The organism is Nitrospirillum amazonense (assembly GCF_007828035.1).
Lineage (GTDB): Bacteria > Pseudomonadota > Alphaproteobacteria > Azospirillales > Azospirillaceae > Nitrospirillum > Nitrospirillum amazonense.
In genome coordinates, this window is record NZ_VITV01000011.1 from 57,385 (window position 1) to 154,721 (window position 97,337).

At 66.7% G+C, this 97,337-nt stretch carries 77 protein-coding genes, 1 pseudogene and 1 riboswitch; of the genes and pseudogenes, 46 read left to right on the plus strand and 32 right to left on the minus strand.

All coding sequences use genetic code 11. The features are described 5' to 3' along the window. Positions 1-109 precede the first annotated feature (109 nt). The 4 genes from FBZ87_RS24050 to FBZ87_RS24065 all read left to right on the plus strand — a co-directional run bounded on the left by FBZ87_RS24050 (position 110) and on the right by FBZ87_RS24065 (position 6,771). Positions 110-1,045, plus strand: coding sequence for a VOC family protein (locus FBZ87_RS24050; RefSeq protein ID WP_145613135.1), 936 nt, complete (start codon positions 110-112; stop codon positions 1,043-1,045). Between the two features lies 1 nt (position 1,046). Continuing rightward, on the plus strand, positions 1,047-1,448 hold the full coding sequence (locus FBZ87_RS24055) for a Rieske (2Fe-2S) protein (RefSeq protein ID WP_246134566.1): 402 nt from the start codon (positions 1,047-1,049) through the stop codon (positions 1,446-1,448). 302 nt (positions 1,449-1,750) lie between these two features. Continuing rightward, positions 1,751-4,132, plus strand: a complete 2,382-nt coding sequence (locus FBZ87_RS24060; protein ID WP_246134567.1) for a TonB-dependent receptor plug domain-containing protein — start codon at positions 1,751-1,753, stop codon at positions 4,130-4,132. 458 nt (positions 4,133-4,590) lie between these two features. Next, positions 4,591-6,771, plus strand: a complete 2,181-nt coding sequence (locus FBZ87_RS24065; protein WP_145613136.1) for a methyl-accepting chemotaxis protein — start codon at positions 4,591-4,593, stop codon at positions 6,769-6,771. Between the two features lie 101 nt (positions 6,772-6,872). On the opposite strand, the gene FBZ87_RS24070 is transcribed toward FBZ87_RS24065, so the two are convergent. Then, a complete protein-coding gene (locus FBZ87_RS24070) occupies positions 6,873-10,301 on the minus strand; it encodes an AAA domain-containing protein (protein ID WP_145613137.1) in 3,429 nt (1,142 codons plus the stop codon). 392 nt (positions 10,302-10,693) lie between these two features. Here FBZ87_RS24070 and FBZ87_RS24075 point away from each other — a divergent pair, with 392 nt between their 5' ends. Both FBZ87_RS24075 and FBZ87_RS24080 read left to right on the plus strand, forming a co-directional pair. Beyond that, positions 10,694-11,848, plus strand: coding sequence for an alpha/beta hydrolase family protein (locus tag FBZ87_RS24075; protein ID WP_145613138.1), 1,155 nt, complete (start codon positions 10,694-10,696; stop codon positions 11,846-11,848). Further along, entirely contained in the window at positions 11,848-12,822 is a 975-nt protein-coding gene (locus FBZ87_RS24080; protein WP_145613139.1) for a fumarylacetoacetate hydrolase family protein, read from the plus strand. Before FBZ87_RS24075 ends, FBZ87_RS24080 begins: the two co-directional genes overlap by 1 nt. Here FBZ87_RS24080 and FBZ87_RS24085 read toward each other — a convergent pair whose 3' ends face one another. Continuing rightward, complete coding sequence (locus FBZ87_RS24085) at positions 12,823-13,884, minus strand: alpha/beta hydrolase (RefSeq protein ID WP_145613140.1); 1,062 nt, start codon at positions 13,882-13,884, stop codon at positions 12,823-12,825. 114 nt (positions 13,885-13,998) lie between these two features. Here FBZ87_RS24085 and FBZ87_RS24090 point away from each other — a divergent pair, with 114 nt between their 5' ends. Beyond that, positions 13,999-14,259 carry a type II toxin-antitoxin system Phd/YefM family antitoxin gene (locus FBZ87_RS24090; protein WP_145613141.1) on the plus strand — a complete coding sequence of 87 codons (261 nt, stop codon included), beginning with the start codon at positions 13,999-14,001 and terminating at the stop codon, positions 14,257-14,259. Between the two features lie 168 nt (positions 14,260-14,427). On the opposite strand, the gene soxR is transcribed toward FBZ87_RS24090, so the two are convergent. Beyond that, complete coding sequence (gene soxR, locus FBZ87_RS24095; protein WP_145613142.1) at positions 14,428-14,901, minus strand: redox-sensitive transcriptional activator SoxR; 474 nt, start codon at positions 14,899-14,901, stop codon at positions 14,428-14,430. Between the two features lie 314 nt (positions 14,902-15,215). On the opposite strand from soxR, the gene FBZ87_RS24100 reads away from it, so the two are divergent. From FBZ87_RS24100 to FBZ87_RS24165, 14 genes are all read left to right on the plus strand, one after another. After that, positions 15,216-17,561 carry a TonB-dependent receptor gene (locus tag FBZ87_RS24100; RefSeq protein WP_145613143.1) on the plus strand — a complete coding sequence of 782 codons (2,346 nt, stop codon included), beginning with the start codon at positions 15,216-15,218 and terminating at the stop codon, positions 17,559-17,561. A gap of 365 nt (positions 17,562-17,926) precedes the next feature. After that, complete coding sequence (locus FBZ87_RS24105; protein WP_246134578.1) at positions 17,927-18,163, plus strand: sulfurtransferase TusA family protein; 237 nt, start codon at positions 17,927-17,929, stop codon at positions 18,161-18,163. A gap of 24 nt (positions 18,164-18,187) precedes the next feature. Further along, a complete protein-coding gene (locus FBZ87_RS24110; protein ID WP_145613144.1) occupies positions 18,188-18,550 on the plus strand; it encodes a DsrE family protein in 363 nt (120 codons plus the stop codon). Positions 18,551-18,572: 22 nt separating this feature from the next. Next, the gene (locus tag FBZ87_RS24115) at positions 18,573-19,457 is read left to right on the plus strand and encodes a phosphate/phosphite/phosphonate ABC transporter substrate-binding protein (RefSeq protein WP_145613145.1); all 885 of its coding nucleotides are present in this window, start codon (positions 18,573-18,575) and stop codon (positions 19,455-19,457) included. Between the two features lie 14 nt (positions 19,458-19,471). Then, positions 19,472-20,287 carry a phosphonate ABC transporter, permease protein PhnE gene (gene phnE / locus FBZ87_RS24120; protein ID WP_186454955.1) on the plus strand — a complete coding sequence of 272 codons (816 nt, stop codon included), beginning with the start codon at positions 19,472-19,474 and terminating at the stop codon, positions 20,285-20,287. Beyond that, a complete protein-coding gene (gene phnC / locus FBZ87_RS24125; protein WP_145613147.1) occupies positions 20,287-21,078 on the plus strand; it encodes a phosphonate ABC transporter ATP-binding protein in 792 nt (263 codons plus the stop codon). Before phnE ends, phnC begins: the two co-directional genes overlap by 1 nt. A 15-nt stretch (positions 21,079-21,093) precedes the next feature. Beyond that, positions 21,094-22,593, plus strand: a complete 1,500-nt coding sequence (locus tag FBZ87_RS24130) for a 5-methyltetrahydropteroyltriglutamate--homocysteine methyltransferase (RefSeq protein ID WP_145613148.1) — start codon at positions 21,094-21,096, stop codon at positions 22,591-22,593. A gap of 79 nt (positions 22,594-22,672) precedes the next feature. After that, a complete protein-coding gene (locus FBZ87_RS24135) occupies positions 22,673-23,662 on the plus strand; it encodes a LysR family transcriptional regulator (RefSeq protein ID WP_145613149.1) in 990 nt (329 codons plus the stop codon). 96 nt (positions 23,663-23,758) lie between these two features. Next, entirely contained in the window at positions 23,759-24,187 is a 429-nt protein-coding gene (locus tag FBZ87_RS24140; RefSeq protein WP_145613150.1) for a C40 family peptidase, read from the plus strand. Positions 24,188-24,198: 11 nt separating this feature from the next. Beyond that, entirely contained in the window at positions 24,199-24,642 is a 444-nt protein-coding gene (locus tag FBZ87_RS24145; protein WP_145613151.1) for a hypothetical protein, read from the plus strand. 472 nt (positions 24,643-25,114) lie between these two features. Next, the gene (locus FBZ87_RS24150) at positions 25,115-25,324 is read left to right on the plus strand and encodes a hypothetical protein (protein WP_145613152.1); all 210 of its coding nucleotides are present in this window, start codon (positions 25,115-25,117) and stop codon (positions 25,322-25,324) included. A gap of 261 nt (positions 25,325-25,585) precedes the next feature. Further along, the gene (locus tag FBZ87_RS24155) at positions 25,586-26,359 is read left to right on the plus strand and encodes an alpha/beta hydrolase (protein WP_246134568.1); all 774 of its coding nucleotides are present in this window, start codon (positions 25,586-25,588) and stop codon (positions 26,357-26,359) included. 34 nt (positions 26,360-26,393) lie between these two features. Next, a complete protein-coding gene (locus tag FBZ87_RS24160; RefSeq protein ID WP_145613154.1) occupies positions 26,394-27,587 on the plus strand; it encodes an efflux RND transporter periplasmic adaptor subunit in 1,194 nt (397 codons plus the stop codon). A gap of 52 nt (positions 27,588-27,639) precedes the next feature. After that, a complete protein-coding gene (locus tag FBZ87_RS24165) occupies positions 27,640-30,834 on the plus strand; it encodes an efflux RND transporter permease subunit (protein WP_145613155.1) in 3,195 nt (1,064 codons plus the stop codon). A 61-nt stretch (positions 30,835-30,895) separates the two neighbouring features. Here FBZ87_RS24165 and FBZ87_RS24170 read toward each other — a convergent pair whose 3' ends face one another. Continuing rightward, positions 30,896-31,108: a hypothetical protein gene (locus FBZ87_RS24170; protein ID WP_145613156.1), complete on the minus strand. Its 213-nt coding sequence runs from the start codon at positions 31,106-31,108 to the stop codon at positions 30,896-30,898. Between the two features lie 212 nt (positions 31,109-31,320). On the opposite strand from FBZ87_RS24170, the gene FBZ87_RS24175 reads away from it, so the two are divergent. Then, a complete protein-coding gene (locus FBZ87_RS24175) occupies positions 31,321-32,562 on the plus strand; it encodes an AGE family epimerase/isomerase (protein WP_211107160.1) in 1,242 nt (413 codons plus the stop codon). A 90-nt stretch (positions 32,563-32,652) separates the two neighbouring features. On the opposite strand, the gene FBZ87_RS24180 is transcribed toward FBZ87_RS24175, so the two are convergent. The 7 genes from FBZ87_RS24180 to pdxR form a co-directional block, all read right to left on the minus strand. Then, positions 32,653-33,510 (minus strand): alpha/beta hydrolase family protein, encoded by an 858-nt coding sequence (locus FBZ87_RS24180; RefSeq protein WP_211107161.1) that lies wholly within the window; start codon positions 33,508-33,510, stop codon positions 32,653-32,655. Next, positions 33,510-34,673, minus strand: coding sequence for a glycosyltransferase family 9 protein (locus FBZ87_RS24185; RefSeq protein WP_211107162.1), 1,164 nt, complete (start codon positions 34,671-34,673; stop codon positions 33,510-33,512). The genes FBZ87_RS24180 and FBZ87_RS24185 overlap by 1 nt, the downstream gene beginning before the upstream one ends. Positions 34,674-34,687: 14 nt before the next feature. After that, entirely contained in the window at positions 34,688-37,024 is a 2,337-nt protein-coding gene (locus tag FBZ87_RS24190; protein WP_145613158.1) for a tetratricopeptide repeat-containing sulfotransferase family protein, read from the minus strand. Positions 37,025-37,065: 41 nt separating this feature from the next. Continuing rightward, positions 37,066-37,692, minus strand: a complete 627-nt coding sequence (locus FBZ87_RS24195; RefSeq protein WP_246134569.1) for an invasion associated locus B family protein — start codon at positions 37,690-37,692, stop codon at positions 37,066-37,068. Positions 37,693-38,055: 363 nt separating this feature from the next. Beyond that, positions 38,056-43,971 carry an autotransporter outer membrane beta-barrel domain-containing protein gene (locus FBZ87_RS24200; RefSeq protein WP_145613159.1) on the minus strand — a complete coding sequence of 1,972 codons (5,916 nt, stop codon included), beginning with the start codon at positions 43,969-43,971 and terminating at the stop codon, positions 38,056-38,058. Between the two features lie 202 nt (positions 43,972-44,173). Further along, positions 44,174-44,719, minus strand: coding sequence for a cysteine hydrolase family protein (locus FBZ87_RS24205; RefSeq protein ID WP_145613160.1), 546 nt, complete (start codon positions 44,717-44,719; stop codon positions 44,174-44,176). Positions 44,720-44,953: 234 nt separating this feature from the next. Then, positions 44,954-46,375 (minus strand): MocR-like pyridoxine biosynthesis transcription factor PdxR, encoded by a 1,422-nt coding sequence (gene pdxR, locus FBZ87_RS24210; protein ID WP_145613161.1) that lies wholly within the window; start codon positions 46,373-46,375, stop codon positions 44,954-44,956. 122 nt (positions 46,376-46,497) lie between these two features. Here pdxR and FBZ87_RS24215 point away from each other — a divergent pair, with 122 nt between their 5' ends. The 4 genes from FBZ87_RS24215 (at position 46,498) to FBZ87_RS24230 (ending at position 48,687) form a co-directional block, all read left to right on the plus strand. After that, positions 46,498-46,950, plus strand: coding sequence for a carboxymuconolactone decarboxylase family protein (locus FBZ87_RS24215; protein WP_145613162.1), 453 nt, complete (start codon positions 46,498-46,500; stop codon positions 46,948-46,950). A 207-nt stretch (positions 46,951-47,157) separates the two neighbouring features. Continuing rightward, a complete protein-coding gene (locus FBZ87_RS24220; protein ID WP_145613163.1) occupies positions 47,158-47,580 on the plus strand; it encodes an organic hydroperoxide resistance protein in 423 nt (140 codons plus the stop codon). A 124-nt stretch (positions 47,581-47,704) separates the two neighbouring features. Next, the gene (locus FBZ87_RS24225) at positions 47,705-48,295 is read left to right on the plus strand and encodes a peptidoglycan recognition protein family protein (RefSeq protein WP_145613164.1); all 591 of its coding nucleotides are present in this window, start codon (positions 47,705-47,707) and stop codon (positions 48,293-48,295) included. After that, a complete protein-coding gene (locus FBZ87_RS24230; RefSeq protein WP_145613165.1) occupies positions 48,289-48,687 on the plus strand; it encodes a hypothetical protein in 399 nt (132 codons plus the stop codon). The genes FBZ87_RS24225 and FBZ87_RS24230 overlap by 7 nt, the downstream gene beginning before the upstream one ends. 12 nt (positions 48,688-48,699) lie before the next feature. On the opposite strand, the gene FBZ87_RS24235 is transcribed toward FBZ87_RS24230, so the two are convergent. Then, positions 48,700-49,623: a LysR family transcriptional regulator gene (locus FBZ87_RS24235; protein ID WP_145613166.1), complete on the minus strand. Its 924-nt coding sequence runs from the start codon at positions 49,621-49,623 to the stop codon at positions 48,700-48,702. 246 nt (positions 49,624-49,869) lie between these two features. Between FBZ87_RS24235 and FBZ87_RS24240 the strand changes: the two genes are divergently transcribed. The 4 genes from FBZ87_RS24240 (at position 49,870) to FBZ87_RS24255 (ending at position 52,282) form a co-directional block, all read left to right on the plus strand. Beyond that, on the plus strand, positions 49,870-50,379 hold the full coding sequence (locus FBZ87_RS24240) for a hypothetical protein (RefSeq protein ID WP_145613167.1): 510 nt from the start codon (positions 49,870-49,872) through the stop codon (positions 50,377-50,379). A 196-nt stretch (positions 50,380-50,575) separates the two neighbouring features. After that, the gene (locus FBZ87_RS24245) at positions 50,576-50,950 is read left to right on the plus strand and encodes a group III truncated hemoglobin (RefSeq protein WP_145613168.1); all 375 of its coding nucleotides are present in this window, start codon (positions 50,576-50,578) and stop codon (positions 50,948-50,950) included. Between the two features lie 202 nt (positions 50,951-51,152). Next, entirely contained in the window at positions 51,153-51,695 is a 543-nt protein-coding gene (locus tag FBZ87_RS24250; RefSeq protein ID WP_145613169.1) for an RNA polymerase sigma factor, read from the plus strand. Continuing rightward, a complete protein-coding gene (locus tag FBZ87_RS24255) occupies positions 51,692-52,282 on the plus strand; it encodes a hypothetical protein (protein ID WP_145613170.1) in 591 nt (196 codons plus the stop codon). The genes FBZ87_RS24250 and FBZ87_RS24255 overlap by 4 nt, the downstream gene beginning before the upstream one ends. Positions 52,283-52,407: 125 nt before the next feature. On the opposite strand, the gene FBZ87_RS24260 is transcribed toward FBZ87_RS24255, so the two are convergent. Continuing rightward, positions 52,408-53,991 carry an MDR family MFS transporter gene (locus FBZ87_RS24260; protein WP_145613171.1) on the minus strand — a complete coding sequence of 528 codons (1,584 nt, stop codon included), beginning with the start codon at positions 53,989-53,991 and terminating at the stop codon, positions 52,408-52,410. A 42-nt stretch (positions 53,992-54,033) separates the two neighbouring features. Beyond that, positions 54,034-55,131 carry an HlyD family secretion protein gene (locus FBZ87_RS24265; protein ID WP_246134570.1) on the minus strand — a complete coding sequence of 366 codons (1,098 nt, stop codon included), beginning with the start codon at positions 55,129-55,131 and terminating at the stop codon, positions 54,034-54,036. A gap of 207 nt (positions 55,132-55,338) precedes the next feature. Between FBZ87_RS24265 and FBZ87_RS24270 the strand changes: the two genes are divergently transcribed. Then, positions 55,339-55,923 (plus strand): TetR/AcrR family transcriptional regulator, encoded by a 585-nt coding sequence (locus FBZ87_RS24270; protein WP_145613172.1) that lies wholly within the window; start codon positions 55,339-55,341, stop codon positions 55,921-55,923. An 8-nt stretch (positions 55,924-55,931) separates the two neighbouring features. On the opposite strand, the gene FBZ87_RS24275 is transcribed toward FBZ87_RS24270, so the two are convergent. After that, complete coding sequence (locus tag FBZ87_RS24275) at positions 55,932-56,282, minus strand: antibiotic biosynthesis monooxygenase (protein ID WP_145613173.1); 351 nt, start codon at positions 56,280-56,282, stop codon at positions 55,932-55,934. 172 nt (positions 56,283-56,454) lie between these two features. Between FBZ87_RS24275 and FBZ87_RS24280 the strand changes: the two genes are divergently transcribed. Further along, entirely contained in the window at positions 56,455-57,657 is a 1,203-nt protein-coding gene (locus FBZ87_RS24280; RefSeq protein ID WP_145613174.1) for an acyltransferase family protein, read from the plus strand. Here the strand turns inward: FBZ87_RS24280 and FBZ87_RS24285 are convergent. Beyond that, complete coding sequence (locus FBZ87_RS24285) at positions 57,654-58,559, minus strand: ketopantoate reductase family protein (RefSeq protein ID WP_145613175.1); 906 nt, start codon at positions 58,557-58,559, stop codon at positions 57,654-57,656. The genes FBZ87_RS24280 and FBZ87_RS24285 overlap by 4 nt on opposite strands. Before the next feature lie 273 nt (positions 58,560-58,832). After that, a complete protein-coding gene (locus FBZ87_RS24295) occupies positions 58,833-60,092 on the minus strand; it encodes an MFS transporter (RefSeq protein WP_145613176.1) in 1,260 nt (419 codons plus the stop codon). Positions 60,093-60,302: 210 nt separating this feature from the next. Between FBZ87_RS24295 and FBZ87_RS24300 the strand changes: the two genes are divergently transcribed. The 4 genes from FBZ87_RS24300 to FBZ87_RS24315 all read left to right on the plus strand — a co-directional run bounded on the left by FBZ87_RS24300 (position 60,303) and on the right by FBZ87_RS24315 (position 62,923). Next, positions 60,303-61,031 carry a glutamine amidotransferase gene (locus FBZ87_RS24300; protein ID WP_246134571.1) on the plus strand — a complete coding sequence of 243 codons (729 nt, stop codon included), beginning with the start codon at positions 60,303-60,305 and terminating at the stop codon, positions 61,029-61,031. A gap of 37 nt (positions 61,032-61,068) precedes the next feature. Further along, complete coding sequence (locus FBZ87_RS24305; RefSeq protein ID WP_145613177.1) at positions 61,069-61,593, plus strand: GAF domain-containing protein; 525 nt, start codon at positions 61,069-61,071, stop codon at positions 61,591-61,593. Positions 61,594-61,636: 43 nt separating this feature from the next. After that, positions 61,637-61,750: an NnrS family protein gene (locus FBZ87_RS24310; protein WP_145613178.1), complete on the plus strand. Its 114-nt coding sequence runs from the start codon at positions 61,637-61,639 to the stop codon at positions 61,748-61,750. 519 nt (positions 61,751-62,269) lie between these two features. Continuing rightward, a complete protein-coding gene (locus tag FBZ87_RS24315; RefSeq protein ID WP_145613179.1) occupies positions 62,270-62,923 on the plus strand; it encodes a hypothetical protein in 654 nt (217 codons plus the stop codon). A 43-nt stretch (positions 62,924-62,966) separates the two neighbouring features. Here the strand turns inward: FBZ87_RS24315 and cydB are convergent, their stop codons facing one another. Continuing rightward, entirely contained in the window at positions 62,967-63,980 is a 1,014-nt protein-coding gene (gene cydB / locus FBZ87_RS24320) for a cytochrome d ubiquinol oxidase subunit II (protein ID WP_211107164.1), read from the minus strand. Then, positions 63,977-65,413, minus strand: a complete 1,437-nt coding sequence (locus tag FBZ87_RS24325; protein ID WP_145613180.1) for a cytochrome ubiquinol oxidase subunit I — start codon at positions 65,411-65,413, stop codon at positions 63,977-63,979. Before FBZ87_RS24325 ends, cydB begins: the two co-directional genes overlap by 4 nt. Before the next feature lie 370 nt (positions 65,414-65,783). On the opposite strand from FBZ87_RS24325, the gene FBZ87_RS24330 reads away from it, so the two are divergent. Both FBZ87_RS24330 and FBZ87_RS24335 read left to right on the plus strand, forming a co-directional pair. After that, complete coding sequence (locus FBZ87_RS24330; protein WP_145613181.1) at positions 65,784-66,248, plus strand: Rrf2 family transcriptional regulator; 465 nt, start codon at positions 65,784-65,786, stop codon at positions 66,246-66,248. Positions 66,249-66,376: 128 nt separating this feature from the next. Next, entirely contained in the window at positions 66,377-67,210 is an 834-nt protein-coding gene (locus tag FBZ87_RS24335; protein WP_145613182.1) for a metallophosphoesterase, read from the plus strand. Positions 67,211-67,215: 5 nt separating this feature from the next. On the opposite strand, the gene FBZ87_RS24340 is transcribed toward FBZ87_RS24335, so the two are convergent. From FBZ87_RS24340 to FBZ87_RS24370, 7 genes are all read right to left on the minus strand, one after another. After that, positions 67,216-68,190: a PDR/VanB family oxidoreductase gene (locus tag FBZ87_RS24340; protein ID WP_145613183.1), complete on the minus strand. Its 975-nt coding sequence runs from the start codon at positions 68,188-68,190 to the stop codon at positions 67,216-67,218. A 36-nt stretch (positions 68,191-68,226) separates the two neighbouring features. Continuing rightward, entirely contained in the window at positions 68,227-68,991 is a 765-nt protein-coding gene (locus FBZ87_RS24345) for a GntR family transcriptional regulator (protein ID WP_246134572.1), read from the minus strand. Beyond that, complete coding sequence (locus tag FBZ87_RS24350; RefSeq protein ID WP_145613184.1) at positions 68,988-70,124, minus strand: aromatic ring-hydroxylating dioxygenase subunit alpha; 1,137 nt, start codon at positions 70,122-70,124, stop codon at positions 68,988-68,990. Before FBZ87_RS24350 ends, FBZ87_RS24345 begins: the two co-directional genes overlap by 4 nt. A 295-nt stretch (positions 70,125-70,419) precedes the next feature. Next, on the minus strand, positions 70,420-70,878 hold the full coding sequence (locus tag FBZ87_RS24355; RefSeq protein WP_145613185.1) for a hypothetical protein: 459 nt from the start codon (positions 70,876-70,878) through the stop codon (positions 70,420-70,422). Between the two features lie 107 nt (positions 70,879-70,985). Then, positions 70,986-72,596 (minus strand): FlxA-like family protein, encoded by a 1,611-nt coding sequence (locus FBZ87_RS24360; protein ID WP_145613186.1) that lies wholly within the window; start codon positions 72,594-72,596, stop codon positions 70,986-70,988. Positions 72,597-73,036: 440 nt separating this feature from the next. Beyond that, positions 73,037-73,285 carry a hypothetical protein gene (locus FBZ87_RS24365; RefSeq protein WP_040849120.1) on the minus strand — a complete coding sequence of 83 codons (249 nt, stop codon included), beginning with the start codon at positions 73,283-73,285 and terminating at the stop codon, positions 73,037-73,039. A 3-nt stretch (positions 73,286-73,288) separates the two neighbouring features. Continuing rightward, complete coding sequence (locus FBZ87_RS24370; protein ID WP_145613187.1) at positions 73,289-73,693, minus strand: hypothetical protein; 405 nt, start codon at positions 73,691-73,693, stop codon at positions 73,289-73,291. A gap of 602 nt (positions 73,694-74,295) precedes the next feature. Between FBZ87_RS24370 and FBZ87_RS24375 the strand changes: the two genes are divergently transcribed. After that, a complete protein-coding gene (locus FBZ87_RS24375; protein ID WP_422394478.1) occupies positions 74,296-74,982 on the plus strand; it encodes a response regulator transcription factor in 687 nt (228 codons plus the stop codon). 186 nt (positions 74,983-75,168) lie between these two features. After that, a complete protein-coding gene (locus FBZ87_RS24380; RefSeq protein WP_186454956.1) occupies positions 75,169-76,533 on the plus strand; it encodes a sensor histidine kinase in 1,365 nt (454 codons plus the stop codon). 130 nt (positions 76,534-76,663) lie between these two features. On the opposite strand, the gene FBZ87_RS24385 is transcribed toward FBZ87_RS24380, so the two are convergent. Together FBZ87_RS24385 and FBZ87_RS24390 are read right to left on the minus strand one after the other, a co-directional pair. Beyond that, the gene (locus FBZ87_RS24385) at positions 76,664-77,065 is read right to left on the minus strand and encodes a type II toxin-antitoxin system VapC family toxin (protein ID WP_145613190.1); all 402 of its coding nucleotides are present in this window, start codon (positions 77,063-77,065) and stop codon (positions 76,664-76,666) included. Next, positions 77,065-77,310 (minus strand): type II toxin-antitoxin system Phd/YefM family antitoxin, encoded by a 246-nt coding sequence (locus tag FBZ87_RS24390; protein WP_145613191.1) that lies wholly within the window; start codon positions 77,308-77,310, stop codon positions 77,065-77,067. Before FBZ87_RS24390 ends, FBZ87_RS24385 begins: the two co-directional genes overlap by 1 nt. Before the next feature lie 162 nt (positions 77,311-77,472). Here FBZ87_RS24390 and FBZ87_RS24395 point away from each other — a divergent pair, with 162 nt between their 5' ends. Beyond that, positions 77,473-78,150 carry a Fe2+-dependent dioxygenase gene (locus tag FBZ87_RS24395; protein WP_145613192.1) on the plus strand — a complete coding sequence of 226 codons (678 nt, stop codon included), beginning with the start codon at positions 77,473-77,475 and terminating at the stop codon, positions 78,148-78,150. Between the two features lie 12 nt (positions 78,151-78,162). Here FBZ87_RS24395 and FBZ87_RS24400 read toward each other — a convergent pair whose 3' ends face one another. Together FBZ87_RS24400 and FBZ87_RS24405 are read right to left on the minus strand one after the other, a co-directional pair. Beyond that, entirely contained in the window at positions 78,163-81,180 is a 3,018-nt protein-coding gene (locus tag FBZ87_RS24400; protein ID WP_145613193.1) for a DUF748 domain-containing protein, read from the minus strand. Between the two features lie 130 nt (positions 81,181-81,310). Next, complete coding sequence (locus FBZ87_RS24405) at positions 81,311-83,707, minus strand: beta propeller repeat protein (RefSeq protein ID WP_246134573.1); 2,397 nt, start codon at positions 83,705-83,707, stop codon at positions 81,311-81,313. A 262-nt stretch (positions 83,708-83,969) separates the two neighbouring features. On the opposite strand from FBZ87_RS24405, the gene FBZ87_RS29345 reads away from it, so the two are divergent. Together FBZ87_RS29345 and FBZ87_RS24410 are read left to right on the plus strand one after the other, a co-directional pair. Then, on the plus strand, positions 83,970-84,131 hold the full coding sequence (locus FBZ87_RS29345) for a hypothetical protein (protein ID WP_186454957.1): 162 nt from the start codon (positions 83,970-83,972) through the stop codon (positions 84,129-84,131). 60 nt (positions 84,132-84,191) lie between these two features. After that, positions 84,192-84,360: riboswitch (yybP-ykoY riboswitch) on the plus strand. A gap of 77 nt (positions 84,361-84,437) precedes the next feature. Continuing rightward, complete coding sequence (locus FBZ87_RS24410; protein WP_145613194.1) at positions 84,438-85,013, plus strand: manganese efflux pump MntP; 576 nt, start codon at positions 84,438-84,440, stop codon at positions 85,011-85,013. Here the strand turns inward: FBZ87_RS24410 and FBZ87_RS24415 are convergent. Further along, on the minus strand, positions 85,010-86,020 hold the full coding sequence (locus FBZ87_RS24415; protein ID WP_145613195.1) for an adenosine deaminase: 1,011 nt from the start codon (positions 86,018-86,020) through the stop codon (positions 85,010-85,012). The two genes, FBZ87_RS24410 and FBZ87_RS24415, sit on opposite strands and share 4 nt — an antisense overlap. 218 nt (positions 86,021-86,238) lie before the next feature. Between FBZ87_RS24415 and FBZ87_RS24420 the strand changes: the two genes are divergently transcribed. The 3 genes from FBZ87_RS24420 (at position 86,239) to FBZ87_RS24430 (ending at position 91,570) form a co-directional block, all read left to right on the plus strand. Next, positions 86,239-88,368, plus strand: a complete 2,130-nt coding sequence (locus FBZ87_RS24420; protein WP_145613196.1) for a multicopper oxidase family protein — start codon at positions 86,239-86,241, stop codon at positions 88,366-88,368. Between the two features lie 580 nt (positions 88,369-88,948). Beyond that, positions 88,949-89,851 (plus strand): sulfotransferase family protein, encoded by a 903-nt coding sequence (locus FBZ87_RS24425; RefSeq protein WP_246134574.1) that lies wholly within the window; start codon positions 88,949-88,951, stop codon positions 89,849-89,851. A gap of 30 nt (positions 89,852-89,881) precedes the next feature. Continuing rightward, positions 89,882-91,570, plus strand: coding sequence for a methyl-accepting chemotaxis protein (locus tag FBZ87_RS24430; protein ID WP_145613197.1), 1,689 nt, complete (start codon positions 89,882-89,884; stop codon positions 91,568-91,570). Positions 91,571-91,631: 61 nt separating this feature from the next. On the opposite strand, the pseudogene FBZ87_RS24435 reads toward FBZ87_RS24430, so the two are convergent. Continuing rightward, a pseudogene (locus tag FBZ87_RS24435) lies at positions 91,632-97,337 on the minus strand (hypothetical protein); the annotation flags it as partial.

Sequence of the window (97,337 nt, forward strand, 5' to 3'; positions counted from 1 at the left end):
ACATCAGCATGGAAAGGAACGGTTTTTGTTAAAGGCGGCCACCCCCTAAGGTTCAGGCTGGATCGCCCCACGGGAGAGGGCGGAATCCTACTCGGGAGACGAACGCCTCATGAATATCATCGGACCGGACGCCCTGGTGTTCGGTGTCGACGATGTCGACGCCTGCAGCCAGTACCTGACGGATTACGGCCTGAAGCCGGCCGGTGACGGCCGGTTCGAGGCGCTGGACGGTACCTGCGTCATCATCCGCGCCGCCGACGACCCCCGCCTGCCGCCGGCCATCGGCCCCGCCCCCTCGATCCGCGAGATCGTCTATGGCGTGGGCGACGCGGCGACGCTGGAGGCCATCGCCGCCGAGCTGTCCAAGGACCGTGAGGTGCGCCGGGGCGAGGGCGGCAGCGTGCACGCCGATGACGACTCTGGTTTCCATCTCAGCTTCGCGCTGACCATCCGCCGGCCCTACACCGCCCCGGCCGACCTGACCAACGCCCCCGGCCATCCGCCGCAGCGCGGACCCAACCTGCTGGGCATCGATTGGGACATGAAGGTCGAGCCGCGCACCCTGTCGCACGTGGTACTGTTCGTTCCCAATATGGAGCAGGCGCAGGCATTCTATGTGAACCGCCTGGGCTTCCGCCTGACGGACAAGTTCATCGGCGTGGGCCCCTTCCTGCGCCCGGCGGGCACGGAGGACCACCACACCCTGTTCCTGATCCAGACGCCGCCCTTCATGAAGGGGGTGGAGCACTTCACCTTCCACCTGGGCAGCGGGACGGAAGTGCTGCACGCCGGCACCCAGTTCGAGGCCAAGGGCTACACCACCTTCTGGGGCCCCGGCCGTCACTACTTTGGGTCCAACTGGTTCTGGTACTTCAACAGCCCTCTGGGCTGCCATGTGGAGTACGACGCCGACATGGACCTGCACGACGACACGTGGGAGGCCCGCCACCGTCCGCCGGGGGCGGACAATTCCCAGCTGTTCCTGTTCACGGCGCGGGAGAAGTGGTTCCCCAGCGGTCCGCCGCCCAAGGGCGGCGCGCACTAAGGTGGCCGCACTTTCTCATACCCCCGGGGCGCCGGCCCCGGGGGACACCCGCACCCCGCTGTGCGCCCTGGATGCCTTGCCGCCGGTGGGCCAGGCGCGGGGCTTCGACCCCGCCAAATCCGGCCGTGACACGGTTTTCGCGCTGCGCCGCAGCGACGGCATCCGGGTCTACCGCAACCACTGCCCCCACCAGGGCGTGCCGCTGGAATACCGCAAGGACCGCTTCCTGTCCGGTGACGGCCAGCGCATCCTTTGCTACGCCCACGGCGCCCATTTCGAAGCTGACACCGGCCTGTGCACCGACGGGCCCTGCCGCGGTATGTCGTTGGCATCCTTGCCCTTGGTCATCGAGGACGGCTGGCTTTACCTGGCCGTGGCCCCGGACAGCCCCCTCTTGCGCTGATCCCCCTGCCCATCAGCGTCACGGCACGGTCATATCCCGTTCAGCCGAAGGCGAAATGTCGCATCCCCAACCCTAAGTCGCGTCCCGTACGCTTTCCCCAAGAGCAAGACGTGCTGCAAGCGCGAAACGGGCAAATAGGGATAAATCACCACGAAGCGACCCAGAGCGTATCGAAACGATAATCTGGGAGACTTCATATGGGATTTTGCGGCAGTGCGCGGTGTTCCGCGCATGAATGGCGACGTGCGCGCGTTTTTACTGCGCTGACTCTTCTGGCCGGCACGGCGCTGACCTCGATTCCGATGTCATCCGGGGCCTGGGCCGCGACGGCACCCGCCGACGCGGACAACCTCAGCGAGATCATCGTCACGGGCACGCGCCGTATCGATCGCTCGGTGGCCGACAGCCCCTCCCCCGTCGACGTCTTCACGCCAGAGGATCTGGAGCGCCAGGCCGGCAGCGACACGCAGGACCTGATCCGCACCCTGGTGCCCTCCTTCAACGTCGGCCATTTCTCCAGCGACGACGGCTCGGGTATCGTGCGCCCGCCGACGCTGCGCGGCCTGCCACCGGATGAGACCCTGGTGCTGATCAATGGCAAGCGCTTCCACCGCTCAGCCCTTGTGCAAATCGCCGGTGATGCCCAGACTTCGGGCTCGCAGGGTGCCGACCTGAACCAGATCCCGGCCATCGCCATCAAGCAGCTGGAGGTGCTGCGCGACGGCGCCTCCGCCCAATACGGGTCAGACGCCATCGCCGGCGTCATGAACTTCACCCTGAAGGATGCCGCCGACGGCGGCAGCGTCATCGTGCAATGGGGCCAGGACTATGCCGGCGACGGCGCCACCGGCCACATCCAGGTGAATTCCGGCCTGCCCCTGGGTGACCGGGGCTTTGTCAACATCAGCGCCGAATACCAAAAGAACGATCCCACCGACCGGGGCGTGGAGCGCAGCGACGTCACCGACCTCAAGGCGTCGGGCTACAACCCCGGCCCCAAGGGCTATCCCACGCCCAACCAGCGCTGGGGCGACAACGCGGTGGAGGCCGAACGCCTGTTCATCAACAGCGGCATCGATTTGACCGACAACTCCAAGATCTACCTGTTCGGCAACTTCGGCCACAGCAACGAGAAGGAAAGCTTCTATTACCGCGACCCGGTCAGCAGCTGGCTGGGCACGACCTTCCCCCTGACCAGCGGCGGCAACTTCTCCTGGGCCAGCGTCTACCCCGGCGGCTACCATCCCTGGTTCTACGGCGACATCCTGGATAGCAGCATCACCGGCGGCTACAAGACCACGCTGAAATCCGGCCTGATCATCGACGCCAGCGCCAGCTATGGCCGGGATGAGGTGCGCTACAACCTGACCAACACGGTCAACCCCTCGCTGGGCCCCATCAGCCCCACTCAATTCTACGTGGGCACCCAGACGCAGGAGGAGACCGACCTCAACCTGGACCTGACCTACCCGGTCCACATCGATTGGCTGGCCAGCCCCCTGACCCTGGCGGGCGGCGCGGAATACCGGCGCGAGACCTATACCATCACCCCGGGCGACGCGGCCTCGTACACCTCCGGCGCCTATGCCGCCTACGTGCCGGTGGGGTCCAACGGCATGCCGGGCTTCACCCCCACCGACGCCGGCCAGTTCCCGCGCAGCAACTACGCCTTCTACGCCGACGCCGAAGCGGACGTGATCAAGGACCTGAGCCTGGGCTTCGCCTTGCGCTATGAGGATTTCAGCGACTTCGGCAATACCACCAACTGGAAGGTCACCGGCCGCTATCAGCTGACCGACTGGGTGGCCGTCCGCTCCTCCGTTAACACCGGCTTCCGCGCGCCGACGCCGGGCCAGGAGAACGTGTCCAAGGTCACCACCATCTTCCAGAACGGCAACCCGGTAGAGCAGGGCACCTACCCCGTGGGCAGCGCCATCGCCCGCTATTACGGCGCCCAGGCGCTGAAGCCCGAGACCTCGTTCAACATCGCCGGCGGCCTGGTCTTCGACCTGCCCTACAAGGTCAACCTGACCGTCGACTACTACAACATCAAGGTCGAGGACCGCATCGGCATCACCAGCACCTATTCGGTGACGGCGGCCGACATCGTGGCCCAGCCGGCACTGGCGGCGGTGGGCGTGGGCGGCCAGGTGAACTACTTCGCCAACGGCTTCGACACCCGCACCCAAGGCGTGGACATCGTCGCCAACAAGACCTTCGACCTGGACACGGCGGGTGAGCTGCACGCCACGGCGGCCATGAACATCAACCACACGGTCGTCACCAAGTACAACCCCACCGTCATCGGCCTGGGCCAAGTGCAGGACCTGCAGAACGAAAGCCCGCACTACCGCGCCACGCTGACGGGCGTGTGGGACATCGGCAAGTTCAGCATCCTGGGCCGCGCCAGCTATTTCGGCGCCTGGGAGGACAACGTCAGCATCTGCGGCACCACCTGCCTGGGCCAGAACTTCGACCCCGCCTGGATCTTCGACGCCGAGGTTTCATACAAGGTGCTGGACGACCTGACCGCCAGCATCGGCGGCCAGAATGTGGGCGACAAATACCCCGCCAAGATCCGGCCGGAGTTCGGCACCTATGGCGTGGGCCAGCAGTACTCCTTCAGCAGCCCCTACGGCTATGACGGCGGCTATTATTATGTGCGCCTGAAATACGATTTCTGACGACAGGAACCGCCCCGCCCCGAACGTACCATCGGGATGGGGTGATCGTTCCCCAGTTCCCTTCCTCGGGTTGGCCCCCTGGAAGGCACCTCGGGGCCGCCGGACTTCCCGCCGGCGGCCCTTTTTTGGGTGACGGAAATTGCGGGGCGCATCGGGGAAAGGAAGCCCCATCCTTCGACAAGGGAAATGGCTCGAACTCCGACTGATCGGCACCCGATACCCGGTGAAGTCGTATTGAATGAGGCCAATCTCAAAACGCTGTTAACGATACTCATTCGTTTATATTTTAAATTGGCATTGATTTACGTATGAAACCCCACAGTAAATATATCCGTTGGTATATAATCAAGACAATTAACCATTTTCCTTTGATCTGGATCACCTTATAACGTTCCTACCTATGTATTTTTCCCTGGATAGACGCCGACTTCGCCGGCCCACTTAATCCAGGAGCTGCCATGCGCTTTAAGTCCTTACAAACCAAGATCAGTTTACTTTCCGCGCTGTGCGTCTTGGGGGCAACGGGCGCCCTGGTTGGCTATGGACTGGTCGCGTCCAGCAACACCAAGGCCTTCGTTGGCGAGCAAGTCGGGGAGCTGACCGATAGCAAGACGCGGGAGGGCCTGCAAACCCTGGCCTCCACCCAAGCCGGCATCATCCGCTCCACGCTTGACGGGGCGTTCGACAGCGCCCGTGACATGGCCCGCGCGTTCGAGGTGCTGGCCGACGCCCAGGACAAGGTCGGCACCGCGCCGGCCCTGCGGCGCGCGCAGTTCAACGCCGTCCTGCTGAATGTCCTGAAGGCCAACCCCCGGTTCAACGGGACCTACAGCGCCTGGGAACCCGACGCCCTGGACGGCCAGGACACCGCTTTCAAGGACAAGCATGACGTGGGTTCCGATGCCACGGGACGTTTCCTGCCCTATTGGACGCGCGACGCTTCAGGCCACATCGCCATCCAGCCGCTGGTGGAATACGACAGCCACGCGCTGCATCCCAATGGCGTCATGAAGGGCGGATGGTATATAGGGCCGCAGGGCGGCGGCGGCGAAAGCATCCTGGACCCCCTGCCCTATATCGTACAGGGCAAGAGCGTGTATCTGGCCACCATGTCGGTGCCGATCATGATCGACGGCAAGTTCCGCGGCGTCGCCGGTGCCGACTTCGACCTGGCGTTCGTGCAGCAACTGGCCGAACAAGTGAAGGCCTCTGTCTTCGGTGGCAAGGCGTCGGTCACCATCATCAGCCACATGGGCCTGATCGTCGCGTCCAGCGAGCATCCCGACGCCATCGGCAGTTCCTTCGAGCGTTTCGACCACAACTGGCAGGCCGATCTGGCGGTGATCCAGGCCGGCAAGCAGCAGGTGACGATGGACGCGGCGTCCAACTCCATCAAGGCGTTCGCCCCCATCACCCTGGGCCGGACCAAGACGCCCTGGTCCGTGCTGGTGGACGTGCCGCGGGCGGTGGCGATGGCGGAGGCGACGGCCCTGGACAGCGCGCTGCAGCAGCGCGGCAACCGCGACACGGCGCTGCAACTGGTCGTGGCCTTGGCCATCGCCGCCGGCGCCGTCGGCGGCATGTGGTTCGTCGCCCGCGGCATCGCCCGCCCCATCCGCGCCAGCGCCCACTTCGCCGAGGATGTGGCCGCCGGCCGGGCGGACAAGGATCTGGTGGTCGATCAGCTGGATGAGACCGGAACCCTGGCGCAGGCCCTGAACAAGATGGCGGCCGACCTGAAACGCGCCGAGCAGGAACGGGGCGCCATGCAGGCCGCCGCCGAGGCGGAGCGGCGCGAAACCTTGAGGCGGATGGCAGGCGAGCTGGAGGCCAGCGTCAAGGCGGTGGTGGCCAGCCTGAGCGGTGCTGCCCACCAGATGGGCGGTGCCGCCACAAGCATGACCGCCACGGCGGACCAGACCAATAGTCAGGCCAATCTGGTGGCTGAAGGCTCGCAGGAGGCCAGCGCCAACGTGCAGACAGTCGCCGCCGCCACCGAGGAACTGTCGGTCTCGATCAAGGAGATCGCCAGCCAGGTGGCCAAGTCCACGACCATCGCCACGGACGCGGTACGCACGGCGGACGCGGCCAACGTCCAGATCATGGGCCTGACCACGGCGGCCGAGAAGATCGGCAACGTGGTGGAGCTGATCTCCTCCATCGCCGGGCAGACCAACCTGCTGGCACTGAACGCCACCATCGAGGCGGCGCGGGCGGGTGATGCCGGCAAGGGCTTCGCCGTCGTGGCGTCGGAAGTGAAAAGCCTGGCCAACCAGACGGCCAAGGCGACCGACGAGATCGCCCAGCAAATCGCCAACATGCAGCAGGTGGCGCGGGAATCCGCGACCACCATCCAAGGCGTGGGCCGGGTGATCGAGGAAATGCGCAGCATCACCACAGGCATCGCCTCGGCGGTGGAGGAGCAGAACGCGGCCACGGCCGAAATCGCCCGCAACGTTCAACAGGCGGCCAGCGGAACGCAGGAAGTCACGGTCACCATCCAGGGCGTCACCCAGGCCGCCGCCGACACGCGGGAGGCGGCAAGCCAGGTGATGAAGGTCTCTGGCGAGATTTCCCACGAAACCGGGCGCCTGGGTCAGGCCGTCGACGGCTTCCTGGCCAAGATCCGGGCGGCGTGATGGGAGGCGGCATGTCCGGCCTTGAGCTCCGCCGAAAACGGATCCAAGGCCGGACCGCCCATTCCTGGCAACAGCGCCGTTTGCCTGGAGCGGCAGCGGCGTCAGTTCTTGCGGCGCTGTTCCGCCTCCCGCCAGGCGCTGTCCACATGCGTGGATGCCTCGCGGCCACGGTAAAGCAATGACACCTCGTGGCGATGATAGATGCTGTCCTGTTGCCGCACAGCCGACAGCCAGTTGAACGATCCTTCGACGATCCATTGATCATCTACCGCCAATGTTTTGTTGTGCGCGCCCGTCAACGCCCAAAGTTCCACGCCGGCGGCCCCGAGCATCTCAAGCGCCTTCGCGGCACGGGGGTACAATTTTTGGCCGGCGCCACTATTCAAATCCGCGTCATAAGCGACAACAATCTTGGGCCCGCCCCGACGCGACGCCAGCAAAGGCGCAAGTCCATCCGCCTCGATCGCGGCATGCGATAAATAGGGGGAAATAACCAGGAGCCGCTCACGAACCTCGGTAATAGCCTGGCGTAGCGTAGAGCAATGGGTGGCTAGATCGCTCAAACGCTCCAGGTCTGACAATGGACGCGCGGCGATTCCACCCACAGGGTCGATATCGGCGATCTCATTCTCGGGCGCGGAGAATAGGTGGCGCGCCAAGAGGCCTGACGGCAGTGACGGCTGACTTGGGTTGAACAGTCGCAAATCGCCGAACACCAGGAAACTCTGCCGTGCGCGGGACACGGCGACATTGAGCATGTTGACACCGCGGTCGAAGAACAACCCCCCAGTCGTCCCGTCGTCGGCCCCATAGACAGGAGAGAATAGAACGATATCCCTTTCCGCCCCCTGAAGCGTATGCACCGTGCCCACCGTAATATCGTCCCCATCCAGGCCGGCAGCGCTCAGTGCCCGGCTCAGGATGGAAATCTGCGCCTTGAAGGGGGTAACAATGGCGACGATGGCACCCAGCACAGTCACACCATGCTGGTCCAGCAGTGCCTTACGGCGACGCTTCAGCCAATTAGCGATGACCATCGCCTCATCGGCATTGATCCGACTGAGACCAGAGCGCGAAGGACGGCCACGAACATGTGCATAGCCCAGTGGTGGCAGTGGATAAGGCGCGTCTTCACGCATGGGGCGAAGCCGACCGCGATATGCCAACTCGTTGCAATAAGCGATCACGGGCTTCCGGCAACGCCAATGCTCTTCCAGGAACAGCCCCTGGTGCGGCTTCGCCGAGAAGGTCGTGGCGGACTGGGCCATCGCCATCATCGACCCCTCTGACGCCAGCATGCCGGCGCCGCGCAGCGCATCGCCGTCCAATTGGAACAGCGCGAGATTCCCGCCGTCGATGTCTGCATTGACGCCCCAGACCGGTTCCAATTGCAAGGTGTCGCCAACCACCAAGGCCTTGCGCGCGAACGCGAAAAGGCAAGCACCGACCTGGGGGGGCACCTGGCCCGCCTCGTCAACGATCAGCAGGTCGATGAAACTAAACAATCGCCGGGTGTCACCGTTGTAATAGTCCAACAGCCGGGGCGCGGTGAACGCGGTGGAGACGAGGCAAGGGGTTAACTTGGCGAACCGGCGCCACCGGCGTTCGCACACATCCCGGCTTCGGCCCGTGAAAGTCTTGTCATTGCGCTCCAGCGCCTGGCCCACCTCGATGAGCCAGCGGCCTTCCCAATAGCGGCCAGCCAAGTGGAACAGCTCGGGCCGAACCTGCGTATCCAGTGCCGCATCGACGACTGAGGCACTGGCAAGCGCTGCTTCTGGTGGCAGAGTCGGCAACAAGTCGGCAACTGCGGCGACCCAGCAGTCCCAAGCGGAGAGTGCCGCCGTGTTGGCGGCCATAGCCGCGGTGACCAGCCGGATCCGCTCTGCGAGCCAACGCCGCAAAGATGTGGCGTCCAGAACAGTATCCCAATCCCAGGCGGGGTCCGCCAAGCCATGGACCTCGAGGTATCCATAAGCCCGCATCCACAGCCGGCGCTTGACCGGCGGCAACCATGAAAGAAGCGATTCGATCAGCGACCCCTCGACCAGGTGCACCGCGTGACCGCCATGCTGGCGTAATTCGTCCATTTGTCGGCGAAGGGTCGCCGCCTGCAGCCGCAACGCCTTGATGGCCTCAGCCGTCACCGCCCCATAGGCGCCCACCATCGCCTGGGCCGCTGCGCGCCGAGGTTCCAAGGCCTTGACCGCCTCGACTTTCGCGGTGAGGGCGGCGCGCAACGTCGCCACCGCCTCCGCCATGTTCGCAGGTGATTTGCCGGCCCATTGCGTAAACTGCGCGCGCCAATGGGGTTCGGCCCGATTAATATAGTCCTGGGTTTCCATCGCTCCTGGCAAGCCTGCCCATGGCTGGCCATTCTGCGGGCACCAAGCCGCCGCCAACCCCGTGCGCAACCCGTTTTTGACCTCACGTTGGGAGGGCAGGTAGAGCCCATATTGCGTTAGGTCCGGCAGCCAGCGGCGGACAAGGTGTGACCCCGATAGCGCATGCCCGTCCGGCAAGGCGGCCCGCTCAAAGCAATCCAATATATTGGTGATGGCCTTATTGTTGGTCGAGCTTGCCAAGATCACCGGTGGCTCACCCCCGTCAACCAGCGCGCTTTCCACCCAGATCGACGCCACGGCGCTCTGTATGAAAGTCGTTTTTCCGGTTCCAGGGGGACCATTCAATGCCAGGACGTCACCGTCAGCAAGGGCAAGAAAGGCGCCCAAGGCCTGCCGCTGGCTAGGATTTAGCGGAAAGGCGCCCCCCATTTCACCCAGGTGGCGGGCAGCGCGGGCTGTCTCGACATCCAGGCAATTGGTGATCTCACGCGGCGGCGGGGGTGCCGCCAGACGCGCAAGCAGAGGCGGCGCTTCTTCCGGGGTGTCTATCAGCACCTCATACACAGCGCGGATCGCGCTGGTCGTATCCACGGGCGGCTTGCCTAAGGCGACGAAGGCGGTCTGCTGATCAACGTAGCGATCCGGAACCCACGCCCCTGGCCGGCCACCGAATAGGCTGTCGCACATGGCCATGGCATAGCCCCAGACAGCGGCCCAGTCACTGCCAGCCTCGGGAGGGCGATTATTGTCGAGGTGGCTGTCCAGCGCCTCCACCGTGGTAAAGACGGGGACGGCGGAAGCCAATGGCATCATCACGGCCCGGTCCACCAACGGCGGGTCATTCGTCGGCTGCAGCAGCCCCTCCCGGTTCACGCGGCCATACAGCCAGAGGGGCACGCGGTAGCGCTTGAGAGTGCTGTAGCTGTCGGAATGGTCTTTCTCGGGCTCCAGCACCTGCGGCGCGATCACCACGGCCACAGTTTGCAGTTCTTTCTTTTCCTTATCCGAAAGCCCCGTCTCCGCCTTGTGCCAGATTTCCGTCAGCGCGTTACCGTCGATCCGACCCTGGGCCAGCGCTTCGCGGGAGCAAGCCAGAAGGTCAAGCGACTGCGGATCGATAAGCCGCAAACTATCCAGCAGCGCCGCGCGCCAATAGCGGAGAAGAGCAGGAAGCTGAAACGCCATGGCCGAACCGTTCAGAAAGTCGAAATCGTGCAGCCCCTGATAGCCTTTGCCCCGTCGGGCGCACAAGCAGATATGCCCTCAATACGAGTGTAGTCACGCCCTCAGGCAACCCGAAAGGGGGCAAATCATAGGTGCGGATTGTGACATCGCATCATCACCCAAACCGTTAGCGTTCCATCGCATCGTTCGATTTCCCAAATAGCTTCCTCCGCGTCAGGGTGCTTGCCGTGCGTATCGCTGACGCCTGCGGCGGCGGTGGACGGCGGGAGGAAAATCGAGAATAGGGGCCGAATGGTCCCCTGACCGGGTGCCACGGCGCCCATATCGTCCCCCGTGGTCCAGCCGGACACCCCAGGCCCAGCGCCCCTTTCGCGACCAGAGGCCAGGACCCCATGTTCGAATACTTCCCCAAGAATTACGTCTGGAACCTGTCGGTGGACATCGCCATCGAGTCCGGCGCCCAGATCGGCGAGATCGACGAGATGTGCCGGCCGCTGCGCGACTCCGCCGCGCGGGGCGAGGACGCGGGGACGGGCGAATTCCTGAAGCACTGGGTGGCCATGGCCGACAAGCTGGTGGACCTGGCCGCCGAGGATGAGGCCCGGGGCCGCAACTTCTCCGCCGGGACCAAGCTGCAGCGCGCGTCGCTCTATTACACGACGGCGGAGCGCATGCAGGGCCACGGCCATCCCGGCCGGGCCGACACCTATGCCAAGGCGCAGGACAGCTTCCGCCGCGCCATGGCGCTGGGCAAGGAGAACGCCGAGCGCATTGAGATCCCCTACCAGGGCGGCGTCATCGCCGGCCTGTACACCCGCGCGCCAGGCCCCGGCCGCAAGCCGGTGGTCGTCTATGTCAATGGCCTGGATAGCTGCAAGGAGCTGCTGTACTGGTCCCGCCTGCCGGAGGCGCTGTTGCGCCGGGGTGTTTCCACCCTGTGCATTGATCAGCCGGGTAGCGGTGAGGCCCTGCGCCTGCACAACCTGCCCGCCACCCACAAATCGGAGGAATGGGCGTCCAAGGTGGTGGACTGGCTGGAGACGCAGGAGGATGTCGACCCCAAACGGATCGGCCTCACCGGCATTTCCCTGGGCGGCTACTTCACCCCGCGCGCCGTGGCGTTCGAGCCGCGCTTCGCCCTGGGCGTCGTCTGGGGTGCGAACCACAATTGGGCCGAGGTGCAGCACAAGCGCTTGGCGCGCGAAGGCGAGAACCCCGTGCCCCATTACTGGGCCCATGTCAGCTGGGTGTTCGGCGCCAAGGACATGGACGACTTCTTCGCCAAGGCGGAGGGCATGAATTTGAATGGCGTGGTGGAACGCATCAAGGTGCCCTTCCTGGTCACTCATGGGCAGAACGACCGCCAGATCAGCCTGGACTACGCCCACCAGACCTATGACCAGCTGGTCAACAGCCCCAAGCGGGAGCTGAAAATCTTCACCCCGCGCGAGGGCGGCATCGAGCATGTGGGCGTGGACAACATGTCCTATGGCCGCGACTACATCGCCGACTGGATCGCCGAGACGTTTGGGGAACAGGTGGGCTGATGAAACTTGCCACCCTGCCCAACGGAACGCGCGACGGCCGCTTGGTCGTCGTCTCCCGTGACCTGCGCCGTGCCGCCTACGCCGACGGCATCGCCGCCACCCTGCAGGATGCCATCGAGCGCTGGGACGAGGTCGCCCCCGCGCTGCAGGCCCTGTATGAGGCGGTGAATATCGGCCGCGACACCTTCCCCTTCGACCCCGCCCAGGCCCTGGCGCCCCTGCCCCGCGCCTGGCAGTGGCTGGACGGTTCCGCCTATCTCAGCCATGGCGAGCTGATGGCCAAGGTGTTCAAGATCGAGAACGTCCAGGGGACGGAGCCCCTGATGTACCAGGGCGTCTCCGACCGTTTCCTGGCGGCGACCGAGGATGTGGCCCTGCCGTCGGAGGCGGACGGCATCGATTTCGAGGGGGAGTTCGGCGTCATCACCGGCGCCGTGCCCCTGGGCGTGACGGCGGAGCAGGCGTTGGCCCATGTGCGCCTGGTGGTGCAGATCAACGATTGGTCCCTGCGCGTGCTGGCACCGCGCGAGATGAAGACCGGCTTCGGCTGGGTACAGGCCAAGCCGCCCTGCAGCGTGGCCCCGGTGGCGGTGACGCCGGATGAGCTGGGGGACGCCTGGCGGGAGGGACGCGTGCACCGGCCGCTGGACGTCTGGTTCAACGGCGCCCGCTTCGGCGCGGCGGATGGGGGTGCCATGGCCTTCGGCTTCCACGAGCTGATCGCCCACGCAGCGCGCACGCGCGACCTGTGCGCCGGCACCATCATCGGCTCCGGTACCGTGTCCAACGACAGCTACCGCACCGTGGGGTCCAGCTGTATCGCGGAGCGGCGGGGCATCGAGATCCTGGACGAGGGAGAGCCCAAGACCCCCTTCATGCGCTATGGCGACCGGGTGCGCATGGAGGTGAAGCTGGCCGACGGCGCCAGCGTCTTCGGCGCCATCGACCAGCGGGTCGTGCCCGTAGTGCGCTGATCAGGGGGTGCCTTCACCCTGGCGCGGGTTGCGGGGATGCGCCCAAGGCCAACGGTAGGCGTCCTGCGGCTTGGCCGGGACGGGCGTATCCTCACGTACCAGGGGACGGTATCCGCCGCCCTGGTGCCCCAGGGCCGCCAGTTTCGCGGCCGTGTCGGCGCTGGGCATGAAGGCCTGGTCGGCCAGCGCATCCACCACCGGATAGACCGCCAGGCGTTGCAGCAGCGGGGAATTGCCCTGAACGGGTGTTCGGTGATCGGCCGTCAGCGGGCACGTGGACCCCTTGGGCAGGCTCAGCGTGCCGGAATTGGCCTGGAAGAAATAGCGCCCGGCCGTGGCCGGCGTGTGGGCGTAGAGGTCCGCCGCCATGCGCTGGTCATTCACGGTGTCGCCGTCATAGACCTGCCAGCCGCGCAGGATCCAGGACGGCAGGTGGGCGAGGTCATTGTCGCTGGTGCCATAGCTGTACCAGGGCGCCAGCATGAGGATAAAGCCGCCCCGGCTGCCCCAGCCCCGATCCACGAAGGCGCGGCTGGCCAGGAAGGGCACCGCCCCGCCGCCGAAGGAATGCCCGATGATGCCCACGCGGCTGAGGTCCATGGCCGCCCCCTCGGCCGCCACGGCCGCGGCAAAGCCATCCCACAATGCGCCATAGCGCTGGTCCTGCGTGGCGCCCAGGGTGGGATAGGGCGCGAAGACCACCACCGCCCCCCGGCTGACCAGGTGGCGGATCAGCCCTTCATAAAGGGTCCAGCGGTCGGCGCCAAAGCCATGGGCGAACAGGATCACCGGGCTGGGGCCGGGCGCCTGCGCCGGCAGAAAGACCTGCACCTCCCGCCCTGCGGCGGCACTCGGCACGGTATGCTGGACCAGGGCATAGGGACCATCGACCCCGGCCGGCATGCCCGGCGGCAGCACCGTGCCGTCGCAAGCCGCCGGCGCCGTGTGCTTATCCCCCCGCAGCGCCTTCACCCCCTGCCGCGCCGCAAAGAAGCAACCAGTGCACAAGGGCAGCAAGGCCGCCAGCACCACCCCCTGCGCCATCAATCGCCGTACCGCCATGTCAACCCTTCCCACCCCGTCACAGCCGGTGATACGGGCGCGGGGGTGTAAAGTTTTCGGGGACAAAAGCTCACCCTCAATTAAACTGGTCTTCCAACCAGTTTGAGACCCGCCATGGCCACCGTGGGCGCATTTGAAGCTAAAACCCATTTGGCTGCGCTGCTTGATAAGGTCGAAGCGGGCGAGGAAGTAATCATCACCCGCCACGGTCGTCCCGTCGCCAAACTCAGTCCTATCGATGGTGGCAAGGATATCGCCTCAGCGAAAGCGGCAGCGTCCGCGCTGACGACGCTGCGCCATTCCATTGCGGCGAAGGACCAAACGCCCTTCGCAATGGCTGAGTTGGATGAATACCGCCTTGAAGGCCGCCGATGACCCTATGGCGCAGGCCCTGGACGCGATCTCCAACCTCGCCCTACGCCTCTCCGTCATGATGCAATCCGTTTGGAACTGGCGTTGAGGTCGGGCCTGCCGCTCGCCACTTTGAGCACGGTGTTGCGGCAAGCAACGTCCGCCTGATGTTGCCGTAAGACCACCGTCGCCTCACTCCGCTGCCCCGCCCACACCCAGCTGCAACAGCACAGGGCCCGCCGCATCGGCGCCCAAGCGGTCATAGGGGTTGCGCAGGGGGCAGTCGCCCAGTGACAGGCAGCCGCAACCGATGCAGGTTTCCAACTGGTCGCGAAGCTGCATCAGGCTGTCGATACGCTGCTGCAGCATGTCCTTCCAGCCGCTTGACAGGCGGCGCCAATCGGCCTGGGTGGGGGTGCGCCCGTCCGGGATGGTGCCCAGGGCGGCATGGATGTCCGCCAGGGCGATGCCGGCGCGCTGAGCCACCCGGATGATGGCGATGCGGCGTAGCACCTCTCGCGGATAGCGGCGCTGGTTGCCGGTGCTGCGGCTGGCGGTTATCAAGCCTTTGGACTCGTAGAAATGCAGGGTGGAGACGGCGACGCCGGCGCGTCTCGCCACCTCCCCCACGGAAAGTTCACGTTTCAGCTTGGGCTGAGCGGGCATGGAGTGGACCTGAACCTGAACAATGGATGAGGTTTTATAGGGCCCACCGATAAACGGGGCAAGGATGCGACGACAGGACGGGCGCCACCGCCCGCCAGCAAGCGCCTTTCGCGTCTGCGGCATCTCGCCACCGCGTCAATTGTGCAGTATATTGCCCTTAAGGCATAATCACGGCGGTCAGAAACCATTCGTTGTAAGTATAACCTACATGATCCTGTAATATCGCCGCACCCATTTTGAAATCAAATCTTAATTTGCCGCACTGCGGTAGCGTGGCTATTACCCCAGCAATTTCGCAGCCCTGGGGGAAAGAAATGCAAATCCGTCACCTGTTGGCATCGGCCGCCGCCCTGGCGCTGATGACTGGCCTGACCCTGCCGGCCTCGGCGCAGCAGGCGCCCGACGCGGTCGCCGCCGACACCGATCAGATGCAGGAGGTCATCGTCACCTCGTCCCGCCGCTCCGCGTCGGAAATCGAACTGCCGACCCGCGAGATCCAGGCCATCATGCCCGGCGTGAATGCGGTGAAGGCCATCAACATGCTGCCCGGCGTCATTTTCCAGAACGCCGACCCGTGGGGCAACAACGAGCAGAACTCCTCGCTCTACATCCACGGCTTCAACGCCCAGCAGCTGGGCTACACCCTGGACGGCGTGCCGCTGGGCGACCAGTCCTACGGCAACTACAACGGCCTGTCGCCGCAGCGCGCGATCATCAGCGAGAACATCGGCCGCATCAGCCTGGCGTCGGGCGCCGGTGACCTCGGCACCGCCTCCACCAGCAACCTGGGCGGTACGCTGGCCGTGTTCTCCGATGACCCCAAGGCTGACGCCGGCGCGCAGGTGGAGCAGGTGTTCGGCAGCTACGACACCTTCCGCACCTTCGCCCGCATCGACACCGGCGACCTGGGCGGCGGTAACAGCGGCTACGTCTCCTTCGTGCGCCAGGACTCCCGCGCCTGGGATTTCAACGGCCAGCAGGGCGGCTACCAGGTCAACGGCAAGTTCGTGCACGCCGGTGACAAGGGCACGCTGAAGGCCTTCTTCGACTGGTCGGACAAGGTCGAGCCCAACGAGGACGCGACCTCCATCGCCGCCAACCAGGCCTACCAGCCCTATACCCGCCCCTTCCTGTACCCGGACCTGGCCAAGGCGCTGACCTACGTCGATGCCAAGGGCAACACCCCGGCGGCCCTGGGCGCCAACTATTCCAACTATTTCAGCGCGGCGCAGCGTACCGACTACCTGGGCTACGTCAGCTATGACTACCAGTTCAGCGACGATCTGGTCTGGCACAACCAAGTCTACTATCACCATGACGACGGCCGCGGCATCGTGGCCCTGCCGATCAGCGGCGCCGCCTCGGTGTTCAACGTCTACTACCCGGGCCAGAACCTGAAGACCATCCTGGGCAACACCGGCTACGGCGTGCGCACCACCGAGTACACCATCGACCGCGAAGGCGTGCGTTCCAACGCCACCTACACCCTGGGCGACCACCAGATCGAAGGTGGGGTGTGGTGGGAGCATAACGAGACCACCACCGCCCGGCGCTGGTATCAGCTGTCGCTGACCAACCCGCTGACGCCCTATGACGTGCCGGACAACGCGCTGTTCACCCAGGTGGAAAGCAAGATCACCAACGACGTGATCCAGCCCTACCTGCAGGACCAGTGGCAGGTGCTGCCGACCGTGAAGCTGCAGGCCGGCTTCAAGGCCAGCCTGCAGTTCGCCGACGGCAAGATGCCGGTGCAGCCGCTGTCCGGTTCCTACAGCGGCACCACCGTGAACCTGCCGCAGGGCCAAATCGACACCAAGGAAGGCTTCCTGCCGCAGGTCGGCGCCTTGTGGGACATCACCAGCAACGACCAGCTTTTCTTCAACATCCAGAAGAACCTGCGCCAGTACATCACCTATGGCCTGGGCGGCGCCTCGCCATGGAGCCTGGGCAGCCAGGCGGCCTTCGACCTGTTCAAGCGGACCGGCAACCCCGAAACCTCGTGGACGTATGAGGCCGGCTGGCGCGGCGACCACCCGGTGGACCTGGGCTTCATCACCGGCATCGGTGGCCAGATCAACTACTACCACGTCGATTTCAGCAATCGTCAGCTGCTGATCAGCCCGAACGCCACCCTCACCAGCTTCGTGGGCGGCGTCGGCATCCTGCAGAACGTGGGTAGCGTCACCACCGACGGCGTCGACGTGGCCGCCACCGTGCACCTGGGCGACCACTTCTCGGTCTACGATGCCCTGTCCTACAACCACTCCCAGTACGACCAGAACTATGTCAGCGGCGCCAGCACCGTGCAAACCGCCGGCAAGCTGATCCCCGGCGATCCGGAATGGATGAACCGCTTCATCGTCAGCAGCAACTACGGCGCCTTCGGCGCCAAGGTCAGCGGCGAGTACTACGGCAAGCGCTACGCCACCTACACCAACGACCTGTGGGTCCCTTCCTACTGGCAGTTCAACCTGGAAGCCAGCTACGACCTGGGCGCGATCGCCCCAGGCGTGAAGTCGTCCTCCATCGCGCTGAACGTCACCAACCTGATGGACAAGAAGGCGGCCAGCACCATCACCGTGGGCTCGGCCTCCGGCACCTACGCCATCTACCCGCTGGCCCCGCGCCAGTTCTTCGTCACCCTGAAGGCCGGGTTCTAAGCCCGCCGTCTCAGCGGCTTTGACGCGAGGGGCTGGCACGTCCGCGTGCCGGCCCTTTCCTTTACGCCTTGTATCCTTGACACCTTTTTATAAGAAAACACCGCCGAACAGGGCCCGGTACCGGGCGGACGGCCGCCGCGCCTTGACGCCCGTCCCGGCGCTAACCTAGGGTGATCGCTGAGCGTTTCGGTCCCACGTCATGCCCGGTCCGGGCTGGCCCGATGCCCGTGTGACCACGGGGACGTCCGTGGCCGTCACACGCTCCTTCCCTTCAGGAATCCTCATGGGATCGCGTGCGCCTGGGCGCATGCGCGGCGGTTCATGTCCGGGTCGGGCATGGGCGGAAAGCGGTTGGCGTGGCGGAGATGCGTGACATGGACAGCGACACCTGGGATGCCGGCCACATGGGCTGCGGCGAGTTGGTGATGCTGCTGCGCGTCCGGCTGAAAGCCATGCCCGGCGCCGTGCTGCGCGTCATCGCCCATGACGGCGGCGCGCCAGAGGATCTGCCGGCCTGGTGCCGCATGACCCGCAATACGCTGATCCGCCACGACCCCGCCACCCACAGCTTCTGGATCCGCTCCCGGCCCGATTGGCCGTGAGCCCCCCTTCACCGGAGAGTAACCATGCCTGGAAAATTCGTCGTTTCCCTAAGCTGCGCCAAGAACGACACCGACAAGGCCACCGTGGCCTTCGTCATCGCCAACGCCGCCGTGGCGTCCGACAAGGAGACGGTGGTGTTCCTGTCCATCGAGGGCACGCGCCTGTCCCAGGCGGGCTATGCCGACGACATCCATGAGGAAGGCTTCGCCCCCCTGAGGGAGCTGATCGCCAACTTCGCCGCCGCCGGCGGCACCATCTATGTCTGCTCCCCCTGCTTCAAGAAGCGCGGCCTGGACGAGGGCAAGCTGGTCCCCGGCGCCAAGATCGTGGGCGGCGCCAAGCTGGTGGAGTTCATGAGCGACGGCGCCCCCAGCGTCAGCTACTGACCCCGGGGACAAGGATACGCACATGGATCGCAGGACGTTCATCGCCAGGGGCATCGTCACGGGCACCGGCCTGGCCGCCGCCGCCCTGGCCACGCCGGCCCTGGCGCAGGCCCGCAAGACCTTGCGCTTCGGCATCGGGCCGCTGCTGCCCTCGCCGGAGGACACCAAGAAGGCCTACATGCCGCTGTTCGCCCACCTGGCCAAGGAACTGGGCGTGGATTTCGAGCTGGTGGCCACCACCGATTGGGCCGGCATGGCCGTGGCCATGGGCTCGGGCCAGCTGGACCTGGCCTGGATGGGGCCCTGGGGCTACATCATCGCCAACAACGCCACCGGCTGCCAGGCGGTGGCCACGGTCAAGTATGACGAGAAGCCCACCTACCTGGGCGTCATCATCGCCCGGCCGGACCTGAAGGTCGCCAAGTTCCCGGACGACACCAAGGGCATGACCATCTCCTTCGCCGACGTGGGCTCCACCTCCGGCTGGCTGATCCCCAGCTACTACGCCAAGGAGGTCTGGAAGATCGATCCCAAGACCTTCTGGACCTACACGGAAGGCGCGACCCACGCCGCCAACGAGATTTCCGTAAGCTCCGGCCAGGTGGATTTGGCGACCGACTTTGACCGCAACCGCAACGCCATGATCGCCAGCGGCAAGGTGAAGGAGGACGCGAACAAGATCGTCTGGACCTCCGACCCCCTGCCCAACGACGCCATCGTCCTGCCGGCCAACGCCCCAGCCGGCATGGGCGACCAGGTGCGCAAGATCCTGACCGCCATCACGGTGGACCAGGCCAAGGCCCTGCTGCCCAACCGCTACACGGGCTTCGTGGCCGCCACCCATGCCTCTTACGACATGATCGAGAAGGCGGGGCTGGCGCTGGGGAAGATCAAGGCCAAGGCTTGAGATCGGACAGGTTGATGACCAGCGGGGCGGAACAGGCGCTACGGCGCATGGAGGCGGCGGACCGGGGGTTCACGGCCCGCCGCTTGCGCTTGTGGGTGATCTGCGCCGCCTTGCTGGCCTTCTACGCCATATCCTGGCGGTTGGCAGGCATCGACCTGCACAAGCTGGCGGTGGGCCTGCCCAAGCTGGGCCGCTGGCTGGCCACGGCCTGGCCGCCTGACCTGCATGAGCTGCCCTTGTTCGCGCTGCGCACAGCCGAGACCGTGGCCATGGCCGCCATCGGCACCACACTGGCAGTGCTGCTGGCCCTGCCCATGGCCATCCTGGCCAGCCGCCCCTTGACGCCCTGGCCACGGCTGTACCATCCGGCGCGCTGGTTCCTGAACACGTTGCGCGGCATCGACAGCTTCGTCTTCGCCCTGCTGTTCGTGGCGGCGGTGGGCCTGGGGCCCTTCGCCGGCGTGCTGGGAATCGCCCTGCATACCTGGGGCAGCGCCGCCAAGCAGTTCGCCGACCATCTGGAAAGCGCCAATCTGGGCCCATTGGAGGCCGTGCGCACCACCGGTGCCGGCCGGCTGACGGCCATCCTTTACGCCCTGGTGCCCGACGTGGCGCCGGTCATGCTGTCCACCGCCCTGTTCTGGTGGGAGTTCAATGTCCGCGCCTCCACCGTGCTGGGCGTCGTGGGCGCCGGCGGCATCGGCCAGGAATTGAAGAACAGCATGGATCTGCTGGATTTCCCCCGCCTGGTCACCATCATCGCCGTCATCCTGGTGGTGGTTACGGCCCTGGACCAGTTTTCCGGCTGGCTGCGCCGGAGGCTGGCGTGATGGACGCGCCGCTTCCCCGTGTTGACGTCGATCCCGCGGAACCGTTGATGCGCGCGGACGGCCTGGCCAAAGCCTTCAACGGCCATACCGCCCTGGCGGATGTCAGCTTCAGCGTGCGCGCGGGTGAAGTGGTGGCCGTGCTGGGCCCCAGCGGCGCGGGCAAGACCACCCTGTTCCGCTGCCTGGCCGGCCTGGCCCCACCCGATGCGGGGTCCGTGCGGGTGGGGGGGCAGGACATAGCGCGGGCCGCCGGCCGCGACCGGTGGCGCCTGGCGCGCGACGTGGCCGTGGTGTTCCAGCAGTTCAACCTGGTGGGCCGGCTGACGGCCCTGGACAATGTGCTGGCCGGCCGGCTGGGCCATGTGCCGGCCTGGCGCGGCTGGTCACACCGCTTCGATCGCGCCGACCGCCTGCTGGCCCTGGAGTGCCTGGACCGCGTCGGCCTGCTGGCCAAGGCGGGACAGCGGGCGGACACCCTCTCCGGCGGCCAGCAGCAGCGCGTGGCCATCGCGCGGGCGCTGGCCCAGCGCCCGCGCCTCATCGTCGCCGACGAGCCGGTGGCCAGCCTGGACCCCGCCACGGCCGCCGGAGTGCTGGACCTGTTGCGCGACATCGCGCGCGACGCCCAAGGCAACGATGGCGGCGTTGGCGTGGTATGCAGCCTGCATCAGGTGGACCTGGCCCGCGCCGCCGCTGACCGCATCATCGGCCTGGCCGGTGGCCGGGTGATGGCGGACCTGCCCGCCAGTCTTTTCGACGCCGCCGCCGCCGCGCGTCTCTATGGCAATTGATCGGACAGCTTCCCCATGGACCCCATCGCCCGCCACGCCCACAGCCCGGACGTCTCCTTCGACGGGGGGGAGCTTGACTGCGGCAACGGCCTGCTGCTGCTGATCCGCAAGCATATCGACCCGCTGCCGCGTGGCGGCCTGCTGGAGATCCTGTCGTCCGAGGTGTCGGTGGACGAGGATTTGCCGGCCTGGTGCCGCATGACCCGCAACGAACTGGTGTCCTGGACCAAGACGGGACGCCAGCGCAGCTTCCTGGTGTGCAAGGGCGCCCTGGCGGAACGGACGGCGGCATCCCCCAAGCCGGCGGCACCGATGGTCACAGCGCCCGTCACCCCCGCCCGGCGGCGCGAGCCGGTGGCGGCGCCACTCCTGCCGGAGTTAGCGGTCATGGGCATCGGATCCTGGCCGCGGCCGCGGTGGATGACCGAGGCCATGCATGCCTATGTCGAGGGCCGTTTGCCGGAGCAGGCCTTCCATGAGACCGCCGACGACGCCGTGCGGCTGGCGATCGCCGCCCAGGAAAAGGCGGGCGTGGATGTGGTGACGGATGGGGAGCAGCGGCGTGACAGCTATGCCAGCTTCGTCGCCAGCCGGCTGGACAACTGCCAGCTCATTCCCCTGACCGACCTGCTGCCCCTGGTGGACGATCCCGAAGAGTTCGAGGCGGAACTGCGGGCCCTGGACATTCCAGCGGGCGAGGTGCGCCATCCAGCGGTGTTCGGACCGCTGGTCCGTTCCCGCCCCCTGGTGGCGCACGAGGTGGACTTCGCCCGCACGGTCACGGCCAAGCCAGTGAAGGTGGCCCTGCCCGGCCCCTATCTGCTGACCCGCACCATGTGGATGGAATGCATTTCCGACCAAGCCTATGCCAGCCGCGAGGCCCTGGCCCAGGACATCGTGCGGGTGCTGCGGGAAGAACTGGCGGAGGTACTGGACGCCGGGGCCACGCTGGTCCAATTCGATGAGCCGGTGCTGTCGGAAGTGGTGTTCGCCGGTGCCAAGAACAAACGCAGCTTCATGTGCGGCGCGCTCTCGGAATCGCTGGGGCCCGACCATGAGCTGGGTTTCGCCCGCGACCTGCTGAACGCCGTCCTGGCCGGCTTCCCCCGCGAGCGTACCGCCCTGCACGTCTGCCGGGGCAACTGGACGCCGGACGAAAGCGTGGCCCTGTCCGGCAGCTACGCCCCCCTGGTCGCCACCCTGGCCCAGGTGAGGGTCGGCGCCTATCTGCTGGAGATGTGCACACCCCGCGCCGGGGAAATGGAAATCCTGCAGGCCCTGCCGCAGGACGCCCGCGTGGGGGTCGGCGTGGTCAATCAGAAGCACGCGGCGGTGGAGGATGCGGACGCGGTGGCGGCCCGCATCGGGCACGCCATCGACCTGTTCGGGCGGCAACGGGTGCTGCTGCACCCCGATTGCGGCTTCGCCACCTTCGCCGACAACCCCATCTGCGCCGGCGGCACGGCGCAGGACAAGCTGGCCGCCATCGCGCGCGGGGCGGCGCGCTTCCGCTGACGGCCCGTCACCGCGAACCTGGAACCGGACCGTCCAATTACCTACATTGTTCCGGATCGTGTGAAAACCGGTGGGTTCCATGGACAAGTTGCAGGCGATGCAGGTGTTCACCCGCATCGTGGAAGTGAACAGTTTCTCCAAGGCGGCGGACACGCTGGGCCTGCCCCGCGCGTCCGTCACCACCATCATCCAGAACCTGGAAGGTTTCCTGGGCGTGCGCCTGCTGCAGCGGACGACGCGGCGCCTGAGCCTGACCCCCGACGGCGCCGCCTATTACGAGCGCGCCGTCCGCATCCTGTCCGACATCGACGAGGCGGAGTCCTCCTTCGCCAACATGAAGAAGAACCCGCGCGGCAAGCTGCGCGTGGACATGCCGGGCGCCATCGGCCGGCTGCTGATCATCCCGCGCGTCCATGAATTCCGCCGGCAATATCCCGACATCGACCTGATGATCGGCATGGGCGACCGGCCGGTGGACCTGGTGCAGGACGGCGTGGACTGCGTGGTGCGCGTCGGCCATCTGCAGGACAGCAGCCTGATCGCGCGGCGCGTGGGCGTATTCCAGGGCGTGACCTGCGCCAGCCCGGCCTACATCGCCGCCTACGGTGTGCCCGAAACGCTGGAGGATCTGGAGCGGCACCAGGCCGTGAACTATTTCCACAGCCGCACCGGCAAGATCATCGACCTGTCCTTCATTGTGGAGGGCGAGGTGCAGGAGGTGAAGGCCGCCGGCCCGGTGGCCGTGAACGACGCCGACGCCTATCTCACCTGCGGATTGGAGGGGCTGGGCATCATCCAGCCGCCCTATTTCATGGCCAAGCCCTACCTGCTGTCCGGCCAGCTGAAGGAACTGCTGCCCCGGTGGAAGCCTGAGCCCATGCCCATCTCCGCCGTCTATCCCCATAACCGCCACCTGTCGCCCAAGGTGCGGGTGTTCGTGGACTGGGTGGCCGACCTGTTCGACAGCTGCCCCCTGTTCAACGGCCAGGCCACCCTCTGCCCCGAAAAGCCCCCAGCCCCGGTCACGGTCGACGTGGAGGATGAGGAGAAGTGCCTGATCTGCGCCTGACCTTCCATGGGGCTACGCCCTTGGGACAGGCATTGCCAGCCCCGCACGCCGATCTACCCTAACTGGCAAAGGGAATAGATCGGTGCGGAGAAAGGTATGAGTGCCACGTTAGCTATCGGTCCCGGCGACGCCAAGATTGCCACTGTCGCCAAGAGCGTGTGGGACCAGGCCAAGGGCAAGCCCTGCACCTGGGAAGGCCACACGACGAACGGCTTCGATTGCTCCGGCTTCACGATGTACGTGCTGCAGCAGGCGTATCCGTCCCGGGGCCTCACCTTCATGACCGCCAACAGCATCTTCAGCAGCCCCAATTTCATTGCGGTAACGGGCACCCCGGAGGTCGGCGATCTCATTTGCTTCCGCAAGGGCCCGGAGATTCCATACGATCATGTCGGCATCGTTTACGACACTACGCACTGGATCGGATCGCAATCATCGACCGGCGTAGCCCTCGTGTCGCTGGATGACTTCTTTTGGTCAAAGAAACCGCATTTCTTCATCAGGCTGGTGAAAGCCATCAGTTGAGGTCACCGTCCATGAAGTCGATCCCTGCGTTGAGCGTCCTCCTGTCCCTGTCGCTAGGCTTGCCAGCGGGAGCTCAGCCGGCGGGGGCCCAGCCGGCTGCACCGTTCTGGCAGAAGACCTGGACCGTCACCGCCATCGAGGGGGCGACCACCCAGGATCGGGCACTCCTGTCATCCGCCATTGGCCTGCAGGTCGTCATGAAGGCCGACGCGCTGACGGATCCCTTCGCCGAGGATTGTACACACGCCTTGAACTATGACGACATCAAGTCCCGGCCGGTCGCCGACCTCGGCCAACATTTCGGCGGCAGCTGGAAATGGCCAGCCTTTCCGCAGCCCCAGGCCACCTACGGCTGGATCCGCTGTGACGGGAGCAATGTCGGTGCCTTCGCCTTCGTTGATGCACAGAAGGCTTATTTGTTTTATGAAGCTGGTGCCGTTCTGGTCCTCAAGTAGGTCCAGCCCCGTAGCGGAGCCTCCTTCGCGGCATTGCGGCCCCCAATGCCCCGATTATACGGTTTTTTCTAAACAGACTATTCGCATTATCGCGTATTCCGCCTAGAGCGGCGTTCGCTATGATGGAACCGTTGCTGCAGTGCCGGTCACGGACCGGTAGGCGGCCCGGATCCAAGGGATGCTCCGAGGGTCCGCCCTTCGCGAAACCGCCCCGTTCGGGGCCCCAACCTAGTCTCGCGGCCTGATCGTCCTTTTCCATTGGAGAGGGGCGCGGACGCGTTGTCCCTGGCGTGACCCTTGGTCTTGGCAGCCATCGGTCGCGCCGCCCCTTGCCTGATGCCGGCGTCATTGCCGGAACCCGCGGCCGATACCGCCGCCCGCATCCGCGCCGATTTGACGGCGGGAAACGGGACGCGACCGCCGCAGTTCCTGGCGTATGCCTGGCGTCACCCGTTCGTGAGGAGTTCGTTCGATGGCCGCACCGACCTTTGATGTCCAGAACAGCCTGACGCTTCCCACATCACTGGTGGGGGAGGCGCCTGCCTCCAGCCACCTGCTGACCCCGGACGCTCGCATGACTTTGGCCGTCCTGGCGGCCATGGGCACCGGCCTGTCGCTGTTCGCCGGACTTGCGCTGTGCGACCTGTTGCCCTTCATCGGCGTCATGCTCCGGGGTTTCTGAGTACCGCCCTCTCCCTGACAATTCGCCCTATGCGTACCGCAGCGCACCGGCCGCGGTACGCGTCGCCGTCTCCGAATGGCGCGATTGTTCTGGCAATCCGAATTGTGTAGCAGCGAAACACTTATTTATTCGCCGCGGCACCCCTCATACAGTCCACCCTGTCATAAACCAGGAGGGACGCGCCCGCGTCCGTGTGAAATGTCCAGGCCATCGCGCCATAATCCCTGTGAAACAACCGCCAGCGGCCCGGATGAGGTGTCCGTGTGCGAGACGCGCATCCCGGGCTATGCCCAGGAGGTGACCTTGCGCCTGTACCGTCCGGCCGTGGCGCGCAAGACCCTGCGGCCCTCGCTGCCGGTCGTGCTGGTGTTCCACGGCGGCGGCTTCACCAAGGGCGGGCTGGACGATGCCGATCCGGCGGCGCGCTTCATCGCCACGCATACGCCGGCCTTCGTCATCTCCGTGGGCTATTCCCTGGCCCCGGCCCACCCCTTCCCCGCCGCCCCCGGCGACGCCTACCGCGCCGCCTTGTGGGCCACCGAACACGCCAAGGACTTCGGCGGCGCCGCCAACCGCCTGGGCGTGGCCGGGTACGACGCCGGCGGGCACATCGTCGCCTCGCTGACCTTCATCGCCCGTGACCAGGGCGACGTGCCGCTGAAGGCGCAGGTGCTGATCGGCCCCATGCTGGACCCCAGCCTGACCCGGGTGGGGGACGAGACGCTGCTGAGTTCGGACATCACCATCGCCGACTGCGCCAAGTGCTACCGCGCCTATCTGCCCGAAGCGGCGCAGCGCCTGCATCCCTATGCGGCGCCGCTGGAGTCCCGGCGCCTGGCCGGCCTGCCCCCGGCGCTGATCGTCACGGCCCAGAACGACGTGCTGCACGTCGAGGCCGAGAAGTACGCGGGTCAGCTGATCGGGGCCGGCGTGCCCACCGAGGTGACCCGTTTCCCCCGCGTTTCCCATGCCGACCTGGCCGCCAATCCCGCGGCTCTGGCGGCCATCGCCAACTTTCTCGGGCGTCGCCTGTAACGCCCCGCCAACGCCGTCTCAAGGAGTATCATTCATGTCCAACACGCGCACGAAGCTGGTGCTGGCGCTGGCCGCCGGCGTCGCCCTGGTCGCCATCGGCGGCTTTTTCCTGCACGGCCCCTCCGGCGCCCAGGCCGCCTCCACCCCTGCCGCCCCGCCGGCGGCCGAGGTGGATGTGGCCCCGGTGCTGGCCCGCACCGTCGTCGATTGGCAGAGCTATTCCGGTCGGCTGGAGGCTGTGGAGCATGTGGACATCCGTCCGCAGATCTCCGGCCCCATCGTGGCCGTGAACTTCAAGAACGGCGCCCTGGTGAAGAAGGGCGACCTGCTGTTCACCATCGACCCCCGGCCCTTCCAGGCGGAGGTTGACCGGGCCGAGGCGGCGCTGGCGTCGGCGCAGTCGCGCCTGCGCTTCGCCACCACGGACCTGGAGCGCGCCCGCAAGCTGATCACCAGCAACGCCATCCCCCAGCGGGACCTGGACGATCGCGAGAACACCGCCCGCACCGCCGCCGCCGACGTGAAGGCAGCCGAGGCGGCGCTGGAGGTGGCGCGCCTGAACCTCAGCTACACCCGCGTGGTGGCCCCCGTCGACGGCCGCGTTTCCCGGGCGGAGATCACGGTGGGCAACATCGTGGCCGCCGGTGCCGCCAGCGTGCCCCTGACCACGCTGGTCTCCGTCTCGCCCATCTACGCCTCCTTCGACGTGGATGAGCAGACCTACCTGCGCTACATCGCCAGCGTGAAGGATGGCACCGCGCCGGTGCAGCTGGGCCTCGCCACCGAGGACGGCTATTCCCGGACCGGCTCGGTGGAGCATGTGGACAACCACCTGGACACCGTGTCCGGCACCATCCGCGTGCGCGCCAAGTTCGACAACGCGGACGGCCTGCTGGTTCCCGGCCTGTATGCCCGCATCAAGGTCGGCGGCAGCAGCCCGCATGAGGCCCTGCTGGTGGACGACCGCGCCATCGGCACCGACCAGGACAAGAAGTACGTCCTGGTGGTCGGTGACGACAACAAGGTCGCCTACCGCGAGGTCGCCCTGGGCGGCATGCAGGACGGCCTGCGCGTCATCACCAAGGGCCTGAAGGCCGGGGAGCGCATCGTCGTCAACGGCGTGCAGTTCGCCCGCCCCGGCGACGCGGTGAAGCCCAAGAACGTCGCCATGGCGGGCGAGAACCCCGCCGCCCAGACCCGGCAGACCGCCGCCGGTTCCGCCCTGTGAGGCGTAACCCCCGAGGTGCCTGGATGAACGCCCGTTCCCTTAGAGAACAGCCATGAACATCTCCCGCTTCTTCATCGATAGGCCGATTTTCGCCGGCGTGCTGTCGGTGGCCATTTTCGTGGCCGGCCTGATATCCGTATTCCAATTGCCCATCTCGGAATATCCCGAGGTGGTGCCCGCCACCGTGGTGGTGCACGCCCAATACCCGGGCGCCAACCCCAAGGTCATCGCCGAAGCCGTCGCGGCGCCGCTGGAAGAGCAGATCAACGGCGTCGAGAACATGCTGTACATGCAGTCGCAGGCCAACAGCGACGGCAACCTGGCGGTGACGGTCACCTTCAAGCTGGGCACCAACCCCGACCTGGCCCAGCAGATGGTGCAGAACCGCGTCTCGCAGGCGCTGCCGCGCTTGCCGGAGGACGTGCAGCGCCTGGGTGTCACGACGATCAAGAGCTCCCCCACCCTGACCATGGTGGTGCACCTGATCTCGCCCAACGACCGCTATGACATGACCTACCTGCGCAACTATGCCGTCCTGAACGTGAAGGACCGGCTGGAGCGCATCCAGGGCGTGGGCCAGGTGCAGGTCTGGGGTTCGGGCGATTATTCCATGCGCGTCTGGCTGGACCCGCAGAAGGTGGCCCAGCGCAACCTGACCGCCGAGGACGTGGTGGCGGCCATCCGTGACCAGAACGTCCAGGTGGCGGCGGGCGTCATTGGCTCGTCCCCGTCGGTGAAGGGCGTGCCCCTGCAGCTGTCGGTGAACGCCCGCGGCCGTCTGAAGACGGAAGCGGAGTTCGGCGACATCATCCTGCAGACCACGGCCGATGGCGGCGTGACGTACTTGCGCGACGTGGCCCGCATCGAGCTGGCCGCCTCGGAATACGGCCTGCGGGCGCTGCTGGACAACAAGCCGGCCGTGGCCATGGCCATCAACCAGTCGCCGGGCGCCAACTCGCTGGCCATTTCCGACGAGGTCCGCAAGACCATGGCGGAACTGGCCACCGACATGCCCCCCGGCGTGGAATACCGCATCGTCTATGACCCGACGCAGTTCGTCCGCGCCAGCATCAACGCGGTGATCCACACCCTGCTGGAAGCCATCACCCTGGTGGTGATCGTGGTCATCGTCTTCCTGCAGACCTGGCGGGCGTCCATCATCCCGCTGCTGGCGGTGCCCGTCTCCATCGTCGGCACCTTCGCCCTGCTGCTGGCCTTCGGCTATTCCATCAACGCGCTATCGCTGTTCGGCATGGTGCTGGCCATCGGCATCGTGGTCGACGACGCCATCGTCGTGGTGGAAAACGTCGAGCGCAACATCGAGGCGGGGCTGTCGCCCAAGGAAGCGACCTACCAGGCCATGCGCGAGGTCAGCGGCCCCATCATAGCCATCGCCCTGACCCTGGTGGCCGTGTTCGTGCCGCTAGCGGCCATGAGCGGCCTGACCGGCCAGTTCTACAAGCAGTTCGCGATGACCATCGCGATCTCCACCGTCATCTCCGCCTTCAACTCGCTGACCATGTCCCCCGCCCTGGCGGCCCTGCTGCTGAAGGGTCACCATGACGGCCAGGATTGGCTGACGCGCGGCATGAACACCGTGCTGGGCCCCTTCTTCCGGGGCTTCAACAAGGTCTTCCACCGCGGGTCCCAGGCCTATGGCAACAGCGTGGGCGGCGTCATCCGGCACAAGGGCATCATGGTCGGCATTTATGTCGCCCTGCTGGGTGCCACCGTCTTCCTGGGCAACACCGTGCCCGGCGGCTTTGTGCCCGCCCAGGACAAGGAATACCTGGTGACCTTCGCCCAGCTGCCCAACGGCGCCTCGCTGGACCGCACGGAGGAGGTCATCCGCAAGATGTCGGAGATCGCGATGAAGCAGCCGGGCGTGACCCATGCGGTCTCGTTCCCCGGGCTGTCGGTCAACGGCTTCACCAACAGCTCCAGCGCCGGCATCGTCTTCGTCCCGCTGGAACATTACGACGATCGTCCCGGCCACATCTCGGCCGCCGAGATCGCCGCCAACCTGCGCAAGGAATACGCGGGCATCAAGGACGCCTACATCGCCGTCTTCCCGCCCCCGCCCGTCATGGGCCTGGGCACCCTGGGCGGTTTCAAGCTGCAGCTTGAGGATACCGGCGCCCTGGGGTACGAGGCCATGGCCAAGGCCTCCAACGACTTCATCGCCAAGGCCATGAAGACGCCGGAGCTGGGGCCGACGTTCTCCAGCTACCAGATCAACGTTCCGCAGCTGAACGTGGACCTGGACCGGGTGAAGGCCAAGCAGTTGGGCGTGTCGGTCAACGACGTCTTCGACACCATGCAGATTTACCTGGGCTCGCTGTACGTCAACGACTTCAACAGCTTCGGCCGCGTCTACCAGGTGCGGGTGCAGGCGGACGCCCCCTTCCGCGCCCATGCCGACGACATCGGCCTGCTGAAGACCCGCAACGCTCAGGGCATGATGGTGCCGCTGTCGTCGCTGGTCAGCGTCAGCCCGACCTATGGTCCGGAAATGGTGGTGCGCTACAACGGCTACACCGCCGCCGACATCAACAGCGGCCCGGCCCCCGGCTATTCCACCAACCAGGCCCAGGCCGCCGCGGAGCGGATCGCGCATGAGGTCCTGCCCCGGGGGATCAAGCTGGAATGGACGGACCTGACTTACCAGCAGATCCTGGCCGGCAACTCCGCCCTGTGGGTGTTCCCCATCAGCGTGCTGCTGGTCTTCCTGGTGCTGGCCGCCCAGTACGAGAGCCTGACCCTGCCGCTGGCCATCCTGCTGATCGTGCCCATGAGCCTGATGTCGGCCCTGGCCGGCCTGTGGCTGACGGGCAGTGACAACAACATCTTCACCCAGATCGGCTTCATGGTGCTGGTGGGCTTGTCGGCCAAGAACGCCATCCTGATCGTGGAGTTCGCCCGTGAACTGGAAATCCACGGCAAGACCCCCGTCCAGGCCGCGATCGAGGCCAGCCGCCTGCGTCTGCGTCCCATCCTGATGACCTCCATCGCCTTCATCATGGGTGTGGTGCCCCTGGTGATGTCGACGGGGCCGGGTGCGGAAATGCGCCATGCCATGGGCGTCGCCGTGTTCTTCGGCATGCTGGGCGTGACCTTCTTCGGCCTGGGCCTGACGCCGGTGTTCTACGTCCTGCTGCGCAAGCTGGCGGGCGGCAAGCTGATCACGCATGAGAAGCTGGATCAGCCGGCCATCGGCAGCCACGCGGCGCAGCACGCCGCCGAGTGATCGCACCCGCCGCCTTCCTCTCCCCCCCTACAGGCGGCGGTTACGATGCGGCCCAGGTCCTTCACCGGACCTGGGCCGTTTTCTTATCGGCACGCCTTTTGAGTGCCCGCGAGACTACTGGGGTCAAAAGGATAAGGGCCGAACAGATCAGCACCCCGGATATGAGCCAGCGGAAGAGAAGCGGCTTTTCGATGATCCGCATCGTGGTAACCGCGCCGACCATCCCGCAGATCGCCATGCCCACGAAGATGTTCTTGGACGCTCGTCGTGTCATGCCAGAACTCCCCACAACATTACCTCGAGCCACCGTGCCGTTTACGGTTCTCCGCGGCGATTCCCTGCGTCCCCATGAGCGGACACCGAGCGGTCAGACCATCGGTCACCGAAATATTACGGCCGGTCACGGCCTTGGCGCTGGCCGGCAGGCAGCCGCGCTTTTATGGTCACCATCATTTCTTCCCCAAAGGCTGGACCGGAAAGCGAACCATGATGCACGCGGCTGTCCAATCCTCCATCACCCCCAACTCTACCCCCACCGGCGCTGTGGCCGACGCCGCCGCCGTGCGCGGCCAGCTTAAGGCCTGGCTGGTGGAGCAGGCTTATCCCCTGTGGTGGGAGGTGGGGGCGGATCGGGTGAACGGCGGCTTCCATGAGAAGCTGGGCCTGGACGGCAAGCCGACCAACGACGCCCGCCGCGCCCGGGTGCAGGCCCGCCAGGTCTATTCCTATTCCGTCGCCGCCAAGTCCGGCTGGAACGGCCCGGTGCGCGAGGCGGCGGAGCACGGCCTGACCTTCTTCCTGAACCATTACCGCCGGCCCGACGGCCTGTTCCGCACCAAGGTGGCGCCGGACGGCACCGCCCTGGACGACACCGTGGTGCTGTACGACCAGGCCTTCGCCCTGTTCGCGCTCGCCGCCGCGCAGAACGCCACGCCGGAGAACCGCAGGGCGGAGGAGATGGCCGTGGCCCTGCGCCAGCGGCTGCTGGACACCCTGCACCACGCCCAAGGCGGGTTCGAGGAGAGCCATCCCCGCACCCTGCCGCTGCTGTCCAACCCGCACATGCACATGCTGGAGGCGTCGCTGGCCTGGATGGAGCAGGGCGGCGACAGCGGCTGGCGCGACCTGGCGGAAGAGATCGTGGGCCTGGCGCTCACCCGCTTCATCGACGACGACATGGGCGGGCTGAAGGAGTTCTTCGACGGCGACTGGCGGCCCCAGGCCGGCACGCCCGGCCGCATCGTCGAGCCGGGGCACCAGTTCGAATGGTCCTGGCTGATGCTGCGCTGGGCCGCCCTGACCGGCAACAAGGCGGCGTCCGACGCCGCCTGGCGCATGATCGCCGTGGGCGAAGGGCCGGGCGTGGACCCGGCGCGCGGGGTAGCCATGAACGCCCTGCTGGACGACCTGACCCCCCACGACCCCGTCGCCCGCCTGTGGCCGCAGACGGAACGCATCAAGTGCGCCGTGCTGGCCGCCCTGGCCACCCGCGACGACGCCGACCGCAGCGACACCTATTGGACCATGGCCGCCAACGGCGGGCGCGGCCTGATGAAATACTTCGACACGCCGGTGAAGGGCCTGTGGCGCGACCGCCTGAACCCGGACGGCACCTTCGCCGAAGAGGCAGCCCCCGCCAGCAGCTTCTACCACATCGTCTGCGCCATCCAGGAACTGGACCGGGCGTTGGCCGCCATTGGACACCCAGAGGCCGGCCAACCGGGCTGAAGGCCTTGTTCTGACGTCAGAACGGCCGTCTCCCGCATCCCAGCCTCGCAGGGAAGCTGCCTGAAAGGAATCGCCCCTGAAAAGGGCCCGTCAGGGCAGCCAGCCGGGGATGGCCTTCATCTCCGGCCGCCGGGCAAGCGTGGCCCAGGCAGCGGCCCAGCAGCAGCCGTGGTCCTGGCCGGGCACGGTGATGATGGAGGCGGACGCAGGCGTGGGCTGATGCGCCACGAAGGACTGGGCGATGGCGATGTCCACCACCTTGTCGTCGGCACCGACGAAATGAACCTGCGGGCGACCCGCCAGCTTGGCGGCGTCCGTGACGGGATCGACAGACTGCGACAGCGGCGTCAGATCCAGCGTCTTGGTCCACAGGCCGAAGTCCAGGTTGCCGGACACGGTGACCAGGCCGGCCACGTCGGCGCGCCGTTCCGCTAGCACCGCCGCCAAGCCACCGCCGCCGGAATAGCCCACCAGCACCAGACGCTGGGCATGGGCATCGGCCTTCAGCCGGTCCAGCGCCAGGCTGGCGCTGTCCACCACCTCGGGCGCCAGGCGGGCCTTGGTCCAGTAGCCCACCTGGCAGGTGCGCGGGCGGGTTTCCATGACGTACTGGCAGGGCCGGGCAAGATAGGCGACGGGCCCGGTGCCGGGATGGCCCATGGCCAGGCGCAGCGCCAGGGGATCGGTGGGCGTGGGATCCTGCGACGGTTCCCGCGCCGAGAGGTAGGCTAGGCCGTCGCCCTCGATATAGACGGTCAACACTTCGCCACCCGGTCCAGGCTTCACCGCCGTGGCCAAGTCGAAACTGCCCGCCGCGATGTAGTCCCAGTGCCAGCCGGCGCCCTGGGCCAGGGTGGGTCCCCGCTCCTGCCGGCCATGGATGCCGGAGCAGGCGGCCAAGCCGCCCGCCAGCACCAGAGCCATCAGGGCGCGGGCCCGCATACCCATCAGCCCTTCTTGGCCTTGAACTCCGCCAGCGCCTTGGCCACGCGATCGACCACTGGACCCCACTGCCCCCATTCCGTCTGGCGGAAGAGGCGGACGGACGGATACCAAGGCGTGTCGTCACGGTTCTGCAGCCAGCGCCAGTCCGGCAGCAGGGGTATCATGACCCAAGCCGGGCGGCCCAGCGCGCCGGCCAGGTGCACCGGCGAGCTGTCGATGGAGATCAGCAGATCGACTTCCATCAGGATGGCGGCCGTGTCCTCGAAATCCCGTATCTCGGGGCTGAGGCTGACGACGTGCTTGCCCAGCGCCGGCGGCGGGTTCAGCGCCTGCTCTTCCTTCGGACCCTTCTGCACGGAGAACAGGGTGACGCCGTCCTGCGCCAGCGGCGCCAGCATCTCCAGCCCCATGGACCGGTTGGCGTCGTTGAAATGGGTGGGACGGCCGGCCCAGAGGAAGGCCACCTTCAGGCCCTTGTAGGATTCCAGCCGCTTGCGCCAATGCTCCCGCCGGTCAGGCAGGGCCGACAGATACGGCATAGGCTCGCCGGGCAGCTGGCTGAGCTGCAGGCCCATGATCATGGGCAGGCTCATCATTTCGGCGTGCACATCGAAATAGGGGGGCAGTTCGCCGCGCAGGGTCAGGGCATCGAAACCCTTCATGCGGCGCGCCAGGCTGGCCGTCTCATGATTGATTTCCAGGACGACGTTGGCCTGGCTCTTCTCCTTCGCCCAAGCGACCATGCGCATGAACTGGAAGGTGTCGCCATAGCCTTGCTCATCATGGATCAGCAGGGTCTTGCCCGGGATGGGCCGGCCGTCCCAGCGCGGGCGCTGCACCTTGCGCTCGATGCGCGTGGTGTGCGCCAGGCTGTAGCGGTAGGCGTATTCACGCCAGCCACGATCGAACTCACCCAGCAGCAGCAGGGTTTCCGCCAAGTCGAAACGGGTGGACAGGTGCCCGGGCAGGGCATCCACCAGCATCTCCTGGATGGGCTTGGCCTCCAGCACCCGGCCCTGCACGCGCAGTGCCTGGGCCAGCAGAGCCCACAGGGTCACGGGGCCGGTACCACTGGCCAGCAGGGGCCGGACCATTGCCTCGACCTCGACACCCCGCCCCGCAATCAGCATGGGGCGGACCTGCTGCTCAAGTTCCTTCATGTCCATGACGGCAGGCCCTGTCAGCTGGCGGCCGGCTTGCGACGGCTGCGCGACGGCTTCGCCGCATCCTCGGCGGGGGCGGCGACAGGCTCAGCCACCGGGGCCTCGGCCTTCGCTTTTTTGGGTGCCGCCTTGGCCTTCGGCGCGGATGTCTCAGGCGCGGGCGCCTCGGCCACCGGCTCAGGCGCCTTTTCGGCCTTGGGCGCCGCCTTCTTCGCGGCGGGCTTCTTGGCCGGCGCGGCCGCCGGAGCGTCCATTGGGGCGTCCGGGGCGTTGGGGTCGACACCCAGCGCCGTCAGCAGCGGCGTCAGCTGGGCCACGAACGGCTTCCAGCGGCCTATGCTGCTGCGGAAGATGGGCTGGCGCACCTGGTTCAGGCTGGCGGTGCGGATGGTGCGCTGGGTCTTGTGGAAGTCCAGGACAGCGGAATCCCAGTTCAGTCCGATGGCCTCGATCAGGCGGCGGGATTGGCCTTCCTGGTCGTCCACGACGTCCTCGTACCGCACTTCAATGAAACGGTCGGAGGGCAGCACGGCGCGCCAATGGTCCATCAGCCGTTCATAGGCGCGGTAGAACTGCCCCAACTCCGCCAGGTCATACGTAAACAGCTGCTCACGGGTGAACAGCTTGGTGTAGCAGGACAGGCAAGTGTCCACCGGGTCGCGGCGCACATGGATGATGCGGGCGTCAGGCAGGGCCAGGTTGATCAGGCCGGCGAACAGGAAGTTGGACGGCATCTTGTCCACGACCTTGCGGCGACCGCCCGCCAGGGGGCGGATGAAGTCCAGGTAGCGCTGGCCCAGGCCGCCGGTGATCTCCGGCGTGAGGTGAGCGGCGATCTGGGGATACGGGCCCAACTGGTTCACCAAGTTGTTGAAGGCCGACAGCTCGCCAGCGGCGGCCACCTGGGGATGGCTGGCCAGGATCTGCTCGATCAGGGTGGTGCCGGAACGTGGCATGCCCAGCACGAACACCGCCTGGTCGCTGCCCGCCAGGCTGGACCTGGCCTTCTTGAAGGCATCGGCCGGGAAGGACGCCGCGATGTCGCCCATCCAGCGGCCGGTGGCGGCGGCATCATAGGCAAAGGTCGCGCGCTTCTGACGGTTGCCTTCGTTCAGGTAGCCGAAGGCGCGGTCGGCGTCGCCGATGTCCATCCACGCCTTGCCCAGGGCGAAGTTCAAGGCGGTGCGGTCGGTCTGCGACTGCACAGGGTCGGGACCGTACAGCAGCGCTTCCATCTTGGTCACGGCCGGGTCGCCGGCCTGGAAGCGGTGCAGGTCCGACATGTTGAACCATGCGGAAGCGGAGCGTGGGAACTGCGCCACCACCTGTTCGAAGGCGGCCTTGGCCTCGGCCTTGTCGCCGCGTTCCATCAGCAGGACGCCGCGGTTGATCAAGGCCTTTTCGGGGGCGAAGCCCAGGGTCTTGGACGCGCGATCGAAGGCGGCCAGCGCCTCGTCATGCTGCCCCAGGGCCTGCAGCACCTCGCCCAGGACGTTCTGCGCTTCGCCATTGTCGGCTTGCTGCGCCACGGCGCGGCGGGCGTCGGCCAAGGCTTCCTCCAGCCGCTCCAGATGGCGCAGGGCCGTGGCGCGCACGGTCAGGGCGCCGGCATGCAGCGGGGCGTAGCTCAGCAGCGCGTCGATCCAGCGCAGCGCGTCCTCATTGCGGTTGCGGCCCAGTTCCACCGCCGCCGCGTTGATGTAGGCGTCCGACAGGCGCGGGTTCAGGTCGATGGCCTTGCGCGCCGCGGCCAGGGCCTCGTCCGGGCGGCCCAGGTCGTTCAGCAGGTTGGCCAGGTTGCTCTGCGCCTCGGCATAGGCCGGGGCCAGGTTCAGGGCGTATTCGTAACGCTGGCGGGCTTGGTCCAGCCGGCCCATGCGCTTCAGCGTGTTGCCCAGGTTGTTGTGCGCCTCGGCATAATTGGGCTGCAGCGCCACCACTCGCTCCAGGCAGGTCAGGCTGTCTTCCAGCTTGCCGGCTTCCTGCAGGATGATGCCCAGGTTGTTCCAACCGGCCACCAGGGCGTTGTCCATGGTGACGGCGCGGCGGGCGGCCACCTCGGCCTCGGCCAGCAGGCCCCGCTGGCGCAGCATCTCACCCAGGTTGCTGAGGTAGACCGCCGGCACGCGCGGCGCCTGACAGGCGCGGCGCAGATGGTCGATCGCCAGGTCCAGATTGCCGTAGGCGTGGGCCATCAGCCCCATCAGGTGCAGGGCGTCCGACTGCCCCGGCCACAGCGCCAACACATGCTGGCACAACCGTTCGGCCTGGTCGGCCTGGCCGGCGTTCCAATGGGCGTGGGCCTGGCCCAGCGCCTGCTCAACGGTCATGGTGGTCTGCGGTTGAGTGTTCATGGCTTCACAGCGCTTTTCAGGAGTGGGTCAGGGCGGATGGCTTACGGGGTGCGCTTGGGCGGCGCCGGCAGGGCCTTCAGCGCCGCGGCCAGGCCGCTCAGCTGCACGGGGATGTCGACGGCGGCCTTGTCACCATTGATATAACGCACCGCCAGGACTTTGCCGCCGGTGAAGTGGTCCAACACCTTGCCGTCCTCAAGGTCGGCCGCGGCGACGCACCCGCCTTGCTGGCAGGCGTCGAAGGGCAGGGACAAGGGCTTGTCCTGGTCCACCACCAGGGTGATGCCCGGCTGCAGCAGGACGCCCAGGGGCGTCGCCAGGATCAGGCGCGGCTTGCCGTCGGGGCCGAGATAGCCCACGCGGACATGCAGCATCATGACGTTCTGTGGCGTGGCGATGGCAAACTGCTCGACATAGCAGATTTCGGCGCCGGCGTCGGTCTTGGCGCAGCTCTTGGACCACAGCGGGCCCGGCGCCTTGGTCACCTCGGGGCCTTTGCCGGCGGCCGGACCGTTGGCAGGGGCGGGAACGGCAGGGGCAGGAACGGACGTCGCCGGCGGGGGTGTCTTCACCGGCTCCGCCGCCACGGTGGCGGTGGCCACCCCGGTGTACGCCGCCAACACGCCGGCCGTCATCGCGACCAACGCCGCCCTCGCCACTATGCTCATCTCGGTACTCCGGCCCCTGCAAGTATGCGGTCTAACCGCTTATAGAATGAAATGGCGGCTTCCCGCCATGTCCTAACTATCGCCCACAGCCTATACGGAAGGACGATAAGGGACTAACCAACAGGGCGATAACAAGGTCAAGCTCTCAAAAGCTTTTTTTGCGCCATTTAGAGGGTGGGCGGCGGTGTCGGCGGTAGACCCGGGGAAATGGTCCCCCTACCTCTGATCAATTCTGATGAAAAATGAGCGACTGTCTGTAAATGGCAAGTGGCTTTTCACGCTTTGGCCAAATCTGTGCGAACCTGACGTCCAAGTGATTCGTTCACATCTCGGCTACATGCGCTGAGACGAACCTCCGCGCTGTCAAAACGCCCAGGTGGCACGCAGGATGCCGGCGTGCGTCTGATAATCCCGGCGGTATTCCCCGCTGTATTCCAGGCGCAAGCTGACGCTGTCGCCCTGGCGCAGGGTGGCGCCCACACCGATGGCGACACCGTCAGCGCTGACCTGGGCCGTGGTGCTGGCGAAAGCCACGCCGGCCAGCACGCCCGTGGTGGCGACGGGGCCGTTCAGGTAATCGTGCACCCAGGCCACGCGCAGTTCCGGCACCAGGGCGCCCAGCCCCGTATTGAATTGGGTGGCCATCGTCGCCCCCAGCTCTTGGGTGATGTTGCTGGTCACCAGCGCGTCCACTGCCAGGTCGGCCACGCCCGCGTCGTGTTCCTGGTATCCGTGGTTGGTCAGGCGCACGGCCCGCAGGCTGTATTGCGGCGTCAGGGTGAAGGTCTCCGTCAGCGGCAGGTCATAGCCCACCGTCAGCTTGCCCAGGTACTGCTCCCCCCCATAGTTGGCGTTGGCGCGCGCGCCCAGGAAATCGATCCAGCGGCGCTGGTCGTAATGGTTGTAGCCGAAGCTGACCTGGCCGGCGACGGACAGCCGCTGGTCGGCGATGTCCGGCCGCCAGACGCCGTAGGCCGTCAGTTGATAGCTGCCCGCCCGCGTCAGGCTGTTTGCCGATACCCCCTGACCCACGGCCGCGCTGTTCAGCCAGCTGAAAGCCAGGCCAGCCATCACCTGGTCATCGGCATACCAGTCCGCGCCCAGTACCAGACCGGCGCTGCTCGCGCGATACCCGGCCGCATCCGCGCTATTGGCGCGCAGGGCGCCACCGCCCAGGATTTCCCCCCAAATAGCACCCTGCTCTACGCCGGAACCGGCCGAGGCGCCGGTGCCAGCCATCAGGCCCGCCACCGTCTGCTGGTGCTGGCTGATGGCCGTGGTGGTGGGCGCCGTCATGGACAGGGTCATCTGCGGCGTCGTCTGGTTGGGCGCAAGCTGCGCCACCGCCAGCCGTTGCGCCGTGACCGGCAGGCCGGACAGGGGCGTCAGCACCGCCGCCTGGAAGGCCGCGGCCGCACCGCCGCCGCTGGCGGCGATGGCATCCAGCGCCGTGCCGGCCCCCATGGCCGCCCCACCCTGGGCCAGGCCCACCGCGGCATAGCGGGAACCAACGGGGGACGTCGGGTTGGTCGTGCCGCCACCGGTGCCCGTTCCACCCGTGTTTCCCGTTCCGCCATTCGTTCCCCCGGTGTCGGTCCCGCCCCCGGTCGACCCGCCGGTATTCCCGCCACCTGTACTCCCACCCGTGTTGCCGCCTGTATTGCCGCCCGTGTTCCCACCCGTACTGCCACCTGTATTGCCACCCGTGTTCCCACCCGTACTGCCGCCTGTATTGCCACCCGTGTTCCCGCCCGTGGTGCCAGTGCTGGCGGTGCTCAGGGTCAGCACCAGCTGGGTGTGGCCCCCGCTGGTCATGGTGGAACTTGTCACCGTGTAGCCGGCGGCTGCCAGGGACAGGGTACCGGTGTTGAGCCCACCACCCGCCGACACGATGGTGTAGCTACCGGCCGGCAGCGCCCCGCCGGCCGTGGGCTTCAGCGTCACCGATCCGCCGTCCAGGCTGGCGCTGCCGCTGATCACCAGGCTGCCGTAGCTGCTGGTGGAGGCGACACCGATCACCAGACCACCGCCCGTCTGGCTGTAACTGCCCGTGATGTTGATGGCACTGTTGACCAGCAGGGTGGCGCCGCTGTTGACCACGCCATGCGTGCCAACGTCCAGATGGTCGTTCAGCAGCAGCGTGCCGGAAATGAAGCGCACGTCGGCCAAGCGGCTGGTGATGGACCCCAGCCGCCCGCCTGCCCCGGTCAGCGTGCCGGGAGCATCGTCCGTGCCCCCGCTGACCACCAGGGGGTTGGCTGACTGGTTCACGATGTCACCGGCGATGATGCCGCTGTTGGCCAAGGTGCCCAGGGCGCCGGTGGCCGCGATATACAAGGCCGTGGCACCACCGGCGGTGTTGGTGAGCGTTCCGGAGATGTCCAGCTTGTCCAGACCGCCCCCGACATAGTCGTTGCCGGCCACGGCCAGCAGATCGGTACCGCTGGCGGCGCCTGTGGCCGACAGGCCGGCAACACCACTGGTGACCGTGGCACCCGCGTAGCTGGACCCCACCCCGCCGTGGATCAGGGTGACGCTGTCGCCCACCTGGTAATTGCCCCCGGCGTTCACCCCGGCGGAAACCACGCCGCCCGTCACCATGGCCGCATCGCTGACGCTCAGCACGTTGCCGGCGGCGGCCAGGGTGCCCGCCGCCTGGGTGTAGGCGCCGGTGATGGCCACGTCGCGGGACAGGGCGATGTTGGCGCCGCCGTTGACCACGGTGTGGCCAGCGGCGTCGATAACGTCGCCCAGGCTGAGGTCACCGGCGGCGAAGATCAGGTTGCTGAGGCTGTTGTGGATGATGCCGCCGGCGAGCGTCCCCACCGTGCCGCCACCGCCGCCCGTCACCACCAGGTCGTTGGCGCTGGCGTTCACCACATCTCCCAGGATGGCGCCGGTGTTCGCCAGGGTGCCCAGGCTGCCGGCCGGCGTTATCATCACCGCGGTGGCGGCCGACAACACCCCGCTGTTGGCCAGGGTGCCCAGGGTGCCGCCGATATAGTCGCTGACCAGCGTCAGCACCAGGTCGGATGCGGCCCCGCTGGTGGTTGTGCCAAGGGTGGCGGTGAAGCCGCTGGCCGCAGCGGTCAGGCCCGTGGCGGTCAGGCTGCCGGCCGCCACGATGGTGTAGCTGTCGCCCGCCAGCAGGTTGGATCCGGCCATCGCCGCCACGGCCACGGTGCCGCCCGTCAGGCTGGCCGCCCCGTTGACGACCAATCCACCCACGGAGGCCCCGCCGATGCCCGCCGCCAGGGTGCCGCCCGTCTGAACATAGTTGCCGGTCACGCTGACGATGCTGGCCAGCAGCACCGACGCCCCGCTGTTGACCAGCGTGTGTCCAGTCACGTCCACCGCGTCATTCAGCAGCAGGCTGCCGGTCGGCAGCACCACGTCGGCGCCGGTGCTGACGATGGCCCCTTGCGCGCCGGCCAGCCCCGTCAGGGTGCCCATGGCGCCACTGGGACCGCCATTGATGCTGAGCGCGTTGGGCGAGGCGTTGATGATCCGCCCCGCAATCACGCCGCTGTTGCCGACGGCGCCGATGCTGCCGCTGGTGTATAGCGCTGTCGCCCCGGTGATCAGGCCACTGTTGGTTACGGTGCCGATGGTGCCCGTGTTGTAGAGGCCGCGCGTCACGCCGCTGAGGGTACCTTGGTTGCTGAGCAGGCCGACGGCGCCGAGGTTGGCGACGCCCGCCACGGTGCCCACCAGGGCGCCGGTATTGCCGGCGGTGCCCACGCTGCCCGTGGCCGCGATGTGGACAGCCGTGGCGGCCGTGATCATACCGGCGTTCTCCAGCGCGGGCAGGGCACCGCCGACATAGTCGTTGGTGGCCGTGGCCACGAGGTCCACCCGCCCGCCGATGGTCATCGCCACCGCAGCCACCGACAGGCCGGTGACGCCGACGTCCACCGCCACGCCGCCATAGCGCGACGCCATGCCACCCGCAACCAAGGTGCCCGCGACCCCTCCCGCCATCCGGTTGGCGGTGGCGGACAGGCTGGCCGTCACCGTGCCGCCGCTCAGCAGCGCCGCTTCGGTCACCACCAGGGTGTTGCCGCCCAGCGCCAGAACGCCACCGGTCTGGCTGTAGCCGCCGGTGATGGTCAGCGTGCCGCCCAGCGCGACGGTGGCGCCGATGTTGGCCACCGTGTGTCCGGTGGCGTCGATGGCGTCGTTCAGCAGCAGGGCGCCACCGGCCAGGACCACATCGCCGCCGCTGCGCAGCAGTCCCGGGCCGCCCGCCAGGCCGGTCAGTGTGCCGATCGCCCCCCCGAGGCCACCGGCGATGGTCAGGGCATGGGTGGTGGCATTGACGATGGTGCCGGCGATCACCCCGCTGTTGACCACGGTGTCCAGCGTGCCGGCACCGTAGATCGCGTAGGCCGTCCCCTGCAGGGTGCCGCTGTTGTTCAGAGTGGCCAGGCTGCCGGTCGCCGCGATATGGACGGCCGTGACGGCCGCCAGCGTGCCGGTGTTGGCCAGTGAGCCCTGGGCATCGCCGATGTAATCATTGGCCGCCACCGCCAGCAGATCGGTTCCGCCCGCCCGGCCCGCCAAGGCAAGGCCCGCCACGCCGCTGGCGACGGTGACGCCGGCATAGCTGGATCCGGTGCCGCCCTGGACCAACGTACCCACGGTATCGCCCACCCGATAGGTGGCCGTGGGCGCGGGCGATGTCATGACCGTGCCGCCGCTGATCAGGGCGGCACCGCCGACCACCAGCCGGGCGGCGACGGTGGCCAGGTCCAGCCCGCCTTGCGCCTGGGCATAGGCCCCGGTGACACTGACCACCGTATCCAGCACCACGGTGGCACCGGCGTTCACCAGGGTGTGGCCGCCGACATCCACGCCATCGTTCAGCAGCAGGCGCCCGCCGCCCAGCACCACGTTGGCCAGCGTACTGGATACCATGGCCTGGCCGCCGTTGGTGCCGGTGTAGGTGCCGAGGACAGCCCCGCCCGCCAGCGTCAGGGGGGCCGACGACAGGTTCACGATATTGCCGATGATGGTGCCTTGGTTGATCAGCCCGGCCAGGGTGGCGCCGCTGTTCAACCGCAGGGCGGTGGGCCCGATGATGGTGCCGCTGTTGCTGACCGTCCCCGTGGTGCCTGAAAGATCGAACGCGAACTCCGTGCCGCTGATCAGCCCGCTGTTGGTCACCTGGCCCAGGCTGGCGGCGTTGGCGATGGCCTTGTAGCCGCTGATGGTGCCGCTGTTGTCCAGCACGGCCAGGGTGCCCTGGCCGTTATAGATGGCCTCCCCCCGGCTGCTGGTCAGGGTACCGCTGTTGCTGAGCGTGCCCACGGTGCCGGCGTTCACCAGGCCGTCGCTGCGCCCGATGATGGTGCCGCTGTTGATGACGCTGTCCAGCATGCCCGCATTGTCCAGGCCGGTGAGCAGGGCGTAGATGGTGGCGCCGTTGTCCACCTGGCCGATCCATCCCCGGTTGGTCAGGCCGGCCTGGGTGCCGCCGCTGAGGGTACCGGTGTTGACCAGTGTGGTGATGCTGCCATCGTTCCACAGGCCGGCCTGGCCGGCGATCAGGCCGCTGTTGTTAAACAGGCCGACGCCGCCCACGGTGTGGACATAGAGGGCGGTGCTGGCGGCGTTGATGATGCCCGCATTGTCCAGGCGGCCGACCGTGCCCTGGTTCATCAGGGCGATGACGGGCCCCTCGATGGTGCCGGTGTTGCCCAGGCGGCCCATTGTGCCGAGGTTGACCACGCCGCCGGAAAAGCCGCTGATGACCCCGCCATTGAGAAAGGTACCGATGCTGCCGGCGTTCAACAGGGCATGCTGTCCGAAACCGATGCCGTCGCCGATCCGCCCCTGGTTCACCAGCGTGCCGATGCTGCCGCCATTGTAAAAGGCCGTGGAATTCGCGCTTAGGCCGCCGCTAGCGGTGATGGTCAGGCTGGCGATGGTGCCTTCGTTGCGCAGCGCTGTGGCGGCGCCCTGGATCGTGCCGCTGTCGATCAGCGCGCCGATGCCGCCCTGGTTCAGCACGCCAAAGGTACCGGTCAGCGTGCCGTCATTGGTCAGGGTGGCGATGGTGCCGGTGTTGGCGATACCCGCCACCGTGCCGCCCGCCACGGTGGCCGTGCCGGTGATCAGCAAGGAGCCCAGCGTGCCAGCGTTGGCATAGCCGATGGTGGCCCCGGTGAGCGTGACATCCTGCGCCCGCGCCGCCCCCGCCGCCAGCGCGGCACCCAGCGCCAGCAAGGAGGACCCGCCCTTCAGCAGTCGCGCCGCCGTGCCCGTATTAAGCCCCATATGGCCCTCCCCGCCTTGATCTGGGCGCACCCTTGAGCGGGCGCCGCCCCTTTCAAGCGTGCCGGGGTTGGCCTTGGCCTGTGACCAAACGGTGACCAGCGGGCGCGAAACGGAGGGTGCTCAACAAACCTGCGTCTTTTCCATCACTTGTCCCTACCTGGGTATTTTGGACAGCGGCGGATGGGCAGGCCGGAATCCCCCGTCAAAACCCCACGGCCGCCGCCGCCATGACCTGGGCGAAGGGCCCGCCCAGCGTCAGGTTGTGGTGGTGGATGATGGCGCCCGCGGGCAGGGCCGGCGTGTCGATCGTCGTATGGGCGTCGCCGGCCAGCACGGCCTCGAAGCCCAAATCACGGGCGGCGCGGCAGGAGGCATCGACGCAATATTCCGTCTTCATGCCAGACAGCACCACGCGCCCGATGCCGTGGTCGCGCAGCAGGGCCGCCAGTTCCGTACCGGCGAACACGCTGGGCCGCGACTTGCGCACCACCAGGTCGCCGGCCTGGGGCGCCAGCTGTTCCACAAGCTGCCAATCGGCGGAGCCCGGGGCGGCGCGCGACCCTTCCGGGCCGTCATGCTGGACCAGGACCACCATGCCGCCGGCCTTGCGGGCGCGATCGGCCATGTCCTGGATGCGCACAACCACGCCGGCGCCGCCATGGGGCGGCACGGGGCCATGCACCAGGCCCACCTGCATGTCGAGAACGATGAGGGCGGAGGAGGAACGACGGGAGTGTTGGGGTCTCATGAGGGATCTCCGTTCGGGTTCTGGAACGGAGGCGCCTTTGGCCATCTCCCCCGTCCCGTTAGGGCGGGGGTTGCGGAACGACCTGGCTTTACGCCGACAAGCCCATCCCGCACCGCCCGCCGATGGCGGTGGTGGTGATGGTTTTGACAGTCAGGGCGAAGAAGGCGTTCATGGCCGGCACCATGCAGGGGGGTGAGGGCCGCAGTCAAGCCCCCTTATCCAACGTCCCTGCCCTCACCGGAAACGTGCCACCAACTCCGCCAGTCGTTCACAGTCGGCGGCCAAGTGGCGGTCGTTCAGGTTGGTGACGCCCAGCAGCAGGCCGGCTTCACATGCGCCTTCGGCCACGTACCAGGGCGACAGCGGCACCGGGGCCATGCCGAAGGCCAGGGCCTGGTTGGCGATGGCGATATCATTAGTGCCCGGGGGCAGCGACACCACCACCGACAGGCCGGCCGTGGCCCGCACCGGCAGCAGGCCCTCCAGGGCGCGCAGCAGCGCGGCCCGCCGGGCGGCGTAGAGCCGCTTCATCCGCCGCAGGTGGCGCAGGTAGTGCCCCTCCGCCAGGAAGGCGGCGACGGCCCGTTGCACCGGGGCCGCCGGCGCGGGCGACAGGCAGGCGGCCACGTCGCCGAAATGGCCGGCCAGGGCGGCCGGCACCACCAGGAAGCCAAGGCGCAGGGCCGGGCTGATGGTCTTGCTGAAGGTGCCGGCGTGCAGCACGCGGGCGTCGCCGCCCGCCGCGTGGTCCACCGCCGCCAGGGCCGGTGCTGCCCGACCGGCCAGTTGCAGCTCGCTCAGATAATCATCCTCCAGCACCCAGGCGCCGGCGTGGCGGGCCCAATCCAGCAGGGCGATGCGGCGGGCCAGCGACAGCGCCATGCCCAGGGGCGCCTGCTGCCCCGGCGTTACCACGGCCAGGGCGGCGTCACGGGCCGCAGCCACCCCGGCGGCCACGTCCAGCCCCTGGCCATCCACCGGCACGGGCACAGGCCGCATCCCGGCCAGCGTCAGGGCTGTGCGGGTCAGCGGGAAGCCCGGTTCCTCCATCCACGCCGCCCTGCCCTCCAGCCCCAGGGCGCGGACGACCAAGTTGAGGGCCCCGGCATAGCCGTTGGTCACCAGCACCTGGCCCGGCGCGCATTGGATCCCGCGGGCGATCGCGAGATAGGCGGCGATCGCGTGCCGCAGCTCGGGATGGCCGCGCGGGTCGGGATAGCCCACCGGCGCCTGGGCCGCCTTGCGCGCCGCCCGGGCCAGGGCGCGGGACCACTGGGTATAGGGGAAGGCGTCCTGGGCCGGGACGCCCATCTGGAAGGCCAGCGGCATGCCCTCGAAATCATGGAAGAAGGCCGCCATGGGCAAGGTCTCCGCCGGCGGCGGCACCGGCGGCAGGTCGGGCACCGGCCAGCGCGCCACCCGGGTGCCGGCCGCCCCCAAGCCCACCACCAGCTGCTCATCCATCAGTCTTTCATACGCCACCCGCACGGTGCCGCGCGCCACGCCCAGCTGGGCCGCCAGATCGCGCCAGGACGGCAGGCGGGCGCCGGCGGCTAGGCGGCCGCCCAGGATGGCCTGACGCAGGGCGCCGTGGATCTGGGCCGCCAGCGGCATCGCCGCCGTACGGTCCAGGACGATGGAAAGGTCGGTGTCCATGGACCATCATGGTACAGCCTTTTTGATAATTCTTGGTCCTGTTTCCTGATCCATGCCGGGCGCATCTTCTTGTCAACGGCCCCCGCCGCCCAACCCGACAGACAGCTATAAGGAAACGGATCATGACCCTGCGTCTCGACTACGCCAACGCCTCCCCCGCCGGCATGAAAGCCTTGGGCGGTGTCTACGGCTACCTCACGCAAAGCGGCCTGCCCGCCCAGCTGGTGGACCTGGTCTACCTGCGCGTCTCGCAGATCAACGGCTGCGCCTACTGCATCGACATGCATTCCCGCGACCTGCTGAAGGGCGGACTGGACGTGGAAAAGCTGGTGCTGGTCCCAGCCTGGCATGAGGCCGGCGCCCTGTTCACGGAGCAGGAGCAGGCGGCCCTGCGCTGGGCGGAGACGGTGACCCGCGTGGCCGAGACCGCCGTGCCGGACGCGGAGTTCCAGGCCGCCCGCGCGCAGTTCAGCGACAAGGAGCTGGCCGACCTTACCATCGCCATCGGCTTGATGAACGCCTACAACCGCATGGCCATCAGCTTCCGCGCCGTGCCGGCCGCCGCCAAGGTTTGAACAGTCCCAGATACCAACGGCCGGGCCGCCCACCGCCCGGCTGTTGCCGTTCCTGGCGCAATGGAAGGACAGAGATCCCTATACAGCCCGGTATTAGTTCCTTCTCGTCAACAGTGATGTGGGGCCTGGGCGATAGTCCCGGCCATGCGACGGCGCTATTGAAGATGGGTGGGCAGTACCGCCCCAATCGCCCGGAGCCCGTCCCGCATGAAGACCCTGTACCAGACCCGCGCCATCGCCACTGGCGGTCGCACCGGCACGGTGCGGACGGCGGACGGCGGCCTGGACGTGACCCTGGCGGCCCCGCGCGAATTGGGCGGCAAGGGCGGTGACGGCAACACGCCGGAGCAACTGTTCGCCGCCGGCTACGCCGCCTGCTTCCTCGGCGCTTTGAAGTCCGTTGCCGCCGGCCGCAAGGTCAAGCTGGCGGACGACAGCACCGTCAGCGCGGAGGTCGGCATCGGCAAGCGCGACGATGGCCAGGGCTATGGTCTGGACGTGGCGCTGACCATCAGCCTGCCAGGCGTGGACCCGGACGTGGCCAAGGATCTGGTGCAGCAGGCCCACATCGCCTGCCCCTATTCCCACGCCACCCGCAACGGCCTAAACGTCCGGCTGGACCTGTTCTGACTCAGCAAATCAGGGCGATCGTCCCTACCCTCTCGCGGTAGCCGAGTTGCCGCGCCTACCATCCGATACAACTTCGATGGTGTGCAAAGCCGCCACGAGGCTTGACCAGGCCGGGAGTTGGGAAATGATCATCGACGCCGATGGCTGGGCAGTGGATCCCAAGGTGACGCGCAAGCCGTTCCCAAATCTCAATCATGGGAAAATGGCGGTTATCAATGGGATAATAGTCCATCAGACAGCATCCCCCACCGCCGAAGCCACGTTTAATAGCTATGGCGGGGCAAACCCGAATGGCGCCCATTTCCTGATCGATAAAGATGGGACACTATATCAGACCGCGTCCATCAAATGGAAACTGTGGCACGTCGGCAAATTAAAACCACGTTGCGTTCTGGAGAACACCTGCCCCGCCACGGAAGTTGATCTGATCGTAGGCAACAAATACTCAAATATCAACGAAGTGGAGAAGGAGAAGCCATTCCCGGAGCGCTTTCCCATGAATGACGACTCCATCGGCATAGAGATCGTTTCCATGGAGATAAAGAACGGACTTAGCACATCGACCTTCGAGCCGTGCACGGATGCACAAAACAAATCACTGCACTGGCTCGTGGACAGCTTCAAAGCCGTTCTGAAATATCCAACAGTCGAAATATATCGCCACCCCGACGTTTCATACAAAAACAAGCACGAAGCGGAGACGGCAGCATGGTAAACAGGCTTAGCCATGTCCTGGTCGCGACCATGGTGATATCGCCGCAAATCGCCACTGCCAAGGTCAAGACGATCGACATCAAGTCCGTGTCCGTGGAGACGAAGGGCTTATTCGAGGGTGCTGAAAAAGATAAAGTGTATACGCCGAATTGCGACACCCAGGAATTGTCGGATGATAGTGCCTTGAAATGGTTCAGGAAATCCCACGAAGAGCCTGGATACGATTTCAATGAGAAGGCGACAGTGACAGGCTGTGTCTTCAAGGGCCACTTAACAACACGCGACGGCAGGACTCTCGAGTGGAAACTCGATATTGGGGGAACGGGCTACATATTGCTGTCCGAAAAGGACAATAATGTCCTGCAGCTCATTGGCCCTGAAATTCCCAAGTAACTTCGCCTGACACTACATCTCCACTCCGCGCGCCCAGGGCATGGTCATGAAGCGCTGGCGCAGGAATTCGATCATCACCCGCACCCGCGCCGGCCGTACCCGGCGGGGTGGTGTCAGCATGTTGACGGGGATGGAGGGCACCGTCCAGTCGGCCAGCACCTCTTCCAGCCGGCCGTCCTCCAGTTCCCGCCAGACGAAGGATTCCGGCAACACGGTAATGCCCATGCCGGCCACCAGCGCCGGAACGGCGGCCAAGCCGTTGTTGACGTGGAAACGGCCCGTGACCGGCACGACCAGACTGCCATGCTCCGGATGCTGGAAACGCCAGTGGGCATGGTCGGGAACGTGGGAAAAGAGCAGCGCTTCGTGCCCTTCAAGATCCCGGGGATGGGCCGGCCTGCCGCGACGCTCGAAATAGGCGGGTGACGCCACGACGGGCAGCCGGAAGGAGAACAGCCGGCTGATCAGCAGGGAGGAATCAGCCGCCGCCCCCACGCGTACCGCCAGGTCATAGCCCTCGGCCACCATGTCGATGGCATCGTCGGTCAGGTGCAGGTCGACGCCCACCTCCGGATACTTGGCGATGAAGTCCGGAATGACCGGCGCCAGGTGTTCCAAGCCAAAGGTGATGGTCACGGCGATCTTGACGGTGCCGCGCGGCGTCGCCGCCTCTTCCGAGATGTCTTCCTCGATGGCGGCGCCGTCGCTGAGGATGCGGCTGGCCCGTGTCAGGGCTGAGCGGCCACTTTCCGTCAGGGACAGCTGCCGTGTGGTCCGGTGCAGCAGCGTGGTGCGCATGCGCTCCTCCAGCCGGGTGATGATCTTGGACACCGTGGTCTTGGACAGGCCCAGATCCTCGGCAGCGGCGGAGAACGACCCCCGCTCCACCACCTTGGCGAAGACGGCCCAGGCCTCGAAATCCGGCAAATGCGGCATCAGCTATCCCCAAATGGCAACAGTGCGTTCCTGGGAACGCATGATTAGGGGCCAAAACGCCCCGCAGCCCCCACATTAGTCGCTTTTCTTCATCAATGAAGTGCCGGCGCGCTGTCTTATCCGCAGGGCCGCCCCACAGTACACCTAAGCCATCAATTCCGGGGGCTGTCCCCCCCGCCCCGCCTTCCCAACCAGCGCCGCGTTCCAGACGCCGGGCTCATGCCCGGACAGCCGGAGGTTTGCCCGATGACCATCCTACCCCCCCTGGCCATCCGCCCCCTGATCTCCGCCCTGCTGCCCCGCGACCGCCTGTCCATGGGCCTAGCCCTGGCCCATGAGGTGTCGGCCTTGAGCCTAAGCCTGCATGCCGTTTCATTCACCGCCAGCGAGGCGGCGCTGCGCGAGGTCAACCAGATGCTGGGCGTCGCCGTCCTGTTGCTGGCCCTGGCCCGCTTGGCCCTGGGCCGCAGCAGTGCCACCCCCTTCCCGCTGCTGCAGGGCGCCACCCAGGCGCTGATGGTGCTGGTGCCCCTGTTTGGCGGCGGCGCCGCCCTGGGCTCTCTGGCTGAACTCGGCAGCGTGCAGCATCCGCTGCGCATGGACGTGCCGGATTTCCTGATGTGGGCCGACCATCCCCGCCTGCTGCTGGCGGCCCTGCTGCAGCGCCTGCAGGTGGCCGCTGCCGCCACCCTGCTGTTGCTCGTTCCCTGCCGGTTGGCCGGTGGATGGCTGGCGACCGCGCACGCCCGGGCGTGACACGCCCTGACAAGCCCCTTTCAAGGACTTTTCGCACCAGATGGCGTCCGCCCTAGCGGACCGGGCCCAAGGGAGCTGCGGAGCGCATTCCCTGCGATGCACCAGCCGCATGCCCGCGGCGCAAAACAAATGCGCCACTTACATCCTTTTGGCGGCAAAATAACATTCATTATCAATGCATGTTTTTAGGTGAGTGATGGATGAGCCGCTGATCGCCACCCTAGTCTCCCAATTCTACGCCCGGGTGCGCCGCGATCCCGATTTGGGGCCGGTGTTCAACCACGCCATCCGCGACTGGGACCACCATCTGGAAACCCTGACCGCCTTCTGGTCCGCGCTGCTGCTGTCGCCGGAGCGGCAGGCCGGTCCGCGCTACAAGGGCAACCCCATGGCTGCCCACCTGAAGCATCTGGAACGCCTAACCCCCGCCCTGTTCGACCGCTGGCTCGCCCTGTGGTCGCAGGCCACGGCCGACGTGCTGCCGCCGGACGCCGCCGCCGATGCCCTGGCCAAGGCCGCCCGCATCGCCACCAGCCTGCAACTGGGCCTCTTCTACCGCCCGGCTGCCTGAACCGCCTTCCCCGCTTCTTCGGCCCCGCCCGAGGAAATTGATGGCGGCGACACCCCTTCCCGCCATCAGTGACTGGCCACCCCACCCCTGGCCCCCCATCCAGGTGACGGCTAGGGGTGGGGGCTTTTTTCCCAAACGGCGGCCGTAAGAAATTCCCCGCGTTCCGGACTACCTTGTCATCACTGATGCCAAGGGATGGGTCATGGACGGCGGGCAGGACAGCCGGGACACGCGATACCAGCAGGCGGTCGCCCAGTTCGGCCCGGCGCTGGAGCGATTGGCCCGCGCCTATGAGCGCGACCCCGACCTGGCGCGCGACCTGCTGCAAGACATCCACCTGGCCCTGTGGCGCAGCCTGGACAGTTTCGACGGGCGCGCGGCCCTGCGCACCTGGGTGTTCCGCCTGGCCCACAACACCGGGGCCACCCACACCCTGCGCCAACGCCGCTCACGCCCTGGCAAGCCGGTCAGCCTGGAAGAGCTGGATGGCCTCGCCGCCCCTGACAACCCCGAACAGATGGCCGACCGGCAACAGACCCTGAACCGGCTATATGACCTGATCCGCCGGCTGAAGGCCCCGGACCAGCAGGTGATGCTGTTGTACCTGGAAGGTGAGGACGGGGCCGCCATCGGCGAGGTCACCGGCCTTTCGCCTGGCGCCGTCACCACCAAGATCCACCGCGCCAAGGCCGTGCTGGCCCGGCATTTCCAACCCGCGCCCACGCAGAAGGGAGGCCCGAAATGACGGCCGATCCCGCCGACACCCTGCAAGCCTTGTGGCAAACCCAGGAACAGGAGATTCCGCCCGTGACCCTCGACGAAATCCGCGCCAAGGCCGCCGCCTTCGAACGCAAGATCCGCCGCCGCAACCTGCGGGAATACATCGGGACCGCCGTCGCGGCCGCGATCTTCGCGTCCTACATCTGGCTGTTCCCCGGCTGGATGATCAAGCTGGGCAGCGCGCTGACCATCCTCGCCTTGGGCTGGACCATGTGGCGGTTGCAGCAGCGGGGCAATGCGCGGGCTGCCGGGGGCGACGCCCGGACGGTGGTCGATGCCTACCGCGACGCCCTGGTCCGCCAGTACCGGGGCGCAGCCGCCTTCTGCCGCCGCGACCTTCCCCTGTTCCTGCCCGGGCTGATCCTGATCTATGTCGGCCGCTATCGGCAGGATCATGCCGGCGGACGGCCGCTGGACCTCGACCATACCTTCATCATCCTGGGCGGCGTCATCGGCCTGCTGATGTTGGCCATCGTCGTGCTGGTTAGCCTGCTTGGCGCGGCACGTCTGCAGAACCAGATCAACGAGCTGGACCGGATGCTCAGGGGCTAAGGTCCGCCTGCCGGTCCGCACCCGGATTCAACAAGGCCCCTTGGCCTGAAGCCGGGACCACCCCTTAAAATCGGAAACGTCCCCATACCATCGTGGATAGGAACGTTTCCGATTTCAGCGTCAGCTCAATGCGCGCCCGCCCCGCCGCCGCTGGTCTTCTTCATCATCAGGGCGGCCAGCAGGGCCAGCACCAGGGCGCCACCCATGAGGTAGAAGGCGTCGCTGTAGGCCAGCAGGAAGGATTGCAGCTTCACCGACTTGCCGATGGCCTGCACCGCCTGGTTCCAGGCGAGGTCGGGATCGACGCCGCCCACCGACAGGAAGCGTTCCTGCAATTCCTGGATGCGGTCGGCCGTCGCCTCGCTGAAGCCCGTCACATGGGTGGTGATGACGGTGGAGTGGAACTGTTCCCGCTTGGTCAGGATGGTCTGCAGGCCGGCGATGCCGACCGAGCCGCCCAGGTTGCGCATCATGTTGAACAGGGCGGAGGCGGAGCCGGCGTTCTCACGCTCGATGCCGCCAGTGGCCAGCGCCGACAGGGGCGTCATCACCAGGGACTGGCCCACGGCGCGGACCACGTTGGGCAGGACCAGCTGGTCGGCGGCGTAGTCCTTGGACAAATGGATGTTCAGGAAGCAGCTGGCGGCGAAGAGGACGAAGCCCACGCCCACTAGGATACGGGCATCGACCTTCTTCATCAGAAAGGGCACGAAGGGGATGATGACCAACTGCGGAAAGCCAGTCCAGGCCAGCACCTCACCCACCTGTTCCGAGTTATAGCCCTGCATCTGCGACAGGTAGCTGGGCAGCAGGAAGACCGACCCATAGAGCGCCATGCCTAGGATGATGTTGCTGACGCTGCCCAGGCCGAAATTGCGACGGGTCAGCAGCCGCAGGTTCAGCAGCGGGTTGGCCACCGTCAGCTCGATCCACAGGAAGGCGCCCAGCGACAGCACCGCCACCACCGACAGCTTCACGATGAAGGGGGAGCCGAACCAGTCGTCCTTGTTGCCTTCCTCCAGCACCGTCTGCAGGGCGGCCAGGCCGATGGCCAGGGTGGCAATGCCGGGCCAATCCCCCTTCTTCAGCAACGACAGCTTCATGGGGGCCGACGGCAGGGTGGGGAACAGGGCCGCCAGCATGACGGCACCCGGTGCCACGTTGACGTAGAAGATGTACTGCCAGCCGTAGGTCTGGGTCAGGTAGCCGCCGATGGTGGGGCCGATGGCGGGCGCGAAGGTGGCGGATATGGCGAACAGCGCAAGGCCGATGGGCTGCTTCGACCGGGGCAGCATCGTCAGGGTGATGGTGAAGGCCAGCGGAATGAGCACGCCGCCGAAGAAGCCCTGCAGGGCGCGCAGCAGAATCATCTGCTGCAGGTTGCCGGCGAAGGCGCAGGCCACCGACAGCACCAGGAACAGGGCCGTGTTGGCCAGCAGGTAACGGCGCAGCGAGAACACCGGCACCAGAAAGCCGGTGAGGGGGATGACCACGATCTCCGCCACCAGGTAGGAGGTGGAGATCCAGCCGCCGTCGTCGATGCCGGCGCCGATGGCGCCCTGGATGTCGGGCAGAGAGGCGTTGGTGATCTGGATGTTCAGCACCGCCATGAAGGCACCGATCATCGACCCCACCACAGCCAACCAGGTCTTGAAGCTGGTGGGCGCTTCAGCCCCGGCGGGCGCCGCCTGTGATACTGCGTTTGCCATGACCCTCACTCCTGGACGTGGCGGGTTGAGCGGGACGGGCCGTCAGTCCGCGTCCTTCGTGTTGATGGTGGGTTCCACAGACATGCCGGGGCGCAGCTGCACCGCGCCCTTGCCGGCGGCGGCGTAGGCGTCCAGCGTGATCTTCACCGGCACGCGCTGGACGATCTTGGTGAAGTTGCCGGTGGCATTGTCAGCCGGCAGCAGCGCGAACTTCAGCCCGCTGGCGGGGGAGATGCTATCCACCCGGCCATGGACGACGACGCCGGGATAGGTGTCGACGGCGATGTCCACCGGCTGGCCCGGCTTCACGTCGGTCAGCTGGGTTTCCTTGAGGTTGGCGACAACATAGACCTGGTGGAGCGGCACCACCGCCATCAGCTGGGTACCCGCCTGGACATAGCGGCCGACGCGGACGGAGCGGGCGCCCACCACGCCGTCCACCGGGGCGGTGATGGTGGCATAGCCCAGATTCAGTTCGGCCTGGTGCTCCGCAGCGCGCGCCTGGTCCACCTCCGTCTCCGCCGTGACTTTCTGGGTCTTCAGCACCTCCACCTGCTGGCAGGCGGCGACAAGGCCGGCCTCGGCCGTGCTGAGGTCGGCATCCGCCTGTTGGCGCACGGAGGTCGCCTGCTGCGCCTTCTGCGCGCTGCCGGCGCCGGTGATGACCAGCTGGTTGAAGCGGTCGCTGTCCTGGCCGGCGAAGGTGGCCGCGGCCTTGGCCGACACCCGGCGGGCGGCGGCCTGGTCGATGAGGGCCTGCTGCAGGGTGATCTGCGCCTGGATGTTGGCCACCTTGGCCTCCGCCGTCTGGCGGGCGGCCCGGGCCTGGTCCAGCGCCGTCCTCAAATCCTTGTCATCGATGATGGCCAGGGGCTGGCCCGCCTTGACCATCTGGTTGTCGTCCACCAGCACCTTGGCGATGTAGCCGGAAACGTGCGGCGCGATGGTCGAGGCGTCGGCATCGACGTAGGCGTCGTCCGTTTCCACCAGGAACCGGCCGGTACGCCAGTAGTCCAAACCATAGTGGCCGGCGGCAGCCAGGGCGGCGATGCCGACACCGGCCAGCAGGACGCGCTTGAGGAGGCCACCGGCACGGGCACCGGCGACAGCGGGGGCGGCGGTATCAGTGATGTCGACCATGGAAATCTCCTGAGGAACCAGAAGGGGTGGGTTCAAATTTCGATACAAGTTGGACCGTTTCGTAATTAACGAGCAGCGTCGCCTTTGAATACGAGACATGTCGTGTCGTAATGTCTCACTGCCCTCGCCCCGCCTCCGAATGGGGCCTATGGTGAGGTGGATGCCCGGGCACGCCCACGCCCCGGACCATTGCTGAGGAGAACCCCCATGGCCCCCGTCGGTCGACCCCGCAGCGACGCCAGCCACGCCGCCATCCTGAAGGCGACCTATGAGCTGCTGCGGGAAGAAGGGCTGGCGCGGCTGACCCTGGACAAGGTGGCCACCCGGGCAGGCGCCTCGCGCAGCACGCTGTATCGCTGGTGGCCCAGCCGGGGCGCCATTGCCATGGAGGCGACGCTGGACATGCTGAATCGGGAGCTGTCGCTGGAACCCAAGGGCGACAACGCCCTGGCGGAGTTTCGCCGGCTGCTGAAGTCGGTGGCGCGGGCCATGCGGGGCAGCACCGGCCCCATCATGGCCGGCATCCTGGCGGAATGTCAGCGCGACCCGGAAACCCTGCGCCTGTTCAAGGAGAACCTGGTGGCCCCCCGTCGGGCGGAGGTGGTGCCCCTGCTGGAACGGGGCATCCAGGACGGATCCATCCGCCCGGGCGTGGCACCACACACCATCCTGGATCTGACCTTCGGCGCCATCTACCACCAGTTGCTGCTGCACGTGCCCACCGATGACGCCTGGATGGACGGCGTCATCGACATCCTGGTGAACGGCATCGCCGCCAAACCAACAGCCTGATCCACTGATCAGCCCAGGCGCATGTAGCTGCCCATGTCGGCCTTGATGCCCCACTTGGCCAGGAAGGCGCCGGGGTTGAAATCCTGGCGCCGGTACTCCTCAGCCGCACGGGCCTTGGCGGCGGCCATGGCCTCCTCACTTTCCCACTGCACCAGGGTGACGACGCCGTAGTCGCCATCATCCAGCCGCCATTCATACAGGCCATGCTGCAGGCAGCCGGGCTGATCATGCAGGAAGCCGTCGATGAAGCGGATACGCTCGACAAAGGCGTCGCGCGCCGCCGCCGGCACGGTGAATTTGTCAATGCGATAGCGGTGACTGGCGTCCGCGCAGGAGGGCACGGGGGCATGGGCGTTCATAAGGGCTGGCTCCAACCGGATTGTTCAAAGGCGTCCGCAGGCTAAGACCTCAACATAAGTTGAGGTCAAGCGGCAAAATGGGCCGCTTCGGCTTGGTCAAATCCCATGTGACAACGCTGTCAGAAAATGTCATGCTGTGTCCCACAAGAAAATTGGGGAGGACCGGAAAGTCATGACCATCGCCGCCGACACGTCATGCCGTGCGCACGGCGCCGGGCTCGCCCCAACGACCAACCGCCTCCCTTCGCTGGATGTGCTGCGGGGCTTGGCCGTCGCCGGCATGATCCTGGTGGTCAGCCCCGGCGACTGGGACAAGGCCTACGCGCCGCTGAAGCACGCCCCGTGGGACGGCTGGACCCTGGCGGACATGGTGTTCCCCACCTTCCTGTTCAGCGTGGGCCTGGCGATCGCGCTGTCCTTCGGCAAGCTGGCGCAGGACAAGCGGGCGGCGGGGGCCAAGATCGCGCGGCGGGCCCTGACGCTGATCGCCCTGGGCCTGGTTCTGAATGCCCTGCCCTATTTCGACCTGCCGCATCTGCGCCTGCCCGGCATCCTGCAGCGCATCGCCCTGTGCTACACCCTGGCCACCACGCTATGCCTGGCGACCGCCAGGGTGGATCCGGACGCCGGCAGCACGGTGAACCGGCGAGCACTGTTGGTGGCCATGGTCGCCATCCTGCTGGGCTATTGGGGGGTGCTGGCCTGGGTGCCGGTGCCCGGCATCGGCGCGGGGCATCTGGACCCGGGCGGCAACCTGCCATCCTGGATCGACCGCGGCGTCTTCACGGTGCCGCATCTGTGGCCTTATGGCACCGATGCGGCCGGCGCCGTCGTCTATGATCCCGAGGGCCTGCTGTCCACCCTGCCCGCCACGGTCAACGTGCTGGCGGGCGTGCTGGCCGGCACGGCGCTGAAGGCGTCCGAAAGCCGCCTGAACCTGCTGGTCGCCGCCGTCCTGCTGATGATGGCGGGCTTGGCGCTGGACCCCGTGCTGGTCATCAACAAGCGCATCTGGACCAGCAGCTTCGCCCTGTTCAGCAGCGGCTTTTCCTTAGGTGTCCTGGTCCTCCTGTCGGTGCTGCTCGACCAAGGGCACGCCACCCTGCCCCAGGCGCTGAGCTTCCCCTTCCGCGTGCTGGGCGGCAACGCCATCCTGGCCTTCACCCTGTCACAGAGTCTGAGCGCCATCGGCGGCGTGCCCTTCATCGTCACCGCGCAAGGTCCCATCACCCCGCAGGGCTGGGGCGATGGGCTGGCGGGGGCGGTCATCGCCGACCCCTACCTGGCATCCTTCGCCTGTGCGCTGGGCATCCTGAGCGTGGTGGTGCTGGCGCTGCTGCCCCTGCACCGCAGGGGCCTGCATGTGCGGCTTTAGACGGCCAGGGCGGCCTTGGCCTCCAGCAGCTTGACCAGGGCCAGCAGCGCCTGGTTGGCCGGCGTGGGGATGCCCAGGGCCGCGCCCTGGCGCACGATATGGCCGTTCAGGTAATCGATCTCACTCCGCTTGCCCCGCGCCAAATCCTGGGCGGTGGAGGAGAATTGGTTGGGCATGGCCGCGGCCAGGGCCATGACCCGATCCAGGATGTCCTCGCCCACGGCGATATCGCGGGCGCGCGCCACGGCCACGGCCTCCGCCACCACGTCGGCCATGACGGCGCGCACCTCGGGCACCGTCACCATGGTGCCATAGGTCACCTGCGCCACCGCCGACATGGCGTTGTAGGCACAGTTGATGATCAGCTTGTCCCACAAGGCGGCGGTGACGCCGGCCGACACCGTGGCCGGAATGTTGGCCGCCCGCAGCACTTCGGCCACCCGCCCGCTGTCCGGGCCCGTGCCCAGGATCAGGTCGCCCCGGCCATGGTGGCGCACATGGGCCGGCCCCGCCATGTCGGTCGCGACATACACCACCACCGGCACCACCGGCCGGCCCAGCACGGCGGCCAGCCGTTCGGCGTTGTCGACGCCGTTCTGCATCGCCAGCACCACAGCACCCGGCTTCAGATGAGGCAGCATGGCGCGCCCTGTCGCCTCGGTATCTGCGGACTTCACGCAGAACAGCACCAGGTCGGCATGGGCCAGCGCCTCCGGCCCCGGGGCGGCGGCGATGGCGACCTGGCCGTCGAACCCATCCTTCATCTGCAGCCGGAGGCCATGGGCGCGCACCGCCTCCACCAGGGCCGGCCGGCCCACCAAGGTGACGGCATGCCCGGCACGGGCCAGCAGGCCCCCGAAGAAGCAGCCGACCGCGCCGGCCCCCATGACACCGATGTTCATCCTGCGAATCTCCCGTGTGATAGCGCGCCTTTCGCTACGCGGCGTTGCGGTTAAGGTGCGGGGGACCGGGAAGCGGCGCAACGGCCCATCGCTCATCCCTCCCCCGCCGAAAGCGCATCCGCCTGGCCGGATCACGCCCTTCACCGTACCGTGGCGGCCTGGGAAAAGCTGGGCTGGCTGTCCAGCGGCCGCGCCCAGGGACGGTCCCGCATCACCCTGCACGACCAGGCGGCGCTGGCTGCGGTGGCGGAAGAGGGGCGGGAATGGCGACGGTCAGACCTCGACCGGCTGCTCCGCTCCCTGGTCCACCCCCCGGCCCACCCTTTGACCGGGCCGGAAGAACAGCGCCAGCAGCACGGCCCCGGCCAAGGCCAGGGCCGTCGGCACCAGGAACAGGGTGCGGTAGTCCACCGCCGCCTGCGGCCCGGTGGCCGTTTCCACCACCACCGTCCACCGGCTGGACAGGGCGGGGAAGACAAAGCTGGCGATGACGTTACCGACGCCCAGGATCAATAGGTTGAACAGACCCTGGGCGCTGACCCGGACATCCTTGGGGAAGGCGTCATCGACGAAGATGTACACGGTGGCGAAGAAGAAGGCGTAGCAGACGCCGTGCAGCAACTGCACCGCCACGATGGCGGGCACGCTGTCCGCCAGGAAGGCGAAGACCAGGAAGCGGGCGGCATGCCCCAGGATGCCGATGATCATGGTGAGCCGCCAACCCAGGCGGGCCAGCACCCAGCCCAGCACGGCCATGGTCGCCATCTCCGCCACCTGGCCCAGGCTCAGCACCACCATGCTGAGGTTGCCGGCGATGCCCACGCGATTGGTGAGGAAGGCATCCGACATCACGAAGTAACCGTTGTGGACCACGGCGTCCAACAGCGTGACCAGGAACAGCACGGCCACCGCGGGCTGGCGCAGGCTGGCGAAGGCGCGGCGCCAGGCTAGCCGGTCGACCGTACCCTCCCGCCCCCCTTCCCGCTGGGGCGGGGTGTGCGGCAGGGTCAGGGCGTAGGCCGACATGGCGAAGGAGAGGATGGCGGCGACCAGAAAGATCCAACGCACCTGGGCCGCTGTCGCCTGCGCGCCCAGCAGGAAGACGAAGGGCCAGCTGGCCAGCACCCAGCCCAGCGTACCGCCCACACGCACCGCCCCGAACTCCCGCGCCGGCTGCGCCAAGTTGGCGAAAGCCAGGGTGTTGCCCACCGACAGGGTGGGCACATAGACCAGGCTGTAGCCGAGGAAGCAGGCGAAAAAGGGCCAGAAGTCGGTGGCGAACCCCGCCCCGACCAGGCACAGCCCGCCGATCAGGTGGCTGACCGCCAGGAAACGCTCCGCCGAAAAGCGGCGGTCGGCGAACTGGTTGGAGAAGAAGATGCCGATGACCGACGCGATGCCCCAAGCGCTGCCCACCAGCGCCTGGTGGCCGGGCCCGAAGCCCAGCATGGTCATATAGGGGAACAGCTTGGGCGCCCAGGCACCCCAGATGGCGATCTGCAACGCCATCATCACCAGCAGGCGCGTCCTCATGCCCCTCCCCCATTTTTCGGTTTGCCGCCCATCCCTGCGGCTTGGCCGACTCATAGGGCTGATTGGCGTTCATGTAAACCTTTACATCGATAGCCAGGGAAATGGGCGCCCATGATACGTGCTGCCCCAGCTGCAGCAAAATCCCCTACCCGGCGTGCTTCCCCGCCCCCTATAACGGACCCTCCATTCCGGCACCGGAGGTTCCTTCCCATGTCGCGTACCAGGCCCATGTCGCGTACCAGGAAAGCCGTGGCGCTGCGCCATGTGGCGTTTGAGGATCTGGGCCTGCTGGCGCCCGTGTTGGCCGCCGGCGGCTGGGATGTGGAGTATCGCGAGGCGCCAGTGGACGACCTGGCCCACCCGGCCATCGCCGATGCCGACCTGCTGGTGGTGCTGGGCGGCCCCATCGGCGTGTATGAGGATAAGGAACATCCTTTCCTGACCCAGGAGATCGCCCTGCTGGAATGCCGGCTGGCGGCCGGGCGGCCGGTGCTGGGCATCTGCCTGGGCGCCCAGTTGATGGCCCGCGCCCTGGGATCCCGTGTTTATGCCGGTCACGCCAAGGAGATCGGCTGGGGCGCCCTGGATCTGACCGAGGCTGGGCGCGCCTCCTGCCTGGCGCCGTTAGGGGAACCCGGGGCCCGGGTGCTGCATTGGCACGGCGACACCTTCGATCTGCCGCAGGGCGCCACCCGCCTGGCCGGCAGCGGCCTTTATCCCAACCAGGCCTACAGCCATGGCACAAACGCCCTGGCCCTGCAGTTCCATATCGAGGCCGATCCGGCGCGCTTGAACCTGTGGTACGTGGGCCACGCGGCAGAGCTGTCGGCCGCAGGCCTGTCGGTGCCGGAGCTGCGCGCCGCCGGAACTGTGATGGCTGCCCGCGCCGCCGACCAGGCGACGCGTATATTCAACCCCTGGCTGGCGCGGCTGGACTGAGCCAGCGCCATCGTTTGCCCCTCGAGGACGCCTTCCCATGTTCCAAGCCCGCACCAGCGACACCCCGCGCGACAAGGCCACGCTGTACAGCGACCTGAAATCCGACCTCAGCGGCCTGTTGACCGATGAGCGCGACGCCATCGCCAACGCCGCCAACCTGTCGGCCCTGCTGTTCACCACCCTGCCCGACCTGAACTGGGCCGGCTTCTACTTCATGCGCAACGCTGCCAAGGGTAACCTGGGCGGCACGCGAGAGCTGGTGCTGGGCCCGTTCCAGGGCAAGCCGGCCTGCGTCCGCATCGCCGTGGGCCGGGGCGTCTGCGGCACCGCCGTGGAACGGCGCCAGTCCGTGCTGGTGGAGGATGTGCACGCCTTCCCCGGCCACATCGCCTGCGACGCGGCCTCGCGCTCCGAACTGGTGGTACCGTTGATCCTGGATGGCCAAGTGCTGGGCGTCATCGACCTGGATAGCCCCAGCCCGGCCCGTTTCGACGCGCAAGACCAGGCTGGTGTCGAGGCCTTGGCGGACCTGTTCGTCACGGGTAGCGACTGGCCGCTGTAATCGCCTAGGGTAGCGCCCGCCGCAGTTCGATAATGCCGTGCCCATGGCGACGGCGAGACACGCCCTGACCGCCGGGTCCATCGGCACCATGATGCTGGCGGTCATGAGCCGGGCCACACTGGGCCATACCGGCTGCCCCCTGACTGCCGACCGGTGACGGTCGGTGTCTATCTGCTGGTCAACGGCGCCACCCTGTCCCGCATTGTGGCCAGCCTGATGGGGGCGCGCACCTATCGCTGTTGGTCCTTTCGGCCCTGCTCTGGATCGCCGCCTTCGCCCTGTTCGCGGCGCGCTATCTGCCTTATTGGCGGCGGCCGCGCCTGGAGCGGATCGCGTGAGGCCGCTTGCGGCAAGACCGACGAAGCCGGCCGTTGTGACTTGGGCGCGACAGGTCCCTGTCGGCCGACCTCACCCCCGCACGAGGCCATCGCCGCAGTTGACCAGAAAATTTGTCGCACTGGGTGTGCGTCTCGACTTTTCTTCGAGACTCCAACCCGGGATGTTCGTATATTTTGAAGATCAAAAAAAATCCGATAGGCTCTCCTCCGCGATTTGCCAAGCAAATCGATCAGCCTGGGTGTTCTATATGCGCAGAACATCCGCTCTCGTAATATATTTTACTTTTGGCATGGGTGGCAGTCACGGAAAATTCGTAATTCATATCCGGGAAAACGCCATGAAGAATACAGTTCTTAATAAATCGCCAAAACGGCATAATCCGGATACGATTGCTCTTATAAAATTAATGTGCGATCAAGGTTATCCGATTTACAGGATCGCCAGCGCATTGAATATGAGCCCAAGTTATTTATCAATATTGATAAATTGGTATTTTCCGGAACTCTCCAGCCGAAATATCGACCTGCGATTATATCAGCTTGAAACGATCGAAGCGCTGCTGCGCGCTGGTGAAACCGTGCCCTCGATCGCCGTGATTCTGGGCAAGAGTCAGCACACCATCCGACAGTACATATATAGGAATATCCCAGGATTTGGCGGGACGAGCAAGCTGACGCCCGAGATCATCGCCCATATCGGCGCCCTGTACCGCCAGGGCCATAAGCCAGCGCATATCAGCCGGGAAACCAGCGTCTCGGAATATTATGTCCGTAACGCCATCGGCCAGTACTTCCCCACCTTGAAGCCGCGCAACCCCGTCGTCCTGAAGGATCGGATCCGCAAGATCGGGGAGATGCTGGATGCCGGCCAATCCTACAAGGCGATTGCCGCGGCTCTGGGCACCAGCACCGGCAACGTCCATTCGCTGATCTTCCGCCATTTCCCCAGCCGCCGGAATGAACCGCGGGGCGGAAAGTACATCGCGAAATGAACGGCGCCCCGGCCGGCATCGACGCCGGCCGGGGCGCCCATCATCAATGATAGCCCGCGTCCGCCTTCACCTTGCCGCGGAAGACCCAATAGGACCAGCCGCTGTAGAGCAGGATGATGGGCAGCAGGAACAGCGTACCCACCAGCAGGAAGGCCTGGGTGCTTTCCGAGCTGGCGGCGTCCCACAGCGAATATCTGTGGGGCACGATGTTGGGCCACAGGCTGATGGCCAGGCCCAGGTAGGCGGTGATGAACAGGCCGATGCCATAGACGAAGGGCCAGGCGTGATGGTCACGGCCCAGGCTGCGCCAGGTGGCCCAGGCCAGCACCGCGCTGGCGAGGGGCACCGGCGCCAGGAAGATGATATTGGGCCAAGTGAACCAGCGCTGGGCGATGTCGGGCTCGGCATAGGGAGTCCACAGGCTGACGATGCCGATGCCAACCAGCACCAGGATCAGCGCCCGCCGCCCCTGCACCCGCGCCCAGTCCTGCAGGCCCCCCTCCGTCTTCAGGATCAGCCAGCCGGCGCCCAGCAGGGTGTAGCCCGCCATCAGGGCCACGCCCGTCATGACGGAAAAGGGCGTCAGCCAATCGAAGGAACCGCCGGTGAACTGCCGCCCCTCCACCTGGAAACCCTGGATGAAGGCGCCCAGCACGGTGCCCTGGGCGAAGGTGGCGACGGCGGAACCGTAGGCGAAGGCGTTGTCCCAGAAGCCCCGGTGCTCCTTGTCCTTGAAGCGGAACTCGAAGGCCACGCCACGGAAGATGAGGGCCAACAGCATCAGCAGCACGGGGAAATACAAGGCCGGGATGATGATGGCGAAGGCCAGGGGAAAGGCCGCCAGCAGGGCCAAGCCGCCCAGGATCAGCCAGGTCTCGTTACCGTCCCAGATGGGGGCGATGGAGTTCATGATGATGCCGCGCGACGTGCTGTCGGGGTTCAGGCCGTAGAGCATGCCCACGCCCAGGTCGAACCCGTCCAGCAGCACATAGAAGAAGACGCCGGCGCCCAGGATCACCGTCCAGACGCCGACCAGGTCGAGCATGGGGCCGTTCATGGCGTATGTCCCTCCGCAGCATGTCCCTCGGGAAGTTGGGCGAGTGGCAGGGCCACCACCGGCTGGGCCGGCCGGCCGCTTTCCACCGGCGTGTCGTTCTCCGCATCGTGATCCAGCGGCCCGTTGCGCACGATGCGCCGCAGGAGCAGCAAACCCGTGGGGTAGATCAGCAGATAGACCGCCATGTACATCAGCAATGACAGGATGACGTCCCCGCCGGTCAGAGACGGCGTCACCGAGTCCGCCGTGCGCATCAGGCCATAGACGGTCCAAGGCTGGCGACCCACCTCCGTCGTGGTCCAGCCGGCCAGCACGGCGATGAAACCGAGAGGCCCTGCCCATTGCAGGCCGCGCAGATACCAGCCGGTCGTATAAAGCCGCCCGGACCAGCGCAGCAGCCAGCCCACGCCGACGATGGCCAGCATGGCCAGGCCCGCCCCCACCATGACGCGGAAGGCCCAGTAGACGACGATCACCGGCGGCCGTTCGTCGGCCGGGAAATCCTTCAGTCCCTTCACCGCCCCATCCCAGTGATGGGTGAGGTACAGGCTGCCCAGCTTGGGCACGGTGATCTCGAAATGGTTGGTTTCCGCCTTCTGGTCGGGGAAACCGAACAGCGACGCCGGGACGCCCTGCCCGCCTTCCCACAGCCCTTCCATGGCGGCCAGCTTGGCCGGCTGGTGTTCCAGGGTGTTCAGACCGTGCATGTCGCCCAGCACGATCTGTAGCGGCACGAACAGGGTGAGGAAGCCCAGCGCCATGCGCATCATCACCCGTCCCTCATCCGGGAAGCGGCCCTTGCGCAGGGTGTAGGCCGCCACCGCCAGCACGACGAAGGCGGTGGTGACATAGAAGCCGCTGACCACGTGGGCCAGGCGGTAGGGGAAGCTGGGGCTGAAGATGATGTCCACCCAGCTGGCGGGGAAGAAGCGTCCGTCGACGACGGTGTAGCCGCGGGGCGTCTGCATCCAGCTGTTCACCGCCAGAATCCAGAAGGTGGACAGCAGGGTGCCCAGGGCCACCATGCTGGCCGCCACGAAATGGGCCCAGGGCGGCACCAGCTTGCGCCCGAACAGCAGCACGCCCAGGAAGGCGGCCTCCAGAAAGAACGCCGTCAGGCCCTCATAGGCGAACAGCGGCCCCACCACGTTGGACACGGCGTCGGTGAAGCGGCTCCAGTTCGTGCCGAACTGGAAGGGCATGACGATACCGCTGACCACGCCCATGCCGAAGGTGACGGCGAACACGCGGATCCAGAACTTGGAAATCCTCAAGTAAACGGGGTTCTTGGTCCAGGCGTGCAGCCCTTCCAGCATGGCGATGTAAGAGGCGATCCCCACGGTGAAGGCTGGCAGCAGGATGTGCCAGGCCACCACCCAGACGAATTGCAACCGGGACAGGATCAGGGGATCCAACAGGCGGTCGGTGGACATGGGACTGGTCTCCTTCTCGAAGGCCGCCGGGGGGTGGAGCCTGTCCGCGGTTGAAAATGCCCCTGGCGTTTACGTGCGCTCAAGATCCGCTTGATCGGGCGAACCGTCCAGCGGTCGAATTGTCTAAGGCACTGAGCCCAGGAATGATTGGTGATTTTTGCGGTAACTTGTCGGAACCGGTTGGCATCCGTGCCCGGGTGCAAGAATGGCTGCGGCCCGGCCTATCCACCGGCGCCCTGCGCCGGGGCGGAAGGGATCGTCCAGTACCGGTCGTCACGACCCGCATCGCATGACACTCATAACAAAACCGGCGAACACGACCGTGTGTATGGGGTATAGATGTATTCCTCGCGCTGTTTTTGAGGGCCCCATGCGGCTGTCGAGCTATACGGATTACGCGTTGCGCACGCTGGTGTTCCTGGCGCTGAAGTCTGACGGCCTGGCCACCATCAACGACGTCGCCCAGACCTACGACATCTCGAAGAACCACTTGATGAAGGTAGTGCATCAGCTGAGCCAGCTGGGATACGTCGAGGCCGTGCGCGGACGGGGCGGCGGGCTGCGCCTGGGCCGAAAGGCGGAAGATATCTGTCTGGGCGAGGTCGTCCGCGCCACGGAGCAGGAGCTGGACATCCTGGAATGCTTCTCCAGCACTTCTCCCGCGCTGTGCCGTCTGAACCCAACCTGCGTGTTGAAGTCCGCCCTGAAGGAAGCGTTGCAGGCCTTCCTGGCCGTGCTGGACGACTATACCCTGGCCGACTTGGTGAAGCCCCGCCGCACCCTGGCCGGCTTGCTGGACCTGCCGCTGCCCCCCAGCCTGGCCGGAACCGCCTGATCGCCCCCCAAGCCCACGGTGTCCCGATCAACGCAGGGTCGCCCTGATGGCAACGATGGTGACAGGGGAACGCCCAGCCCTTACCGTCGGTTTCACCCCACCCGCATCCTTGCCGGATGTCATTCGCGATGCTGAACCGACTGCGCGCCGCCCTCAGGCCGGCCCAGGCCCGTCCCGACCGGACGGCGCCCCGGGCGCCGGACGGGCACGTCCTCTATGCCGTGGGCGACGTCCACGGTGAATTGGGATTGCTGCGCCGCTTGCTGGACGCCGTCGCCCGGGACCACGCCAGGATGGTGGAGAGCCACGGCCCCCTGACGCCGGTGCTGATCATGCTCGGCGACTATGTCGACCGGGGTCCGGACAGCCGCGGGGTCATCGACCTACTGCGCGGGGGCGCCGACCCGGCCGGCCGCACCCTGGACGATATGCTGCCCGGCTTCACCCGCCATTGCCTGCGCGGCAACCACGAACAATCCATGCTGGATTTCCTGGCCGATCCCCTGGCCGCCCTGCGCTGGCTGGACTTCGGCGGACCGGCCACCCTGCGCAGCTATGGCCTGCCGGCGGTGATGGAGGGGCCGGCCGTACTGCAGGCCGTGGCGTTGAGCGAGGCATTGGCCGCCCAGCTGCCCCCATCGCACCGCCGCTTTCTGGACGACCTGGCGTATCAAGTCGTCTACGGCGACTACGCCTTCGTCCACGCCGGCATACGCCCCGGCCGGCCCCTGGCCGAACAGACGGCGGAAGACATGCTGTGGATCCGCGCGCCCTTCATGCTGGCCGAGGGGCCGCACGAGAAGGTCATCGTCCACGGCCACACCATCGTGCCGGACGTCGACATTCTGCCCCAGCGCATCGCGGTGGACACCGGCGCCTATCGCAGCGGCCGCCTGTCCGCCGTGGTCCTGCACGGATCTGACATCCGCGTCCTGGATGCCCAGCGGGCGGGGCCGCTGTAAGGCCCCTATCCCGCCCTGTCCCCCGTATCCAGCGTCACCGTGCCGGTGGCGCGGGAGACGCAGACGCACATCTGGCGGCCCTCCGCCTTTTGCCGGTCGCTGAGGAAGACGTCGCGGTGGTCCAGGGCGCCGCCGGCCACATCCACCACGTCCAGGGCACAGAGGCCGCATTCACCCCGGCGGCAGTCGTACATCAGGTCGGCACCAGCCTCCTGCAGGGCCGACAGCAGGGTCTGGTCAGGGCGCACGGTCACCGTCAGGTTCAGGCGGGGCACCTGGGCGATGAACGGCTGGGCGGGAGAGGCGCCGCCGGCACCAAAGGTTTCCAGCCGGAAATCGGACGGCGGGCGGCCCAGGGCGGCCCACGCCTGGCGCGCCGCCGCCATCATGGGGGCAGGCCCGCAGATATAGACCTCGCCCCCCGGCGCCACGCGGGCCAGCTCAACCTTGAAGTCGATGGCCTGGCCCTCGGCATCCAGGAAGATCTGCAACCGGTCACCCAGCAGCGTCCGCAATTCCTCCACGAAGGCCAGGTCCACGGCGCGGCGGGCGGCGTAGAGCAGGCGGACTACGGCACCCCGGCGGGCCAGCGCGCGCGCCATCGCCAGGATGGGGGTGATGCCGATGCCACCAGCGATCAGCAGGTGATCGGGCCGGCCGGCCGACAGCTGGAAATGGTTCAGGGGCGCGCTGATGGTCAGGCGCGCGCCTGGCGTCAGGCCCCACATGTAGGCGGAACCGCCTCGGCTGTCAGGCAGCCGCTTCACCGCGATGCGCAGGATGCCGTCGCCCGGTTCCCCCACCAGGGAATAGTGGCGCACGTCCGGCTGGCCGCTGATCAGCACCTGCACCTGGATGTGCGATCCAGGGCCGTAGGCCGGCACTGGCCCCTCCGGCTGGATGTCGAACTGGCGGATGCCATCGGCCACGTCGCGGGTGGCCAGCAGGCGCCCCGATCCCCATTCCGCCTTGAATCCCATAGGTCGTTTTCCTCCCGTTATGTTTCAGCGCCACGGTCACGGCCACGCCGCCGCCAGTCGCAGCAGTGATCCGCCGGGCAGGCCGGTCAGCTTGTCCCGATCGCTCAGGGCGGCGCGCAACCGGCGCTGGGCCACGCGGGCATGCTCGGCCGCCAGCGCCTCGGCCCGGGCCCCTTCGCCCCGGCTGATGGCTTCAAGCAGCAGGCGGTGCTGTTCCTGGGCCACCACCAGGGTGTCGCGGCCCGCCGCCTCGGTGGCGTGCAATTGCACGAAGGCGGAAGGGCCGGCGAAGGGTTGTGCCGCCGCCTGCTCCACCGCGCGCGCCACGACGCCGCTGCCCGCCAGGCGCACCAGTTCCTCATGGAAAAAGGCGTTGAGGCGGACATATTCGTCAAAGTCCGCCTCGCTCAGCGCCGGCTGGGCCACCAGCCGGTCCAGCGCCGCCACGCAATCGCGCAATGGCCCCAGGGCGGCGGCGGCGGGGCGGCGCTCCGCCGCCAGGCGGGCGGCCAGGCCCTCCAGCGTGCCGCGCACCTCGATGGCGTCGGCAAGATCCGCGGCGGTGAAGGCGCGCACGACGAAACCGCCGCTGGCCCCGGGCGCCACCAGCCCTTCCTGCGCCAACCGCTCCAGGGCCAGGCGCACCGGCGTGCGCGACACGCCAAGCCGCTCGACCATGGCCGGTTCGGACACGCGCTTGCCGGGCGGCAGTTCCCCCGCCAGGATCAGCTCGCGCAGACCCTGCTGCGCGCGCGCTACCTGCATGCCCCTGCCCTCTTCCTCCGCCACCATCGCCTTCATTCCGCCGCCACCCGCTGGGGTCGCTCGGCCGCGATCATGCGGTCGATCAGGCGGCGGGCCCACATGCCGCCGGCATCGATGTTCAGATTGTAGAAACGGCGATCCGGATGGCTTTCGATGGCGCGCTGCTGCGCCTCCAGCACCTCTTCATCCTCGCCGAAGATGCGGTGGACGCCCTCGCGCAGCTCGTGGGTCAGGCGTTGTTCGCCCAGGCGGTAGTTGCGGCAGAAGGCCCAGAAGTAATGGCAGCTGCCGTCCGCTTCGGGCGTGATGGTGTTCAGCACATAGCCGTTGACACCCTGGCTACGGTCGCCCTCCGGCGCGCCGGTGCCAGCGGGGGCCACGCCCACGTCGATGGCGATGGTGCAGGGTGCCTCGAAATTGATGATCTGCCAGCGGTCGACCTTGCCCGGCTTGCCCAGCTGGGCCGCCCAGAAAGGCGGCGGGTCGATGCCGTGCATCCAGCGGGTGACGGTGGCGGTCTTGTCGGTGTGGGTCACCTGGAAGGGGGCCTCGGCCACCGCGTCGTTGCCGATGCTGGAGCCGTGCACGAAGGTTTCGTGCGTCAAGTCCATCAGATTGTCCAGCACCAGGCGGTAGTCGCACTTGACCGTGATCAGGCGGCCGTCGCCCGCCCACTCGGGATCATGGTTCCAGTGCAGGTCGGGCACCAGCGCGGGATCGGCCAGGGCCGGATCGCCCATCCACACCCACAGGAAACGGTGCCGTTCCACCACCGGGTAGGATCGCACGCAGGCCGCCGGGTTCAGCGTTTCCTGGCTGGGCATGTGGGTGCAGCGGCCGTTGGCGGCGTATTCCAGGCCGTGATAGCCGCAGCGCACACCATCGCCCACCAGCCGGCCCTTGGACAAGGGCACCAGGCGATGCCAGCAGGCGTCGGCCAGGGCCACGGGCGTGCGGTCCAGCTGACGATAGAACACCAGTTGCGTGCCGCAGATGGTACGCGGGAACAGGGCCCGACCCACCTCATGGTCCCAGGCCGCCGCGTACCAGGCGTTGTCCGGCCAGGCTTTCGCCGCCGTATCCGGCCCAGAGGCCCCAGCCCCGGAAACCAACGAACGCCCCGTCACCCAGGACTGGCCCTCACCCTGCGCCCGATCGTCCCGACCCATGGCACCGCTCCTCCACATTTGTTATGGAGCATATGTACCTGAAGACTAAGTTGCATGCAACTCCGGTCTCATGGATCAAAATGTCGGCCACCACACCCATTTCTGCATACACCAGCCCCGGCACGCATAGGGTCCGCCGGCCAAGGTGATGCCGTCGGACCCCAGGATGACGGTGGCGTTGCCCTGGCCGGCATCGACGTGACGGATGTTCAGCGCATCCTGCGTCCAGGGCGGCAGGCCGCCGCCCGCACAAGGCCCTTTCCGCCCCCGCAGGAAAGGGCCCACGCGGCCAACCTCAGGCCCGGCCCGACTTGACCGGCAGGTCCTGGGGCGCGTTCACCAGGGCGTCGGCATGGTCCAGCAAGTGCTGGCGGATCTGGCGCCCGCTGAGGCCGGTGTCCGCCAGGCTGTGGCTGTTGAACACGGTGCGGTCCCTATCGCCGCGCCGCAAGCCGTGGGCCCACAGGTAGAACTCCCCGGTGGCCGCTTCCATCACGATGTCATCCAGGCCCGCGCCCAGGCGCTGCATTTCCGCCGGGCTTAGTTCGGCCACGAAGATGATGAAACGGCGCACGGACTCGTCGTTCTCACGGTTGATGCGCAGGATATGGCGGATGCCCTGCTCCATCAGCGCGTTGATGCTGGTGCCGTCCAGCGCCGCGCGGATCTTGATCTGCCGCAGCAGGTCGGGTTCCAGGCGGAAGGTGGTCATGACCCGCTGATCCTTAAGCTTGGGGGTGGCTTTTTCCGGCATGACGGTCGTGCTCCTCTTCGGGGCGGTCCCGTCCATCAAGCTTTCATGATGGCATCGGGACCTTGGAAAAGGCCCGGCCCCCGAGGGAGCCGGGCCCGGTGATGGACTTAGAACGGGTAGTAACGGAAAGCGGTGTAGAGCACCGTGTCGTCGGTGCTGGGGCTGCCGCCCACGCCCTCGAATAGGTCGCGGCGGATGTATTCGCCCTGCATGCCGAACTGCATGGTGCCCATGTTGCCGTGGTAGAATTTCCACCAGAAGCCGGCCGTAGCCTCCCGCACCGAACGGGTGTTGCCCGCGCAGGCGAGGGGCGAGTTCTCGGTGTAGCAACCGGTGTTGACGGCCAGGCCGTTGCCATAGCCGTAGGCCTTGCCGGCGACCGTGAACGCCTTGCTGTCGTCCTGTTCCAGGCCGTAGTAGGCGTACAGATCCCAATCGGACGTGGGGTGGCCGATGACGCCGGCCATGGCCGTGACCTCGGTGATGGGCGACAGGCGGCCGTAGGGGTTCACCGTCACGTCCGGCAGGCTGGACGAACCATAGCGGCCGATACCCTGGCCGGCCATGGTGCTCAGCTGAATGTCCACATACTTGGGCACCACCGGCAGGATGGCGGCGGCACCGAAGCCGAAGCCGGTCTCGGTGTAGTTTTGACCGGCGGCACGGCTCTGGAACTCACGCGCCAGACCGAACACCTCGTAGTGGCCCCAGCCGGGCTCGGCCACGGCCTTCACGATCAGGTCGGGGGCGATGTCGGTGGAGTAGTTGGCCGTGCTGTTCAGCAGCGAGCCGCCGGGGTTGGTGTTGCTGTTGGGTACCAAAGCGGTCGAACCGCTGATGGACGCCTGCGGGCTTTCCAACGCCACACCCAGCCAATAATGGCGGTTCCAGTCCTTGACCACGCGCAGGCCCCAGTTGCGGGTCCAGTCGAAGCCGGCGGCGTACTGGGCGTCCGGGCCCATCGGCAGCGCTTCGGTGCGGGGATCGATGCCGGACTTGTTGGTGGTGACCAGGCTGAAGGACTGGCCCGCCAGCAGGTGCCAGCCGGTATCCTTCCAATCGGCGGTCAAGTAGCCCTGGCGCAGACGCGGAACATAGCTGTTGCTCTGCCCGCTGTTGGAGGACGTGCCGACGCCCAGGAAGTCGGATTCGAAGTAGGCGCCCAGGTGGGTATCGGGGCCGACATCGCTTTCGGCCAGCATGGTCACGCGGCTCTGGCGCGCGCTGCCGCGGAACTCACCCCGATCATAGTTGGAGGAGTTCTTCAGCGGGATGGCGGCATAGGGGGTGGCGACGTCCGCGGTCATGTTGCGCGAGCGGTAGACGCTGGCCGCTTCGATGAAGCCGCCGAAGGTCAGCTTCACGCCCTTGCCCAGGCGCAGGCTGTTGTCGTTGGGGTCGGTCACCTTCTGCTGCTGGGCGATCTGCGTGGCGGCGGTGGCCGCCTTCTCCGCAGCCGCGCGGGATTCCACCACCGCCTTGGCGTTGGTGTCCTGCTGGGTCGCCAGCGCCTGCAGCTGCGACTGCAGCGCCTGGATCTGCTTGTTCAGGGCGTCGATCTGCGCCTGGGTCGCCACGATCTGGGTCGGCGTGGCGGCGGTGGCGGCAGCCGAGGCGGCCTTCTTATGCTTCGTGGTGCTGGCGGCGTCCTCAGCGCGCGCCGCGGTCGCTGCACCCATCAGGGCGACGCAGGCCGTGGTCATGAACGCGGCACGCACGAAGGCGCGGCCTTTCCGGATCTGATGCGGCGGATGGGTCCATCCGTTCCGCGCTTCAATAGACATTACTGTCCACTCCCATCAACTGATTGGCTTCTTATCCGCACCCGGACAGGCGCGATGGCCCTTTAAAGCAGTTGTCGATTGAAGAAATGTGGCAGTCGACTAAAGGATCTTTTAGATAAGTAAATTCATTTTTAAGATCCCATGAGCGGCTTTAAGCCGCATGTGCGAGAAATCATTCAATGTAAAGCACGATATACTGCTATATTACTAGCTAAAGACCGCGCCCCGCCGCCGGGTTTTCTGGGGGATGCAACCGGCGGCGGGGCGGGCCGATAGGCCCTGGGTGGTTTTGCGGGGGCCACCCGGGCCGTACGACGGATCCCCAGACAGGCGGGACGGGGATCCGTCGATGGCGGGCGAGGGCGGGAAGCGCCTTAGTTGATGGGCACCAGGGTCTGGGTCATGGCGGCGTCGAGATTGTCGACGCAGCGGGAATGTTCCCCCGTGCCAGGGGTAAAGCCGACCTCAGCACAGGCGCGGTTCTCTTGCGCCAGCCGCTGGGTGGCGAAGGAGGGGCCAGCGCAGGCGGCCAAGCTGCCGCCGATGCCGGCGACGAGGGTGACGGCGGCCAGGATGGCGGCCCAATGGGCCTTGATCAGGCGGCGGCTGATGGCGATGGTCATGGTTTAGTTCCCCCCGGCGATGTCGATCGGGTTTTGGGTGGAGTGATAGGCGGCGACATGGGTGGCGTTGCCCAGGACCTTGTCGCGATAGTTCAGCACGCACATGGCGTAGTCCGGCGTATCCGGGGTCAGGCCCTTCTGGCTGCACGCCGACTGGCCGGCCAGATTGGCGGAAGCCTCCGCCCGGTTCGTGGCGGCTTCGGCCAGCGATCCGGTCAAGCTGTCCACGCAGGCGACATAGTCGGTGTTGGGTGCCGTCAGGCCCATGGTGTCGCGACAGACGCGCTTCACGGTGTCCAACTGAGTGGCGGGAACCGTCGCGGCATGGGCGCAAGCCGCCACCCCGGCCCATATCAGCAGGGCCAGACCGGCCTTCTGCACTTTGGCATTATTCAGTATACGCTGCATCTTCCACTCCAACCGTCAAGTGAATGACTGATGGATCGAATGTTATCGTCACGGACTCGCGTCACAACTAAAGCTTAGTTTATTTATTAAAACTGATTTTAGGTTTTCAATAATTGAGTCAACCAACTTACCAAACATGTCTTCAGTAAACTCACGCTGACAAGAACCATATTGGTCGCACCATATCGAAAGTTTTAAAAATCCTGCGGCAGATGCGCAGGGTTTTTTACAACTACATATCATGATATATTGCGACATTAGGTCACATCCCAGACTTTCACGGGCTAATGCGTTATCACAGCGCTCGCATAGCCAAAATTATAATTTTTTTTAGAAATCATTCGTCCTTTTTAATTGGCGGCGTTAATCAAACGAGCCGAAAGTTCCGGCGGCAACGTCCCCGCCAGAGGACCGCCGTCGTCCGTTTCCCGCCCCAGCGGTATCGCCGCGTTCACCCTGTTTGGTGGTTGCCACCGGCACGCCCTTGGCGGATGGTCAGGCTTTCGCCTTGGACGCGCATGCGCCCAGGGTAGTGGCGTAACGGCTGACGGCGGAACCGGCGGATGGACATCGACACATTCGACGATCAGGGATGGTCCCCCGTGACTTCCAAAGCTCACATCCTGCTGATTGAGGATGATCGGGAAACCGCCGATGAAATCATCCGCGACCTGGCCGACCGCGGGTATATGATCAGCCACGCCGACAATGGCCGCGTGGGCCTGGAGCGGGCGTGCGAGGGCAAGTACGACCTGCTTATCCTGGATCGCATGCTGCCGGAGGTGGACGGCCTGTCCATCATCAGCCAGCTGCGGGCCGAGGACGTGCGGGTGCCCGTGCTGTTCCTGAGCGCGTTGAACGACGTGGATGAACGCGTGCGCGGGCTGAAAGCCGGCGGCGACGATTACCTGACCAAGCCCTTCGTGCTGTCGGAACTGTCCGCCCGGGTAGAAGCCTTGCTGCGGCGGCCGGCGGAGCCGCGCACCACCCGCTTGCGCGTGGGCCCGCTGGAGTTGGATCTGATCAGTCGCGAGGCCAACCGCGACGGCCGTCCGGTGGAACTGCTGCCGCGCGAGTTCAAGCTGCTGGAGTACCTGATGCGCCACCCCGCCCAGGTCATCACCCGCGCCATGCTGCTGGAAGACGTGTGGAACTACCGCTTCTCGCCCCAGACCAACTTGGTGGATGTCCATATCGGCAAGCTGCGGCGCAAGGTGGACGCACCCGGCGACTTCCCCATGATCTACAACATCCGCAACGTGGGCTTCGTTCTTCGTGAACCTCAGTGACATCGGCGGTATTCTATTGTGACCGCTGAGATGCCGCCTTGCGCGCCCGCAAGTGCCGGGCGCCGCCATCCGGCAGCCTGGCTCACGCGCCTCACGACGCGGCCCGCCAGCCAGCGCGCCCCGGCAACACCTTCGCATGACCGTTGGTACGAGATAGCCCGCACCACCAGTTTCCGGCTGGCCATTGTGTTCGCCTGCTTCTTCGCCGGGTCGTCCCTGCTGTTGTTCGCCTTCATCTACTGGCGGGCCACGGTGTTCGAGACCAACCGCATCGACGCCCTGATCACCGAGGACGCACGCACCCTGGCCAGCGAAGACCAGGACGCCATCCTGGCCCTGATCAACACCCACGTGACAGGCGACTTCCACCGTGTGGGCTATGCCGCCCTGTTCGCGCCCAACGGCAGCCGCATCGCCGGCAACCTGGAAGGAGTACCGCCCGGCCTTCCCATCGACGGCAAGGTCCACGTGGTGCGCGCTGCGCGCATCGACCTACCGGCCATGGGCGCCATCGACGTGCGCCTGACGGCGCGGCGCACCGCCAGCGGCAACGTCTTGGTCATCGGCCGCAACGGCCAATACATGGTCATCCTGCGCGAGGTGGTGGTGCACGCCCTGACCATGGGCGCCATCCCGGCCATGGGCTTGGCGCTGGCCGCCGGCATGTTCCTGGCCTGGCGCACCCAGCAGCGCCTGAAGGAGGTGCATCGCGCGGCGGAACGCATCATGGGCGGGGAGGTGCATGAGCGCCTGCCCATCGCCGGCATGAGCCCCCGGGATGAGCTGGACCGCCTGTCCCTGCTGTTCAACGGCATCCTGGATGAGACGGAGCGCCTGCTGGGCGAGATCAAGGCCACGGGCGATGAGATCGCGCACGACCTGCGCACCCCCTTGACCCGCGTCCGCGCCCGCCTGGAGCGTACCCTGAAGGGCGACATGGGGCCGGAGGAGACGCGGGAGACGGTGGGCAAGGCCATCGGCGGCCTGGACCAGGCGCTGGCCATCATCACCGCCCTGCTGCGTATCCGCGAGCTGGAGAACAGCAAGCGCCAGCGCGGCTTCACCACCCTGGATCCGGCCGAGGTGATCCTGCTGATCGAGGAATTGTACCAGCCCATCGCCGAAACCAAGGACATCGCGTTCGCCATCGACATCACGCCCGTGCCGCCGATGTTCGCCGACCGTGACCTGCTGATGGAGGCGGTGGGCAACCTGGTGGACAACGCCCTGAAGTTCACGCTCCCGGGCGGCCGGGTCACCCTGGCGCTGGGCCCGCGCGAGGGTGACGGCGCCACCGTCATCCGCGTGGCCGACAGCGGCCCCGGCATCGCGGCGCACGAGCGCGACCTGGTCTTCTCCCGCTTCTACCGCTCCGACCGCACCCGCCACCTGGAGGGCACCGGCCTGGGCCTGAGCCTGGTGGCCGCCATCGCGCGCCTGCACGGCATGGCACCCCGCGTCGGCGACAACAACCCGGGCTGCGTGGTGGAACTGGTGGCGGAAGGGACGTCGATCGTCAGGCCGCCGGCGGGGGGGATCGGAGGCGATTGAACAAGACTGCGATGAGAATGCCGAGCGCGGCGGACGGAGAGCCCAGGAACAGCGCAAGCGGCTCAGCCAAATCATCTTCTAGTGCGCATCACGTCCTGGTCGTCGATCTGATGGAGGTTTACGTCTTCCATCACCCCACCAACGTCACGCCATCAGCGTGGGCCGCCCGCACCAGAGCGTCGTCCAACGTCGCCAAAGGCACAGCCAATCGCTGTGCCAGTTCCAGGTAGGCAGCGTCGTATGCCGTCAGCCGGTGCTGCCGGGCCAAGCGCATGACGATGGCGCTATCTGGTGAGTTGTCTACCCGGATCGGAAGCTGAGCCAATAGCGCCAGAGCCCGCGCCGTCTGCATTTCATCCAGGCGCCGACGGCGCTCATTGACCAGCAACATGTTTCTGATCTCGAACCACCAGAGGCTTGGCACCACGGCCGGATCGGTGACCAGACGCTCAAACGCGATGATCGCGGCGTCACAGCCTTCGTCGGGCATAAGCCAACTGGCGGCTACCGAAACATCCACCACGAAAGGCATCAGTATTTATGCCCTTCGTGCCGGGCAGACAGGATCTCTTCCAGCGTCAGCTTGGGCATGGTTTGCCGGAATTCCCGAATCAACGCCTGCGCGCGCCGTATCTCCGCCTCACGACCCTGGGATTCCGGCACGATACGAGCCACGGGGCGGCCATGACGGGTAATGATGATCGTCTCACCTCGTTCCACCTCATCCAGTAGCTGGGGCAGATGCGTCTTGGCATCGGATGATTGAACCTCACGCATGAGACTACCCTTAGCAATTGGTCGATTTATTTGGTCGAAAATATACCGCCCTCTGATCCGGGTCAATCCAGGCCCCACATTCCTCTCCCCGGTTGCCAGTCCCTGAGCCAACGGGCAAGGTGACCGGCCTCAAGAAGACGAACGCAGGGACGCCGCGGGCCCATGATCACCATCTTCCCCAATGTCCTGAGCCCCCAGGAAATCGGCCAATTGCTGGCGGGCCTGCGCGGCACGCCGTTCGCCGATGGCGCCGCCACAGCGGGGGAGCAGATCCGGCAGGTGAAGAAGAACCTGCAATTGCAGGCGGGCATGCCGGGCTATGACGGCGCCTTCCGCACGGTGGTGCGCGGCATCGAGCGGTACGAGGATTTCCGCCGCGCCCTGTTCCCCCTGTTCATGGCGCCACTGGCCTTCAACCGCTATGACGAGGGTATGGAGTACGGCGCCCACAACGACATGCCGGTGATCTTCACACCGGACCGTGGGGCGGTGCGGGCGGACATCTCTTTCACCCTGTTCCTGTGCGATCCCGCGTCCTATGACGGCGGGGAACTGGTCGTCAACCAAGGCGGGCACGAACAGGCGTTCAAGCCGGCAGCGGGGTCGCTGGTCGCCTACCCGTCCGGCGCCATCCACCGCGTGGCCAAGGTGACGCGGGGCACCCGCATGGCCGCCGTGGGCTGGCTGCAAAGCATGATCCGCCGCCCGGAGCATCGGTCCATGCTGTATGACCTGGGCCAGGCCCGCACCCATCTGCACAGCCTGGAAGGCAAGAGCGCGCAGTTCGACGCCCTGGCCCGCATCTACGCCAACCTGATGCGCGAATGGACGGAGCTATGAGGCGGTAACGGCCTAGTCGCCGGCGCTGGCCGCGTCCAGCTTCAGGGGAATCAATCCTTCCCTGTCCACCTTCGCCTGGACCTCGCCGCGCAGGCTGACCCGCTTGGGATCCAGGTTGGGCAGCCGCTGCTTCAAGGCGCCGGCCACCGCGGTCGCCCGGGCTTGCGCCAAGGCTTTCAAGGCTTGTTCCGCTAGCGGTTCGGTCTTGGCGACACGGTCGCGCAGGGCGCCGACATAGCCTGTTTCATCCAGCACGGGGGTCGGTGGGGTCTTGGCGCCGGGGGCCGCTGGGGGCGTATGGGTGAAGGAATCGCGCACCGGCGGCAGCTGGTCGGCGCCTAGGCGCTCGACGAACTGCGCCTCCAGGAACTGGCGCTGGCCTTCCAGGGTGTAGTGGTCGGCCAGGGCCTGAGCCATGCGGGCGTCCAGCGCGTCCATCTGCAACTGTGCCTTGTCCGCCTCCGGCGCCACGACGCCGGGCACCACCAGGGCCAATTGCGGCCGCGCGCCCAGCGCCTGGGCAAGATGGACAATCTTCTCCTGCTCCGGCGGGGAAAGGTCGGCCCGGCCGGGGGCGAAGTCGATATGGTCCAGCTTGTCCGCGTCCGCCCCGTCGAACAGCGCGGCCAGGGCGCGGAAGGGGGCGGTGACCAGATTGGTCAGCAGGTCGGCGGCGGCGGCACGGATGACGCTGCCGATGTCGAAACGCGGGTCGTTGATGTTGCCGCTGACCGGCAGGTCGACGTTGATCTTGCCCTCATCATCCTTCAGCAGGGCGATGGCGAGGTCCAAGGGCAGGTCCAGCGCGCCGGGCACATCCACCCGGTCGCCCAGCTTGATGTCGCGGATGACGACGCGGTTGGCGCCGTTCAGCGCCCCGCCCTTGACCAGATAGTGCAGGTCGACGTCCAGACGCCCCCGGTCGATGCGCCGCCCGGCGAACTTCACCGTGTAAGGCGACAGGTCGGGGAATTCGACGTTGCGGAACAGCATGTTGACGTTGGAATCGCGGCCGGGGTCGAAGGGCACCAGCCGGCCATCGACGGTCACCTGGCCGAAGTCGCCCACCTGGCCGCGCAAGGCCAGGCGCGAGGACGCCGTGGCGCTGGAACTGAGCGCCGCCACCTCCCCCTGCAGGTCGGTGATGTGGGCCGAGAAGGGCAGTGGCAGGGAGGCGTCGCCGTAATCGGCCTTGCCGCCCGTGACCACCACCCGGCCCACGCTGACCGCCGGGGCCGGGGCTGAAGCTTGTGCCGCGGCCCCGGCGGCGGCCTTGGCCCGTGGCACCATCAGATGGTTGAAGTTGGTGGTCTGGTTGGCCGCCACCTGCAGGCGCAGATAGGGCGCCGCCACGGTGACCTGGGAAACGCGCAGCTCATTAGCCACCTGGCTGTATTCAAAGCGGTCGATGCTCAGCCTATCCCAGGAGACGACCGGGATGCCGCCGCCCTGCTCCGCCACCGCCAGCGACCGCACCTCGCCCTTGCCGACCGCGGTGAGACCGCCGGGCGTCTTGCCCTCGGGCGGTGTGACGGTGATGTCACCCTCCGCCGACAGATGGCCATCGTTGATGTCCACCCGAGCGCTTTCGCGCACATAGGGCTGGGCAGCGGCGACCGGCAGGTCGGTCAGGGCGGCCGTGGCCTCAAGCCGCAGGGCCGGTAGCGCCGTGACCTTGCCGTGCGCCGTCACCTGGCCCCCGCCCGACAGCGCCGCCGTCAGGGTGAAGGGGAATGCGGCGTCCGCCTGGCTGGAGAGATTGTCCAGGGTGAGGTCGATGGGCGTCAGCTCCAGCCGCGCCGGCTCATGCAGCGCCTGATCCTCCACCGCCGCCTTGGCCTTGCGCACCTGGACCTTGCCCAGTGTGGCGGTCCATGGCGGCGCGTCGGCCCCCTTCGCTGCCGGCACGGCCGCTGGATCGGCATTCCCCACCAGCCAGGGCATGGGGCCGACGCGGCCGTCCGCCTGGCGCCGCAGGGCCACGGTCAAGCCGTCCAGGCTGAGGCTGTCGGCCCCGGCGGTGCGTTCAGGCCAAGCCAGGCGCCCGCCGGCCAGGCGCAGTTCCGGCAAGGTCAGGAAAGGCGCCGCCACCCCGACCTCATGCACCGCCAGGTCGCGCAACACCACACCCGCATGGGTGACCGCCAGGGCATAGGCACCGTCGGCGCGACGGCTGACCTGATAATCGAGATCGACCGCGAGGGTACCGGTGGGCACGGTGACCTTGAAAACGTCGCCGAAATAGCGGGCCGCCAGGGGAATGTAAGGCCCGCGCGCCGCCACATGGCCGGCGGAGACGATGGGGTTCAGGCCGGATGTGCCCGTCCATTCCAGGGTGGCGCCGCCCTCCAGCCCTACCTGCAGGTGCTGTTGCCCCTGGCGTTCCGGCAGGGTGCTGAGGTCGTTGAACTCCATGCTGACGGGGCCGACCTTGGTCTTGAACGGCGTGCCCGGGACTTGGTCGGTCACGTCGGCGGCCGCGTTGGTGATGGTCACGCGATGGATCAGCAGGCGCGGCAGGCCCAGGCTGGGCGCTTCGGCCTTGGCCTGGTCATCGCCGGAGGCGGCGGCCTGGATCAGGCGCCCGATGTTGGTGTCGGTCTCGCCATAGCGCACCAGGGTGGCTTTCAGGCCATCCAGCTGGATGTCGTTGACGCCCCAGGCCCAGCGCAGCAGTCCGCCCAGCGCCAGGCGGACATACAGCCGGTCGAAACCCAGCAGAGGGGCGCCATCGGCCTCCGTCAGGCGGAAGCCGCGCAACTCCACACTGAGGGCGTAAGGGTTGATGCGCACCTCGTCCAGGGTGGCAGGGCGTTGGAAGGCTTTCTGCGTCACGTCCACGATTTCCCGCCGCAGCACGGGCGGGGCGACGAAAAAGCCCACCAGCGTGTACAGCGCCAGAATGAGGACGGCCCAGAAGCGCTTGCGCCGCACGCTCCACCACAGGCGGGGCTCGCCCAGGCGCTGCCGGCGGATGCAAGCGCCGAGACGGTGGCGGAACGAGGACGGCGTGGGTGGCGGGATCGGCATGGGATGGGGTCCTGCGGCGTGGACCCCATCCTATAATGGCAAAGCTGCAAGGGATACGGGCTTGGTGTCGCCCGGATCTACCCGGACGACACTAACCCTTTGGGTCAGCTTATGTTTCCCAAGCCGTGCCTTATTGGGGATCGCCATAGACGATACCCCGGCCATGGGTCCCGACATAGACGCGGCCATACCGCTTGGGGTCGCCCGATACCTGCAGGATCAGGCCCCACTGGTGCTGGTCATCGTTCACCCGCACCCAATGCCGCCCGGCATCGTCGGAGCGGAAGATGCCCCGCTGATGGTCGATGGTGCCCACCAGGTAAAGGGCGGCGATGTCGGCCCCGGGGGCAGCCTTGCCGAAGCCGAAGGCGTGCAACTCCTCCACACCGGGCAGGCGGGTGTAGGCCCCACCATCGGCCGTGCCGTGGTAGAGCCCATCGAAAGCGGCGATCCACAGGTCGCCCCTGCGGCCCGGCGTGGCGTACAGGGCATCCTGGCCGCCACGCGGATCGCCCCGGCCGTTGCGCACCGCCGCCGGCGTGGGCAGGCCGTTCGGCAGGGTGAAGGGCCGCGCCTGGAAATGGGCGGCGCGGTCGGTGCTGACGTACAGTTTCCCGTCGAACAGGGACAGGGCGTAGAAGGTGTCGGGATCAACGGCGTCGCCGATCACCCGCACGCCGTCCGGCAGCCCCTGGGCGGAGGTCCAGGTGGTGCCGTGGTCGGTGGTGACGAAAGCCCCGGACACCAGCCCCTCCTTCGCCCCCTGCGGCGTCCACACCCAGGTGGCGCCGTCGGCGGAGACGGCGACCTTGCCACGCTTGGCCTCCGGCACCGGCATCACCGCCGGCTTCCAGCTGCGGCCGCCATCCAGGGAATAGCCGATGTTGGGCGCCGGATAGCGTTCGTCATGGATGCCTACACGCACCACCACGCCGGGGTTCAGCGGTGCCGACACCACGCTGTCGGTGTTGCCGAACCGGGGCGAGGAGGCAGCGCCCTCCGGCGCCGGCTTGTCCAGGTCCCAATGCACGAAGCCGCCATAGTCGCCGATGGCGGAAATCAGCGGGGCGCCCTGGACGGGGCTGTTGAAGGCCATGCCCACCGTTTCCTCGATGCCGGTGCTCATCACCTGCCAGTGGCTGGGCTGGCCCTTGTCCACGGCGGTGAGATCAAACGTCTCCCACCCGCCGTAGCCCGTGGTGAACATGGCGTGGTCAGGGTTGGCGGGATCGATCTCGATATCGAACAGCCAATGGATGGGCGTGGGCCTCACATAGGGCGCCAGACTGTAGTCGTAGACGCCACCGTTCTTGCCATCGCCCTTGGGGCCGCCGAACACGCCGTGCCAGGTCTTGCCGCCATCCAGGCTGCGGAAAATGTCCTCCCCCAGGCCAGGGTAAGACCCCGGCTGGCGGTGCCGGTCGAAGGAACTGGCGATGACCACCTTGGGATTGTGCGCGTCCACCGCCACGGCGGCATAGCCGAAGGCTGCCCCCTTGGCGGCGTCCGGCTTCTCCGGCGTGATGTCGGTCCACTTGCCCCGCCGGGTGTTCAGCTTCCACACGGCGCCGTCGGTCATACGGGTGGGACCGGGGCTGCTGCCGTAAGAGACGTAGAGCGTGCCGTCGGCCGCCAGCGCGGCGCGCGTCGGCCGGTTGGCGGTGGGCTGGCCCGGCACGGGCGCCCAGGTCCGGCCGCCATCAGTGCTGCGGAACAGGTTGTCCCGCCCCTTGAGGGAGGCGCCGACGTAGATGGTGCGGCTGCCCTTGCCGTTCTTGGTGGCGCTTTTGGGGTCGAAGATCACGAACACCAGGCCCGCCCCGCCGCGCGCCCAGGGCGACACGCCGGCCGCGATCTCCTTCGACAGATCCTCCGTCACGTCGGGAAAGCTGGCGACGCGGTTCCAGGTGGCCGCGCCGTCGTGGCTGACCCACAGGCCGTCATGGCGGGTGCCGAGGTAGAGGGTGTCCGGATCGTTGGGATCGACCGCCAGGCGTTCGCCATTGCCACGGCCGTTCTCATTGCCGCCGAACTTGATGGGCACGTCGACGCGGCGGAAGGTCCGCCCCCGGTCGTCGGAGCGCACGATGGCGCCGGCGGGCGCCTGCGGGGCGGTGTAGGTGCCCAGCGCCATGTAGACACGATCGGGGTTGTGCGGGTCCAGCGCGATGCTTTCCACGCCCATCAGGTTGGTATCGGCGTAGGAGACCCAGTCCAGCAGGGGGATCCAGCGCTTGGCCCCCTCGTCCCAGCGGTAGGCGCCACCCATATCGGTGCGGGCATAGCGCAAGCCGGGCACGGTGGGATGGAAGATGATGCCGTCGACGAAGCCACCGCCCACGATCTGGACGTTCTTCCAGTGATAGGGCGCCTGGCCGGTCAGCACGGCCCCCTGCGGCGCCGATGGCGCGGCGACGACGGACGGTGCCTTCTGACTGCCATCAGTCTGACAGCCGGCCAACGCGAGAGCCGCGACGGAGGCGAGCAGCAGGCGTCGCGCCCGCGTGGAATGCGAGTTTCCTGTCATGACAGCGTTCCCAACCCCATTTTGTAATCGTTTTCGGGGCTACTGTTGCTCAAGTTACCGGTAACATCAAGGGCGCCAACCAATCTGGAATGTCGCAGCCGGCGGGGAGCCAGCGCAGCGGACATTCGTCGCGCGGCATCGCCACGGGCCGCCAACGCCATCAAATCTTCACAGTCTGTCACGGCATTGGCACGGGACGGTCGCGGGCACCCCCCCTCATCATCCTGGCGTCCCCGGCAGGATATCATGTGAAAGGAAGCCCATGCCCACCCATACGCCGCCGTCCCCCACCCCCGGCCAAACCGGTACCAACGGCCCCGCCAAGGTCAACGACCGCCATGTCGACGAGTTACTGGACGAGGCGCTGGAGGAAAGCTTTCCCGCCAGCGATACGCCGTCGGTTCCCCCGTCACGGGATCCATGACCACGGGTATTGTGCAGTGCGAAAGGAGCCTTGACAGACCGCCTCGTCAGCCGCTAATCACCGCCCATCATTGGGGAGTAGCCGCCCGCCGATTTTGAGCGGGCGCCGCGTCAACAGACTTGGGCCCCATCGGTGCATCACCATTCGGTGCCTCACCGGTGCGGCCCATGGCGCGTGCGACCGATCCGCCCTGCGCGGATCGTTGGCGAGACCAGTGGCATGTCGCGTCCGCCCTGGCCGGGCCGGACGCCGACTGCTGCTGTCGTCCGCCTGGCCTGTCGCATTGCCGTCCCCGAGGTCTGTATCATGCCCATCACCACGTCCTTCGCCCTGGCGTTCAGCCTGTCCATGGACGCCTTCGCCGCCTCACTGGGCAAGGGCGCCAGCCTCAACCGCCCCGGCGTGCGGGAGGCGGCCCGGGTGGGCGCCTATTTCGGCCTGTTCGAGCTGGCGGCCCCCATTCTGGGTTGGGGCCTGGGCCTGTCCTTCGCCCATTACATAGAGGCCTACGACCACTGGATCGCCTTCGGCCTGCTGCTGGTCGTGGGCGGCCGCATGGCTTGGCTGGCGTGGAAGAACGACGATGAGGACAAGCCCAAGGCCGACCGGCATTCGCCCCTGGCGCTGGCCATGACCGCCATCGCCACCAGCATCGACGCCACCGCCGTCGGCATTACCCTGGGCTATATGAATGTCGACGTGCCCACCACCATTGCCCTGATCGGCCTGGTGACATTCACCATGGCCTTCGGCGGGGTGATGTTGGGCCGGGCCGCCGGCCCCGTGCTGGGCCGCTGGGCCGAGGTGCTGGGCGGCCTGGGCCTGATCGGCATCGGCGCCAAGGTGCTGTACGACCACACCCTGGGAGGCTTTGGCGGTTAAAGCACTATAGCGTCCAGCCTGGCCAGATGCGGCGCCTGGGCCGCGGCACCCAGGAAAGACCCGGTGATGCTGTTGCGGGCCAGCCGCGCCAGCTGCGCCCGGTCCAGGCCCAAAGCCGCCGCCACCCGTACGTAATTGTCCAGCAGATAGCCGCCGAAATAGGCCGGGTCGTCGGCGTTGACCGTGGCCCTCAGCCCCAGGTCCAGCATACGCCGCAGGGGATGCGTCTCCAGGCTGGGCACGACGCAGAGCTTGAGGTTGGACAGCGGGCACACCGTCAGCGTCGTGCCCTGGTCCACCAGCCGCCGGGTGAGGGCCGCATCCTCCAGCGCGCGGTTGCCATGGTCCAGGCGATCCACGCCGAGAATGTCCAGCGCCTGCCAGACATAGTCGGGTGGCCCCTCCTCCCCCGCGTGGGCCACCAGCTTCAGCCCCCGCTCCCGTGACGCCTGGAACACCCGGGCGAATTTCGACGGGGGGTTGCCGACCTCGGATGAATCCAGGCCAACGCCCGTGATGCGGTCCAGATAGGGCTCCGCCGTCCTCAGCGTGGCGAAGGCCGACTCCTCATCCAGATGGCGCAGGTAGCAGAGGATGAGGCGGGAGGTGACGCCCAACTCCCGCTCCGCCGCCGCCATGCCGGCCAGCAGGCCGTCGGCCACCACCTGGAAGGGGATGCCCCGGTCGGTATGGGTCTGGGGATCGAAGAAGATCTCGGCATGCACGCCACCATCGGCTGCCAGCCGCTGGAAATAAGCCATCGCCAAGTCGTGGAAGTCTTCTTCCGTACGCAGGACCTGGGCCCCTTGGTAATAGATGTCCAGGAAGTCCTGAAGGTTGGTGAAGGCGTAGGCCGCCCGCACCTCCTCCACCGTGCGGAAGGGCAGATTAACCCGGTTGCGGCGGGCGAAGTCGAACATCTGCTCCGGTTCCAGGCTGCCTTCGATGTGCAGGTGCAGCTCCGCCTTGGGCAGGCCGCGGACGAAATCGGAGAGAGGGTCGGTCATTGGGCTGCCTTTCATCATCGCAAGAATGGCCAGTGTAGCCCCAGCGATACCGCCGATGACAGACCTTCCCGTGCCGCCGTTAAAAGGCCGATTACATCCGCGGAGGGTATATCAATCTCACATACCCGTTAAACGGGTGGATTGGTGGCCCTTATCTGCTAGATTGCACCCCAATAACTCAACCAGAGGCGGCGCGGGCCGCGAAGAGGGGGTGGAGCATGCGAGGATATCAGACGCGCGGGGCGTCACTGAAGGTAAGCCTGGGGGCCGGCGTCGCCGGCCTGGGCCTGATGCTGCTGGGGGCCGCCCCGCCGGCCGCGGCGCAGAGCACCTTCGCCAATCCCCCCAGCCTGCCCCAGACGGCGCCGGCCACGGGCTCAGCCAACGTTCCCGGCCTGCCCAAGGCGCCGTCGGCCATCAGCCTGGCCACCGCCCCGGCGGCTCACGCCGGCAAGGAGCGGGCCTTCGACCTGCACATCCAGTACACCGACGCCGCCCTGTACGACCCAGGGGAGCAGCGGTACCAGCGCGTGCACCTGCGCAGCTATGTCGGCACCGGCGTGTCGCCCGGCACGCCCTATGTGGCGCCGGAGATCGACGTGACGCCTGGTGACACCGTGCGCGTCACCCTGCACAACGACCTGCCGGCCGATCCCAGCTGCAACGACCACAGCATCACGCCGGACACGCCGCACTGCTTCAACGGCACCAATCTGCATTCGCACGGCCTGTGGGTCAGCCCCGCGGGCAACAGCGACAACGTTCTGATCTCGCTGAATCCCGGCGTCAGCTTCCAGTATGAGTACAACATCCCGGCCGACCATCCGGCCGGCACCTTCTGGTACCATCCGCACCGCCACGGCTCGACGGCCCTGCAGGTGGGCAGCGGCATGGCCGGCGCGCTGATCATCCGTGGTGACCGCAAGCCCACGCCCCAGGTCAACGGCGACCTGGATACCCTGCTGATCGGCGCCGACGGCAAGCCCCTCAAGGAACGCACCCTGGTGTTCCAGCAGATCCAGTACTACTGCCTGGACGACAACAAGACGCCGACCTGGGACTGCAAGGCCAACCAGACGGGGATCATCGAAACATACGGCGCCGTGCAAAACCCCCCGGGAACCGTCCCCCCGACCAGTGACGAGTTCAGCCCCGGCAGTTGGGCGCAGTCGGGGCGCTGGACCAGCATCAACGGCGTCATCATGCCCACCTTCACCGACGCCCAGGCGGGCACGGCGGAACGCTGGCGCCTGATCCACGCCGGCGTGCGTGAGACCATCAACGTGGAATTCCACAAGATGGCGGACACCACGACCGCCACCGCCCGCCCCAGCAAGAACGGCGCGGACAAGTTCGTCGACACGGTGTGCACCGGCCCCGCCGTGCCTTACCAGGTGGTGGCGGCCGATGGCCTGACCATGGGCAACACCCTGACCAACACCAACACCACCCTGCAGCCCGGCTATCGCTATGACCTGATGGTGGTTTTCCCCGAGCCCGGCAACTACTGCGTGACCCAGAGCCCGATGGCCGCGGACGTCACCGTCAGCCGATCCGGCACGCTGCGCAGCCTGCTGGGCGTGGTCACCGTGCGGGGCGGCACCCGCACCGCCGATCCCATCCAGACACTAGTGAACACCCTGGTAGCCTCGGCCCAGAAGAACATGCCGGCGGACGTCCGCAACCAGATCGTCGCCGACCTGACGACCAAGGACGCCAAGGGCAAGCCCAACATCCTGCTGACCCGCTTCGTCCCCCACCCCACCATTCAGGAAGGCGAGGTGGCGGGCAACCCGACGCAGGAAATGCTGTTCTATCTGGGGCCGAAGGATCTCAACAATCCGAACGGACCCGCCATCTTCACCGTGGGCAACACCTTCCAGCTGGGCGCCGACGGCAGGCCCCAGACCCATTCCTACGACCCGAAGGTCGTGGACCGCTCGCTGATCCTGGGGCAGGCCCAGACCTGGGAACTGCGGTCCTATGGCGTCAACCACCCCTTCCACATCCACGTGAACCCGTTCCAGATCGTGGCCATCCTGGACCCCGACAACAACGACGTCAGCGCCCCGGGCTATGTCGAGAAGGATGGCGATACCCAGTACGCCGGCCTGCGCGGCGCCTGGAAGGACACGCTGTGGGTCAAGACCAAGATCCCGTTCGGCGCCACACTGACGGACAAGACCAAGGGCTATTACCGCCTGATCGTCCGCACACGGTATGAGCGGTACATCGGCGAATACGTCCTGCATTGCCACATCCTGGACCATGAGGACCAGGGCATGATGCAGAACGTGGAGATCGGCGTGGGTGACGGCAACGGCGGCCTGGCCAAAGCCCATCACTGATTCTCTCTCCCGTCCCTTCTGACAGCGGCCCAGCCCTCATCGGCTGGGCCGTTTTTTGTCGGAGCGCGCATGGCACCACGCGGCGAATGGCCCTCTCAGACCAAGCCCGGACAGTTCCCCTGGAGCAGGACGTTTGCGCCCAGGGGTTGGTGGGGACCCGTCAGCCTTACACGTTGTGGTTAACCTTCGTGGCGATCCAGTGAATGTTTATATAAATTCAAGTGTCTAAGCGGGCGGGAAAGCGCCCTGGAACAATAAATACAAATGCAATATAAACACTGCGTAAATACGTTTGTATTCATTTTCTAATTCGTTGGTAGTAGATTTTTACGCAGCTGCCTCTCTTAATATTGCCTTAATAACTCCCTTCCTATTCTTTGGGTTAGAGCCGTGACTTGAGGCGGAGGGATGCCGCATCCGGGCCGTCGGCCGACTATCCTTGGCGGGGAAAGAAATGGTCGCTTTCTATAAGCAAATCATAGATTTATACACGCTCGCAGAACTGGTGGAAACGGACGACGCTTCCCTGGGAAAGGTCTGCCTGGCCTCCGATGCGCGGTATCAGGTTCGGGAATTCCATTTGGATGGCTTAACCAACCAGGTTGCCTCCTACTTGGCTGCCGGCTTCGGCGGGCGGACGGAACAGGATTTTCCCCACCTGACCTGTGCCTGGGGACGGGCCCGTGTCGGCTCAACAGCCATGGCCAACCTGTTCGGCGTGGCCGGCCTCCCCTCCTACTACCAGCCGACCAAGGCGGTCATGCGCCATGTGCTGGCCGCTGATCGCCCCGGCCCCTGGGCCGTTCCCCTGGCCGACCAGGCGCCCCACATCTTCTGCAAGGACGTGGCCGGCCCCTATCTGACGGCGGAGTGCCTGTACATCCCACTGCAGATGCTGATCGAGGCGGGTTACCCTGCCAGCCGCCTGCACCTGGTGATGCTGGACCGCCAGCCGGTGCACGCCCTGGCGTCGTGGCTGCGCAAATGGTCCCACCGGGTCAACCGCGACCAGCTGCTGGAGAATTTCGTTGTCGCCACGCTGAACGCCGTGCGGGTCGAGAACTATGCCCGCCGGCAGGGCGTGCCCGTGACCCACTACGTTCATGAGGCGGCACGGCAGCCGGTGCTGGCGGCCGCGGCCCTGTTCCACCGGCTGGGCCTGTCCGATTACTTCACCCCCGAAACGGTGACCAGTTGGCAGCGGATGGACAGCCTGGACGACAGCCAGTCGCGCATCCTGTTCCCGGTGGAGCCGGAGGCCTATGCCGCCCCGGGCCTGCACCAGCAGACGGGTGGCATCGGCAGCTACGCCTATCAGGACCGGGACCGGGGGGCCGTCACGGACGCGGACCTGGATCTGCTGCGCCGACATGGTGTGGATGAGGTCTACGCCCGCAGCGCGGCCGCCTGCGCCCGCGACCTCGATCTGCCCCGCGGCCTGCTCCGTGAGGGTGACGCCCCCTCCGCCGCCGCTGTCGCCTGACCCCCTACGCCCTGCGCGAAAGATCCGATCATGCTGAACAAATTGAAGATTTCCCACCGGCTGGCGCTGTTCATGCCCATGCTGGTGCTGGCCCTGGGGCTGGCCGTCAGCTTCGCCCTGACCACCCTGCGCCACACCCTGACCGAGGACCGCAAGGAAGAGCTGAAGCAGATCCTGATGGTCACCCGTGGGGTGGCGCAGAACTGGTACGACCGCGAACAGTCGGGCGAGCTGACTCGGGCCCAGGCGCAGAAGGGCGCGCAGGACGACATCCGCAAGCTGCGCTTCGGCAATGGCGAGTATGTCTACGTCAACCAGTACGACGGCCTGACCGTCGTCCACATCAAGCGGGAATTCGAAGGCAAGAACCGCATGGACTTCAAGACGGTCGATGGCGTCGAGACCGTGCGTTTGGGCATCGAGGCCGCCAAGCAGGGCGGCGGGTCCTTCACCTACACCTACCCGCGGCCGGGTAACAAGGGCGGCCCCGCCGAAAACTTCCCCAAGATGACCTACAGCCTGGGCTTCGAGCCATGGCAGTGGGCGCTGGGCACCGGCATCTACGTCGACGACATCGATGAGATCTATCATGATATATTGATTGATATGCTGATGCTGACCGCCGTCGTCGTGGTCGCCGGCGGCCTGGTGGCTTATCTGCTGGCCCGCAGCATCGCCAAGCCCCTGAAGCTGATGACGGAGCGCATGGGCCAGCTGGCCGATGGCGACCTGACCGTCGACATCCCCCTGCTGAACGACCGCCATGAGATCGGCCGCCTGGCCCGCGCGCTGGAAGTGTTCAAGCGCAACGGCCTGCGCAACGCCGAACTGACCCAGGCCCAGCTGGCCGAGCAGGAGGAGAAGCGGCGCCGGCAAGAAGCGGTGGAGGCCTCGCTGGCCGATTTCCAGCAGCGCACCGCCCGGGTGCTCAGCAACGTGGTGCACGCCTCGGAAGACGTGCGCAACCATTCCTCGGGCCTGGCCGACATGGCGACGCAGAGCCGCGGCATGGTGGAGATGGCCAATCACGCCTCGGCCGAAACCACCGGCAATGTGCAGATGATCGCCAGCGCGGCCGAGGAACTGGCCGCCGCCGTGGGAGAGGTCAACAGCCAGGTCACGCGCTCCACCGATATCGCGGAGCGGGCGGTGGCCCAGGCCGAACAGACCGGCGTCACCATGCAGGGCCTGGCGGACGCGGCCCAGAGCATCGGCAACATCATCCAGGTCATTCAGGAGATCGCCGGCCAGACCAACCTGCTGGCGCTGAACGCCACCATCGAGGCGGCGCGGGCCGGTGAGGCGGGCAAGGGCTTCGCCGTGGTGGCCAGCGAAGTGAAGACCCTGGCCAGCCAGACGACCAAGGCCACGGACGAAATCCAGGGCTACATCACCGGCATCCAACAGGAAACCACGCGAGCGGTGGAGGCCATCGGCAGCATCGCCACGGTGGTGGGTGACATGCGGACGATCGCCACCGCTATTGCGTCCGCGATGGAACAGCAGGGCGCCACCACCTCGGAAATCGCCCGCAACATCAACCAGGCGGCCATGGGCACCCAGCAGGTGTCGACCAACATCGTCGGCGTGGCGGGCGCAGCCGAGCAGACCAGCCAGTCGGCCAACGCCCTGCACACGGCCTCGGAAGCCCTGCGCCAGGACGCCGACGCCCTGAACGCCGAGATCACCGGCTTCTTCGCCCGCCTGCGCGCGATCTGAAGACAGTAAGGGGGGAGAAAGGGCGGCGATCTCCGCAAGGAGGGGCCGCCCTTTTGAGGCCTCAGCTGTGGGAGAAGGGCGGGACCAACACCGTGCTGCCCACCTGGACGGATCCAATGACGGTGGGGTCGCTGTAGTAATTGGCGTAAGTCACCACCGTGTTCCCCGTCGTCAGCGACAGCACCAGGTCATTGCCCAACTGCTGGAAGACAAGGCTGCCCGGATCAACGTCGGAGGAAAACACCAGCACGTTGGCGCCCACCCCATCGGTGATGACGTCAGAACCGCTGTTCAGGCCGAAGACATAGGTGTCATTCCCCAACCCGCCAGCGAAGGTGTCATCGCCCGAGCCGCCCGTGATGACGTTATCAAGGTCGTTGCCGGTACCGCTGAAGCCACCCGTGCCGGTGTAGGTCAGGTTCTCGACGTTGCTGCCCAGCGTATAGCTCGCCAGCGTCGTGCGGACCTCGTCCGTGCCGGCGCCGGCAGCCTCCGTCACCACGTCACCGGCGTCGTCCACCAGGTAGGTGTCGTTGCCCGCACCGCCGACCAGCGTGTCCGCCCCGGCCCCGCCATCCAGCACGTCGGCACCGGCACCGCCGGTGATCACGTTGCCTAAAGCGTTGCCGGTACCGCTGAAGCCACCCGTGCCCGTGTAGGTCAGGTTCTCGACATTGCTGCCCAGCGTATAGCTCGCCAGCGTCGTGCGGACCTCATCCATGCCGGCGCCGGCAGCCTCCGTCACCACGTCACCGGCATCATCCACCAGGTAGGTGTCATTGCCCGCACCGCCGATCAGCGTGTCCGCTCCAGCACCACCATCCAGCACGTCGGCACCGGCACCGCCGGTGATCACGTTGCCTAAAGCGTTGCCGGTACCGCTGAAGCCACCCGTGCCGGTGCAGGTCAGGTTCTCGACATTGCTGCCCAGCGTATAGCTCGCCAGCGTCGTGCGGACCTCGTCCGTGCCGGCGCCCGCCGCCTCCGTCACCACGTCACCGGCGTCGTCCACCAGGTAGGTGTCGTTGCCGCTACCACCGATCAGCGTGTCCGCCCCGGCCCCGCCATCCAGCACGTCGGCACCGGCACCGCCGGTGATGACGTTGGCCAAAGCATTGCCGGTACCGCTGAAGCCACCCGTGCCCGTGTAGGTCAGGTTCTCGACGTTGCTGCCCAGCGTGTAGCTCGCCAGCGTCGTGCGGACCTCGTCCGTGCCGGCGCCCGCCGCCTCCGTCACCACGTCGGTGGCGCTGTCCACCACATAGGTGTCGTTGCCCACACCACCGACCAAGGTGTCGTTGCCGGCACCGCCGTTCAGGGTATCGTCGCCCGCCCCGCCTGTCAGGGAGTCATTGGCGGCCCCACCGGTGATGACGTTGTTTAGCTCATTGCCTGTCCCAGTGAAGGCCGCCGTGCCCGTGTAGGTCAGGTTTTCCAGATTGGCGCCCAGCGTGTAGTTCGCCAGCGTGGTCCGCACTGTGTCGACGCCGGCACCCGCATCTTCCCGCACTACGTCGCCAGCGTTGTCCACCACATAGGTGTCGTTCCCCGCGCCGCCGATCAAGGTATCGACGCCGGCGGCGCCGTCCAGCGTGTCATCCCCCACCCCGCCGGTCAGCTGGTTGTTCAGGATGCTGCCGGTGCCGGAGAAGTTGCCGGTGCCGATGAAGGTCAGGTTCTCGACGTTGGCGGAAACCAGGGTGTAATTCGTCAGCCAAGTCCGGATTTCATCCGTGCCACCACCCGAATTCTCCTTCACCACGTCGCCCAGATCATCGACGTAATAGACATCATCGCCGGTGCCCGCACCCATGGTGTCAGCACCGGCTCCACCATCCAGCGTGTCATTGCCGGTGGCACCAATCAGGCTATTGGCCAGATCGTTGCCGACACCATAGAAATTGCCGCTGCCCGTGTAGGTCAGGTTCTCGACATTGGCACCCAGCGTGTAGCTGGACGCGGTGACCTTCACCTCATCCGTGCCGCCGCCGGCCGCCTCCACCACCACATCGTTGGCGCTGTCGGCGAAATAGGTGTCGTTGCCCGAGCCACCGATCATGGTGTCGTCGCCGGCCCCGCCCGAGATGCTATTGGCAACCGCGGCATTGCCCCTGAGCACGTTGTTCAACTCGTTGCCGATGACGGTGAAGCCCGCTGTACCCGCACCGCCGGTGTAGGTCACGTTCTCCACATTGGCGCTGGTTAGCGTGTAGTTCGCCAGGCTGGTCTGGATCTCATCCGTGCCCTCGCCCGCATTTTCGATGACCACGTCGAGGGCGGTGCTCACGACATAGACGTCGTTGCCCGCACCGCCGATCATGGTGTCGGCGGCGGCACCACCGTCCAATGTGTCGTTGCCACCGCCGCCAACCAGCAGATTGCTGAGAGTGTTGCCGGTGCCATAGAAATTGCCGGTGCCGACGTAGCGCAGGTTTTCCACGTTGGCGCTCAAGGTGTAACTGGGGGCGGTGGCCCACACCTCATCCGTGCCGGCGCCCGTTTCCGTCACCACATCATTGGCATCATCCACCAGGTAGATGTCGTTGCCCAGGCCACCGATCAGGGTATCCACCCCGGCACCGCCATCCAGCGTGTCATTACCCCCGCCGCCGGTGATGGTGTTGGCCAGGGCGTTGCCGACACCGGAGAAATTGCCACTGCCCGTGTAGGTCAGTTTCTCGACATTGGCGCTCAGCGTGTAGCTGGCCGAGGTGGCCTGAACCTCATCGGTGCCCTCGCCCGGGTTCTCCACCACCACATCATTGGCGCTGTCCACCTGGAAGATATCGTCGCCAGTGCCACCGATCAGGGTGTCGTCCCCGGCTCCACCGTTCAGGGTGTCATTGCCGCCCGCTCCATTCAGTAGGTCATTGCCCGCCCCGCCGGTGAGGACGTTGGCGGCATCGTTGCCCGTACCGGTGAAGGCGTCAGCGCCGACATAGGTCAGCTTCTCGATATTGGCGCTCAGCACGTAGCCGGCCACCGAGGATCGCACTTCGTCGGTCCCCTCGCCCGCGTTCTCCACCACCACGTCGTTGAGGTTGTCCACGAAATAGACATCATTGCCGGCACCGCCGACCAGCGTGTCGGCCCCCGCCCCGCCATTCAGCGTGTCGTTGCCGGCACCGCTGGTGATGACATTCCCCAGGACGTTGCCCGTGCCGGTGAAGGCCAGGGTGCCGGTATAGGTCAGGTTGTCGACATCGGCAGTCAGCGCATAGGTCGCCACAGACGTCTTCACCAAATCCACGCCGGCGCCCGCCGCCTCGACCACCAGGTCGCCGGCATTGTCGACGATGTAGGTGTCATTGCCGGCGCCGCCGACCAGCGTGTCGGCCCCCGCGCCACCATCCAGCGTGTCGTCCCCCGCTCCGCCGGTCAGCTGGTTGTTCAGGCCGCTGCCGGTGCCGGAGAAGTTGCCGGTGCCGATGAAGGTCAGGTTCTCGACGTTGGCAGCTGTTAGGGTGTAGGCCGTCAGCCAGGTCCGGATTTCATCCGTGCCTCCGCCCGCGTTCTCCTTCACCACGTCACCCAGATCATCGACGTAATAGACGTCGTCACCCGTGCCCGCCCCCATGGTGTCGGCACCGGCGCCACCATCCAGCGTGTCATTGCCGGTGGATCCCGTCAGGCTGTTGGTCAGATCGTTGCCGACACCATAGAAATTGCCGCCGCCCGTATAGGTCAGGTTCTCGACATTGGCGCCCAGCGTGTAGCTGGCCGATGTTGCCTTCACCAGATCCGTACCGGCGCCGGCCGCCTCCACCACGACGTCATTGGCGCTATCCACGACATAGGTGTCGTTGCCGGCGCCGCCGACCAGAGTGTCATCCCCGCCCTTGCCGTCCAACACGTCATTGCCGGCGCCACCAGTGATGAGGTTGCCGATATCGTTGCCATTGCCAGTGAAACCGGCCGTGCCGGTGTAGGTCAGTTTTTCGATATTGGCGCCCAGGGTGTATAGCGCCGAGGAGGACTTGACCTCATCATTGCCCTCACCAGGGTTTTCGATCACCACGTCAGCGCTGTTGTCCACCATATAGACGTCGTCACCCGCACCGCCGATCAGCGTGTCGGCCCCCGCAAGACCGTCCAGCGTGTCGTTGCCGGCGCCACCGGTGAGGGTGTTGGCTGCGGCATTGCCGGTGCCGGTGAAGACCCCCGTCCCAATATAGGTCAGCTTTTCCAGGGGGCCGCCCAGCACGTAGGAGGCGAGCGTGGTGCGCACCTCGTCGATGCCGGTGAAACTCCCCTCCGTGATCACATCGCCGACATTGTCCACGATATAGACGTCGTCGCCCGCACCGCCGATCAGCGTGTCGGCCCCAGCGCCACCATCCAGCGTGTCATTTCCGGCACCGCCGGTGATGGTGTTGGCCAAGTCGTTGCCGGTGCCGTAGAAGCTGCCGGTACCAGTGTAGGTCAGCTTTTCGATGTTGGCGCTAAGCGTATAGCTGGCCGCCGTGGCCTGGACCTCGTCCGTACCTTCGCCCGCGTTCTCCACCACCACGTCGTTGGCGCTGTCGACACGGAAGATATCGTTGCCGGTGCCGCCGATCAGCGTGTCGTCACCGGCCCCGCCGATCAGGGTATCGTTGCCATCCCCGCCGCTCAGCACGTCATTGCCGGCGCCACCGGTGATGGTATTGCCCAGGGCGTTGCCCGTGCCGGTGAAAGTGCCCGTGCCGATATAGGTCAGGGTCTCGATATTGGCGCTGAGGGTGTAGCTGGCCGCCGTGGCCCGCACCTCGTCCGTGCCCTCGTTCGCGTTCTCCACCACCACATCGGCGCTGCTGTCCACGAAATAGAGGTCGTTGCCGGTACCGCCCACCAGGGTGTCGGCGCCACCGCCGCCGTCCAGCGTGTCGTTGCCAGCCCCGGCGCTCAGCGAGTCATTGCCGGCCCCGCCGGTCATGACATTGTTCAGCGTATTGCCAACACCGGCGAAAGCGCCGGTCCCGATATAGGTCAGGTTCTCAATATTGGCGCTGAGGGTGTAGCTGGCCGCCGTGGCCCGCACCTCGTCCGTGCCCTCGTTCGCGTTCTCCACCACCACGTCGGCGCCGCTGTCCACGAAATAGACGTCGTTGCCGGCGCCGCCGACCATGTAATCAACACCGGTCCCGCCATCCAACTGGTCGTTGCCGATCCCGCCGGTCATGGTGTCGTTGCCGCCCTTGCCGAACAGGACGTCGTTGCCGGCGCCGCCCGACAGGATGTCATCGGCGGCCCCGCCGGTCAGCGTGTCGTTGCCGGCATAGCCCGCCAGGCGGCTCTTGTCGTCCGTGGCGGTCAGCACGTCATCCCCGCTGGTGCCCAGGACGGGAATGTAATAGGGCACCGCCGGCCCCGTGGTGGGGTAGGTCTTGGTGACGATGTCGAAGCCGTTGGCCGTCTGGCTGGCCCAGCTCGCGATGATGGCGCCATCGGCCTGGACGGCCAAAGCCGGTTGGTTCTGGTCGCCGGTGGTGGTGTCGTTCAGGCGGAACTCACCGCCCACCGCGGCGCCGTTCGCTCCATAGCGCTGAGCATAGATGCCGTAGCCGCTGCCGTCCTCAGTATTCGACGCCCACGTGACCAGGTAACCGCCATCTGGCAGGGCTACGACCTTGGGCAAGCTCTGGTCCCCTGTGGTGTAGGTGTTGACCTGAAGGGGGCCGCCCATGGCTGTGCCATCCGCCGCATAGTGGCGTAACAGGACATTGTGCTGGGTGGTGTTGTCGTTGATGCCGCCGGTGCTGGCGAGGACGACGACATAAGTGCCATC

Bases quoted from the DNA above. Each gene is read 5' to 3' on its own strand.
- phnE (WP_186454955.1), top strand. From the start codon at position 19,472: ATGACCAGCGGGGCGGAACAGGCGCTACGGCGCATGGAGGCGGCGGAC.
- FBZ87_RS24215 (WP_145613162.1), top strand. From the start codon at position 46,498: ATGACCCTGCGTCTCGACTACGCCAACGCCTCCCCCGCCGGCATGAAA.
- FBZ87_RS24250 (WP_145613169.1), top strand. From the start codon at position 51,153: ATGGACGGCGGGCAGGACAGCCGGGACACGCGATACCAGCAGGCGGTC.
- FBZ87_RS24385 (WP_145613190.1), bottom strand. From the start codon at position 77,065: ATGCCTTTCGTGGTGGATGTTTCGGTAGCCGCCAGTTGGCTTATGCCC.
- FBZ87_RS24255 (WP_145613170.1), top strand. From the start codon at position 51,692: ATGACGGCCGATCCCGCCGACACCCTGCAAGCCTTGTGGCAAACCCAG.
- FBZ87_RS24105 (WP_246134578.1), top strand. From the start codon at position 17,927: ATGCGTGACATGGACAGCGACACCTGGGATGCCGGCCACATGGGCTGC.
- FBZ87_RS24345 (WP_246134572.1), bottom strand. From the start codon at position 68,991: ATGAAGGCGATGGTGGCGGAGGAAGAGGGCAGGGGCATGCAGGTAGCG.
- FBZ87_RS24355 (WP_145613185.1), bottom strand. From the start codon at position 70,878: ATGCCGGAAAAAGCCACCCCCAAGCTTAAGGATCAGCGGGTCATGACC.
- FBZ87_RS24110 (WP_145613144.1), top strand. From the start codon at position 18,188: ATGCCTGGAAAATTCGTCGTTTCCCTAAGCTGCGCCAAGAACGACACC.
- FBZ87_RS24240 (WP_145613167.1), top strand. From the start codon at position 49,870: ATGACCATCCTACCCCCCCTGGCCATCCGCCCCCTGATCTCCGCCCTG.
- FBZ87_RS24410 (WP_145613194.1), top strand. From the start codon at position 84,438: ATGCCCATCACCACGTCCTTCGCCCTGGCGTTCAGCCTGTCCATGGAC.
- FBZ87_RS24195 (WP_246134569.1), bottom strand. From the start codon at position 37,692: ATGAGCATAGTGGCGAGGGCGGCGTTGGTCGCGATGACGGCCGGCGTG.
- FBZ87_RS24070 (WP_145613137.1), bottom strand. From the start codon at position 10,301: ATGGCGTTTCAGCTTCCTGCTCTTCTCCGCTATTGGCGCGCGGCGCTG.
- phnC (WP_145613147.1), top strand. From the start codon at position 20,287: ATGGACGCGCCGCTTCCCCGTGTTGACGTCGATCCCGCGGAACCGTTG.
- FBZ87_RS24230 (WP_145613165.1), top strand. From the start codon at position 48,289: ATGGTAAACAGGCTTAGCCATGTCCTGGTCGCGACCATGGTGATATCG.
- FBZ87_RS24310 (WP_145613178.1), top strand. From the start codon at position 61,637: ATGGCGACGGCGAGACACGCCCTGACCGCCGGGTCCATCGGCACCATG.
- FBZ87_RS24415 (WP_145613195.1), bottom strand. From the start codon at position 86,020: ATGACCGACCCTCTCTCCGATTTCGTCCGCGGCCTGCCCAAGGCGGAG.
- FBZ87_RS24170 (WP_145613156.1), bottom strand. From the start codon at position 31,108: ATGACACGACGAGCGTCCAAGAACATCTTCGTGGGCATGGCGATCTGC.
- FBZ87_RS24160 (WP_145613154.1), top strand. From the start codon at position 26,394: ATGTCCAACACGCGCACGAAGCTGGTGCTGGCGCTGGCCGCCGGCGTC.
- FBZ87_RS24065 (WP_145613136.1), top strand. From the start codon at position 4,591: ATGCGCTTTAAGTCCTTACAAACCAAGATCAGTTTACTTTCCGCGCTG.
- FBZ87_RS24365 (WP_040849120.1), bottom strand. From the start codon at position 73,285: ATGACCATCGCCATCAGCCGCCGCCTGATCAAGGCCCATTGGGCCGCC.
- FBZ87_RS24405 (WP_246134573.1), bottom strand. From the start codon at position 83,707: ATGACAGGAAACTCGCATTCCACGCGGGCGCGACGCCTGCTGCTCGCC.
- FBZ87_RS24265 (WP_246134570.1), bottom strand. From the start codon at position 55,131: ATGGTCGACATCACTGATACCGCCGCCCCCGCTGTCGCCGGTGCCCGT.
- FBZ87_RS24185 (WP_211107162.1), bottom strand. From the start codon at position 34,673: ATGGACATGAAGGAACTTGAGCAGCAGGTCCGCCCCATGCTGATTGCG.
- FBZ87_RS24300 (WP_246134571.1), top strand. From the start codon at position 60,303: ATGTCGCGTACCAGGCCCATGTCGCGTACCAGGAAAGCCGTGGCGCTG.
- FBZ87_RS24205 (WP_145613160.1), bottom strand. From the start codon at position 44,719: ATGAGACCCCAACACTCCCGTCGTTCCTCCTCCGCCCTCATCGTTCTC.
- FBZ87_RS24130 (WP_145613148.1), top strand. From the start codon at position 21,094: ATGGACCCCATCGCCCGCCACGCCCACAGCCCGGACGTCTCCTTCGAC.
- FBZ87_RS24275 (WP_145613173.1), bottom strand. From the start codon at position 56,282: ATGAACGCCCATGCCCCCGTGCCCTCCTGCGCGGACGCCAGTCACCGC.
- FBZ87_RS24285 (WP_145613175.1), bottom strand. From the start codon at position 58,559: ATGAACATCGGTGTCATGGGGGCCGGCGCGGTCGGCTGCTTCTTCGGG.
- FBZ87_RS24395 (WP_145613192.1), top strand. From the start codon at position 77,473: ATGATCACCATCTTCCCCAATGTCCTGAGCCCCCAGGAAATCGGCCAA.
- FBZ87_RS24390 (WP_145613191.1), bottom strand. From the start codon at position 77,310: ATGCGTGAGGTTCAATCATCCGATGCCAAGACGCATCTGCCCCAGCTA.
- pdxR (WP_145613161.1), bottom strand. From the start codon at position 46,375: ATGGACACCGACCTTTCCATCGTCCTGGACCGTACGGCGGCGATGCCG.
- FBZ87_RS24400 (WP_145613193.1), bottom strand. From the start codon at position 81,180: ATGCCGATCCCGCCACCCACGCCGTCCTCGTTCCGCCACCGTCTCGGC.
- FBZ87_RS24075 (WP_145613138.1), top strand. From the start codon at position 10,694: ATGTTCGAATACTTCCCCAAGAATTACGTCTGGAACCTGTCGGTGGAC.
- FBZ87_RS24085 (WP_145613140.1), bottom strand. From the start codon at position 13,884: ATGGCGGTACGGCGATTGATGGCGCAGGGGGTGGTGCTGGCGGCCTTG.
- FBZ87_RS24430 (WP_145613197.1), top strand. From the start codon at position 89,882: ATGCTGAACAAATTGAAGATTTCCCACCGGCTGGCGCTGTTCATGCCC.
- FBZ87_RS24350 (WP_145613184.1), bottom strand. From the start codon at position 70,124: ATGGGTCGGGACGATCGGGCGCAGGGTGAGGGCCAGTCCTGGGTGACG.
- FBZ87_RS24270 (WP_145613172.1), top strand. From the start codon at position 55,339: ATGGCCCCCGTCGGTCGACCCCGCAGCGACGCCAGCCACGCCGCCATC.
- FBZ87_RS24340 (WP_145613183.1), bottom strand. From the start codon at position 68,190: ATGGGATTCAAGGCGGAATGGGGATCGGGGCGCCTGCTGGCCACCCGC.
- FBZ87_RS24165 (WP_145613155.1), top strand. From the start codon at position 27,640: ATGAACATCTCCCGCTTCTTCATCGATAGGCCGATTTTCGCCGGCGTG.
- FBZ87_RS24295 (WP_145613176.1), bottom strand. From the start codon at position 60,092: ATGAGGACGCGCCTGCTGGTGATGATGGCGTTGCAGATCGCCATCTGG.
- FBZ87_RS24305 (WP_145613177.1), top strand. From the start codon at position 61,069: ATGTTCCAAGCCCGCACCAGCGACACCCCGCGCGACAAGGCCACGCTG.
- FBZ87_RS24235 (WP_145613166.1), bottom strand. From the start codon at position 49,623: ATGCCGCATTTGCCGGATTTCGAGGCCTGGGCCGTCTTCGCCAAGGTG.
- FBZ87_RS24080 (WP_145613139.1), top strand. From the start codon at position 11,848: ATGAAACTTGCCACCCTGCCCAACGGAACGCGCGACGGCCGCTTGGTC.
- FBZ87_RS24190 (WP_145613158.1), bottom strand. From the start codon at position 37,024: ATGAACACTCAACCGCAGACCACCATGACCGTTGAGCAGGCGCTGGGC.
- FBZ87_RS24260 (WP_145613171.1), bottom strand. From the start codon at position 53,991: ATGGCAAACGCAGTATCACAGGCGGCGCCCGCCGGGGCTGAAGCGCCC.
- FBZ87_RS24150 (WP_145613152.1), top strand. From the start codon at position 25,115: ATGGCCGCACCGACCTTTGATGTCCAGAACAGCCTGACGCTTCCCACA.
- FBZ87_RS24420 (WP_145613196.1), top strand. From the start codon at position 86,239: ATGCGAGGATATCAGACGCGCGGGGCGTCACTGAAGGTAAGCCTGGGG.
- FBZ87_RS24175 (WP_211107160.1), top strand. From the start codon at position 31,321: ATGATGCACGCGGCTGTCCAATCCTCCATCACCCCCAACTCTACCCCC.
- FBZ87_RS24140 (WP_145613150.1), top strand. From the start codon at position 23,759: ATGAGTGCCACGTTAGCTATCGGTCCCGGCGACGCCAAGATTGCCACT.
- FBZ87_RS24245 (WP_145613168.1), top strand. From the start codon at position 50,576: ATGGATGAGCCGCTGATCGCCACCCTAGTCTCCCAATTCTACGCCCGG.
- FBZ87_RS24180 (WP_211107161.1), bottom strand. From the start codon at position 33,510: ATGGGTATGCGGGCCCGCGCCCTGATGGCTCTGGTGCTGGCGGGCGGC.
- soxR (WP_145613142.1), bottom strand. From the start codon at position 14,901: ATGCCCGCTCAGCCCAAGCTGAAACGTGAACTTTCCGTGGGGGAGGTG.
- FBZ87_RS24135 (WP_145613149.1), top strand. From the start codon at position 22,673: ATGGACAAGTTGCAGGCGATGCAGGTGTTCACCCGCATCGTGGAAGTG.
- FBZ87_RS24100 (WP_145613143.1), top strand. From the start codon at position 15,216: ATGCAAATCCGTCACCTGTTGGCATCGGCCGCCGCCCTGGCGCTGATG.
- cydB (WP_211107164.1), bottom strand. From the start codon at position 63,980: ATGAACGGCCCCATGCTCGACCTGGTCGGCGTCTGGACGGTGATCCTG.
- FBZ87_RS24335 (WP_145613182.1), top strand. From the start codon at position 66,377: ATGCTGAACCGACTGCGCGCCGCCCTCAGGCCGGCCCAGGCCCGTCCC.
- FBZ87_RS24145 (WP_145613151.1), top strand. From the start codon at position 24,199: ATGAAGTCGATCCCTGCGTTGAGCGTCCTCCTGTCCCTGTCGCTAGGC.
- FBZ87_RS24115 (WP_145613145.1), top strand. From the start codon at position 18,573: ATGGATCGCAGGACGTTCATCGCCAGGGGCATCGTCACGGGCACCGGC.
- FBZ87_RS24280 (WP_145613174.1), top strand. From the start codon at position 56,455: ATGACCATCGCCGCCGACACGTCATGCCGTGCGCACGGCGCCGGGCTC.
- FBZ87_RS24370 (WP_145613187.1), bottom strand. From the start codon at position 73,693: ATGCAGCGTATACTGAATAATGCCAAAGTGCAGAAGGCCGGTCTGGCC.
- FBZ87_RS24060 (WP_246134567.1), top strand. From the start codon at position 1,751: ATGTCATCCGGGGCCTGGGCCGCGACGGCACCCGCCGACGCGGACAAC.
- FBZ87_RS24325 (WP_145613180.1), bottom strand. From the start codon at position 65,413: ATGTCCACCGACCGCCTGTTGGATCCCCTGATCCTGTCCCGGTTGCAA.
- FBZ87_RS24330 (WP_145613181.1), top strand. From the start codon at position 65,784: ATGCGGCTGTCGAGCTATACGGATTACGCGTTGCGCACGCTGGTGTTC.
- FBZ87_RS24090 (WP_145613141.1), top strand. From the start codon at position 13,999: ATGGCCACCGTGGGCGCATTTGAAGCTAAAACCCATTTGGCTGCGCTG.
- FBZ87_RS24220 (WP_145613163.1), top strand. From the start codon at position 47,158: ATGAAGACCCTGTACCAGACCCGCGCCATCGCCACTGGCGGTCGCACC.
- FBZ87_RS24315 (WP_145613179.1), top strand. From the start codon at position 62,270: ATGAAGAATACAGTTCTTAATAAATCGCCAAAACGGCATAATCCGGAT.
- FBZ87_RS24225 (WP_145613164.1), top strand. From the start codon at position 47,705: ATGATCATCGACGCCGATGGCTGGGCAGTGGATCCCAAGGTGACGCGC.
- FBZ87_RS24200 (WP_145613159.1), bottom strand. From the start codon at position 43,971: ATGGGGCTTAATACGGGCACGGCGGCGCGACTGCTGAAGGGCGGGTCC.
- FBZ87_RS24050 (WP_145613135.1), top strand. From the start codon at position 110: ATGAATATCATCGGACCGGACGCCCTGGTGTTCGGTGTCGACGATGTC.
- FBZ87_RS29345 (WP_186454957.1), top strand. From the start codon at position 83,970: ATGCCCACCCATACGCCGCCGTCCCCCACCCCCGGCCAAACCGGTACC.